At 43.7% G+C, this 115343-nt stretch carries 95 protein-coding genes and 1 pseudogene (2 of these 96 running past the window's edge); 13 read left to right on the top strand and 83 right to left on the bottom strand.

The window, feature by feature from the left end:
• From H8R94_RS12295 to H8R94_RS08660, 24 genes and pseudogenes are all read right to left on the bottom strand, one after another.
• Positions 1-183, bottom strand: partial view of an acyltransferase gene (locus H8R94_RS12295; RefSeq protein ID WP_147403375.1) — the 5' end (the start) only. Its footprint begins 393 nt before the window's first position; only the first 183 of its 576 coding nucleotides appear in the window; the start codon lies at positions 181-183; the stop codon falls past the left edge of the window.
• Between the two features lies 1 nt (position 184).
• Positions 185-1288 carry a glycosyltransferase family A protein gene (locus H8R94_RS08770; RefSeq protein WP_118281592.1) on the bottom strand — a complete coding sequence of 368 codons (1104 nt, stop codon included), beginning with the start codon at positions 1286-1288 and terminating at the stop codon, positions 185-187.
• A 7-nt stretch (positions 1289-1295) separates the two neighbouring features.
• The gene (locus H8R94_RS08765) at positions 1296-2285 is read right to left on the bottom strand and encodes a glycosyltransferase family 2 protein (RefSeq protein WP_186854436.1); all 990 of its coding nucleotides are present in this window, start codon (positions 2283-2285) and stop codon (positions 1296-1298) included.
• Entirely contained in the window at positions 2275-3060 is a 786-nt protein-coding gene (locus H8R94_RS08760; protein ID WP_186854435.1) for a glycosyltransferase family 2 protein, read from the bottom strand. Before H8R94_RS08760 ends, H8R94_RS08765 begins: the two co-directional genes overlap by 11 nt.
• On the bottom strand, positions 3060-3407 hold the full coding sequence (locus tag H8R94_RS08755) for a DUF2304 domain-containing protein (RefSeq protein WP_186854434.1): 348 nt from the start codon (positions 3405-3407) through the stop codon (positions 3060-3062). The genes H8R94_RS08760 and H8R94_RS08755 overlap by 1 nt, the downstream gene beginning before the upstream one ends.
• Complete coding sequence (locus H8R94_RS08750; protein WP_186854433.1) at positions 3407-4105, bottom strand: glycosyltransferase family 2 protein; 699 nt, start codon at positions 4103-4105, stop codon at positions 3407-3409. Before H8R94_RS08750 ends, H8R94_RS08755 begins: the two co-directional genes overlap by 1 nt.
• 38 nt (positions 4106-4143) lie before the next feature.
• Positions 4144-5895, bottom strand: coding sequence for a DUF2142 domain-containing protein (locus H8R94_RS08745; RefSeq protein WP_186854432.1), 1752 nt, complete (start codon positions 5893-5895; stop codon positions 4144-4146).
• An 89-nt stretch (positions 5896-5984) separates the two neighbouring features.
• Positions 5985-6092: pseudogene (locus H8R94_RS12450) on the bottom strand (AAA family ATPase); the annotation flags it as partial.
• Between the two features lie 22 nt (positions 6093-6114).
• On the bottom strand, positions 6115-9657 hold the full coding sequence (locus tag H8R94_RS08735) for a YobI family P-loop NTPase (protein WP_186854431.1): 3543 nt from the start codon (positions 9655-9657) through the stop codon (positions 6115-6117).
• A gap of 44 nt (positions 9658-9701) precedes the next feature.
• A complete protein-coding gene (locus tag H8R94_RS08730) occupies positions 9702-10397 on the bottom strand; it encodes a histidine phosphatase family protein (RefSeq protein WP_186854430.1) in 696 nt (231 codons plus the stop codon).
• A 22-nt stretch (positions 10398-10419) separates the two neighbouring features.
• Positions 10420-12192: a glycosyltransferase family protein gene (locus H8R94_RS08725; RefSeq protein ID WP_186854429.1), complete on the bottom strand. Its 1773-nt coding sequence runs from the start codon at positions 12190-12192 to the stop codon at positions 10420-10422.
• Between the two features lie 89 nt (positions 12193-12281).
• Entirely contained in the window at positions 12282-13850 is a 1569-nt protein-coding gene (locus H8R94_RS08720; protein WP_186854428.1) for a hypothetical protein, read from the bottom strand.
• A 54-nt stretch (positions 13851-13904) separates the two neighbouring features.
• Positions 13905-15953: a hypothetical protein gene (locus tag H8R94_RS08715; protein WP_186854427.1), complete on the bottom strand. Its 2049-nt coding sequence runs from the start codon at positions 15951-15953 to the stop codon at positions 13905-13907.
• Positions 15954-16020: 67 nt separating this feature from the next.
• Positions 16021-16542, bottom strand: coding sequence for a KdsC family phosphatase (locus H8R94_RS08710; protein ID WP_186854426.1), 522 nt, complete (start codon positions 16540-16542; stop codon positions 16021-16023).
• Positions 16535-18091: an aldolase catalytic domain-containing protein gene (locus H8R94_RS08705; RefSeq protein ID WP_243238490.1), complete on the bottom strand. Its 1557-nt coding sequence runs from the start codon at positions 18089-18091 to the stop codon at positions 16535-16537. The genes H8R94_RS08710 and H8R94_RS08705 overlap by 8 nt, the downstream gene beginning before the upstream one ends.
• A complete protein-coding gene (locus H8R94_RS08700) occupies positions 18081-18815 on the bottom strand; it encodes a 3-deoxy-manno-octulosonate cytidylyltransferase (protein ID WP_186854425.1) in 735 nt (244 codons plus the stop codon). Before H8R94_RS08700 ends, H8R94_RS08705 begins: the two co-directional genes overlap by 11 nt.
• Before the next feature lie 17 nt (positions 18816-18832).
• Positions 18833-19948 carry a polysialyltransferase family glycosyltransferase gene (locus H8R94_RS08695; protein WP_186854424.1) on the bottom strand — a complete coding sequence of 372 codons (1116 nt, stop codon included), beginning with the start codon at positions 19946-19948 and terminating at the stop codon, positions 18833-18835.
• Position 19949: 1 nt separating this feature from the next.
• Positions 19950-21356 carry a lipopolysaccharide biosynthesis protein gene (locus tag H8R94_RS08690; protein WP_186854423.1) on the bottom strand — a complete coding sequence of 469 codons (1407 nt, stop codon included), beginning with the start codon at positions 21354-21356 and terminating at the stop codon, positions 19950-19952.
• 33 nt (positions 21357-21389) lie between these two features.
• A complete protein-coding gene (locus tag H8R94_RS08685) occupies positions 21390-22430 on the bottom strand; it encodes a beta/alpha barrel domain-containing protein (RefSeq protein WP_118281577.1) in 1041 nt (346 codons plus the stop codon).
• A 5-nt stretch (positions 22431-22435) separates the two neighbouring features.
• Positions 22436-23404, bottom strand: coding sequence for an aspartate aminotransferase family protein (locus tag H8R94_RS08680; RefSeq protein WP_186854422.1), 969 nt, complete (start codon positions 23402-23404; stop codon positions 22436-22438).
• Positions 23385-24356, bottom strand: coding sequence for a glycosyltransferase family 2 protein (locus tag H8R94_RS08675; RefSeq protein WP_243069548.1), 972 nt, complete (start codon positions 24354-24356; stop codon positions 23385-23387). Before H8R94_RS08675 ends, H8R94_RS08680 begins: the two co-directional genes overlap by 20 nt.
• Positions 24353-25564: an ATP-grasp domain-containing protein gene (locus H8R94_RS08670; protein ID WP_118281575.1), complete on the bottom strand. Its 1212-nt coding sequence runs from the start codon at positions 25562-25564 to the stop codon at positions 24353-24355. Before H8R94_RS08670 ends, H8R94_RS08675 begins: the two co-directional genes overlap by 4 nt.
• 10 nt (positions 25565-25574) lie before the next feature.
• Positions 25575-26705 (bottom strand): dTDP-4-amino-4,6-dideoxygalactose transaminase, encoded by a 1131-nt coding sequence (rffA, locus tag H8R94_RS08665; RefSeq protein ID WP_118535388.1) that lies wholly within the window; start codon positions 26703-26705, stop codon positions 25575-25577.
• A gap of 277 nt (positions 26706-26982) precedes the next feature.
• A complete protein-coding gene (locus H8R94_RS08660) occupies positions 26983-27186 on the bottom strand; it encodes a tyrosine-type recombinase/integrase (protein ID WP_330416379.1) in 204 nt (67 codons plus the stop codon).
• Between the two features lie 178 nt (positions 27187-27364).
• Between H8R94_RS08660 and H8R94_RS08655 the strand changes: the two genes are divergently transcribed.
• Both H8R94_RS08655 and H8R94_RS08650 read left to right on the top strand, forming a co-directional pair.
• On the top strand, positions 27365-28291 hold the full coding sequence (locus H8R94_RS08655) for a YfhO family protein (RefSeq protein ID WP_186854421.1): 927 nt from the start codon (positions 27365-27367) through the stop codon (positions 28289-28291).
• Positions 28292-28314: 23 nt separating this feature from the next.
• The gene (locus tag H8R94_RS08650) at positions 28315-29532 is read left to right on the top strand and encodes a YfhO family protein (RefSeq protein ID WP_186854420.1); all 1218 of its coding nucleotides are present in this window, start codon (positions 28315-28317) and stop codon (positions 29530-29532) included.
• 177 nt (positions 29533-29709) lie between these two features.
• Here the strand turns inward: H8R94_RS08650 and H8R94_RS08645 are convergent, their stop codons facing one another.
• The 33 genes from H8R94_RS08645 to H8R94_RS08485 all read right to left on the bottom strand — a co-directional run bounded on the left by H8R94_RS08645 (position 29710) and on the right by H8R94_RS08485 (position 73383).
• Positions 29710-30459 (bottom strand): hypothetical protein, encoded by a 750-nt coding sequence (locus H8R94_RS08645; protein WP_186854419.1) that lies wholly within the window; start codon positions 30457-30459, stop codon positions 29710-29712.
• A 34-nt stretch (positions 30460-30493) separates the two neighbouring features.
• Positions 30494-32581: a DEAD/DEAH box helicase gene (locus H8R94_RS08640; protein ID WP_186854418.1), complete on the bottom strand. Its 2088-nt coding sequence runs from the start codon at positions 32579-32581 to the stop codon at positions 30494-30496.
• Positions 32582-32641: 60 nt separating this feature from the next.
• Positions 32642-33472 carry a hypothetical protein gene (locus H8R94_RS08635; protein WP_186854417.1) on the bottom strand — a complete coding sequence of 277 codons (831 nt, stop codon included), beginning with the start codon at positions 33470-33472 and terminating at the stop codon, positions 32642-32644.
• Between the two features lie 7 nt (positions 33473-33479).
• A complete protein-coding gene (locus tag H8R94_RS08630; protein WP_186854416.1) occupies positions 33480-35477 on the bottom strand; it encodes a transglutaminase domain-containing protein in 1998 nt (665 codons plus the stop codon).
• A gap of 18 nt (positions 35478-35495) precedes the next feature.
• Positions 35496-37352, bottom strand: coding sequence for an N-acetylmuramoyl-L-alanine amidase (locus tag H8R94_RS08625; protein ID WP_186854415.1), 1857 nt, complete (start codon positions 37350-37352; stop codon positions 35496-35498).
• A gap of 20 nt (positions 37353-37372) precedes the next feature.
• Entirely contained in the window at positions 37373-39457 is a 2085-nt protein-coding gene (locus H8R94_RS08620; protein WP_186854414.1) for a GH25 family lysozyme, read from the bottom strand.
• Positions 39454-40788, bottom strand: coding sequence for an ABC transporter ATP-binding protein (locus tag H8R94_RS08615; protein ID WP_186854413.1), 1335 nt, complete (start codon positions 40786-40788; stop codon positions 39454-39456). Before H8R94_RS08615 ends, H8R94_RS08620 begins: the two co-directional genes overlap by 4 nt.
• 20 nt (positions 40789-40808) lie before the next feature.
• The gene (locus H8R94_RS08610) at positions 40809-41651 is read right to left on the bottom strand and encodes an ABC transporter permease (protein WP_186854412.1); all 843 of its coding nucleotides are present in this window, start codon (positions 41649-41651) and stop codon (positions 40809-40811) included.
• Positions 41644-45696, bottom strand: a complete 4053-nt coding sequence (locus tag H8R94_RS08605; protein WP_186854411.1) for an HAD-IA family hydrolase — start codon at positions 45694-45696, stop codon at positions 41644-41646. The genes H8R94_RS08610 and H8R94_RS08605 overlap by 8 nt, the downstream gene beginning before the upstream one ends.
• Before the next feature lies 1 nt (position 45697).
• Positions 45698-47047, bottom strand: coding sequence for a hypothetical protein (locus H8R94_RS08600; protein WP_186854410.1), 1350 nt, complete (start codon positions 47045-47047; stop codon positions 45698-45700).
• Positions 47048-47050: 3 nt separating this feature from the next.
• On the bottom strand, positions 47051-47707 hold the full coding sequence (locus H8R94_RS08595) for a hypothetical protein (protein WP_186854409.1): 657 nt from the start codon (positions 47705-47707) through the stop codon (positions 47051-47053).
• Between the two features lie 16 nt (positions 47708-47723).
• Positions 47724-49919 carry a glycosyltransferase family 2 protein gene (locus H8R94_RS08590; protein ID WP_186854408.1) on the bottom strand — a complete coding sequence of 732 codons (2196 nt, stop codon included), beginning with the start codon at positions 49917-49919 and terminating at the stop codon, positions 47724-47726.
• Between the two features lie 9 nt (positions 49920-49928).
• Positions 49929-50807, bottom strand: a complete 879-nt coding sequence (rfbA, locus tag H8R94_RS08585; RefSeq protein ID WP_118281561.1) for a glucose-1-phosphate thymidylyltransferase RfbA — start codon at positions 50805-50807, stop codon at positions 49929-49931.
• Position 50808: 1 nt separating this feature from the next.
• A complete protein-coding gene (glf, locus tag H8R94_RS08580; RefSeq protein ID WP_178010820.1) occupies positions 50809-51927 on the bottom strand; it encodes a UDP-galactopyranose mutase in 1119 nt (372 codons plus the stop codon).
• Positions 51928-52088: 161 nt separating this feature from the next.
• A complete protein-coding gene (locus H8R94_RS08575) occupies positions 52089-55346 on the bottom strand; it encodes a metallopeptidase domain-containing protein (RefSeq protein ID WP_186854407.1) in 3258 nt (1085 codons plus the stop codon).
• Between the two features lie 191 nt (positions 55347-55537).
• Entirely contained in the window at positions 55538-57475 is a 1938-nt protein-coding gene (locus H8R94_RS08570) for a glycosyltransferase (protein WP_186854406.1), read from the bottom strand.
• Positions 57463-58413: a glycosyltransferase family 2 protein gene (locus tag H8R94_RS08565; protein ID WP_118535405.1), complete on the bottom strand. Its 951-nt coding sequence runs from the start codon at positions 58411-58413 to the stop codon at positions 57463-57465. Before H8R94_RS08565 ends, H8R94_RS08570 begins: the two co-directional genes overlap by 13 nt.
• A gap of 42 nt (positions 58414-58455) precedes the next feature.
• Complete coding sequence (locus tag H8R94_RS08560) at positions 58456-60258, bottom strand: DUF2142 domain-containing protein (RefSeq protein WP_186854405.1); 1803 nt, start codon at positions 60256-60258, stop codon at positions 58456-58458.
• A 29-nt stretch (positions 60259-60287) separates the two neighbouring features.
• Entirely contained in the window at positions 60288-61205 is a 918-nt protein-coding gene (locus H8R94_RS08555) for a glycosyltransferase (RefSeq protein WP_186854404.1), read from the bottom strand.
• The gene (gene rfbB / locus H8R94_RS08550) at positions 61198-62283 is read right to left on the bottom strand and encodes a dTDP-glucose 4,6-dehydratase (RefSeq protein WP_118535408.1); all 1086 of its coding nucleotides are present in this window, start codon (positions 62281-62283) and stop codon (positions 61198-61200) included. Before rfbB ends, H8R94_RS08555 begins: the two co-directional genes overlap by 8 nt.
• Positions 62284-62300: 17 nt before the next feature.
• Positions 62301-62672 carry a DUF2304 domain-containing protein gene (locus H8R94_RS08545; RefSeq protein WP_186854403.1) on the bottom strand — a complete coding sequence of 124 codons (372 nt, stop codon included), beginning with the start codon at positions 62670-62672 and terminating at the stop codon, positions 62301-62303.
• A gap of 11 nt (positions 62673-62683) precedes the next feature.
• Positions 62684-63376 (bottom strand): glycosyltransferase family 2 protein, encoded by a 693-nt coding sequence (locus tag H8R94_RS08540; RefSeq protein WP_118281552.1) that lies wholly within the window; start codon positions 63374-63376, stop codon positions 62684-62686.
• 2 nt (positions 63377-63378) lie between these two features.
• Positions 63379-64215: a glycosyltransferase family 2 protein gene (locus tag H8R94_RS08535; protein WP_118281551.1), complete on the bottom strand. Its 837-nt coding sequence runs from the start codon at positions 64213-64215 to the stop codon at positions 63379-63381.
• Entirely contained in the window at positions 64215-65099 is an 885-nt protein-coding gene (gene rfbD, locus H8R94_RS08530) for a dTDP-4-dehydrorhamnose reductase (protein WP_118281550.1), read from the bottom strand. Before rfbD ends, H8R94_RS08535 begins: the two co-directional genes overlap by 1 nt.
• An 18-nt stretch (positions 65100-65117) precedes the next feature.
• On the bottom strand, positions 65118-66800 hold the full coding sequence (gene leuA / locus H8R94_RS08525) for a 2-isopropylmalate synthase (RefSeq protein ID WP_186854402.1): 1683 nt from the start codon (positions 66798-66800) through the stop codon (positions 65118-65120).
• Positions 66801-66852: 52 nt separating this feature from the next.
• Positions 66853-67119 (bottom strand): HPr family phosphocarrier protein, encoded by a 267-nt coding sequence (locus tag H8R94_RS08520; RefSeq protein WP_118281548.1) that lies wholly within the window; start codon positions 67117-67119, stop codon positions 66853-66855.
• 9 nt (positions 67120-67128) lie between these two features.
• The gene (glmM, locus tag H8R94_RS08515) at positions 67129-68478 is read right to left on the bottom strand and encodes a phosphoglucosamine mutase (protein WP_118281547.1); all 1350 of its coding nucleotides are present in this window, start codon (positions 68476-68478) and stop codon (positions 67129-67131) included.
• A gap of 13 nt (positions 68479-68491) precedes the next feature.
• Positions 68492-69739 carry a CdaR family protein gene (locus tag H8R94_RS08510; protein ID WP_118281546.1) on the bottom strand — a complete coding sequence of 416 codons (1248 nt, stop codon included), beginning with the start codon at positions 69737-69739 and terminating at the stop codon, positions 68492-68494.
• A complete protein-coding gene (cdaA, locus tag H8R94_RS08505; protein ID WP_178010801.1) occupies positions 69717-70613 on the bottom strand; it encodes a diadenylate cyclase CdaA in 897 nt (298 codons plus the stop codon). The genes H8R94_RS08510 and cdaA overlap by 23 nt, the downstream gene beginning before the upstream one ends.
• 17 nt (positions 70614-70630) lie before the next feature.
• On the bottom strand, positions 70631-71605 hold the full coding sequence (locus tag H8R94_RS08500; RefSeq protein ID WP_178010799.1) for a hypothetical protein: 975 nt from the start codon (positions 71603-71605) through the stop codon (positions 70631-70633).
• A gap of 1 nt (position 71606) precedes the next feature.
• Positions 71607-72026, bottom strand: a complete 420-nt coding sequence (locus H8R94_RS08495; protein WP_118281543.1) for a hypothetical protein — start codon at positions 72024-72026, stop codon at positions 71607-71609.
• 171 nt (positions 72027-72197) lie between these two features.
• Positions 72198-72611, bottom strand: a complete 414-nt coding sequence (locus H8R94_RS08490; RefSeq protein WP_178010795.1) for a flagellar protein — start codon at positions 72609-72611, stop codon at positions 72198-72200.
• 16 nt (positions 72612-72627) lie between these two features.
• Positions 72628-73383, bottom strand: coding sequence for a ComF family protein (locus tag H8R94_RS08485; protein ID WP_186854401.1), 756 nt, complete (start codon positions 73381-73383; stop codon positions 72628-72630).
• An 88-nt stretch (positions 73384-73471) separates the two neighbouring features.
• Between H8R94_RS08485 and H8R94_RS08480 the strand changes: the two genes are divergently transcribed.
• A complete protein-coding gene (locus H8R94_RS08480; RefSeq protein ID WP_186854400.1) occupies positions 73472-74773 on the top strand; it encodes an ABC transporter substrate-binding protein in 1302 nt (433 codons plus the stop codon).
• 23 nt (positions 74774-74796) lie between these two features.
• Here H8R94_RS08480 and recD2 read toward each other — a convergent pair whose 3' ends face one another.
• From recD2 to uvrB, 7 genes are all read right to left on the bottom strand, one after another.
• Positions 74797-77019 carry an SF1B family DNA helicase RecD2 gene (gene recD2, locus H8R94_RS08475; RefSeq protein ID WP_186854399.1) on the bottom strand — a complete coding sequence of 741 codons (2223 nt, stop codon included), beginning with the start codon at positions 77017-77019 and terminating at the stop codon, positions 74797-74799.
• Between the two features lie 18 nt (positions 77020-77037).
• Positions 77038-77397 carry a hypothetical protein gene (locus tag H8R94_RS08470; protein ID WP_118281538.1) on the bottom strand — a complete coding sequence of 120 codons (360 nt, stop codon included), beginning with the start codon at positions 77395-77397 and terminating at the stop codon, positions 77038-77040.
• A gap of 13 nt (positions 77398-77410) precedes the next feature.
• Complete coding sequence (locus H8R94_RS08465) at positions 77411-78229, bottom strand: flagellar hook-basal body protein (RefSeq protein ID WP_186854398.1); 819 nt, start codon at positions 78227-78229, stop codon at positions 77411-77413.
• Between the two features lie 85 nt (positions 78230-78314).
• Complete coding sequence (locus H8R94_RS08460) at positions 78315-79115, bottom strand: flagellar hook-basal body protein (protein ID WP_118535414.1); 801 nt, start codon at positions 79113-79115, stop codon at positions 78315-78317.
• An 87-nt stretch (positions 79116-79202) separates the two neighbouring features.
• Positions 79203-80198 carry a rod shape-determining protein gene (mreB, locus tag H8R94_RS08455; RefSeq protein WP_118281535.1) on the bottom strand — a complete coding sequence of 332 codons (996 nt, stop codon included), beginning with the start codon at positions 80196-80198 and terminating at the stop codon, positions 79203-79205.
• A gap of 378 nt (positions 80199-80576) precedes the next feature.
• A complete protein-coding gene (gene uvrA / locus H8R94_RS08450) occupies positions 80577-83423 on the bottom strand; it encodes an excinuclease ABC subunit UvrA (RefSeq protein ID WP_118281534.1) in 2847 nt (948 codons plus the stop codon).
• A gap of 42 nt (positions 83424-83465) precedes the next feature.
• The gene (gene uvrB, locus H8R94_RS08445; RefSeq protein WP_118281875.1) at positions 83466-85448 is read right to left on the bottom strand and encodes an excinuclease ABC subunit UvrB; all 1983 of its coding nucleotides are present in this window, start codon (positions 85446-85448) and stop codon (positions 83466-83468) included.
• 188 nt (positions 85449-85636) lie between these two features.
• Here uvrB and H8R94_RS08440 point away from each other — a divergent pair, with 188 nt between their 5' ends.
• Positions 85637-86524 (top strand): YitT family protein, encoded by an 888-nt coding sequence (locus H8R94_RS08440; protein ID WP_118281533.1) that lies wholly within the window; start codon positions 85637-85639, stop codon positions 86522-86524.
• Positions 86525-86694: 170 nt separating this feature from the next.
• Here the strand turns inward: H8R94_RS08440 and secA are convergent, their stop codons facing one another.
• Entirely contained in the window at positions 86695-89265 is a 2571-nt protein-coding gene (gene secA / locus H8R94_RS08435; protein WP_178010606.1) for a preprotein translocase subunit SecA, read from the bottom strand.
• A 173-nt stretch (positions 89266-89438) separates the two neighbouring features.
• On the opposite strand from secA, the gene H8R94_RS08430 reads away from it, so the two are divergent.
• Positions 89439-89699 (top strand): TIGR03905 family TSCPD domain-containing protein, encoded by a 261-nt coding sequence (locus tag H8R94_RS08430; RefSeq protein ID WP_118281531.1) that lies wholly within the window; start codon positions 89439-89441, stop codon positions 89697-89699.
• Positions 89700-89760: 61 nt separating this feature from the next.
• Complete coding sequence (gene asnB / locus H8R94_RS08425; protein ID WP_186854397.1) at positions 89761-91620, top strand: asparagine synthase (glutamine-hydrolyzing); 1860 nt, start codon at positions 89761-89763, stop codon at positions 91618-91620.
• 50 nt (positions 91621-91670) lie between these two features.
• Here asnB and H8R94_RS08420 read toward each other — a convergent pair whose 3' ends face one another.
• The 10 genes from H8R94_RS08420 to H8R94_RS08375 all read right to left on the bottom strand — a co-directional run bounded on the left by H8R94_RS08420 (position 91671) and on the right by H8R94_RS08375 (position 101191).
• Positions 91671-92249 (bottom strand): dipicolinate synthase subunit B, encoded by a 579-nt coding sequence (locus tag H8R94_RS08420; protein ID WP_186854396.1) that lies wholly within the window; start codon positions 92247-92249, stop codon positions 91671-91673.
• A gap of 15 nt (positions 92250-92264) precedes the next feature.
• Positions 92265-93140 (bottom strand): dipicolinate synthase, encoded by an 876-nt coding sequence (locus H8R94_RS08415; RefSeq protein ID WP_186854395.1) that lies wholly within the window; start codon positions 93138-93140, stop codon positions 92265-92267.
• A 512-nt stretch (positions 93141-93652) separates the two neighbouring features.
• Positions 93653-94879, bottom strand: coding sequence for a hypothetical protein (locus H8R94_RS08410; RefSeq protein WP_186854394.1), 1227 nt, complete (start codon positions 94877-94879; stop codon positions 93653-93655).
• Entirely contained in the window at positions 94880-95755 is an 876-nt protein-coding gene (locus H8R94_RS08405; RefSeq protein WP_118281527.1) for a methionyl aminopeptidase, read from the bottom strand.
• Complete coding sequence (locus tag H8R94_RS08400; protein ID WP_186854393.1) at positions 95730-96437, bottom strand: hypothetical protein; 708 nt, start codon at positions 96435-96437, stop codon at positions 95730-95732. The genes H8R94_RS08405 and H8R94_RS08400 overlap by 26 nt, the downstream gene beginning before the upstream one ends.
• A 44-nt stretch (positions 96438-96481) precedes the next feature.
• Positions 96482-97606, bottom strand: a complete 1125-nt coding sequence (locus H8R94_RS08395) for a C40 family peptidase (protein ID WP_186854392.1) — start codon at positions 97604-97606, stop codon at positions 96482-96484.
• Between the two features lie 120 nt (positions 97607-97726).
• Entirely contained in the window at positions 97727-99289 is a 1563-nt protein-coding gene (locus tag H8R94_RS08390) for a DUF3794 and LysM peptidoglycan-binding domain-containing protein (protein ID WP_186854391.1), read from the bottom strand.
• Between the two features lie 121 nt (positions 99290-99410).
• Positions 99411-99650 carry a Veg family protein gene (locus H8R94_RS08385; protein WP_118281523.1) on the bottom strand — a complete coding sequence of 80 codons (240 nt, stop codon included), beginning with the start codon at positions 99648-99650 and terminating at the stop codon, positions 99411-99413.
• 56 nt (positions 99651-99706) lie between these two features.
• Positions 99707-100702, bottom strand: a complete 996-nt coding sequence (locus H8R94_RS08380; RefSeq protein ID WP_118281522.1) for an alpha/beta fold hydrolase — start codon at positions 100700-100702, stop codon at positions 99707-99709.
• Between the two features lie 81 nt (positions 100703-100783).
• Positions 100784-101191 (bottom strand): protease complex subunit PrcB family protein, encoded by a 408-nt coding sequence (locus tag H8R94_RS08375; protein WP_118281521.1) that lies wholly within the window; start codon positions 101189-101191, stop codon positions 100784-100786.
• Between the two features lie 118 nt (positions 101192-101309).
• Between H8R94_RS08375 and H8R94_RS08370 the strand changes: the two genes are divergently transcribed.
• Positions 101310-102044, top strand: coding sequence for a lysophospholipid acyltransferase family protein (locus H8R94_RS08370; protein WP_118281520.1), 735 nt, complete (start codon positions 101310-101312; stop codon positions 102042-102044).
• Here the strand turns inward: H8R94_RS08370 and H8R94_RS08365 are convergent.
• The 4 genes from H8R94_RS08365 to hpf form a co-directional block, all read right to left on the bottom strand.
• Entirely contained in the window at positions 102034-103398 is a 1365-nt protein-coding gene (locus tag H8R94_RS08365) for a UDP-N-acetylmuramoyl-tripeptide--D-alanyl-D-alanine ligase (RefSeq protein WP_186854390.1), read from the bottom strand. The genes H8R94_RS08370 and H8R94_RS08365 overlap by 11 nt on opposite strands.
• Positions 103399-103411: 13 nt before the next feature.
• Complete coding sequence (locus H8R94_RS08360; RefSeq protein ID WP_178010735.1) at positions 103412-104461, bottom strand: D-alanine--D-alanine ligase family protein; 1050 nt, start codon at positions 104459-104461, stop codon at positions 103412-103414.
• Positions 104462-104507: 46 nt separating this feature from the next.
• Positions 104508-105437 carry a helix-turn-helix domain-containing protein gene (locus tag H8R94_RS08355; RefSeq protein ID WP_186854389.1) on the bottom strand — a complete coding sequence of 310 codons (930 nt, stop codon included), beginning with the start codon at positions 105435-105437 and terminating at the stop codon, positions 104508-104510.
• A 94-nt stretch (positions 105438-105531) separates the two neighbouring features.
• A complete protein-coding gene (hpf, locus tag H8R94_RS08350; protein ID WP_118281516.1) occupies positions 105532-106062 on the bottom strand; it encodes a ribosome hibernation-promoting factor, HPF/YfiA family in 531 nt (176 codons plus the stop codon).
• A gap of 217 nt (positions 106063-106279) precedes the next feature.
• Here hpf and ymfI point away from each other — a divergent pair, with 217 nt between their 5' ends.
• Positions 106280-107011: an elongation factor P 5-aminopentanone reductase gene (ymfI, locus tag H8R94_RS08345; protein ID WP_186854388.1), complete on the top strand. Its 732-nt coding sequence runs from the start codon at positions 106280-106282 to the stop codon at positions 107009-107011.
• Between the two features lie 115 nt (positions 107012-107126).
• Positions 107127-107474 carry a helix-turn-helix domain-containing protein gene (locus H8R94_RS08340; protein WP_186854387.1) on the top strand — a complete coding sequence of 116 codons (348 nt, stop codon included), beginning with the start codon at positions 107127-107129 and terminating at the stop codon, positions 107472-107474.
• 84 nt (positions 107475-107558) lie between these two features.
• On the opposite strand, the gene H8R94_RS08335 is transcribed toward H8R94_RS08340, so the two are convergent.
• The 4 genes from H8R94_RS08335 to H8R94_RS08320 all read right to left on the bottom strand — a co-directional run bounded on the left by H8R94_RS08335 (position 107559) and on the right by H8R94_RS08320 (position 110897).
• Positions 107559-108320: an amino acid ABC transporter ATP-binding protein gene (locus H8R94_RS08335; protein WP_118281513.1), complete on the bottom strand. Its 762-nt coding sequence runs from the start codon at positions 108318-108320 to the stop codon at positions 107559-107561.
• 18 nt (positions 108321-108338) lie between these two features.
• A complete protein-coding gene (locus H8R94_RS08330; protein ID WP_186854386.1) occupies positions 108339-108989 on the bottom strand; it encodes an amino acid ABC transporter permease in 651 nt (216 codons plus the stop codon).
• Between the two features lie 12 nt (positions 108990-109001).
• The gene (locus H8R94_RS08325; protein ID WP_118281873.1) at positions 109002-109805 is read right to left on the bottom strand and encodes an amino acid ABC transporter substrate-binding protein; all 804 of its coding nucleotides are present in this window, start codon (positions 109803-109805) and stop codon (positions 109002-109004) included.
• Between the two features lie 111 nt (positions 109806-109916).
• The gene (locus H8R94_RS08320) at positions 109917-110897 is read right to left on the bottom strand and encodes a helix-turn-helix transcriptional regulator (RefSeq protein ID WP_118281511.1); all 981 of its coding nucleotides are present in this window, start codon (positions 110895-110897) and stop codon (positions 109917-109919) included.
• A gap of 195 nt (positions 110898-111092) precedes the next feature.
• Between H8R94_RS08320 and H8R94_RS08315 the strand changes: the two genes are divergently transcribed.
• From H8R94_RS08315 to H8R94_RS08300, 4 genes are all read left to right on the top strand, one after another.
• The gene (locus H8R94_RS08315) at positions 111093-112526 is read left to right on the top strand and encodes an NAD(P)/FAD-dependent oxidoreductase (protein ID WP_118281510.1); all 1434 of its coding nucleotides are present in this window, start codon (positions 111093-111095) and stop codon (positions 112524-112526) included.
• 14 nt (positions 112527-112540) lie between these two features.
• Positions 112541-113800 carry an NAD(P)/FAD-dependent oxidoreductase gene (locus H8R94_RS08310; RefSeq protein WP_118281509.1) on the top strand — a complete coding sequence of 420 codons (1260 nt, stop codon included), beginning with the start codon at positions 112541-112543 and terminating at the stop codon, positions 113798-113800.
• Positions 113801-113802: 2 nt separating this feature from the next.
• The gene (locus tag H8R94_RS08305; protein ID WP_118281508.1) at positions 113803-114168 is read left to right on the top strand and encodes a DUF1667 domain-containing protein; all 366 of its coding nucleotides are present in this window, start codon (positions 113803-113805) and stop codon (positions 114166-114168) included.
• Between the two features lie 201 nt (positions 114169-114369).
• Positions 114370-115343, top strand: partial view of an MATE family efflux transporter gene (locus tag H8R94_RS08300; RefSeq protein WP_186854385.1) — the 5' portion only. It continues 391 nt past the right edge of the window; 974 of the gene's 1365 nt are visible here — the first part of the coding sequence; its start codon is at positions 114370-114372; the stop codon falls past the right edge of the window.

The raw sequence follows: 115343 nt of genomic DNA, 5'->3' as shown, positions 1-115343 counted from the left end.
ATGCTGTTCTACTGCTTCTATACGAAAGCCATCTCCCACAAAAAAGTTTCCATAGGCAGTAATATGCCTGCCGCCAATGATCGAAACCCTGCCATTCGTCCAAAACCTGCCATGCAGTTGACCTATTTTCTTTGCCTGTATAGCGCTATACAGCGCATTACGCACACTACTCAGTAATGACATCTCATCCATTTCCTTTCAGGAGACTATCCAGTTTTATCATCATTTTGCTCTTTAGCACTTTGTCCAATGCAAAAACTAATATCCGTGCGACAAAATAACTCCGATATGTATGATGCTTTGCCAGCGAATGTAGGATATACCGCTGCATAGGAAACTTTTTCTGCGCATAACCTGCCACCTGCATTGCATCCTCAAAATCATAGCAATAGATATTCTGTGCATAATATTGAGGGATATCGGAAAATGTTTCCCTGCGGTAAGGGCTGCACAGATTGAGTATGGCATCTACAAACACCTTGCAGTTGGTAACCTGACGGGTGTAATTTTTTATCTCCGGTGACGCATCTGTCAGTGCGACAGACGCACAGATATCATCTACCCACTTTCGCTGCTTTTGTCCCATATCGTCAATATATTTTCTGGCATGAGACTCCGATGCCATATTGATATACCAAAGATATCCTCTATACTTTACCGTACATACTTTTTTTGCGACGGATAACAGGTGTACGATCATGAGGAGATCATCTTCATAACTCACATATGCATGAAAACGTAAGTGATACTGCTCATAAAAAGATCTCCGTATCAGGGCTTTCCAAATACTCGGATGACGGTTTACACTACTCATTGCAACCGGTATATCATAGCCTTCAAAAATAACCGGATATAAAAGTTGCGTTCGGATCTCATCCTCTGTAAATGTCGCATCCTCAAAACTTTCAAATGGAACTACACTGCCATTGACCATCTGACCGGTACTGCAAAAACACAGATCCGCCTTTTCTGCATCCAGACGTTCCACCATATGTTCATACATCGCCGGCTGCACAAGATCATCTTGATCGCAGACACAGATATATTCTCCGGTGGCTCTTTCTATTCCATAATTACGCGCATCCGGAATACCACCATTGTCCTTATAAAAAGTCTTTACCCTGGCGTCTTCCTGACTCAGTTTCTGGCAGACTGCCAGACTATTATCCGGGCTTCCATCAACAACCGCTATGATCTCAAGATTCTGGTATGTGCTATTTAAAATTGTACGAATCGTTTTTTCTATATACTTTGCCCCATTATAAACAGGGATCACTACACTAACCATATTCCACCTATATCAATGAAACCAGCCAACACAATGCACCATCCAGATGCAACCTGATACTTCCCATAAATACGGCAACACCTATCTTGTTCATCAGGCTCGGCCCTTCCAGTCCCCGGATCCTAAAATATGGGTTGCTCTTTATATCCGGGAATTTTTCGTACATATCCTGTAAGACAAAAGCATGCATTTCTTTCATCAATGCCGGCTTTGCCCCTCGTCCATAATGTAAAAGTGCATCCGTCATCGTAGAAACATAAGCATACTCTACCAGATAGCGCTGTTCTTCCTCCAACGACTCCATAGGGTATCTGTTCATCAAGCGGGCAAACATATCCGCTGCCACTCTCTCGAAATGTTTGTTATAACGCAATGCCCCCGTGGTAGACTTGGGATTATACAGATAATTATATCCAAAATAATGAATGAATTTTGTCCTTGCCTTGCTACAATAAAAAGATAAGGTAAAGAATATATCCTCACCTATACGTTGATCCGTAAAATCTATCCGGTGCTGTAATATAAAGTCTTTTCGGTACATCTTACAACAGGCTACCGTGTAGCACACGCGCGTAAATTCACTCTCTATAATATCGTGGTCTACCGTTTTATCCGGCATAATACGTTTAAAGCCGGCAACCACCACATCGTAGTCTTCCTCCTGCACCTCGCGCATAAAAGTTTCCAGATAATCCTGATCCAGATAATCATCACTATCAAGGAAAAAGATATACTCGCCCTTTGCCATAGCGATGGCACGCATCCGGCTCTGGCCCTGTCCAATATTTTCTTCATTGCAGATGTAATGCAGTTTTTCCGAGTATTTCTTCCCGTATTCTTCCAAAATACGCTGACTGTCATCCGGGCTTTGATCATTCACGCATATGATCTCATAATTGTCATAGGTCTGCTGTAAGGCACTGTCTAAACACTTTTCCAGATACGCCTGTGCATTATAAACAGGAATGATAATGGTTGCCATCGGCTTACGATCCATTATACTTTTCTCCTCTCGCATAAAACTTGTTGATCAAATGCGCGATCCCACTTGGCCAGAACTTCAAGAACATTTCCAGATCTTCTCCACCACGTTTATGCTCATTGATCAACTGCGAAGTCGTCGATTCTTCATGCAGTCTGTGCAACATCAGCGGCTCCGGAATGTATAAGAACTCACCGCGTTCCCGCGATATGCGCTCCCAGGTCTCCCAGTCCAGATTGCTTTTCAAGCCCACTTGAAATACCGGCATTTGCAAATTATCCATCGCATAAGTGACTGCCGGACAGCAAATAGAATTGCCCAATGACATACAACGCCGCCGGATAAACTTACTGCCGGAAAATTCTTTGATCCGCATTGGTAATAACATGGTCTTCTTTATGTTGATCAAGGGTGACGCCCATATTTTCTGACCATTTCGCAATTCGCCATATCCCGAAAAAGCGATCAAGGGACGCTCTGCCTGATCTAACCGACCTATGATCTTCTCTGCATATGCCGGTTCGTAGATATCATCCTGATGTGCGATCGTTATATATTTGGCATCGCACTGAGACATAGCGAAATTCCAATCCTGCGCGATCCCTCCCTCGCCCTCATTCACATACAGGGGAAGGTTATATTTCTCTGCTAATGTTTTGATATATACACATGGTGTTGATGTCACCATCTTAATTGGTGATTGTATCGTCTGGTTTTTCAAAGACCGGATACATTCTTCTAGATACGGACTTTCCTTATAGGCACAAATCACAAAATTATGTTTGTCCATTACTTTTCCTCATCCTCTTCCTGATGTGTTCGAATCGCAATTTCCCCAGCCAGTGTCGTACATTTATCCTCGAGCATAGAGACGCGGAGCGCCAATGAAAAAATACATAACAGTAAGATGGCAATAAAAATCAAAAATACCATATTGGCTGCTGAGTCGATACCTAAGATGCCCGCGATCCACATCGGAACACTTGGAAAAATTCCAAATATCGCGATCAAAAGTGCGATCAACATCCATACCAGAGCATCTTTCATTTGAATACGCGACTTGCGGATAGACTTCACAACAAACATGAGCATTGCAAGCGCGCCAATAAGCAATAAAATTCTAAGAGCAACTGACATTACAAGACCTCCTTTTTCCGAACCCATTGCAATACGATAATATTCATTACAACTGTTGCCATGTATTTGATGGAATTCCAAAGATTGAGATAACTTGTACCAAACATGCGCTCATCCATCTCCACCTGGACTTCTTCTACTTTTGCCCCACATCCGATCAGGTATGCCAAAGTGTCCGGTTCCGGTGTATATGCCACATCATATCCAACCAATTTGATCATGCGTTTATTATACATGCGAAGTCCGGATGTCGGATCTGTGATGGTCTGATGCGTGCGCATACGGATCAAAGATGTGATCAGACGGCTTCCCATCATACGTGCACTATGATCCTTTTTCTGCTCACAAAAACGCGAACCGATGACAATGTCTGCATCTGTTTCCTGCATTTTTGTCAGCATCTTGTCAACTGACTCCGGTCTGTGCTGACCATCGCCGTCAAACTGTACAACATAATCGTAGCCCTTTGCATTCGCATAACGGACACCACACCGAAAGGCTCCGGCAAGTCCGGTATTGACCGGAAGATCCAGGTAATTGTAGCCTCTGTTATACAGGATCTTTCGCGTATCATCACGACTGCCGTCATTGATGACCACATAGTCAAACTGCGGATAATTTTCTATTAAATTGTCCACGACACGTTCAATATTCTCTGCCTCATTGTAGGCAGGGATGATCAGTAATGTGTTGTTCATCTTTAATGATCGTCTCCTTTTCCACATTTCATACTTTTCTAATAAAGGGCAACACTTAATGTATTCAGATTCCATATCATTGGCAGGCTCATCAAGAGCACCAGAGCAATCATCCAGTTTTCTTTCTTTCCTGTCAGCCGTACCTTATTCGGAGCGATGGCATACAATAATGGCACTAATAAAGGATAGGCATATCGGGACTGCACTCCCAAAATAGTGTCACTTCCCACTTCTGTAAATGCCAGATACATTGCCGTTGCAGCCAACACATAGCCTCCAAGCGCGCCAATAATGATTGCAATGCGGGTTCCTACCGTCATACGACTATCTTCGTCTCTATCCAAAAATGCCGCCATGATCATAACTACCAGCGGTATGCCCCAGTACTGTCCCTGACCAACATAATAGAAGAATTGCAGTTTTGTTCCCAGAACAGATGCAGAAAAATACTCTAAGCCAAAGGTAAACAGTAACTTAATATACCGAAGCGGATCCGACATAATATAACTGATCTGTCCGCTGGTACTGATCACACCCTCGCCTCGCGTATCTGCATATGCCTGCGGATTCGTAACGATCGGTGCCAATAGCACTGCACATATACCCAAAACCACCATGATCGCGCAAACACGGATCACAACTTTCTGCCGCTTATTTAAACGCTCCTTTGGCAAGAATAATAGCGGAAAAAGTAATGGGAAATATACGATCTTTGGTAGTATTCCTATAATGATTGTAACAATGATATCTGCTAACTGCCTGGTTGTGATCGGCTCATCATTTTCATACAAAGCAAGGTATTTTGCAAATCCCAACAACGTCCATCCAACGATCCAATAGTCGTAGTTATAGGCACTCGCCAAAAAGACCATGGATGGAATCATGCCAACCGCCGCAAATACTGCCTTTCCCCTTCTGACACGACGCATTGCTGCCCCGACTAAAAGCGCATAGCATAGACAGGTGAACCATTTTCCCATCATAAAGGTATATGCATACGGTAAGCCCAGAGCTCGTCCCAGCATAATTCCGCACGCCGGAACAATATAGGCAATGTGATAGTAGGATAATCTGGTGACACCGTAAGGGATCACTTCACCCTTTTTATAAGAATCGTTCAGACTTTTCAGATAGGCTCCTGACGATGTCTCATCATAATACAAATGTCCCTGCACATTTCCTACATATTCACGCAAGGTCTGTTCTTCTGCCTCATAAATACTGCCGGTAAAAAAGCCAATAACCTCCGTCGTGCGGCGATAATGGGTCTCATCGTCCGGTACAGTCCCCGGAATACGCAGTGTCACGAAAATAGCGCAAGTCCCCATGATCATAATCGCCAGAAAGACTAGGAGATCAGCGCGTGCATAAGCAATACGACGCATGATAAAACAAAGGATCAGCGTGCCGTATATAGCAAGCGCGATCAAATAACGGTGGTTGTTCATTGCAGTTCCCGACATATGACATATGGCATAAGTGATCGGATATACAAGAAGGGCTCCCAGTAAGGTGCCTGCTACACCTAAAAGAACCGCCTTTTTATTCTGCTGCAGCTTGTGTCCTAATGCACAAAAGCGATCGATCACATGTGTCAGCCACCGGTTCAGACCTGAGATCTTGATCATCAAGACTGGCACCAAGACCACAAGAACTACCAACCCTACATATAATGCAATGCGGCGCTTGACGAACATATTCTCCGGAAAATAAAATGCCCGATAGCACAGTATCGCTATAACCACCATGCTTACTAATGCAACACAGTAGTTTCTTTTTGTCTCTTTCATTCCGAAACTCCATTTCTGATTTCTTACTGTGTCTCATTATAACAAAAGCCGTCTCATAATACAATGAGACGGCTTTTGCCACGTTAACTCCAATTTTGCAAGAGTTGCTCAATCAGCATCGTTTTATCCACATAATAAAAGCCACTCTCTCGAATTTCTGCGAAATTCTCAATGTGTTGTTTACCACTATTCTGTATTTGCAATTGATGTGGCAGTCTGTCACTTCTTGCCTTTCCAGATTCTCGTCAGCCATCCTTCATATCCCGGATTCACCAAAGTACCACTAACATTTTTATACACCGCATCGTCTCTACCGATTGCCTTATTATCTCTTGCGATTTCACAGAAATGATGTGCCGCATCTTTGCCTTCAAAGCCTTTTATCTTCCGGAAATATGCCACCTGTGTAGCATTATCATAACTGGTCACATAATCCATCAGTGCCACCGTTTGTTTGGCATCAGCGTACATAACAATGTCCTCTTCATCCAGAAACTCATACTCCTTTTGTTCTACCAGACGATGCAGAAACTCTTGATTTTCCCGCATATAGATCTTAGTTTGTGACCAACCGTCCCTTGTGTGAAAGATTTCAACATAAACCTTCCAGAGAAGTTCCAGTTTATCCCTCTCCATTGTAAACTGTTTCTCACGCATCGTTTTCGACACCACATACAATTTATAGTATCTGTTATTCCAAAGCCGACTGATAATGACATTGCTATAAATATAAACTGTATTCAGTTTCACAATATTATTCAAAGTATAACCCGGAATCTGATGCAGGCAGTTGACATATTCCACATATAATTTTCTTAGATTTTCATCCTGATTCAGATCCTGCCATAGATTTTTCTCAATATATTCTATCGGTGTTTCCGTGAAATGCAAAAACTGTACTTTTTCCTCTGCATTATCCTCCATCTCAAAGATCTCATATAACTTCCGGTTCATCGCTTTTCGTCGATCCCGCCTCATTTTCTTATATGCTACCTTCTCCAGATGCAATTGATAAAACATTTCATGTGCGATCTCTGCCGTTTGTCCCACAATAAACTGCATAATATCATAGGCGATTGCAGGATTTCTATATTTGGCATTAAAGTACTCTGACACATATTTTGCCTGTACTTCCGTTAAGATGCGGTTTTGTAACAGTTTCAATGCATCTGCCATATCATCAACTAATGCCAGTTCATCCTTATCCGGCATTGCATATGGGGCTTCATATAAGAAAATATATTTTTCCAACAGTTCAGACTCACACAGGACTTCTTTTCGGATGCGCATAAAAACAGTGTTGGCATGCGCCTGTATCCACTCTGCATTCCACTGTATCGTGCCATAGACATTTTGATCCTCGTAATCTATTTTTGCATCCTCTTGCAGCAAATAATTGCAGACATATTCCAAATAAAATCCATTCTCATATAAAAGTTGACATAAACGTTCGGATAGTCCGTTCACCCACAGGTAATCCCGCAAAAGCAGCAACTGCGTTTTTCCCAATTCCTTCACTTGTTCCATGCAGGATACATAATCTGCAATTTCCAATTTTCCCGATGCAATCTGCTGTTTATACACAGCAACCATCTGCTCGGGTATGCTGCCAAAACATTGACATGCTTGAGCAAGTGCTTCAAACCACTGCTCTATTCCCTGACGCGCAATCACCTGCTGATAAAATTCTATATATTCCGGTTTCCAATCTTTCTGCTTTATGATTCTCCTATGTATGCTTTCCGGGCTTTCGTCATCCTGATCCAGTGCATCTAAATTAGTGACCGCAAAAATATTTGAAATATCGTCTATCGCCTCCACTTCTTCCTTACTCCAGAATGGATTATCTCCCACGAAAAGGCAACGGTACAATCTCACTTTGTCCGGGATCGTCTGACACATTCTTTTGCGGATCGTCCACAATATATTCTTATCCTCAACGTTTTCATTTAACTGGTTAGATATTTCATAGATCAAGCCATCCCGGTCATAATCACCTTTTCTTGGTCTGATACATTTTTCAATCGTCTCACATGCTCGTGCTTCATTCTGCTCGTCAAAGTGTAGTGATGCTATCATTTCATAGATCTTATCCTTTGCATTTTCACACAAAAGAACAAACAATTTGTCATAATCCAGTATAAATGAAGGTATTCGAACACCTAGAGAACCGACTTTTTTATAGGCATCCTGTATAACTTTCTCAGAAGTCCGCTCCAGATATTCCTCATATTCTTCGCTGTTCTTGGGTGCTTCCTGATAAACAATGCTGTTATATACGCGCATCTCTGCCAGTGAAAACAATATACTGTTTGCAGGATAGTTATAGAAGTATAGCCGATAGTTTGCATCAACCAATTTGCTCTTTATGAGTTTTTCTATTTCATATTTAAAACGCTCGCTGAACTGCTCCCATTGTTCCGGCTGATTTTCTTCTTCCATTACTTCCATGCCACGCATACCGTATTGTGAAACCAACACATCTAAGGTATTATCTTCTAGCAGATAGAAATCGTTCTCATATTCTCTTCTCAAATAGGTAGCAACTGCACATTTTTCAAATGTAATCACCTCATCACCTGCACGCCCTGGAAATCTATTCAGAAGACTTTCATACAAAGTCAGGGATTCATTGAGCCGGCTCTTAATTTCCCGGATATCAATATTCCGCCCATGCATCATCCAATCCATACCAGGGGTTTCAATCTCCGCCTGCAGATCTAATGAGGCTAACCAGTCCTTCTTTTCAGACAATAAACCTTTTAGGATTGTATCGTAATTCTCTATATTAATTTTTTGGAGATTTATCACATAATCAAAGATCTTCTTGTACTCCGGAATCTGCTCCTCTCTGCCATCTACCAACATGACCTCCGGTTTGATACACACAACAAAGGTAATCTTGTGCCTGCCACCATCCGTAAGATAGTACTTTCTCAATTCGCGTAAGAACTGTAGTACACTTTGCTTGTCATCAATGCGATCCAAATCCTCGATCACAACAATATAATGTTGTCTTCCTCTATGATTCAACACTTCCTGCTTGAACAGATCAATCAAAATGTTCTCATCCAGCGTCCGCTTTCCTTCCGATTTTGTTGAACTAAAAATAATTTCAGAATCTGTAACTGCCAATACGAAGCACGCTAAAGAAACGATAAACACTACAATAGTCAGCATAAAGAAAGTCTCATTCTTTAACTGCCAAAATGCCTGTATATACTTTTGAAATTTATATAGAAGCCCAGATAAAAAGAAGCCAACAAGAGAACACATTGCCAAAAATGACCACATTGCGTTCTTCCCGTTGACTGCCCATATGCCAAAATCCTTGCTTAATCTACGGCTGATATAATGACTTTTTCTTCTATCGTGCGGATTGATCCTGCTGACCAATTGATAAATAAATGCCTTATGCAATTCTGTTGGCATAACTTCTTTTTCATGTCCCCAATCTCCCTGTTTATCTGCAGGGATCTCCTCCTGTTGCGCATAAGTCCCCCACATATTGATACTGAGTACCTTTTTCCCAAATCCGAAACAGGCACACAGCGGATGCTCCACACGTTTTTTATACAGGGATATCAAACTGGATTTCCCTGTACCAAAATCAGATGTCACGGCAACGATTCTTGCATCTGCATCCACCGCCGCATCCAACTTATCCACATATGTAGATATACCGATCCAGTCCTCGTCTTCGTTCTGGATCGGGCGATTCAGATAGATAGTGTTATTGCTATTTTTCTTCTGTTTCCCCATGCGTAGGCTCCTTCTGATCTCCATCAATTATTCGCTTCAAAACATCAGTACATCACCCGATTATACTCCACCAACTCCATCTTTCCGTGTGTAACCTTTATTACGGTCACACCCAAGTTAGTTATTTCCTGCCCTTCCAATTCCGGGAATTGCTTTTCCAGCCAAAATTGCATCGAAGAATGCGCCACAACAAGGACATTCTCCCCGGGCTTGATAGCGTCAATGATCTGCTGCATCCCATTATCAAACCGTTGATAAAAATGATACTTGGTCTCTGCATGGATAGGAGACACATAATCTGCATCGTCCACCGAACCAAAAGCATCCGGAAAGACATCTAATTGATTTTGCTCCATAAACTCCTGACTGGTATAGCCTTCCGCATCTCCCCAGGAAATGTCATCCAAGGCTTCCATCTGTTGCCGGTCTACACTCTCCTGCCCTGCTCCTTCTAAAAAATAACTTGCCGTATCAATGGTTCTTCCCAAAGTACTGGTGTAGACTTTTCCAAAGGAGACATCCGCTAAATCCTGTCCCACTGTCTTGGCCTGCTCTACTGCCTCCGGTGTCAGATCAGCGTTGCCGTCTCCACCCATAAGCAATCCCTGCTCGTTTGCATAGGTTCTCCCATGGCGTACCATATAAATATAACTTGGTCGCTGCGCCATACCAAAGAGGGACACAACAATCCCCAACACGCAGACCGCTCCTACCAGTCCGATCCAGAATTTCTTTTTCAATCTATTCTCCTCAAATATCCCTTTAGTGTACCAGTTCCAGACACAATGGTATAATGCCCCATACCACAAAAGACAACATACCTGCACCCACGATCAATGTCTGCGAAACCGTATATGTCTTTTTCTCCCAAACCTGACTATCTGACAAAAGATAAACCTCTCCCAAAATACAAGGCAACATATATCTTCCCTGTGCCTGATAGTCCTGCGTCCACATCTGGTATACGGTTCCTACACACAAGAAAGAGATTGTTACCACGATGGCGACAATGTGTTTTCTTTCTTTGCAGGCTCTCCATGTCGATACTATATTCACAATATATAAAACCAACATGATATACACATAGATATTTGCGCTATACAAAGACATCCAACCATAGCGTCCCACGAAAGAGTTAAACATGGTCGGGAACAATCCATCATCAATTGCCGTCAAAGTCTGCAAATAAGTGTAGCCCTGCTGCTTCAAGGATTGCATTTCGACGATTTCCTGTGACTGATGTTTTAGGTGTTCTGCTCGATACAAATAGCCCTTTCCCTCCGGATATCTCCACAGGTCAATTCCCGCTCGTATCGCATAAAAGCCAAAGACCATTCCCAAAATCATCATATACTTTAAGAATAACTGCTTCTTGTTCTCCGCATCCCACAATTTAAACAATAAAACCACAAAGGCAAACAGAAGGATGATCAGATAATTTTTCTTTCCCATTAAGGTTTGCGCACAGAGGAAGGCATACAAAAACATCCCGCCAAATTGTCTCCACGAAAAACCTTCTTTCCACACACCGGCGATCAGACCGTCTTCGCGAATGGCTTCTGTCACAACAAAAAATCCGATAAAAATATCCCAGGCATCCGACGTGGCATAGGAAAACAGATACCATAACTGCGGCGTTGCAAACAAGAATGCAAACATCCATTTGTCTTTGCGCCCTTTTATAAGAATCCAGGCAACCAAAAGAACCAGCAGCAACACATTAAACATCCGATAGTAGGCTGAAATATGAAAAATATTTTTACCAATCCATCCAAACTTCCCGGCTAAAATATAATAAAAACTCCGTTCCGCCAATCGGATTGTGCCATAATTGGAATAAGCATTTTGTAGAGATATATCATCAAAATCCGGTAATCCCCAATGGGTCAGATAGTAGTCAACACTACCTCTCGTCTCATCTTCATCCGGATGTCCATAGGTGATGCTAAATAAGGACATGACAAAAACAGCAATAACAATAGCAATGCTAAGCCAAGAAAAGAGTTTATAGACACGGTCACTCTTTTCTGGCTTTAACCAAATCTCCAGACCTGCCAATAAGAAAAGACTAACAATAAATAGTGCCAACAGACCTATTTTACACCAGCGGTCAGATTGTAAACGTGCCATAAAATCAGGTGCATTATTCTGATCCAACACCAGATAAGGATCACCCGAGGTCGGTGTGATCCAGACATGATCGTCCTCTACCTGTAGGCTACAATTCTGCCAGAGGGCACTTCTTGCCAAATCTGCCCCAGAGATTGTATAAGTCGCAAACATCCCACTGCGCACCTGGATCCTTGCAATGCCAATCTCTTCATCGCTGGCTGAAAAATCCACGCGCACGCTCTGCAATCCTTGTCCTTCATTTTTGTAAGGGAACACCGCTAAACGTTTGAATACAGAATAAAAGGAGGATTTTTCCTCGCTGTAACCACTCCCGGTGTCCCAAAAGGTCTGCGCCATCTCACCCTGATAACTGCTACTATTGTTGCCATAATAATAGACTTCCAATTGGTTTGAAAAATCCATGCACTTTAGAAAGCCAGCAAAAATAAGAATCAGCATAAGCAAAATACATATGTTTTTTGCCAATATTCGGTTTTGTATTTTCTTATCTGTTACATTACATGCATCCATATCATGAAATCGTCTCCTATATTGACATTGTCTATCGGCTGATCAACGTTCCAGCCCGCCGGGCAGGTACATATATTGTAAAGCGGTATCAACGTATACGCACCATCGATCACAACTAAATTCTTATCTGCGATCAAGCCTTCATCATAACGGCAGAAAGCAGAATAGGATTTCAAATACTCATTCAAGCAAACAGCATGCCACGGTTGTCCTAATCCTTCCACTGTCCGTGTCAAATCTTCGTTGATATTTTCCTTATTTGTTACTGTTATAATACTGCTTCCCATACCCTGATATAAAACGATTGTTCCCAGTACCAGATAGATCAAGGCGCTGCGTCTTTCTTCCTTGGTCGCCTGCATATCATTGCCATTCATCAATGCGCATATTCCCACCGGTAATAAAATCAGGAAATGAACCATGGATGTACTGCAAGATGCTAAAATAAACATAATGAGATAGCCTAAACCTGTGACAATAACGGTTGCTGCCAACATGACCTTCTCTCTATCCATATGTGAAAAAAAGAGCAACAACCACAATACGAACATCCCATAGAACATACTGACCTGAATCAAACTCACCGGAACGGTTCGCATAAAACGCAAAATATTCTTTCCTGACAGATCATGCCCCGCTTGGGTCAACTCTTCCAATTTTTCAAAGGCGCTCCATTCAGAAGTAATATAATGACCATCTACCAGTATATTATATTGATATTCCTGTAATTCTAATTTTTCCCCCAGATCTGCCCGATAGGTCGGTGCTCTAAACATTCCCACCTGTTCCACAGCACTTCTGTACTGGTTTACCTGCGCCCAATCATCCGTTTTCTGATATTCCCTATAGTCCAGTGCCTGCAAAATGACAAGCAGAACCAATGCACTGACAAATGGCATCCATAATTCTTTGCCCAGTTCTTTATCAATTTTCACCTTTCTAACAAGCATATACAGAATAATATATACGATCGTCAGGCTTCCGCTTAATAACAAGGCTTTCCAACTGATTAAGCCTGCCAACAATAATGCCACCCCAATATAAAAATGCTGCAGCCAGCGTTTCTGAGTAAATTCTCCTACAAGTATTCCCCAGCACACATATAAAGCACTCACACTTAATATTGCAGCCGTTTTCATGTAACTTGGGCAAATATAACATTCATACCCTATAAACAAAGCAAAGATCAGAAAGGTCAGGTTTGCAATTCGTGAAAAATTTCTTTTCAAAAATAGTTGCCCTATTTTCCAGAGTGACATGAATGTGAGCACATACTGAAATACGGTATACCAATTTACACCTGTCATAAACTCGCAAAGCAACTTCAAGAAACGCCCCACATATATATTGCTAAATACGATCATTCCCGTAGACCAAGCCCCACTAATATTAAATAGTTGTGCCTGCATCATCACATCCATATCATATTCATAATGTGGTGCCCCAATCAATAACACGACAACAAGGGCAAGCACATTTAGTAACAATGATCTTGCCTGCGGCTTGCTGTATAATTGTTTTGCTTTATTTATTATTAACTCTTTTTTCATAATATTTCTCACAATATCCCGTATCGTGTTATTCAACACGTACTATTTCCGATTTTATAGAACTACAGTCTTGATGTAATAAACCTGATCATGATATTTATAGTAATAATTTACAGTCATACCATTTATATAGTCTGCATCTAAAAGGTATTTTGAGTATCTATATTTTGAATTTTTATCATATTCATCGTTTGTGTACTGCGTCATCTGATATATCCGGCTTGTTCCATCAGCATATTGTATCTCTGCATATCCTTCGCCCAAATAGGATTTTTCTCCTTGTAAGTATGCCTCTAACATCAGTTTACAGGTCTGATCGTTTATCTCATATGACTCCTTACTTTTCAATTCTTCTGAGTTATAAACCATATTCTCGGTATTTAAATCAAATTGGTCTGTCTTAATTTTATAAACTGCCCGTCCATCTATTTTTTTTACCAAACAAGCATGTGCCCCCATATTATAATGCCTTTGTATATATGCTACTGTTGCATCTATCATATTTTCTCCAACAATATACACTTGTTCATTATCTATACATTGCTCATACGGATTTACAATAAAAAAATTGTTCATTGCTTCCGCATCCCACGGAATATAGGTTGTCGTTCCTCCCATCGCCATCGTATGCTTTTTCTTTGCTATTTTTCCTGAGCGATACCATATGTCGTTTATGATTTCATCTTTTGATCCATTAACCAAGTTGCAATATAAATGTTCATCATCTGCCATCATCCCTGCGGAATAATCACTGTCTTCATTGTCATATTGAATATATTCGTACGAATTCGCGATATAAGTTGTAATAAGCACACTGCAAATTGTTATAAGACCAATACATTTCTCTTTTGAACAATTTTCACAATTTTTTATAACCACCAAAAGATTGACACATACTATTGCAAATGCAACTGATATATCCACCCTCTGTTGCAGGTAGCGATTCAAAATAGCATAAAGATACCACTGGATGAGAATAAAATTTAATATTTGTGCTCCCAGAAAATACTTTTCTTTTCCTTTAATAAGGACCAGCATTAAAAAAGAAATTAGGAACAATGGCATCCATCCATATTTGGTATATCCTGTAGTAAGTACTCGGACAAAATCTTTTTTGTCTACCATTTGCTCTTTGGTATCCTGCTGCAAAGCAACCAACTTACTTATCGATTCCACATTGAAGATCTGCGGGTCTGCAAAATTCCAGTTACTATAGTATTGCACATCCTCCTTTTGCATGCCTAACTGCTTATATACCTCTTGATTTTCTTCATAGTCAGGAAATCCATGATCCAACAACTGTCCTCGCACAGAATTATATTCTGTATAATCTTGCCATTCCGGAGTTGAATAACTATGAGTGTCTATCTGCTTTAATCCCCAAAACAAAAAAAGTGCTGTTATAGCCAAACAACAAGCGCCAATAATTTTTTTGATATTTTTTTGTGTCAGCAGATAAATGAAACATATACAGATCAAAGGTAGCATCGCCCAAATAATCATAAAAAAACATGATCTTCTATACATAATGCCCATAGTCAATTGCATGAATGCAACTGCAATCTCTATTATGTTGATTTCATTGCTCATCAGGTTATCCACAACCAGTAAAATTCCCGCTACCAAAAGTATGCCAGCTACTTTTGTAAATTGTAGTTGTGTATAGAAAAAGTAAGAAAAACCTGCACCAACAAAAAGAACTATGATTTTTTTAATGGCGTTCTTATTTATGTTTCGTAATAATACATACTCGATAAAAACATTGGCAAAAAAAATGCTCACGACTTCTAAAAGTGGATACCACGGAATTACCGCAGATATGTTCCATAAAAACTTCAACAAATAACCTATAACAATATTGATATAAATTAAATGTTCCTCTCCCATATTAGCAATGGTTGCCATTGACAAATCATCATTTGTTTCATATCGAATCTGAAAACACAAGAGGATAATACTGAGGAAGCAGACATTATATAGTAACGACACAATGAGACTTTTTCTATTTTCTTCTGGGCAATTCTTTCTTCCTTGTTTCTCCCAAACAGAATTATTTATGGTGAAACCACTTGCTATTATCTTTCTATTTAAACATTTTCCCATATACTTAAGACCTTTTGATTGCACTGCACCGATTTGTCAATACACCTGCATATCTTTGATAAAAGTTTTATCGTCCCACATCATATATCTCTGTTATCAGTTTTTCCCATATACCAGCCTCATTTAAAAAATGTTCAATTATATCTCGTACTGCACCTTCCCCACCTTTAACAGGGCTAACATAATCCGCTATATTTTTAATCTCCTGGCAACTATTACATGGACAAGCAATAAATCCACACAATTGCATTGGCGCCAGATCATTTAAATCATCCCCTATATATCCAATATTTTCTCCGTTAAGATGATGTTTTTCTATAAATTCTGTTAGAAACTCCTTTTTGTTTCTAACATTCTGATACAGATAATCAACTTTCAACTCCTCCATTCGCCGCTGGGTTGCCGCACACTCTCTCCCCGTCAAAACCATTATTTCTATTCCCGATTTTTTTGCTGCAAAAAATCCAGCTGCATCCTTGGTGCAGAACTTTTTCAATTCATTTCCGTTTTGATCATAATAAATCCCCGCATCAGTCATCGTTCCATCAACATCTATGACTAATAATTGGATTTTTTCTCCTTTACTCATAAAGCGACCTCGTTATAAAATTAATTTTCATTCCAATTCGGTGAATGGCATTGTGCACTGCCACGTTATAATTTCCTGATCTCTCTGCTGTACTTCTCAAAGACGTCTTGTAGTAATTGCGTTCTCCTTCTACATAGCCATCTGCTCCCGCTACGGCAATTTCTGATATTCCTATATCCTTTAACAATTTGATTAACATAACCATACTATTACATCCTTGATCAAACGAACTCGAAAGGGCATTATAATTTAATTTAATCGCCTTTTTATCCGTTTCAATATTAGATGTTATGATAAGGTTTGCCGCAGTATCTGCTGCCTGTGAAAAACGTTTTGAATTACTAAAGAAAATATAATCCGCTTCAAAATCTTCCGGCACAAAGTTGACTGCTATCGTTACCACTTGTTCCTTTGTAATATAATCGCTTATATAATTCTTTTCAGAGCGAATAGAACTTCCCGGTGCCAATACCAAAATCTTTTTTTCCCTCAAAATATGCTGTAAATATTGGAAATCCTCTTTATCATCAATTACTTGATTTTTATATTCATTATATTTTAACTCAGCATAATCTTCATCAAATGCGGTAGCCTTACTTCTATCATAGCCAGCAAGAATGTGATCCATATCTCTATGTGTCAAGTCTCCCTTTTGTAAGTAGTATTCTGCATAATTACGATGAACATTAAATCTCGCTGACAAAAAATAAGCCGGTGTATAGCCCCATTCTGTCTTACCTTTTATCGGTGCAATATACTCTTGTATGGCATCTAGTAAAAAGTCAATATCATATACCTTATCCATATACTCATTACAATAATCTGCAATCAGTTCTATCGGCAGATTTCCCGGTATTCTTCCCATCCCCATCAAACTTCCATCAATGGCAACCGGTCTTGCCAAATGCTTATCAACAAATTTTTGCGCCAAACTACAACTAAGTGCCATATTTTCATGTAAATGAAGCGCTACACGAATATTTTTGTCCAGATTATTATCGACCAAACTTACTATTCTATCTAAGTCTCTTCTTTTCATGCTTCCAAACGTATCAACGATTGAAAACTGATAAGGCTGGATTTTATTAACCTGTTCAATAATCCATAATATCTTTTCATCTGTATATCCCATAATATTAATTGGATTGATTGACAGTTTATACCCCTTATCTTTGACCGTTTGTGCAAATCCCATGCCTTCTACGATATCATAATCATGAGCCGTTACACGAATCATTTCAATTCCCGTTCCAGAATACTCACTCAGTTTATTGATGTCATAATTACTTTGCATCGCCATGGCTGTATATACAGTATTACCCGGATTTTTAGGCAACAGCCTATTTAATTCTTCAATAGTATTGCACACTGTAACATCTTCATCATAATTGTCCACATTTCGTAAGATGCCAACCTCCACGAAGTCCATCTTCGCCTTTGTCAAAAAACGAATGATTGCCCTTGCCTGATGATATCCCCAGTGCCAATCATTAATATATCCTCCATCCCGGAGCGTACAATCTAATAACTTTAAATCATTATGCATCATATGCTTCTCTCTCACTAATTATTGTTCTAACTAATTCCAAATCTTTCGGGGTGTCTACTGATACAGTTTTATATGTTGATTGTATAGCCTTTACTGTGATTCCATTTTCTACAAACCGCATCAGATCATTTTCTTCTGCAATTTCCAAAACCGATTTGGCAGTTTCGTCATAAAATTGTAATGCTTTCTTTGAAAAAAGTTGTATACCAGTCACTTTTTCATAATCAAAATCTAATGTTCCCTTTGGATATGGAATTGGACTACGAGAGATCATTAAAACATCTCGCTTAGCATTTGTAACACATTTTTGGTTACTAAAATCAATGACTTCAGATGGTTTATCAATTATGTTAGTCAATACCGCCACATAATACTCCTTTAACTTCTCAGGAATAATTAATGAGAAACTTTCATAATTGATCAATGGCTCATCCCCCATCAACATCAAATATAGATCCGCATCAATCATCGTTGATACTTCATACAAACGTGATGTCGGTGTATCATGATCATTTCTCGTCATAACTACATTGATATGCCACTTTTCGCATTCTTTATATATCCTCTCGTCATCTGTAGCAACAACAACGTCGTAAAGATCCTTACTCTTGATGGCAGCCTGATATACCCACCAAATCATTGGTTTTCCGCAAATATCAGCCAATGGTTTCCCCGGCATTCTTCCTGATGCATATCGAGCCGGGATTACTCCTAATACTTTCATATTTATCCTCCTTACCTCTATAAATTAATGACCTCATAGAAATTTTGTGCAAACGTCTCTCCAAATTCCACTACTTCGTTATCAGTAAGTGGTTTATAATTTGAATTGCTACTCAAACTGTCCTCATATAACCCTGCAAACGTAATAATCTTGCATTTCAAATTATACGCTTTCATATACATGATAATCGCACTTGGCGTTACCATTAAAATATCTTTCCCCTTCAAATACGATAATAATGCCTCCGCCGGGATTGCATTATCAATTTCCTGCACATTGATCTTTTCTGAGAATTCATATTTGCCGCACTCGCGTGGATGCTTCTTTAAGATAATATTGCTATATTTCTTGTTAATATAATCCTCTAATTTTTTTTGATATTTGTCCGTCTCCGGCACATAATCTTCTAATGGTCGGGTAAATAACACAGCATCAGCCGCATCTAAATCATAATTTTCAAGCGCCGGATACATCCTTCTTAAGATTTCTTGAAACAGTTTCCAATCTGTTCCCTGTTCTGCATATAATTGCCGCATTTCTTTATATTTTCTATATTTCATTTTATCAGGCTGGCTGCAATATTTAATGCAGAACCTATCTGCATCAAAAGCAAACCATCCCGGACTACAATATCCCATCCTAGCCAAAATGAAGCCCTGCCACATATATGTCGAAAATAATTTTGTTTTAGGTATCCATCTAGGACGGATGCTATAGTCATTTATACCATCTTCCAATATAACGACTTCCTTCTCCTCGCCCAGTACAACACACGCCCCAGATATGATGCCCACATCTGCAATGACAACAATTTCATCATATTCCGACAAATCCACGTATTGGTTTAGCATTTTTTTACAAAAATCCTTTTGTTTTCCCAATATACAATTCACAAACATCTGAGCAACGATTACACATTTTTTCTTTGCTTCCATGACCGAAAAATCATTATCGCTCCGATAAACATGTTCAAAGATTCCAGTGTCTTCACAGAATGAATGCATATATTCCCCTCTTCCTCCATTGGGTAAACTTAATGCATCCCACTTTTTCTGTTTTCCATGATTACAATAATACCACACAAATTGATATAAATTATGCGGGTCATATATTACCGCCAAGCCCTTACTCATTTTATGCCTCTCTATTGCCCAAAAAACTTTTCCACTCTCTTTTGTAGCGCAACATATATATTACGAACATAACAAATAATACGATTAAAACAACATAACGTCCCAGTATATGATTTACCAACAATGAATAAATCGTTGCAATAACAATCAAGTACGCTATAAAACTAGCAAAAAATCTGTTCGCATACAATCTTTTTGCCTGCATATTTGCAATCATTTTCGTTATAGCAAAAATCACTCCATATGCAACAACGGTTGTATAACATGCCGCCACTGCACCAAATCGCGGGATTAACAGTACATTTAATATAATATTAATGATCGCCCCACCCAACACACTTGCTGACAACCATAGATTTTTTTTATAAAATAACAATATTTCTGTGTAAAATCGATACAGCACCATCATACAGGCGCTTAATACAAACGGAACAATATATTCATATTTCCAATAGTCTCTCGGGGCAATGATTCTTACTATTTCTGGTCCTGCCAAAATCAAGACACTTGCCAGAATAGCAATTATGACCAAATACCATTTTTGCAAAATGTACGTCTCAGATGTATCGTTCTTGTCTAATTTTCTAAATATCCATGCCTGACGCACTGGTGCTACCGCTTGGTCAACAGCCATCAAAGCGTACCCCAAATAGTAAATAACCGAATAAACCGCCGTTTCCTCTGCACCACAAAGATTGGTAATCATTACCTTATCACATTGTTGCATCAACATATATGATATTGACATGATAATTGTGGGCAATGCAATTCCTAAAGCATACTTCCAATAATCTAGGACTATAAGTTTGCCTTCACACTTCATGATTTCGATATATGCTATGGCTGCTATTACTCCAACGCCCAACACACTTCCAATAATCCTTGCTTCATATGACATATCAGGAAACACTAAAACAAAAATTAAGGCTACTAAAAATTGCAATGCATACGGTAATGCCAAAAGCCATTTTTTAGTCTTATAGTCGTTTTCCATATTGGCAGAATACATCCGATAATTAATCAGGAAAAAACCATAAGAATGCAACGCCCCCATGATGACCGTAAAACTTGAGAATTGGTGCGTTACTGCACAGCCAACTATCAAGGCGATCAGCAACATAATAACCATAATAATGGTAGATAAAATCAATACCGATTTTCGAAATTCCTTAATTTCATTCTTTTTATCTATATACGCATTATTTAAGGCATAGAAAAGGTTTGCTCCTATCAGCACCGTAAAAATTGAAACATATGCATAATAGGTACTGTAATTCCCGTAATCAGCCTGACTCATCAAGCGAGTAAAAACAATAATCCCCAGAAATGTCATGCCTTGACCAATAACAGTCGCTATAAAATACACCACAGATGCCTTTACGAATGGATTGATCTTTTTTTCTCTCAATATCTAAACCTTTCTATTACTTCAAACACTGTATTAGTCGATGTATCGACTCGAAAAATACTCTCTAAACGTATATGGGTTATCCTCTAAATCCTCTGGCAATTTTTCAGCAATATCGCACAGTTTCTTATAATCCATATCTCGTTGATCCACCTCACTATATGCTAAAATAAGTCGCAGTGGGTCTACATTCTTCTCATTACAACACTTGTAAATATCCTTAATATAACTGGAATGAAAGCCTGCGTATCCACAAATCAAATCCAGCGGATTTTGTACCTTGCCATCCGTAATATCTCGCAGTGAAACATAACCATATTCCAATAAGCGCGGGATATCTACGTCAAGATCATATCCTTTTTTCTTCAATGCCATTATCGTCATTTCTGTAGATGCATTTCCCAAACTCCGTCCCAGTCCCTGCATAGACGTATCGATCATATCGAATCCAAGATCTGCACAATATATACTATTTGAGACAGCAAGCCCTAAATTATTATGCCCGTGAAATCCCAATTTCACATTTGTTAATTTTCTTGTTTCCTCATAATAGCGTCTCAATTCATCCGGCAGCATACTGCCCGCCGAATCTACGATATACACACATTCAGCCCCTTGCTCGTGTGCCCACAATGCATTTTTTGCAAATTCTTCCGGCGATACAATATATGTCTTCATATAATTGACCATTATTATCAAGCCCAGGTTTTTTGCATGCTTGATAAATTCGCCTGCTTGTTCCGGCATATTTGCATTAACACCGATACGTACGAAATCGCACCCACCTTGCCTTGCCATATCCAAATCTTCCAGACGCGCTATACCCGGAATACAGAAAAATCCTATTTTTGATTTTCCTACAACTGACTTTGCTGCTTTTAAATACTCTTCATCCGAATGCAAAGCATAGCCATGTTCCTGAGAACTTGCATTCAGTCCCTGTCCATGCCCTATTTCTATATATTCAATATTTAATTTTTCTAATCTTGAACAAATATGCTCAACATCTTTACACGTAAATCGAAAATCAACTGCATAACTGCCATCGCGGATTGTTGTATCAAGTATTTTCATAATTTCTAAATTAATGACTCCACTACAGAAATAATATAGCGGATATCCTCCTCATCATATCTTTGATCTACAGGAAGAAATATTGTATTCTTCGTCAGATCATACTCCCATGTTTCTTTATATTTTTCATCGCCGCATTGATCCCATAAAGTTGGCACAAAAATTTTATTCTCAATCAATTCCTTTTTTATGTTTTTTCCTATGTTTAATGGATAAATATAGGGTATACTCTCTGGCTCAACGGAAATACGATTGATTTTTCTAAATCTCTCCTCATATACCTGTGCATTCATTCGCCGTCGTTGCTTTACACTTTCATAATCAATACTCTGCATGATTGCATCCGCCAAAAGAGACATTCCTTCATATCGTTCTGCAATATATTGATCCATCTTCTTTTTTCCCTGATAACAGGCATTGGTTCCTTCTTCCAGACAAGTCAATAAATATCCCGCTTGCTTGGCATTACACACAAGGCGTGGCTGACTAGCAATAACAGCGTTTGTTATAAGATAAGCCCCATCCGGAACACCAAAAAACTTTCTACATGAATATATATAATTGTCTCCTACATTGGGTTTGTGATAAAAGGAATGACAATTATCAACAATATAATGCTGCTCTGGATGCTCACTGATATACGTATCTACCTTGGTATCCATTACTCCAAAATAATCAACAATGTAAATCCAGTCTTCTTCCTCGGCTCGTTCTATGATCGGAAGTAGATTATCATCTATTGAGTAATACTCAACCTCCAAGTCATGCCTTTCAATTTCCCTACATACATTTGGGCATAAGTAAAAAGGAACGAATATTTTCTGTATATGTTCCTTTTCTATCAATATATCAATTCCTACTTTTGCCGAGTTATATTTCAGCAAATTATATTTATCTTCCGAATAATACGCTTGTCCTTGTTTTAATTCTAATGGTTGAAATCCACCATATGAACTATGCTTTCTTTTCACCATCTACTTCCTCTTCGAAATTAATCTTATCTCTGATAACATATTGTGGTGCCTGATTAAGCGCTATATATGTCTGCCCTATATACTCGCCAAATATTCCCAACATGACAAACAAAATACCAAATAGTATTAAAATCACAGCCATCATTGAACTATAACCAGCACTTATCGCCGGATCAATTAATTTGCGAACAATCGTCACTATGCCGCAAATCAGCCCCATAAATCCTACAAATAAGCCCAAAAACATCGTAACTCGTAATGGTTTCGCCGAAAAAGTTGTAAAGCCATTTAAGAAAAGTTCTACCATCTTTTTTAGGTTATATCCTGATTTGCCTCGAAGGCGTTCATTTTTCTTCACATCAACATTGCATACATTTCTTGTACTTCTCAGGATTAAACCGCCCAAATAAGGATGTGAGTTAGGATACTTGCACATCTCATCCACTACAAATCTCTTTACCAGCCAAAAGGTTGTTAAAACAACCCCCTTCGGTTTATCAATAAGCCAGGATTGCATACTTTCATTCATGAACGTTCCAAATTTTCTGAACCAAGAACGCTTTTCATGTTCAATAAACCTTGCTTCGACCGCATCATATCCTTCATCAATTTTTTCAAACAAACGCGGTAATTCTGAAAATGGCGTCTGCCCATCATCATCACCGCACACCACGTAGTCACCTTTAGCGTGATTTAATGCTGCCATTACAGCCGACGGTTGTCCAAAATTGCGTGCAAGATTGATGCCTTTAACATGTGTATTTCCAGTAGCAATCTCACATATTTTTGGGTAGGTTGTCCCATTTGGCGAGCAATCATTTACCAGAATAATCTCATATTCATATTGTGATAATTTCTGGCACATAACATCTTCTATTTGAGATACAACATCCTCTAAGGTATTTGTAGAATTGTAACACGGGATCACAAAACTCACTAATTCTCTTTTCACCCTTTTTGCTCCTCAAAAGTCACATATACATTATTCAAAATGTCTTGTGCTAATTTCTGTGCTTCATCATAGGAATCTGCCCCTACAATGAAATGCCCCGGTCTCAATCGTCCATACTTTGGATTCTCTAATCGATCTCCTTCATGGATCTCCAACTGATAATCAAGGACGTTCGCATGTTGTGCTAAATATTCTTTCCCATGTATTTTCTGTACAATTCCCTCTCCAAAATCAAAGAAGCGCATAACAACACATCGCTGTTCTGGCAAATGTAACTGATCCAGTGCCTTCTGATCAACACTCTGCCCCAATGCTTCTTTTATCAGATACTCATAATTATCAACGCCTGACATATATGGTACGATTTTCCCTGAAAGGTTGCTTCCGCCTCCCCTTGCGCCAGCCTCTATCAAATAAAACTTACCTTTATAAAATTTGTATTCTGAATGAGTCAATCCCATCGGCAGACCAATGCTTTCAACCAGTGCCTTATTCGTGTTCCGTAATAATTCATAATCATATACCGGATGACTATATGTATATGTCTGTACTTTAGAAACATTCGGATTTTCTTTATACATTTCCTTTATTGAAATACATAAAGGATAATGTGTTCCATTCACTACAAGTCCATCAATGGTAAACTCATCTCCGCCAATATATTCCTCAGCAAGAATTTCTTTTCGTCGATTTGAATATGACATTGTATCATCAAATTTATCTCTCAATTTTTTTTCGTCTGTAATTGTATAGACACCTCGACTAGATTGGCTGTCAATTGGCTTTATGATAATTTTCTTGTGTTTGTTCAGCATTTCTAATGCATCATCCAGCGTTTTACAAATTTTAAAATCCGGCACTGGCAGACCTGCTTCTTTGCATCTCTGACGCATCAGTGTTTTATCTGTAAAAATATCTGCCTTGTCTGTACCGATGCCTCGTAAGCCCATTTTTTCATTTACATAAGCAACGGTTGGTACTGCTATATCACTCTGATCAGAGATCACCGCATCCGGCTGATATTTCTGCGCAATTTGAAGATTTTTTTCCTTATCTAACACATTTGCCACTTCACATGCATCCGCATAAGGAAAGGCTGGTGAATCCTCGTATAAATTAGAGCAAATAACATAATGCCCCATCTGTTTTGCCTTTTTGATAAGTTCAATTTGCCAATCTCCACCGGCTATAACCATAATTTTACTCATATAATTCCTCTCAGTTCTGATAAAATGCAGATATCAACTCAATCACTTTATCTATTTCATTCTCTTTCAAGCCATAATACATTGGTAACCTCATAAGTCTTTCACTTTCCTTGGTCGTGTACTTATCTTGTCCCACAAATTGACCAAACTTTCTGCCTGCCGGTGCACTGTGCAGCGGAATATAATGGAACACTGCTCCAACGCCATGGTTTTTTAAATACTCGATCAGTTTTGTTCTCTCTTCCAAGTCCTTCGCCTTAATATAAAACATATGTGCATTATGTATACATTCCTCCGGAACATATGGTAACTCAATATATCCCGCCTCTGCCAACGGCTTCAGCATTTCATAATACTGATTCCAACTGTTCATGCGATCATCATAAATTTCCTGCGCCTTCTCCAACTGCGCCCAGAGATATGCTGCATTGAGTTCACTTGGCAGATAAGACGAGCCTGCATCTACCCATGTATATTTATCAATCTGCCCACGGAAGAACTTGCTTCGGTTCGTTCCTTTTTCACGTACAATTTCTGCTCGGTCTATATAATCTGGATTTTTGATTAATAAAAGTCCACCTTCACCCATGCTATAATTCTTTGTTTCATGGAAACTATAACATCCAAAATCACCAATCGTCCCAAGAGCTTTCCCTTTATATGTACTCATGACACCTTGCGCTGCATCTTCTATAACCAACAAATTATGTCTACGCGCGATATCCATGATCGTATCCATCTCACAGGAAACTCCCGCATAATGAACCGGCACAATTGCCCTTGTCTTTTTGGTAATCGCATCCTCGATCAATTTTTCATCTATATTCATTGTATCCGGTCGGATATCTACAAATTTCACTCTAGCGCCACGCAAAACAAAGGCGTCTGCTGTCGATACAAAAGTATACGACGGCATGATGACTTCATCCCCCGGCTGAATATCTGCCAGAATCGCTGCCATCTCCGTCGCATGTGTACAAGAAGTCGTCAGTAACGCCTTTTCTGTTCCTGTAGTATCTTCAAACCACTTTGCACATCTTTTGCAAAAAGGTCCATCACCGCATATTTTATGATTGCCAATCGCCTCGGCAATATATTTTTCTTCGTCTCCCACATGAGGCGGTACATTAAAATTAATCATAATTTTCTCTCTTTCAGGGTAAACTGACCTCATTGAAAACCAATAAGGTCATATCTACTATACTATTATTGTCGTATTTTGTCTAGTTTGAAAAAATCAGCTAACAATGGAGTTTCCATGATGTCTGATTTCCCTTTTCTAATGTAATATTCACAAAAAATAAAGAGTGCCATATCATTATGGACACACCCTATAAAAACTATCGCTTTTCAATTGTGCTTATATTATAGCATTCTCTTTCAAATTATCAACAATTTTTCGTATAAAATCATATTGTTTATGAATTACATAGCATTTCCACAATTTCTCTTTTCTGCTCCATTCTGGGATGTACGTAGCGATCCATGGTGATTTTGATAGAACTATGCCCAAGTATTTCACTGACGCATTTATAATCACCGCCATTTTCAACACACCTTGTAGCAAATGTGTGTCTGAGGCAGTGGAAATTACGGTAGGGAATTTCTAGCCTATTCAAAATCTTTTCATATATAGAAGGTACTCTTATCTACACAGACCCAATTGATGAACTGTTTCATTGTGATATTGGGGAACTACCATACCGTTCCTTACGTTTCAAATGGCTACTTTCGCTATCTTGCATCACACTTCTTTTTCTCATAATTTATCACCAATATATTTTTGGTGATAAATTATTTATGTTTACAGACATAGGATTTGATACGATTTCCATTATTCATCCCTTTGCAGCCGCAGCCGCAGATAGCCATATCGGAAGCCTGAATGACTATTCCTTTCAATCGGGACTGGGTGGTGGTTTATACACTCTGCTGATTTCCTATCTCAATCCAGCGCAAATATTGACCTATATTGTGCCATCAGCCCTGCTTCCCTATACATATATACTGAGTATGTATATTTCCACTATGCTTGCAGGTATTTACGGTTATCGCATTGGTAACGATTATACTGGGGCATACAATTACTATGAAGGTACAATCCTCTGGTGCTCCCTTCTGTCGATCATGATGCTGATTTTCTGTCTGTTCTTTCGGGGGAACCATAAAAAACGCATCATTTTTTTGCTATGCACTTTAACGCTGCTCTTTCCGATCGTCACAAAACTCTTTACGTTTGATGCAACCAAGCAGCGCTGGACTTTTGTCTATATCATAGCGCTAATCTGCCTATGTATTTACACATTAGATGATATTACAGAATATGTCGACCATATTCCTCTCAAACGCTGGCTGCTCATCAGCGATGTGATTATTTTACTTTTACTTGCACTTGTATTCGGATTTTCCGTGACCGGACAGATAGCGATTAGCAAACGCGCTTGTGTAAAGGTAATCTTTATCCTATTTTTGTACAATATGGTTTTTATCGCAATGGTCAAGAAAAGCCGGCAATTTGCAGCCCTCAGTTTATTGCTCGTGGTCTGCCTTGATATTGCACTAGAGACTTATCCGATTGCTAATACCAGAACCGCCATTATCAAGGAGAACTATGAAACATCTCTGTATAATGACGGGACAAAAGAGGCTGCTGCTGACATACAAAGTAAAGACCTCGGGCTCTACCGTATCACCATGCACTTTCCCATGACGGTTACGATAAGCTGAGTCCTGAACAGAAAGCATATGCTATGACTTCCGGCTTTTATCTGACAAAGTCTGAAAATGAGTCTGAGTTGCTCTCACAATATGCTACCATTGACACGTCTTCCCTTTGTGTAGAACAAGCCAATCTCGCATTGGAACAACTGCAAAAAGAATCCTTATATGATATATCCTATGTCGACCATGAACTAAGCGGAAAGATTAATAATACCGAGATAGCCGATGCCATGTTATGCCTCCCTATCTTTTATGATAATCGTTGGTCTACCTATATCGATGGGCAAAAAGTCACAGCATACAATATTAACGGTGGTTTGACAGGCATAAGCATCAGCCCCGGTGAGCATGATGTACGTTTGGCCTACAGTGACCCTATGATATATGTCAGCATCTGCATCAGCGGGCTTGCGCTCATGGGCATGGCTCTTTATCTTCTGCTATACCGCAAACGCAATTTTTCACGCAACGAACGCCAAAAACTGTACCGCTGCACAGCCGTTATTCTTATCCCTTGTATGATACTGGTGATTCTGCTTTATGAGCGACATACCGGGGAAGATAACAGTATTCGAAAGCGTCTTGCTTCCGGAGAAACGATCATCACACAATATGGCTATGACAGCACCACTGCAACGCAATTTAGTTTTTGGACGGTTGAAACAGCAGACTCCTTTTCCATCATTGACGGCGGTATACCAGCTATGGCTGACCTTGTTCGCACAGTTATAAAGGAACATAATAACCATGTGGATAATTGGATTATTACGCACCCACACACAGATCATATGGGAGCCTTTAATCGTATCATGCAGGATGACGCCGTCTCGATCACAATCGACCATCTGTATACAGTGGAATTTCCATTAGAAGTTTATGAACAGATTGCACGTGATGTTGACGATATTGACACCTACTATACTTTTTTAGATACCACGCAAACACTGAAGGATAAGAATATATTATCTGTCGAATATCTACACGAGGGAGACACCCTGCATCTGGGAGACAGCCAGTTGAAGGTATATAGCGAATACACGCCTGAGATTATAGAACGAAATCTTGATTTGCCGAACAGTAGTTCTCTCATTTTCAAAATATCCGGGAAAAAACAAAGTATGTTATTTTTTGCTGATTTTGAAGATGCCGAATTGGCTGACAAACTGTATGAAAAATACGGACACGAACTGGACGCCCTACACCGAAAACCTATCCCAATACTCCTGAAAATCCACTCTTTTATATAATGTATACAATCTATCCTGACTCAGTTCATCATACAATTTTTGAAAGTTTTGAGCAAGATATAGTATATAGTAATGTATATCAGCATATCTCATCTCTCTTCCACGCCTCTGCTTTTGTTTTCAATGGTATCAAAAGCATCAATTTCGAAATGACAAAATCTCTACAGAAGCAAAAGATTATCTCGCTTTCAATGGTACAATTTGAGTTTTGGTTTTAATTGTCGTTTGATTATTATTCCAACTCGCATAAATAAGGACAGGTTGTTTATATTCGTATAACTGTTTTCTCATTTCTTTAAATAAATCTTTTGTTTCAAAATAAACTAAAAGCATAAAATGATTTCCTTCATACGGAAAGCGGAACCTTATAAAATTCTTCTCTGAATCATAACTATAATAAGAACACTCAACAAGTTTGATGCCCGAAATATACTTGGTATATAGGTAAGAAGTTTTTCGTCCCGCGAGAATATATTTGACCATAATTCCATTAATTTTATCATCATCATCATTCTCAATACATATCGCATACAATTGGCGTATTGTATGTATATATAATTGTCGCTTCTCTTCATCTGCAGATCGCGCCACACTGTATATAGATCTTTTTTTCACAAATCCTCGTCTGCCTTCTGATTTTTGTATATTATTCAATAATGATTCTGGCGAGAAATCTGATGTGTCATAATTTTCTTTATCTCCTGTATCCGTCAAAACCACATTATACCAGCATCTCTCCACATGATCGCTACTAGGAAGTTTGACGAAATGTGTTCTTATCTTGTTGGAGTTGAATGCTGATACTGTAAATTTACAGTTGCATTTTGGATTTGGGCAATAGAAAATATGATCTTGTTCTTCAGGACGAACGTCCGCAGCATATCTCTTATTAATATGTTCCTCTTCATTATATGCTATAAATGACATCTTATTTCTAGCTCCTTATACCTTCTCTATTTTCTTATAGTTCTTCACAAGTATGCCCCAACAAATACGTCGCCGATGTCTCTCTCTCCGAAAAACATCCACGATCTCCAAAGACAATAAACGCATCTTTGGCTCGTGACACGGCAACATTCATCATACTTTCATCCTTATCAATAAAATAACAGTTTTCTCCACTTCCATAGACTGTAGAAAACAAGATAATCCTTCTTTCTGCCCCCTGAAAGGTATGCACAGTTCCCACAGAAATATTTGACATTTGTTTGGCCAATGGTGAGTTCATCAATTCTTTTTTTATCAAAAATGCCTGTCCCTTAAAGGGCGTAATAATTCCAATTACGTCTTTACTTTCCATTTTTCCCGCATCAATATCTTGCTGATATTCTGTAATAAGCAAAGTATAGTTATGGGTCAGCCAAGTGACTAGAGCCTCCGCTTCCGCTCTATTCTCTCTACTCCCCCCAATCTTGTGTGAATACTCAACAGATACCTGATAATGTCCCATTGGAGGAAGCAATTTCTTCTTTCCGGCCTCATAGGCACTTCCTCGTTTAGGTTGTAGCCTTCCTTTATAAACTAGTTTATTGCAATATGAAATTATCTCATCGTAACATCTCCGATGCTCATTCAAAAACATACCATGTTCGTATTTGTTATAAGCACATGATAATGCTGCAACCTTCATAATGTTTGATTGAGAACAATTTAAACCATTATTCTCTAATTGTTCAAACTGTCTCTCTTCAGCAATCACCCCATAAATCATAGCCATAGTCTTATCTATTCCCCGCGTCACACCCCAAACAGGAGATATCTGATGTTCATCGCCCACAACTAACGCTTTTTTTGCAAGCGAAAAATTCCCTGCAATCATCTCCGGTGAAATTTGACCAGCTTCATCTACAATCAGAAGATCTATGTAATTATACAGATACTGTCCACCATATACCTGGAATTGCTTGGGTAGCATAAATGTCGTCATAACCATACATGGAGCAATCATCGCCATCCTATGATAATATTCGTCTAGAACTTTTTCGAAAGTAGTAGGAATTTGCTTAACTGTTATAGTCGTATCACGTAACAACCATTCTCCCTCATAATAGTGCGCTGCCATCCAGAATTCCTTATAACGGATTTTATCAATCAGTTCATTCAGATCTGTTGGTGTAAATTGATTCCAAATAAATTTCTGTTCTTGCTTTACATCAAATGAATAGATATCTGCTAGTTTTTGATTGATTTCCTCCATCTGTTTCGTTGTGCTCTCCATTAATTCTTGAGCACTGCTTATCGCCTCTTCAAATTGATTGATCTGTTCACATGTCAGTCGATATTCCATATCATATTCCGACAATTTTGCTTGATACTGTTTTTGCACATCATGATACGTCACACTATCTTGTAGTATTTGGCACTCGTCTAAAAGAGAAAAGGTTGATACATATGCTGCTTCTCGATTCTTACTCCATGGTAAAAATGGAAAAATTCTCACCCACAACGGTAGCATTTGGTAACTTTGTTGCCATTCCAAATATCGTTTTTTACATACTTCTGCGTCTTTACTGATCAATTCCTGTTTTTGCAGGAACATTTCCTTCTGTTGTTGGTCCTCCTGTATCCGTTCTTGCAACGATTTTAGATAAGCACCCCCTTCTTGATTTCCCATAGCCTCAAACAACTGATGCGTCATATTCAATATTTGCTTCCGTTCTTGATCTATATCGTTTAAATGTTGATAGACTTTCTCCACACATCGTTCTAAGTCAACTTCTTCCTGTCCAAAATAAACTTTAAACTCCTGACAGTATTTTTCCTTAGAACTTCTTCTATTGCTTTCTGCTTCTATTTTCTGGAAAAATTCTTTCTGACCAACACTAGAACATTGATAACCTATTTCCATGGCATTTTTCATTTTACTTGATGAGGGAAAATAGATAGCAAATTTGTCCGCACCTGTGATCCATTTATGTTCTAGGTTCTTTATCCCTTGATTTTCAATACTTCGAAAAGATTCAATAATATTGGTTACCGGCTGATTGTTCATCGAAGTTGCCACAATAAGTGGTGCATCTTTTTTTCCTAATGCGGCATTTACATACATATCCGCCACTATCGATTGTAGTAGAGTAGTTTTTCCTGTCCCCGGTGGTCCACCAACCGCTCAAATATCCCCCTCTTCCATTTCATTAAAATGATTGATTGCCTCTCTCTGAGATGGTGACAAGGGATATTGTCCATTCATTTGTCCTGCATGTTGCATCATCTTATTTACATCATCATTGGAAATCAGCTGCTTTTTCGGTTCAGTCTTTCCATTTGTCAACTTAGCATATAATTTGTTTTCTTCCTGGTTCTGCAACTCATTGTATAAACTTAATATATGCTTTGTGGCATTGACCATTTTATCCTCAAAGATATAGTATTTATTATCTAATGCAATTTTTTCACCACAACTTTGTACAAAAGCATCATCAAAAGAACTGTGCGTAACAGTTTCATACATAAATATCGCGTATTGGACATATTGTTCCCATGTCTCGATTTCATAACGTGCACTTGTCATCTTTTCTACGTACTCATCATAGGTTGTCATATCGCCAACAGATAATTCAGGGTCAATCATTGGATATAAATATTCTCTAGGAAACCATGGTTCTTTTCCAACATCCGCTCTGGACAATTTTCCTTCTCCGTCTAATTTTGCCGGGACAAAGAAAATGGAATTCAAGTCCTCTATCTTCTCATCTATCCTATCTCCATTTTCATATATGCTTGCTAAAGTTTTAAAGGCAATTATGACATTGATAGTTTGCTTTTGCATCTGCTGGTCTGTTTTACATTTTCCAAATAAATGCTCCAGAACAATATCTCCGACCTCTCCTGTCATTACTTCTTGCTCTGGAATCAAACAAAACTCCCCATCTTTATACTCGCATTTCGGATTTGTTTGTACCGCCACGGCATTTCTAAAATATCTTGTAACCTCTCTCATTCTCTCCCTATGCCCCTCTTCGTCCCTCTCGCACACCATAATTGATATAGTGTAAGTAATACGCCTTCCAGTCACTTCCATAAGTTTTCTGCAAGTCCTGATATCTTGTACGATAATTCTGCACACTAAAATCCACCTTTGCCTGACGTCCTTCGTTCATTCCATACTGGACAAAGTGCTGTAATACTGCGGCATCATCATCTCCATACGCACGATATACATCCGGATTTTTTGATATATAATAACTATAGTCATACACCGCGCTATAATCCACGCCATTCCACAAGGTCAGTCCATTCTGCAGCGTATTGCAACCGGTTCCTCTTCGTCCTTCCCGAGCGCCCCAATTAATATAGTGCACATAGTAATTTTTCAGATCATTTCCATACGCACGGCGCAAATCTGCATACTGCAGACGATAGGATCGTACATCAAATGTACTCTTTGCCTGACGTCCTTCCTTCATTCCCCACTGGACAAAATGCTGTAATACCGCGGCATCATCATCTCCATACGCACGATACACATCCGGATTCTTTGATATATAATAACTATAGTCATACACCGCACTATAATCCACGCCATTCCACAAGGTCAGTCCATTTTGCATAGCATTGCAACCGGTTCCCACTCGGCCCTCCCGGGCTCCCCACTGGATGTAATGCATATAGTAATTCTTAAGATTATTTCCGTATGCGCGACGCAGATCTACATACTGCAGTCGATATGACCTGACATCAAATGTACTTTTTGCCTGGCGCCCTTCGTTCATTCCCCATTGAACAAAATGCTGTAACAGTAGATTTGTATCATAGCCATATGCCTGTTTCAGATCACTGTATCTGCTAGCATAATAAAATGGGTCGAATATACTACTATAGTCAACTCCATTATAAACTGCTGTATAGGAATGATTTTCATTGTTACCCTGCTCCCCTCCAGATTCTTCATTTCCTCCCGGATTCTGACCACCAGAAGAACTACCCGTATTACTATCTGTATTTTCCTTACCATAGTCATACTTACACTCCGGACGATTGACCGTACTCCAGAAAGTCTCCGGTACATGTGACCGGTTATTTTTCCGCAAAGTCTCATCACTTACATTGTAATATGCCAAAGTGCCGGATGTATCCGCCCACGTCGGATCTACAGCATACCAATAATTTCCTATATGGATCTGATTCCATTCGTGCGTTGCGCTTGTCACAATGATCGTTTCAATTCCTGCTCCATTGCACAATAATTCAAATGCTTCTGCATAGCCGGCGCATACACTCTGTCCTCTCATAAAAACGCTATAACAAGACTGATTATAGGATGCACCATCCTTATATATCGTATTGGTTATCACCAATTCATGTGCCTTATACTCCTTGTCCAAAACGCTTGCCTGCGCATTGACCTGACTCATCCAGTTATCGATCACACTCTGAAACTGGTCGGTATAATTCTGGCGCGTTGCACCATCTACAAATTCGTCATAGACATCAACATAGATCGTTCCTGCATTCTCCACACCGGCATAATATTCCCTGACATAATCCTCACCATCCAGGAAATAAAATTGCGGATTAGAATTAACAAAGGCAATCGTTGTATTGATTGCCTCTGTGTCTGTCAAGCCGCTATATGACACACCTTGTGTATATTCACGGCTTGCGTTCATGACAGCAGTCTTTCCATTGATATCCCCTGTTCCAGTCAGATATGCCATACACATCTGATAGAGACCATCATAAAGTTTCTTCTGACTCGCTGTCATTTGGTTGTAATAATAATCTGAGCCATACTTTGCCCAGTAACTGCTGCCTGCATTTCTGGTATAACTCGGCTCATATACATCGGTGTACTCTGAAACGACCTGTTCTGTGACTTGCGGTGCATGGTATCCCTCTGCATTTGTTATTTCATTCGCCGCATAAACCGGCAATGCATCCAGCGCTGACACGGTCACAAATACCGCACTACATAATACCAGCAACAGTTTCTTCATTCGTTTCATAGGTTTTCTCCTCACTTACTATCGCACACCGCTTCTTCCTTCAATCTGTCCATAAGATATGTAATGCATATAATATGCCGGTAAATTATCACCGTACGCAGACTGCAAGTCCGCATATCTGCTTCGATAAGACTGCACTGCAAACGTTTCCTTTGCACATCTGCCTTCTTTCATTCCATAATTAACAAAATGCTGCAAAACTGCCACATCGTTATTGCCAAAGGCTTTTTTCACATCCGCATTATTTGCCACATAATAGTAATAATCATACACCGCAGAATAATCTACACCATTATATATTGTTGTGGCTCCCTGTACCGTCGTGCAGCCCGTTGCAACACGCCCTTCCTTTTTGCCGTATCTTATATAATGCTCATAATAGGACTTCAACTGTCCGCCATAAGCATTGCGCAGGTCCGCATATTGCAGGCGATAGGATGTCGCGTTAAAGTTGCTGCTTGCCTGCCGTCCCTCATTCATGCCATAGTTGACAAAATGTTGCAGAACTGCAATATCATCATTTGATCCATAGGCATTTTTCACATCTGCATTATTTGCAAGGTAATAATCACAATTATAAACGGATGCATAATCCACGCCATTGTACTGTGTCACATATCCCTGTCGGGAAGTACAGCCGGTTCCTTTTCTATGTTCACGATATCCATATTTCAGATAATGTTCATAGTATTTCGATAGGTCATTGACATACGCCTGACGCAAATCTGCATATTGCAGTTTATAAGAGTTGACATTAAACGTTGCACAGCCCTGCCGTCCTTCATTCATACCATAAACCGCAAAATGCGTACAATACTTCTTTAAATCATCGCCATATACCGCAGCCAGATCCGGATTGTTCTTCTTATAATATGTAATATCAAAGATCGGGCTTGCGATACGCCCCTCTGCCAGACCATAATTCAGGAAATGGTCAAGCAATGCCTTTTCATCATATCCATAGACCGCTTGCAGATCGGCATAATTATTGTAGTAATATGACGCATCAAAAGCCGCAGAATAATCCTCCTTGGACAAGCCATAATAATTCGCAATACCCGCGGCATCTGCCAGACCAAGTTGCTGCAATCCACTTTCATTTCCCAGGAAACGCTGGATATCTCCGGCATTTGTCAGATAAGCATGCTCTACGATGATACCCGGAAATCCCAACAATTTACTGTTGTGGTTCACACTATAATAGTCCGTCACACTTCCATCCGGATAGGTGCTTCCATCGTTTGAATTGCGGATCTTGACTCCCGCGTTTGACAGACCGATCCACTGTAATACATTGGCTATGCTCTGTGACAGTGAATGGCTCTCCGCACTCAGATCCGGTCGGTAGCCGCTATTTTGTGCATACACTTCCACACCGGATGTCGCCGCTGACTGTGAGACATTCAGATGCAGGCTGATATAAACATCTGCCCCCATATTAGAAGCCCACACCATACGATAGTAATTATCCATGGTAGATGAAGTTCCGGGATTCGGACATGCATTTGATGATCTGGTCAAATACACATCCACGCCTTGATATTGCTCCAACTCCGCTTTACAATACTGGGCAATCTTTAATGTCAGTTCTTCCTCTTTCAAACCGGAACGGGATGCCCCATGATGTGTACTATCATGTCCCGCATCCAAGACAACTGTCAGTCGTCCCGTATTTGCATATTTTTTGATAGCTGCCTTTTGCAACGCCCAGTCAGCATCACCAAATGCTTCTTCCAACTCCTTGCGCATCTGCGCTGTCGTAGAGTCATCACCATCCTTTGCGTGCACTATGCTGCCTGACGGCACATACAAGCAAGTGCACATAACAAGAGCAAGCAGTATGGTTATTAATCTTTTTAAAAATTTATCTTTCATCGTCTTTTCTTTGAGAGTTCCTAAATTCCGCTTCTGCCTTCTTTTTTACCGAAGTTCATATAATGCAGATAGTAACTTTTCAGATCATTTCCATATGCGCTTTGTAAATCTGCATAGTTTTCACGATATACCCCTGCATTGAAATCTGCTTTCGCCTGACGTCCCTCTTTCATTCCATAATTCACAAAATGCGCAAGCACTGCCTGGTCATCATTTCCATAAGCATTCTTTATATCGCTGTTATTTGATACATAGTAGTAGTAATCATACACAGCAGAATAATCTACGCCATTATAGACGGTCGTAGCTCCCTGCACAGTGGTACAACCGGCCCCTTTTCGTCCCTCTTTTGCTCCATAATTCATATAATGCAAATAGTAGTTCTTAAGGTTGCTGCCATATGCATTTCGTAGATCCACATACTGTAAGCGATAAGAGTTTGCATTGAAAGTGGATTTTGCCTGTCTTCCTTCTTTCATACCATAATTGACAAAGTGTGCAAGCACTGCGTTTTCATCATCTCCATAGGCTTTTTTTACATCGACATTATTATTTACATAATAGTTGTAATCATAAACACTGGCGTAATTAATGCCATTATAGACCGTTGTTGCATTTTGCAGCGCCGTACAACCGGTTCCCTTTCGTCCCTCTTTCTGCCCATATTTGACGTAATGCAAATAGTAATTCTTCCAGTTCTTACCATATGCACTACGAAGATCCGCATACTGCAAACGATAGGATGTTGCACTGAAAGTAGAAATTGCCTGACGTCCTTCTGCCATACCATAATTTACAAAATGCTTCAAAACCGTGGCATCATCCGTACCTAATGCATTTTTCACGTCGACATTGTGCTCCAAGTAGTAGTAATAGTTATATACGCCAGAATAATCAATGCCATTATAGACCGTTGTCGGTCCCTGCATAGTCGTACAACCGGTTCCCTGGCGTCCCTCTGCCTTTCCATAAAGCATATAATGCTGATAGTACAAAGGCCAGTTCGTACCATAGGCATAGCGCAGATCTCCATATTGCAGATAATAAGATTTTGGATCAAAGGTTGCGCAACCCTGTCTACCCTCTGCCATGCCATAATTTTTAAAATGGCTCAGCAATGCTCCGGCATCACTCCCCACTGCACTTACGACATCTGCATTGTGTTCTCCATAATATGTAGCATCAAAGACAGCCGAATAGTCCTGCCCGCTGATGGTTCCATCATCATACCAATAGTCCAGATCCACATAACCGGTGATACCCGGTACAGATCCCTGGGAAGAGAATTGGAAGAAATCGTATGTCTTCTCATAATCTGTCGTTGCTAAATATCCTGCATTTGATAAATAACCTGTCCACTGTGGATTTGAATAATTTGCTATCCATACGCGTCCATTGGCTGCCAGAGAGTCTCCGTCAAAGAAATTTCTTAAGGTTGATTTATTGGCATACAATGCTCCGGTATAGCCATTCAATGCGCACTGATTCATAAAAGCATTTGCCACGGCTGTTCTCTGTGCAGCATTCTGCCTGGAATTGTATAAACGGCAATCGCTACGATACTGCGAAGGACACCATTCGTAATCCATACAGATCGGCAGCGTAATATTATACATATAAATGAGCCCCGTCACATAATTTGCTTCCTCTCTCGCCTCAGCCTCTGTTACAGCCTCTGACCAGAAATAAACGCCCACACGAAGTCCCGCCGCAAGTGCTCCCTCTATGTTCTGCTTATAGCACTTGTCTGTATAAAATGAACCATCATTATAGCGACCACCAACTTTGACAATGACAAAATCAACTCCGGAATTCCTTACAGCACTCCAGTCGATCGTACCACGGTCATTCTGCCAGTGCGATACATCAATTCCAATTCTAGGCCACTCGTCTACACGCGGACTGGTTTTGGTATAGCCCATGACACTGGTGGAATCGTCATCAAAAAAGCCCTCATCTACCTGTCCTGACATACGATAATCATTACCATCAAAATGGGCCACTGCTGCCTTAGCCTCAAGAATGCCTGTGTTCATGAACAATCCGACAAATAACGTCGTGATCAACGAGACACATAATCCTCTTACCTTTTTTGAATACTTCATCTCTCTTGTTTTCCTTTCTCCACTTTGGTAATCTTCACCTTTGAATTCATATCATAAAATCCTACTGTGTTTTTGTCTGAAACGACTGAAATATTTATCACATCATACAAGCGATGGTAGACAGTAAAATCCCCATCGCGATATCCAGTACAACTTATAGAAAGCAGATATTCACCGCCTTGTAGATTCATCTCCTGATTGAACTCACAAAGATATACATCTCCAGCATTAGCCACATCTATTTCCTGTTTTTCGTACATTGTATTGGTACCGGTAATCGCTGTGCCTTGGATATTTTTAAAAGTATAGGTAAATATCGGATTCTGAACCGTGTCTTCAAATTTGACCTCTGATAAGATAGAAAACCTGGTTCCTTTTTCTATACTGCTTGTTATTGTTCCCTCTTCATCACGAACTGCAAAATCAATGATATGTGCCTTACCGTTCCCATATTCGTCAAGAGCTGGGTTGATTTTATACTGGTTTTTCCACAATTCCACCTTATCACTTGTATTATCGAACACCGGCGAGTTTATTCTATTATGTTCCTGTTCGTCCTCCATAACCATTTCCTGAGTTCGTTCATCAAGTTCTAATTGGTTGACGAGAAGTTTCTTGTACATTCCAATCATTTGCTTGGGATTACCTTCTGCTATCTTCGCTCCTTTGTTCAATAGAACTACCCGATCGCAATATTTTGCAACACTACCTAGATCATGACTGACAAACAAGATTGTTTTTCCCAACTTCTTGAAATCTTCAAACTTCTTATAACATTTAGCCTGAAAGAAAACATCTCCTACAGAAAGTGCTTCATCTACTATTAGTATCTCAGGGTCAATATTTATTGCAACCGCAAATGCTAAGCGAACAAACATACCACTTGAATAGGTTTTGACCGGCTGGTAGACAAAATCACCAATATCTGCAAATTTTAATATATCATCAAGTTTCTTATCTATCTCCTCCCGGGAGAATCCTATCATAGTCCCATTCAAATATATATTCTCTATACCTGTATACTCCATATTAAATCCGGCTCCTAATTCTAGCAGAGCCGAAATACGACCATTGATATCCACTTCTCCATCTGTTGGATTCAAGACACCAGTAATAATCTTTAGGATGGTTGACTTTCCAGCACCATTGGTTCCAATAATTCCGACTGTTTCCCCTTTTTTCACGGAGAAATTTAAATCATGCAAAGCATAATGTTCATGATACCGTGGCGCTTTTGATAGTCCAAACGCATCCATAATACGATCCCTATTACGATCATATAACTTGTACATTTTACTTACATTTTTTACTTGAATCGCATATTCGCTCATAGTTATCCCTCGTTCCAATCTTATAATACATCCGCAAAGTGGACTTGAAGTTTTTTAAATATTGTGCTACCGATAAGGAAAAGGACAATAGTCACACCCCAAAAATAAATCGTCGTTTCTGGTCGGTTCCAAAACCAAATGCCATTAATCATAGAATCTCTATAACCAGATACGATATAATACATCGGATTTAATTTCAGTATGATCTCAATCGGCTTGGAAATTCTGTCAACCATAGCATCCATATTCCACATAATCGGTGTCATCCACATCAAAATCTGCAAAATAATATTAATCAACTGTGTTAAATCCCGAAAGAAAACCGTCATCGCACTAGTTGCATATATAATTCCCACGCATAAACAAATCATTGCAAAAGAGTAGTACAAAATCTGAAGTGTATATACGGTTGGATAGTAATGATATGCCGCATACAATACGACCATAAAGCCAACAAAAAAAAGATGCACAAACAGACTTGAAATGATTTTTACAATAGGCAATACACTGATCTTGAAAACAACTTTTTTTACAAGATAATTATATTCAACCAGAACATTGCTGCCTGTATTAATTACCTCCGAAAAATAAAACCATGGCACCATACCTGCCACAAGCCATATGACATATGGCACATTAATTCCCGCTTTTGTAATCTGTGTTCCGGCATTTAACGCTTTGTCGAATACAAACCAATATACCAAAATTGTAATAATTGGTTGAATGAACGCCCAAATAATACCAAAATATGAACCTGCAAACTTGGCTTTAAAATCGTTTTTTGACAAATTGAAAATCAGTTTCTTATTCTGCGCAATTTCACGCAAAATTCCACCTGATTTCTTTGTTTTGCTATTACTCATTTCTATTCTCCTCGTTATACATGATACTATCTGTCCATTTTAATTTCCATCCAAAGACAGAATTCTTTCTCACTTGCACTCCAACTTGATATTTATCCCAGCCTGTCAAAAACTCCTCTTTAGGCAGATAACATGAGAATCCTACATAGCATGTACCATCATTCAAATTATTTGCTACATCCTCTCGCATTTCTTTTAATGCTAATGCTCGCACATAATGATTTTGTTCATCACGTAACCAGACATAAACATCGCTGTCATTATCACATTTGGGTTTTCCTGTAGAGTACCATCCACGAACAAATATCTCATTTTCGTCATCATCGAAATTATCAATAATGACAACATAATTGTCCTCATATTTTGAACAATAATGCGTAACCTTTTGTACATCCGCATATACGATTGCCGGTGCACTGTTTCTCACTTCATAATTTACTTTGTCCGGCACTAAATTAACGTTATAAAATGGATCTTTACCATTATACTGAGGATGGCTTTCATACAATCTCTGTCTTTCTTTTAACAGCCTTTTTCTCTTTGCCCCATCCTCATTATCCGTTCCGCGGCTTAATGATTCGTAATGATACAAGGTCACATCATTACGCACGACATTATACCAACCGCATTCAGATAATTTGAAGCACAAATCGACATCATTATAGCCTATCTTCAATTCTTCTTCAAAGCCGCCCACTTGCTCAAACTTGCTCTTTTGAACCACCAAACACGCCGCTGTCACTGCCAGCCAGTTATATTCAATTTTGTTTCTGCCAAAATAATAAATGTCATTATCTGAAAATCCGATCTGACTATGAGACGGTCCTATTTCCAAATTTGTAATACCAATATGCTGTATCACGTTGCTGTCTGGATATAGCAATTTCGCACCGACAGCCCCAACATGTTTTTGTGATGCATGTCCAACCATTCTCTCTAACCATTCGTGACGAAATACTTCTGTGTCATCATTCAAAAACAGCAAGAACTCTCCATTCGCTGCCGCAGCACCAATATTACACATTTTCGAAAAATTAAACTCCATCGGCGTATATATATACTGCGCATTTTTTTCTTTGAGATAATTTTCTATCTTCTTTTTATTACTCTCCTTGCTCCCATTATCCACAACAATAATCTCATACCGATTTCGCGTATAATATGATACAGAATCGATACAACGCATTAGAGTTTCCGGATTATCCTTCGACGGAATAATAATACTTGTCAACGCATCTTTAGGTGCATGGTATACGACACGATACTGATACATATCAGGTACATACTCCACTTCTGCATCAATTCCGCGTCGCGCCAACATTTCTTCTTTCATTTGACGCATTACTTCCAACGCATATGGCTTTGCTTCTGGATTAGATGCGATCGATTCACCTCTCTCTCTCCAATAATACAGTACTTTGGGAATATGCCCCACGCGTTCATTACTACTATGCTCCATAAAACGGAACGTAAAATCATAATCTTGCGTTCCATTATATTGTGTGCGAAGTCCGCCAACTTGTTTTACTATGTCTGCTCGATATACTCCCAAATGGTTTGTGTACATTAATGACATAAACGTATCTGGAGACCAGTCCGGCTTGAAAAATGGCATGTGACGCTTTGTTCCGTCTTCAGACAACTTATCTTCATCAGAATATATGAAATCCAGTTCAGGATCTTTATTTATTGCAACAGCCATTTCATATAATGCATGCTCTGACAAAACATCATCGCAGTCTGAAAAGACTATGTAATCTCCCTTAGTAGCATTAATCCCTGTATTGGTACATTCTGATATATGTCCATTTTCCTTTCGATATATTACCTTTACTCTATCTCTTTTTTCATACTTTCTCAGTACATCACGAACTTCATCCCAAGTCGAACAGTCATCTACCAAAATCAACTCATAATTATGATATGTTTGTCCTAATACAGATTCGATACATTCTTCCAGTTGTTGACGCAATACATTGTATACTGGGATAACAATCGAAAACATCGTACTGGGTGAAATTTTTTCCGTAGTCCAAACGGCTGGTTCCTCTTCCCTAATCCAGTTTTGATATGCATCCGTTGTTTCTTCTTGTGTTTGACAAATAAGATAATCTGCAACTTTTTTTCCATAAGTACGACGTAATGTGCGGTAGTCCTGTTGGCAATTCACACATTCATCTTCCGTAGATTTTTCTTTCGCTACCAATATATTCTTTAGTCTTGGATCCAAATCTGGTCTTGACAATAAGCCTTTTTTCCAATAGATTTCAATATTAGGATTTTTCATGTAAGTATCATAATCCAGACGAGCTAAATATTTTTTTGTATCTTTCTGAACAACAAACCCATCTACTTCCGGTATATCTCCAATTGTCACTGCCTCTTTTTCACTTGGGTAATTGATTAAGCGCATAAACCCAGCCAATGTACTTTTCGCCTCTTCTCGAATCCCAAATGCATCATACATTGGTTCTGCTACCGTGACAAAATCTATAATTCCCTGACACACATTTTTTTTATAATTTTCATCATTTCCTATGGTTTCAAATATTAATTCATCTTCGCCATATTGAAATAATGATTCTGACGGCGCGCCAAAAAACAGTTCTAATAAGGCAACAACCGAATTCAACTCCTGCTGAATCCGCTTATTCTTGTCAATATCGAATAAATATGTATCATATTCAGTGTTTTTCAGTTGGCGTCTACTCTTAACAGTATCCAATATACCGACATAAACAAATCTATTCTCTTTACTGTACCCAATATTCGTCAGTACACGATTCAATAAATATTGGAAACTGCCATTCCAACCACAATCAAAAATAATGCTGTCATTCTGCAACAGGCCAATTTTCTCAAAGTAGTTTTTTGCATTATTTCGCTCTTTCTCACACCTTTTCAGAAATAATGCCTCGTTCATTAAATACAGTTTTTTTACTTTTTCCATATCATCAACTGTATTAATCTTCGCATCTAATCCTGCGAATCCCAAGGATTGAACTTGCTCCTCGGTCACACCCTCTAAAGCAATATAATGAACAACCTCTCCAATCGTCTGCCCCAGTGTATACGGCGGCAATATGCGAAGAGTTTCTTCATTTAATTCCGTAATTCCCGCCAGGGTCAATGCTCGGCGCGATGTATACATATATTGGCATCCGATCCACTCTTGTTTCTCGCTCAGTTGAAACAAATTATATCCATCTCTCGCTAATAAATAACAAGGTCGATTCGGATTAGCCTTTCTCATTTCTTTCAGCCATTTAACAATGCCTACATATAATGGACCACCTACATACGCTCCTAAATCATGCCAAAACTCTCCCGTTTGCACATATCGGCCAACCCCCAGATCGAAAATGCCCATATTTTCTATTTTTGTTTCATTTGGGATTTCATTACGTATGTACAAAAAAGCATTCCATCCCGCTTCTCGCGCTAAGCGAACATCAGAATTTTCATTGTCGCCAATATGTAAAATTGTATTCGGCTTTACCTTTTCTTGTTCAGCAATATAATGATATATATCCCCACGGAATTTTGTATGATTCTCCGTTGCAGAAACATAATATTGCTCAATATCATGATAGCCACAGCCTTCAACTAAGTCTTTTACTGTCGACTTATCCAAATACATATCACTTGTAACGATGATGCGCTTTCCTAAAGATTTTGCATATTGATATATTTCATAGATTTCATCATTTTTTCTTAAAACTTGTTTTTCTATCGCAATTTCTTCTTGCTTTACTTGCTCCCAATCCACTATTGATCCATGATTTTTGGCAAGATACTCATAGGTGTCATCCAAATCAGCATGTGCTTTTTGTTCTGTTTCTTCCACTTCCTGACTTGCCATCATTTGACATCTCTGTCTCCAATTAGCCAATCCACGAATACCCGTTTTCTTTTCCAGTAATGTAAACACATCTTCTGGGGTATTCGTCATTCTTACAATTAAAGTATCAAAGACATCAAAAGATATTATGTCTGCTTGCAGAATTCCACTTTTTAATTGTTCGAGTTGGGGTTCTTTCCACATACTAATCTCCCATTTTCCTATTCAAATAATTTTTTATTAGCCTTGTTAAATGATATGCTTTATACCAAACAGTAGGCATAAACTGATCTATCATTGTTGTCTTTGCATTGATTATCTCTTGCTGTTCTAGAATTGTTGATTGTGCTTCTCTTTCTATTTTTTCAATATAGCGTTGTTTTTCTTCACGTAGTGCCCTTTCATATGATACCACTTCATTCAACCATTCAAAATCATCAGCATACATAATTTCATATCTCACGCAAAACGTTCCTTTTTTTCCTTCCAGATCAACAATTATTTGTGGATCGTTATGATCAAATCCTATCACATTTTCAGACATTTCCACACCATTATATGAGTAACTAAGTGGTTCTCCATTCAAGGATACTTTATCTATCCGAATCATGCACGACTGCTCTATTGGATCCAATCTCAATTTATCGTATGCCTCTTTTATATCTATTTTTATCGCTTGATCATCTCTTCTCTCCCAATAGAAAGTGCAAGTATTTTCCTCGTCATATCCTTTTTCCGTTGGATAGTATACTTTTAGTGGTTCTTTTTTTATTTTCGTTCTTATAATCTTTTGATTGATCTGATTGATACTGAACTGCGGTTTGCATTCATAATTGGCCTTTGTTCGGAAAGTTTCTGTCTCGCCCGCCACATATCGTTGAAAGCAGGCCTCCATTTTTTCAAATATTTCTGCTTCAATAAGCGAAATCTCTCCTAGATCCAATACCTCTTCCCAAGTGTGATTTTTCAGCGCATTCGATGTACTGTTCCAATACAAAAGTGCTCGATACAAAATAAACTTCTGTGGAATTTCAAAGTCAAATGTCCATTCATAATCAATTACATGCCACTTTTCCTCATCTACCAGAACGTTCGGAAAAATCATGTCAATATTGCTGACTTTCGCCAAGTCAATATCTCTCATTTCTACGTTTCCGAAAATTTTCTGTTCATCTGCATTCGGTTGGAAATCACCTCTATACGAGCCGTGCCTCAACAGCCTTTCAACATATTCATTGAGCAATTGACGTACTTTTTTCTCATTTCCTTGCAAGATATACAAATCTAACTTTGACTGAATCGACTCTCCAGATACAAATGCGAACTGCATTCCCTTGTCTGTTCTCTTTACATCATTAATATCGATTGCTGTATCCCCATAACGTTCCACCAGCCACTGATGTTTTTCCGGCATTAACGCTAGATGTTCTGAGATCTGTCCATTTGGATCACTTTTATATATGACTTTGTTTCCATCTGCGATGGCAATCCGTGTTTTGCTGCAGAATTCAGGCGCTCGATCTTCTGAAAATTTTATATAGATTGTCTTCTCCATTACCTATCGCCTTTCTATCTTTACAGCAAATGAGTTCGCGAACTCCGAGAACAGCCCTTCCTCAATTATATTATCCCACACCTTGCTTTCATCAAAGAAACGATAACGAAAGTATTCAAAATTAAAGTCATAATTTTCCAGACTTCCCTTGCTCGGCATCCATTCATCAGAATAGATTTCCATCGGATAGCGATAATCTGGATACGGATAGTAGACTGTACTGTCTACTTCAGGCATCTCAAGGAGCAGATTCATTATTTTCTGATATGAAATAACATCCTCATTCTCTGTCGATTCCAAAGTACGGAAAAAACCGCCCTTTTCATATTGCATCCCTGACCAATATTTTAAGCCAAATTTATTATCAACACACCACAACAACTGTCCATGTTCATCCAATCTTGCCGCAAGAAATTTCATCACTTCTTCCATCGTAGACTGCGTCAATCCCCCCCGAAGCATTCCAAACAGGATAATAACATCATAGGATGCCTGCATATCAATCTTGTCATCTGTTTCTTCAACAGATAACCCTCGTTCTCTTAAGTCTTCTGCAAAAATGGGATTTTCATTATTGACCACAAGAATTTTTTGTTTCTTGTCAAGAATTAACAAATCAAGTATTCTGGCTTGATATTTTTCTTTTTGCACTTGATCCATAATTATATTCTATCACCTATCTCAAAATCCATCTCTCCGTCCACTGCACGAACCAATCCTGGCGCTTATCTCCGGAGATCATAACACCTATCTGATACTTCTGATCGGATTCCTCCAATTTATCCTTATCAACCAGTATCTCAAAACCAACATTTCCATAACGACTGTCATAGGTTCTTCTCGCTTCATCCGATACAAATCTTTCGACCTCGACACGATAACACCTGCCGGATTCACCGCGTAAAACCAAATACAATTCTCTCTTACTATCCACCCGAAGACTACCTGTATAGAACCAACCAACAACACGCACAAGTGAATTCAGATATTCCACACTATTAATGCGCGCCATAAAATTGATAGACTCTGTATCAAAATCAATGACAAAATCTTCCATGCTGCTCTCTGTCTGCAGCGGCTCATGATCGCCAGCCCCCTGCATCTGGATACTAAAGGAGATATTATATCCCCCCAGATTGCGATTATAGAAGGGATCATAACCCTCAAATGCAGGATGATTTTTATACAATTTGCTGCGTTCCATCGCAAGTCGAAGCATCTTTTCATCATCCTGATTGTCAAGCCCACGGCTCACAGACTCATAATGATACAAGATGACGTCATTACGACATACATTATAATAACCAGCCTCTGCCAGTTTAAAACACAGGTCAATATCATTGTAGGCAACCGGAAATTCTTCATCAAAGCCGCCAACCTCATAGAACTTTGCCCTATCAACCATCAAACAGGCGCCGGTCACTGCCAGCCAGTCATATTCCACACGATTTCTCGCGAAATAATAAGACTGTGCATCATCCATATGACTAAATGCATGAGACGGTCCGCAAGTCAGGTTTAACACACCATCATGCTGGATATCTGTCGAATCCGGATATAAAAGTTTGGCTCCAACGGCACCCACATGTTCCTGGGCGGCATGTCCGGTCAGACGATCCAGCCATCCCTGATGCAGGATTCCAATATCATCATTCAAGAATAAGAAATATTTTCCGGATGCATGCTCCGCACCAATATTGCACATATGTGAAAAGTTAAAGGTCTGCTTTTCATAGATGTAGTGTATATTCTTGCCGGCAATATAATCATTGATCTTGTCCTGCACATCCTGCGCACTGCCATTATCCACAATAATGACCTCATAGTTCGGATAATCCGTAAACTCTGCAATGGTAGCCAGACAATGCTTTAAAATATCAAAATTGTCTTTAGACGGAATGATGATACTTACTTTCTCGTTTGTGTCATTGTGGTAGACCAGACGGTATTGGTACTCGCCGTCCACATACTCCACATCGGCATGCAGTCCGCGTCGTGTGATCATTTCTTCTTTTAATTTCTTTGCCACTTCCAGTGCATACGGCTTGGAATTCGGATCATACGCCACCGATTCTTTTCGTTCGCGCCAATGGTAAAGAATTTTGTCTACATGTCCCACGCGCCGATTTGTCGTATGCTCCATAAAGCGCAAAACAAAATCGTAATCCTGACTGCCATTGTACTTTGTGCGCAGACCGCCTACTTCTTTGACGATCTCGGTTCGATACACAGACAGATGATTGGTATAGTTCAGACACATAAAGGCATCCGGTGACCAATCCGGTTTAAAGAAAGGTGTATGACGATCTTTTACAGGTATTGCAAACGTGCCTTCCCTGGTTGCCTGACACTCCTCGGTAATTTTATCCTCATCACTATAGATAAAGTCCAATTCCTGGTTTTCATTCAAAAGATATGCTACCTCATATAATGCCTGCGGAGCCAGAACGTCATCACAATCCATAAAGGCAATGAACTCCCCTTGCACTTGTGCAAGTCCTGTATTGGTCGCCTCTGAAATATTGCCGTTTTCTTCCCGATAGATCACACGGATCTTCGGCATGTCACTGTACTCAGACAGCACCTGTCGGACATTCTCCCATGAAGAATGATCGTCCACCAGGATGAGTTCCCAGTTTTCATATGTCTGTTTTCTGACAGAATCGATGCAGTCGCGCAGCATCTGGCTTGAAACATTATAAACCGGTACTACAACAGAAATCAGAGGGGCATATGACAAGACCCCCTGATTCCAGACCGTCGGCTCTACTTCTTCTATCCACTGTCGGAATACATCAATATTCTGATAGTTACCAATGCGCAATATTCGTTTTATAATACGTTTTGCTTTTCTCGCTGCTCGTCTAATCATGCCGTAAAACTATAACCCTTCTGCAATCTCCATCAGATACTTTCCGTAATCTGTTTTTAAAAGCGGCTGTGCCAGTTTTACCAGCTGCTCCTTATCAATAAATCCTCTCTTGTATGCAATCTCTTCAATACAAGAAATGTAAAGTCCCTGTCGCTTCTGAAAAGCAGATACAAAGTCTGCTGCTGCAAGAAGCATGTCATGGTTTCCTGTATCAAGCCATGCAAATCCACGTCCCAATGTCTCTACGTGCAAATCTCCACGCTCTAAATAAGCGTTGTTTACTGCTGTGATCTCAAGTTCTCCTCTGGCAGACGGCTTGATTGTCTTTGCAATCTCAACGACCGAATTATCATAGAAATACAGACCCGGAACCGCGTAATTTGACTTTGGATTTTCCGGCTTTTCCTCGATCGAAATAGCCTTACCATTTTCGTCAAACTCAACCACGCCATACTCTCTCGGATCTCTGACATAGTAGCCGAAGATGGTAGCCCCAGGTTCGTTCTCAGTTCTATCTGCTGCACGTCTTAATACCTGTGAAAAACTCTGACCATAGAAGATATTATCGCCAAGTACCAACGCCACTGCATCTTTTCCTATAAAGTCTGCACCGATAATAAACGCTTCTGCAAGTCCATTCGGCTGCTCCTGAATGGCATACTGGATATCCATGCCTAACTGACTACCATCTCCAAGAAGATCCTCAAAGACAACCACATCCCTTGGTGTAGAGATAATTAACACTTCACGAATACCTGCCAACATCAGTGTTGACAGCGGATAGTAAATCATCGGCTTATCATATACCGGCATGATCTGCTTGCTGATCGCCTTGGTCAATGGATATAATCTGGTTCCTGAACCACCTGCTAAAATGATACCTTTCATCTTAAAATTCCTCCTTTACACACTCCAGCGCTGCCATAAGCACCTTGTCCATATCGTAATACTTGTACTGTCCCAAACGTCCGCCAAAGATCACATTGCCTTCCTTGGCAGCAAGTTCTGCATATTTCTCATACAAAGCATTGTTCTTCTCGTTGTTGACCGGATAGTATGGCTCTACGCCCGGCTTCCACTCAGAAGAATATTCTCTTGAAATGATGGTTGTCGGTTGCTTGCCAAACTCAAAATGCTTGTGCTCAATGATACGGGTATATGGAACTTCGCGCTCTGTGTAGTTGACTACAGCGTTGCCCTGGTAGTTTTCCATATCCAGTTTCTCTGTCTCAAAGCGGACAGAACGATACTCCAGTGGTCCAAACTTAGAATCAAAGTATTCATCGATCTGACCGGTAAAGAGTATCCGATCATAAGAGACTTCAGTGCCGTCAGATAACTTTCCGGACTTTTTCAGATCAAAGAAATCCTCTCCGGTAACGACATCGATGCCATCCAGCATCTTCTCAACGATCTGTGTATAACCGCCCATTGGGATACCCTGGAAACGGTCGTTAAAGTAGTTGTTGTCGTAAGTAAAGCGCATCGGCAGTCTCTTGATGATGAATGCCGGAAGTTCTGTACAGTCTCTTCCCCACTGCTTCTCGGTATAACCCTTGACCAGTTTCTCATAGACATCTTTACCGGCAAGAGACAATGCCTGCTCCTCCAAATTCTTTGGCTCGTCTATATCATACTCTGCCTTCTGCTTCTCGATAATATCCTTAGCCTCCTGCGGTGTACGGATGCCCCACATCTTGCTAAAGGTATTCATGTTGAATGGCAGGTTATAAAGTTCGTCCTTGTAAACTGCGATCGGAGAGTTGATATAATTGTTAAATTCTGCAAACTGATTGATGTATTCCCAGATAGCCTTGTCCGAGGTATGGAAGATATGCGCACCGTAAACATGTACGTTGATACCGTCTACTTCCTTGGTATAAATGTTACCCGCGATGTGATCGCGCTTATCGATAACAAGTACTTCCTTTCCTCTCTTTTTTGCTTCGTATGCAAATGTGGCTCCGAAAAGTCCAGCACCTACTACGAGATAGTCATAATGCTTCATAATCTCTGTCTTCCTTTCTTATTTAAATCCGAACATAGTTAATTGTATTGTAGCAATTTTGTAACATTTTGACAACCTTATGCTAGCAATTAGACAGGATAAAGCCTCCTCACCCATATAGAAAAGGCAGAAGTCATCCTTTGACTTCTGCCCTCTGTAAGTTAGTTTCCTTTGCGTCCTTCCTTGTATCCCCAGTTTATATAGTGATTATAATACATGGCTGTATTGTTCCCATATGCCTGGCGTAAATCCGCGTAGCGCGCTTTATAATTATTTACAACGAAAGATGCTTTCGCGATACGACCTTCTTTCATACCATAATTTACAAAATGAGCCAGTACTGCCTGATCATCATAGCCATATGCACGGAATACATCCGGGTTTTTATCTATATAGTATTGATAATCATAAACCTTTCCGTAATCAGTACCATTAAGTGTTGTTATCGCCCCCTGCAGGCGTATGCAGCCACTGCCCTTGCGTCCTTCCTGTCTTCCCCACTGCAGATAGTGCAAATAATAAGATTTCAGATTGTTCCCGTAAGCACGACGCAGATCGCTATACTGCAGGCGATATGAGGTCACATCAAAAGACGCTTTCGCAATGCGTCCCTCATTCATTCCATAATGGATGAAATGAAGAAGTACCGCCTGATCATCGTAGCCATATGCCCGAAATACATCCGAATACCGGCTCACATAAGTATTATAATCATAAACTGCTGCATAATCGATGCCATCATACCTTGTCAGTCCGTTTTGCAGCACATTACATCCTGTTCCCTGACGCCCTTCGCTTCTTCCCCACTGAAGATAATGCATATAATAAGGCTTCAGATCATTTCCATAAGCGCGACGCAGATCACTGTACTGCAGACGATATGAGGTCGCATTAAAACTTGCCTTGGCCTGACGTCCTTCACTCATGCCATAATTGATAAAGTGCTGTAACAGTTGACTGCAATCATAACCATATGCCTGTTTCAAGTCAGCATACTGATCCGCATAATAGTATGGATCAAAAACACTACTGTAATCCACTCCATTATATACCGCATTGTAGGTTCGCTCCACCGGTGTTGGTGTCGGCTCAGGATTTGGCTTCGGTGTCGGTTCCGGCTTTGGTTCCGGCTCTGGCTCTGGCTCAGGCGTTGGTTCCGGTGTAGATGGTATCTCATCATCCAGAGCCTGATAACGCCTTACATCCATCGTCCCATCACTCTGTGGTGTCGATGCACAGTATAGAATTCCATCCATTCTTCCCAGCGCAGTTCCAAACGCCGGAGAATAAACCGTACTTCCCAGCATTGTCGTGTCGGTCGGATCTGCCACAGTAGAACTATATACATTTACTTTCCCATCTGCAGTTACAATGGCATAGTAAAGATTTTGTTTTCCTGCTGTCAGACCGATATCCAGAAGGTTACTGCCCAGTGAAGACATAACCGTTTCTGTAACGCCTCCTGACATATCCATTGTGGTTAATTTGGCACTACCTGTGCTTTCATTACTCAAAAGATATACATGATCCCCTGTTGTTTTGACCACGATCTTCTTCGCATACGCATCGGTATTCTTATGCGTAGAAGTCCATTGATCATTTTTATATACCATCACACTCGTTGTCCGCTCTGTAAAATCACCATATGCCAGAGCAGGAAATCCATTATACGAAAACAATACCGGACTTACCAGATAAGAAACATTTAGCTGCGGTCCCACAGCCTTCCAGGAATCATTCTCTAAAAGATATAACTGTGGATTTTTATTGTCCTTAGCGACGATCGTAGCCAGTTTATCTCCGATCACCCCCAGCACGGGATGATTAGTAGCATATGCATTCATAGTCGTTATTTCCTTCCAGGCATTCCCGCTATATTTTTTCAAGACGCTGCAGTTATTGCGATAATCAGAAATCAACGCATACAAACTACCATTGCAACTCTCTATGCTCACAGATGATGACACATTATCTATAGGCTTGCCTAGATTCGTCCAATTCGCTCCATCATACTGTAAAACAGTCGAAGAATTTGTATTCTGTGCCAAAACATAAATAGCGTTTCCATCTGTAGCCAACTGTGTAGCACTGGCATTCATCGTGGACAATGGTGTCGTCCCATCCTGACTCGTCACCGTCTCCCACAGATTCATATTTGCATAATCTGGAAATGTCACATCGAATGTGATTGAGTCATCCGTCTGCGCAGTCACACTGATTGTCATGCCGGAATTGCGCCCGTCACTGTAACAGATGGCATTATCAACAATCGTTTTTGACAAATCCTCCGATCCGATAGACTGTCTGCCGGATATGTAGGTCGGCATCCCTGCCGCAGCCTTTGTAATATCGCCCGCGGATGCATTCCCCCCGGTATCATCCGGTCGAAATACATAGATATAGTCATTACCACGCAGATTTCCATCCGTAGCATATGCCGGATTCACACGATATACGATAAGCCCGGCTCCTGACATGTTCTGATCCAAGTCCGCTGAATACTTTTTGCCCGGTTTACGATATTCCACCACAAAATATTCACTGGATGAAAATGGTGTATAAAACTTATAAGCCTGACTCTTTCCGCCATTCGCATATGCACTATCCATATCATACAATGTGTAGGTTGAGCTTGTCGCTGTCTTTTGGGCAATCTTTGCCCAGCCTATATTCTCTCTTGTCGTTGCCAAAAGTGATGGTCTGCCCAGTGATCCTGCCATAAGATCCCACATTCCAACCGGTGTTCCATTCATTCCCGATGTACGGTAATAATCCGGCACACCAAATGTGTGCACATACTCATGCGCTGCAGTTGCAATATCAAAAGAATCCCAAAATGTGCCCGACGAAAGTGTCGTTGTACAAGTTTCAAGTATATTATAATAACCTATGGTCTTGCCGGCAAAAGTATAGTTATTTCCGGCATTGGTTGTGTGCGGTGTAAACTGCCCTGTCTTTGGTACAGATGCCAGAATCATCAGGTTGTCGATTGCCCCATCACCGTCCCGATCCAGAAGTGTCCCATCATAAGTTGGATACTTTTCCGTCAGTTTTTGAGCGACCTCAGCAACCAGAGAAATCTCATTTGATCCCTGGTATTCCGCCAGTGTCTTGTCCAACGTGATATATTCCACTCTTTCACCTGACACAGTCTGCGGGAAAAGTGACTCCACCTGATGTGCCCCACCGGAAAGCCTCGACAGATATTCCCGAAATGATCCGATCGCAAAGGTGTCATTCTCTCCATTGAAACGCCTTTGCAACAAGCCCCAATAAGTTGTCGGGGCTCCCGAAATCTGTGAGGTATATGGTGTATTATAACCCGTATCGTCGTCTCCCACAGTATCTCCCTGATAACGTACAATGACAACCAGGTTCGCTGCCCGGCCTGTCGATGGTGCTGCCTGAATCGTCATCATCCCTGCATCCCCCAATAGCATGATCGCACACAGCAGAAAAACTGACATTACACGACCCGATCTTATTTTTTTCCTTCGTCTTACCATATACATCTCCCTTCGTTTATCAAATTCATGTTCACTTTTCTTCGCTTTAACCTATGCAACCAGGCTTTTATAACATCAATCAAAGAAATATATACACACTATAGTCACAACCCCAGATACTTCTCCCAGTATCCAAGGCTCGTGATCTCTTTTTTCGCCTCTGCCCACTGCTGCATCATGACATCGTGGTTCTTTCTGATTTTCTTTGTCATCTTCAGATAGTCACAAAAATCTTTCCAGCCTCTTGCATAACTCTTCTCTGTCATATAGCCTTTGCGCTTTTCTTCATCATAGTGGAAGATCTTCTTAGCACCAAAAGCAATGCCACTATCGCGCAGTCCGGCGACCTTGAGTGCCCTTGTGCTCGGAAGAATCCAGCGTATGATCGCCCAGACACTCCATGCCAGATAATGGCTGTGGAATCCATTTTCTTCTACCATATCCTCGGTCAGATCATAGGCAGACAATTCCTCGTATTTATAATTATACTTGGTCAGTGCTGCGTGCTTCTCAAGCGGATCCAATGTCTTAAAGAAGTCCGGTCCCTTGTAAAAATCATCGATAGCCTCATAGATGATCTCTGCATCTTCATAACGATAACGGTTCAAGGCACCGACAATACGGTTTGATAAATGATGGATCACATCGCCTGCTGTTGCACAGGTTTCGGACCCTGCCATGCCGATCAGCATATTGCGGATATCGTAATAGGTCATACGCGTTGCCGCCTTGTTGATCCCCTGTGGATGCCATACACAGATACCGTTCAGAAGAATTGTGCCATTTTTCTCATTTCGCACCCCATATTCCATATCATCATAATGGATAAACAAAGGTATCGGCAGATTATCTTCCGTAATAATAGAGGTCGGGATAACACTGTACCACCAGCCACTGTAATTGATCGGATTTTCACATTCATTGGTGGCAACACATTCCTGTCTGCGCAGATCCCACATCTTATTGTAAAAAGTCACCTGCGTGCCACGCCATCTTGCCCCAGCCTCAAACTGCTTATAGCGAAGATTTAACATGAACATTTCACCGCCAACCATCATATCATGATGCTCTTCATCAACGAATTGCAGGAAATGATAGGTTCTCTCCAACACATCTGTAGAAAGAATAATATCGTCATCCATCAATATGATATGGGTAAATGGCGAGTCCTGGCGATGGAAAAGAGACTCGATCATGGTTCTTGTAAAACCGCCTGCTCCACCGGCATTTTTATTCGGGAAAAGATGCACCTTGTCACTCTGGAAGGTATCCTGCGGCACCGTCTGTCCGTTATCTGATATATAAATTTCTACATGATCGCACAATGGCGACATGGCATTATTGATGACCTTATCCAGTACCAGATTCACATTTTTCTTTAAAAATTCTTCTCTCTGGAAAGTGCAGATGCCAAGTACCAGTTCCACCGGATTGACATCCTCTTTCTCTACGTCTGTGGTATATGCTCCCGACAAAAGAGAAACTGCATCCTCGCACGGCGCCATCGTAATATAGTAAATGCCCTCATCGGCTAATTCGGAGAAATGAATGATCGTCCTGATCGCCTGCTGTCCCTGGTCCGTTACAAATGCTTCTGCTTCCTGTGGGCAGTCCATTTCCCGTCTTTTGTTGTGCAAGAAACTGTACATGGTCTCCTCATCCGGGAACTCATGCCACATATGCTCTGTTTCTACCATGCCAACCGTCTGATAGGCTCTGACCTCTACCGGACCACTGGTCACGATCTCCAATGCCAGATTCGACAACTTGGTGTATTTCTTCCATTTTCCAATGGAAAAAGCATTGAAATACGTATCCAGGGATAATATCTCTCCCTGCTTGATCTCAAGTGGGAAAGATTCTGCTGCCACTTCCGATGCTTTCACGCCATCGATCAGTTTATGGAACATGACATTCCCATCATCATATGGATAGGTCGTAATATCATTTCCCTCTTTATCCACTTTTCTAAAATACATCCCCCACTCATTGCATACTTCCTTGCTTGGTCCGATCAATTTTTGAATAATCACTGTTTCCATCCTCCTATCTCCGGTGCAAAACGCATCCCAGCCGTCATTCCTTTCCACATCGTAGCAATGCGCATTTTCTTTCCATCCCTACTCTTAAACAGGATGCGCAGCATATTTAGGAAAAATGCCGCAAAGTAAATACAGACTTCTTTTGTCCCATGCCTTTTTGCCGTGCACAGATCATTACGAAATGCATAAAAATATCTTGGCACACGTTCTATATCATCAATCACAATATTACTTCCGGCATTGGTCTTCATTTTGTGGATAGCCACGCTTTCTTTGACATGATAGCATGGATAAGTCTCCGAAATCCGAAGCGTGTATTCCTTATCATCGCCCCAGATGAAATACTCTTTGACCGGCAGCCCTTTGTTTTCCACTGCCACTCTTGTAAAGAGAAGTGAAACAAAGGTTGCACTATCCACCGCCTGCAGGGTCAAGGCACTTTCTTCTGCACCCTTGCCGGACACAGTCACTTCCTGTCCCACATAATGCTGACGGTTCATCTGGCAAGGACTTCCATCTGTCCAAAGGACCGTTGATGAGACAAAACCAATCTCGTCCTGCGGTGCGACCTCATTTCCAGCGCACATCATGCCATCCAATAATTTTTGCAAGGCATCTGCCTGCGGTATCGTATCATCATCCATGATCCAGATCGCATCTGCCCCATGTTCATACGCCCATTTCATACCGGTATAAAATCCACCGGCTCCACCCGTATTCTCTGCCAGATGGGTCGCATAGATCCGCCTGTCTTCGGCATCGCCTGCCGATACCATGCCATCTATCCACTCTTTTGTGCCATCCGTACTGGCATTATCCACGAGAAAAATATCTAATTGTGTATCCCGGTCTACTTTCTGCTCTCGAAGAGCCTGTAGACACTCTTTCAACAAATCTATCCGATTGTATGTGACTACTACTGCTGTTACATGTTGCATCCTGCTCTCACACTCTTACCTTTCCATCCATTTTCTGTCCTTTTACAAATATGAAATATATAGCGTGTAATAATCCAGCAAAAACACAAGAGATGTGAAACCTAGGGCAGCCATGACCATATGGTTTTTATCAAACTTAATGCTTATGCCATCAATTCCCAGAGAGTAAGCCAATGGGAACAGCACCGGCAATAAATACCTTCCCTGACACCCTTGTAAGACTTGTCCTCCTACTGGTGTATAAACAAGATAAAACACGGTTACAATCACCGCCACCAGGATAAGGAACGTTGCCCACTGACTGATCCTAAGCCATGTAACTTTTCGCTTTTCCTCACCACGATCCAGATACAGAATCACCGCAATAAGGATCAGGAGAAGAATTCCATAATCTCCCTGCCCTAAGTATCCCATATTCGTTGTGTAAAGCGGTGCTACATTAAATCCCAGATAACCTGCCATAAAACCGATCAGCTTTTGCAGATAACTGCCCGGAAGTTGTAAGATCCACCATAATTGTTCGCTGGCATTGATCCCCTCCCCGCCTCTTGTGTCTCCCATTCCGAGCCCATGATGCAGAACCGGAAGTACAAACAGGAAAAATATGATTGCCATACCGCCGATCAGAAAAGCGTACCATACCCCTCTCTGCCGCTTATCTTTAAATTTTTCCTTTGGGAAGAAAAACAGTGGCAATAGCATCACACAGTAAACCCACTTGGGCATGATGCTAAGCGCAAAACAGGCGACCATCATAAAGAGATCCCGATATTGCAAGGTCTCCTCTGGCCTTTGCAGATTTCCGATATAGTAGGAGGTTCCCGCCAATGTCAACGCAATCACCCACCAATCATAACTATAGGATGATGCAAGTACCATGGAAGTCGGTAAAAGAGCGATCACAGACATCAGGATCTTCCCATAACGCAAGCGCTTGATCGCATAATAAATGATCATTGTATATGCCAGTAAGATACTTATTTTCCCTAGTAAAAAAACATGGGCAAAACTCAGATGCAGGCCTTTTCCAATAATGATCGCGATCGCCGGCACAATATATGCAATGGAATAAATTCCACCCAGACTTTTATAGCCAATCGTTGCTTCATCATAGGGACGTAAGACTTCCTGATTGTGTGCATGTGCTCTGTCATAAAGCCCATCCAATGTCTGACTGTATTCCCGCAATGACTCATAGGAATATGTTTTATCCATAATCTGCTGGTTCAACTGCGGAAAATCCTCAACCAACTTGTTCTCTGCTTCATACTTTACAGAATCAAACATACTGACAATAGAGATTGTCCGTACAAAATGTGTTTCGTCATCCCAACACACACCCACAATCCTTGGCGACGACAGGATAAAAGTCAGCCCCAGGATCAGTGCCGTTACAGCAAATGCCCCTTCCGTCTTTTCCGCCATCTGCCTGCGCATGAGCCAGAATGTCAGGATCAGACTGGCACACCCTGCAAAAAAATAGTATTTCCACCATGGGAAAACTGTCCCATGCGTTGCGATCCGGACAATAACTCCCAGCCCAAGCCACAAACCAACATAATAGGCTGCATATTTGATAATCTTTTGATGATCCTTCCTGATCTTCTGCCAGCCTTGTTCCAAATCTGCCAAGGCTTTTTCCACGGCATCGCGTGTCCATGCAAAATGCAGCAAAAGCCATGGAAAGATTATGATCCCCACAACATTAACCAGCACCACCAACACCTTATGGTATGCCAGCATACCGTCCATCCAACACAGGGACAGATCCAATAACCCCACTAAGACAATACAGCATACCTCAACGATCAGTGCTGTACGATCCCATTTTACTTCCTTCTTCAAAACGTTCTTCCCAATCTTACTTTATTTATCTAATAGTGATACTCCGGATGTTTCCCCAGTTTTCCCGCTTTGCAATCCTTTATCACATCATGCAGGATCTTTTGGTTGCTCCTGCCCTGTTCTCTCGTCTCTTTCTTCCAGGTCATAAAAAAACTGAGAAGCCAAAAGACCCGATACTGCCACAAGATCACCCAGGCAGACAGGCTTCCCAAATGCCGTTTTGCCGTATCATAACGATTGCGATAACCATAATACTGCCGCCAGCCGATCCGATGTAAGACCCCTTTGGTCACCATGCCCTCCTTGGAAAGCACTGTTTTATGATGAAGCACCGCTGCCGGCACCACCGTCACACCACCGCACTCCTGCAAGCGCAGGCAATATTCAATATCATCGTACCAAAGAAAATATCCCTTTTGGGGCAGACCAATCTCCCGCATCTTCTGTCCCTGTAGCAAAAGTCCGCAAAAAGTCGCAGCATCGCAGGAGAAACTCTCCTTTTGATATTCCTCGCTAGCAACATTGCTCTCCACATAAAGCAAGCGATTGATAATTCGCCTTCTATGGCTGACATCAATATGTCCCTCGGTCACAACCTTTCCCGCAAGACCATAAATACCTGTATGCGCATTTGCATAGTCCAGAAGTTTTTCCATGTAGTCCGGTGCGATCATTGCATCATCATCAATGATCAGCACCCAGTCATATTCCCCCTGACTTGCACACTGTAAACCGTCATAAAATCCACCTGCGCCACCAAGATTCTCCGGCTCCCGTATCACGTCCAGATCTTCCCGGGCAGCAAGGAATTCTGCTGTTCCATCCGTACTGTGATTATCCACCACAATAACACGCGAAAAAGGAATGGTTTGCCCACATACGCAGGCAAGACATTCCTTTAATAATTCTACGCGATTATAAGTTACAATAACGACTGCATTATTCATTCTTATACATTTCCTGATAATACTTCTGATAATCACCGGAAGTAACGTTCTTCATCCAATCTTCATGCTCAAAGAACCAGGCAATCGTCTTTTTAATGCCATCCTTAAACATAGTCTCCGGTTCCCAGCCTACTTCCTTCTTGATCTTGTCAGGAGCAATGGCATATCTTCTGTCATGTCCCTTACGATCTTCCACATATGTGATCAGGTCTGTGCTGACATTGGCACGTCTTGGATCATCTGCCGGAAGCATTTCCTGCAACGTCTCGATAATGATATTGATGATCTCAATGTTCTGCTTTTCATTGTGGCCACCGATATTGTAAGTCTCAAAAAGTTTACCCTTTTCCTGGACCATATCGATCCCCTTTGCATGATCATCTACATACAACCAGTCACGCACATTCTTGCCATCACCATATACCGGCAACTTCTTGCCCTGTAATGCATTGTTGATGATAAGCGGAATCAACTTCTCCGGGAACTGATAAGGGCCATAGTTGTTGGAGCAGTTTGTAATATTTGCAGGGAACTTGTAGGTATCCATATAAGCCTTAACAAGCATATCAGAAGATGCCTTACTTGCTGAGTATGGGCTATGTGGGTCGTATGGTGTTGTCTCGTAGAAATATGCGTTTGGATCATCATCCAAAGAGCCATATACTTCATCTGTAGACACATGTAAGAATTTCTTACCTTCCTTGAAAGTTCCATCCGGCAACTCCCAAGCAGCCTTAGCACAATTTAACATAACGGCTGTACCAAGGACATTCGTCTGTACAAAAACCTCTGGATTCTTGATGGAACGGTCTACGTGAGACTCGGCTGCAAAATGAACCACACGATCAATGTCATTCTCTGCAAAAATCTTGCTGATGGCTTCCTTATCACAGATATCAGCCTTGACAAAGGTGTAATTGTCTCTGTCCTCAATATCTTTTAAATTCTCCAGATTTCCTGCGTAGGTCAACTTGTCCACGTTGATAATACGGATCTCATTGTCATATTTGCGGAACATATAATGAATATAATTGCTTCCAATAAATCCTGCTCCACCTGTTACTAAGTATGTTCTCATAATCTTCTCCTTTTTGATTACTTTATTGTCTCTTCTTTTACAGTTTCTTCCAAATCCTCTACTTTCTTATACAACAAGCCAACCTCTTGTGTCAAGCGTTTACACTTTCTGGTCAGATTGGAAATAACGATCGTCTGGCTGAAAATGATCATCAGGACAAACAAAAGTCCCAAAAATGTCAGCATATTGATCGGAAGTGTGATCCCCAGTGTCTGTGACATAATCGTCAACAGTCCCGGAAACAGATCAAAGATCAGCAGCAAAAGTCCCACAAAAAACCAGATCAAAGCGTATTTCAATTCCAGCCGCCGGATACGTACCAGATTTCCAATATATAAGATAGCGATGATCGCACCGATCGCGATAACCACCTGTAATCTCAGACTCATACAGCCTCCTCTTAATCACCTATGGCAGCCATAATACACGCCAATGGCACCTTAATCATATAGTAAATCGACTTTTTAAAGGATATGGATGACTTGCCGGACTCTCTAGCCTTCATCTCGACCGGGATCTCCTTTACCACAAAGCCTCGCTTCAACACAGTCACAGCAGTCTCTGGCTCTGGGTAATCCTTTGGATAATCGTTGGCAAACATATGCATGACTTCCTTATCCACCATGCGCATACCGCTGGTCGGATCTGTTATGGTCTTCCCCGTCAAAAGGCGGATCAGCCATGTAAAAAAATGGATGCCTACGCGACGAAGTCCTGTCGACTGGAAACCTTCTCCCTCAATAAAACGGGAACCGATCAGCATATTGATCTCCTCAGCCTCCATGACATCTGCCATCTTTTCCAGGAACTTGGCATCGTGCTGCCCATCTCCATCAATCTGGATCGCATAATCATAGCCAAACCGGTGTCCGTACAAGTATCCTGTCTGTACGGCGGCACCAATACCGGAATTGATACTGAGAGTTACCATATTATAGCCCAGCCGATCGCATAGTTCCTTGGTACCATCCATGGAATGATCGTTGATGATGACATAGTCAAAACTCGGCGCATTTTTTTTGATATCTTCTACTGTCCTCTCGATCGAACCGACCTCATTAAATGCCGGTATGATCACCAGTCGTTTCTTCATTGTTACCTCACAAAAATCTTTAGATAAATGCCTCCGAGAAAACTCATCAGCCGGCGTATCATAACACTCAGATTCACCTGCCATCTAGACAGGTGTAGTTCCTTGGCATATCGCTCTACCAATCTTTTATGTTCTTCCAGATAGACATCTTTTTTGTCGCCATTCATAACCTGACTGGTATTCGAATCGTTTCGGATACGGAAGGAATTGAGCGGCTCATGTAATATATAGATCTTTCCCTTACAGCAAATGCGCATAAAGAAATCATAATCAATGATATAGACAAAAGAGGGATCAAAACCGCCCCATGCCTCATAGGCACTTCTACGGATCAGATTGGCAAGCGGCGCCCCCAGATAATCTCTGGTAAAAGCGGAGAAGCGACAGGCTTTCCTGCCCTCCACAAGACCACTTGCGTGATAGCGCTTATAATAGCCGGTGGTCTTGCCATGCATGTCCACAAAGCGCGTATCCGTCTGCACCAGATTTGCCTCCGGATACCTCTCCATGATCTCCACTTCTCTTGCCAGCAGAGTTTCATGGATCAGATCATCCGCGCATAAGAGTTTGATAAAGTCCCCCTTGCAAAGTTCCATGCAATGGTTCCAGTTGCCTGCCATACCAAGATTTTTTTCATTCTGATAAAGATGCAGGCGATCGTCCCCTGCCTGCTTTGCAAAAGTCTTCACCACCTGATAGGTATCGTCCGTTGACCGATCATCCACAACGATCAATTCGAGATTCTGATAAGTCTGTGTCAGAACGGATTGTATGGTTTCCAGGATCGTATCCGCATTGTTATATGCCGGGATACAAACACTGACGAGTGGTGATTCCATTAGCAATTCTCCATGTCAAAATCTTTTAAATAGACATCTAATGCATCTTCCCAATTTGCCATGGCAAACTGATCTGTTGTCAGACGCAGCATGTAGTTATCCAGATTTGAATATGCCGGACGTTTTGCTGCATCCGGGTTCATATTGGCATACTCCTGACTGGTAATGTGATTGACCTTAGTCTTGATTCCCAGTTTCTTATAGAATGCCTCGGTGAAATCCGCCCAGTTTGTCTCACCTTCACAGGTCGCATGGAAGATACCATAGTTGTCTGTTCCTTCCAGGAAATGGATCATCTTGGCAAGTTCTACTGCTGAAGTCGGAGATCCAAACTGGTCGCATACCACAGACACCTCGTCATGTGTCTTGGATGCACGTACCATAGTCTTAACAAAATTCTTGCCATCGCCATACAGCCATGCGGTACGAAGAATAAAGAACTTCTCTGCAAACTGACGTACAAAATGCTCGCCCTCTAACTTGGTCTTGCCATAGGCACTGATCGGATTCGGCTCATCAAACTCTGTACGTGGCGCACGCTCTGTTCCGGCAAAGACATAGTCGGTAGAAACATGTACCAGTTTTGCCCCTACTGTCGTTGCAGCGATCGCAAGATTACGCGGTCCGATCGCATTAATCTTGTAAGCAAGATCCCACATTTTTTCACAGCCGTCTACATTGGTCAGAGCTGCGCAGTTGATGATGACATCCGGCTTTTTATCCAAAGCCAAGGTCATGACTGCATCAATATCTGTAATATCCAAAGAAGTGATATTCTCTCCCTCTGCTACGTCTGTCAGGATAAATTCCACCTGACCTGCATATTCCTTTTGAATTGCTCGTCCAAGCTGTCCATTACAGCCCGTCACAAGTACCTTTTTCATATCATCTACCCTTTCTGTCTATACATAATCCTTTGCCTTTTTTGCAAGCCGGTTCATGGCAGAGAACATACCGCGAATGGATGCTCTCGTAATGTTTGAACTAACGCCCACGCCAAAGGTGATATTTCCGCTGCGGTTGTCACGCATCTCAATGTAGGCTGCTGCCTTTGCACCTGAGCCCTTGCCCAGAGAATGTTCGCTATAATCCAGCACAGAGAAATCAACCTGCGGTACACACTGCTTGACTGCAAGTTTTACCGCATCGATCGGTCCGTTACCATCTGCCTCGGAATGGATTGCCTTGCCATTGTACTTAAAATCGAGAGATACATGTGTCTCATCATTTGCCATATTGTCATCGATATCCACAAAGACGAGTTCAAACGGCATCTTGTTCTCAAAGTATTCTTTTTTGAAGGCTTCCATCATCTTCTGTGGCTCAACCTCGCCGCCTTCCTGCTCGGAAATATACTGGATGACATCTGCAAATTCTCTTTGCATCTTCTTTGGCAGTTTGTAGCCATAGACGGTATCCATCACAAAGGCAACGCCGCCCTTGCCGGACTGGCTGTTGATACGAACCACCGGCTCATATTTTCTGCCAATGTCTGCCGGATCGATCGGAAGATACGGGACTTCCCAATATTCATTTCCGCGCTCCTGCATCGCATGTACGCCCTTATTGATGGCATCCTGATGGGATCCGGAAAAAGCGGTAAATACCAGTTTGCCGGCATAAGGATGACGCATATCTACATGCATCTTGCAGCATCTCTCATAGATCTCAACGATCTCCTTGACATCCTCGATCTCCAATTCCGGATTGATACCCTGGGAGAACATATTGTAAGCAACCGTCAGAATATCCACATTACCGGTACGCTCGCCATTGCCGAGCAAAGTACCCTCAACACGGTCTGCACCGGCAAGCAGTGCTAATTCCGTGATGGCAACACCGGTACCACGGTCGTTGTGCGGATGCACACTTAAGATGATATTATCACGATCCTCAAAATGGGTACTCATCCATTCGATCTGATCGGCATATACGTTCGGTGTATTCATTTCCACTGTTGCAGGCAGGTTAAAGATGATCGGTGCATCCGTCGCATGATCCCATTCTTTCTGCACAGCCGTACAGATGCGAAGGGCAAAATCTACCTCTGTACCGGTAAAACTCTCAGGTGAGTATTCCAGTTGCACATTACCGTCAAAATCTGCCAGATGCTCTTTGACCATACGGGTTCCTGCGATGGCAATGTCAATGATCTCATCCTGACTCTTGTTGAATACCACATCTCTTTGCAGAGTAGATGTGGAGTTGTAGATATGAACCACAACATTCTTGATTCCCTGGATAGCTTCAAAGGTACGATCCACCAGTTCCTGACGACACTGGGTCAGCACCTGTACTTTGACATCATCCGGGATCTTATTCTCTGCTACTAACTTGCGTAAGAAATCATATTCGATCTGTGATGCAGCCGGGAAACCGATCTCGATCTCCTTAAAACCTAAACGAAGCAAAAGATCGAACATTTCCATCTTTTCATCTACATTCATCGGCTCGATCAGCGCCTGGTTACCGTCACGCAGATCAACGCTACACCAGATCGGTGCCTTTTCAATCTGCTTATCCGGCCAGGTACGCTCCGGGAAATTTAAAACCGGGTTTCTCTTATACCTCTTATAATTTAACATTTCTAAATTCCTTCTTTCTTATACTTGCAGCAAGAAATCAGCCTTTTTACCTTTATTCTCCAAATCCGTTTTCTACCAATGCCACCAATGCCTTCAGGGCTTCTTCTTCATCTTCGCCCTCACAGACGATCTCGATCTCATCACCGGATTTGATGCAGGCGCCAAGCACGCTCAAGACACTCTTAGCGTTGGCTGTGCCACTTGCTCCATAATGAAATGTGATACTGGATGTGTATTTCATTGCCTCCTGGCAAAAGATTCCCGCTGGTCTTAAATGAAGGCCTGTGGGATTGATAATCTGTACCTTCTGTGTAACCATGACAACCTCCTATAACATTGTATTCATGATCAGTTCTGCTAATTTCTTGGCTTCTTCTTCAATCTGCTTTTGATCCTTGCCCTCGATCATAACGCGGACAAGCGGTTCGGTTCCGGATGGACGGATCAAAACGCGTCCCTCTCCGGCAAACTTATCCTCCAGTTCTTTCACGGCACTGGCAATCTCCGGATACTCCATAAAACTTTCTTTCTTATGGTTAGGCACCTTGGCGTTCACCAGTGCCTGTGGTAGGACTTCCATCACCTTGGCAAGTTCCGATAATGGCTTGCCGGTATCCACCATGACCTGCAACAGATGAAGTGCGCTCAAGAGCCCGTCACCTGTTGTATTGTCATCCAGAAAGATCACATGACCGGATTGCTCGCCACCTAAATTATAACCGTTTGCAAGCATATTTTCCAAAACATAGCGATCGCCTACTTTTGTCTTTTCGATGTGAAGATTCTTCTCCTGCCCCATCAGGGTGAATCCCAGATTTGACATGACCGTAACAACGACCGTATCCTGTTTTAAACTTCCTTTTTCCTTCATATAGTTGGCACAGATCGCCATAATCTCATCGCCATCTACCATCTTGCCATTTTCATCTACGGCAAGCATACGATCTGCGTCCCCGTCAAAAGCCAGACCCAGAGCTGCCTTTTCATAGACAACTCTCGCCTGCAATTCTTCCATATGGGTCGATCCGCAATTGGAATTGATGTTGGTTCCATCCGGGTTTGTATGGATGGCTACCAGATTCGCTCCCAGTTCACGCAGGGTCTCCACGGAGGTCTTATAAGACGCGCCCTCTGCACAGTCGATCACGATCTTCATGCCGGAAAGATCGACCGGAACTGTCTTTTTCATAAAGTCCACATACTCGCGAATCATATCGAAGCGGTATTCGATCTTGCCAATACCGGATCCGGTCGGCAGATTGATATCCTTCATATCGTTGGCGATCAGAGCCTCGATCTCATCCTCCAGAGCGTCGGACAACTTATAGCCCTCGCCATTGAAAAATTTGATACCGTTAAATTCCATTGGATTATGAGACGCAGAGATAACAACACCTGCATCCACCTTGTGTTTTCTTGTCAGATACGCGATCGCAGGTGTCGGCATAACACCGGCGAAAATCGCATCTGCACCGACAGAACAGATGCCTGCCATCAGAGCACTTGCCAGCATACCACCGGATATTCTCGTATCACAGCCTACGATGATCGTTGGCTTGTGTGCCTGCTCCTTGGTAAGGACGTATGCTCCCGCCTGCCCCAGTTTCGTAGCCAGTCCGATCGTAAGTTCTGAACCGGCAACTCCTCTTACGCCATCGGTTCCAAATAATCTTCCCATGTTTAACTCCTTCTTACTCCGTTGTGATTGTTATATTCGTCGTTGCTGCCGTCGCTGAAATCCCGCTGTCCAGATCCAACGTGACAGACACCGTATGCTTACCGGCTCCCAGACCACTGACATCCACCGACCCTGTGATATTCTCTGCGACAAGGTCTGCCAGATCCGATGCCTTTCCGGTAATCTTTACTTCTACTGTTGTAGCATCAAATACTGCCTTGCTGCCATCTTCCAGATTTTTGATCGTCAGATTGGCAGTCGGCACACGATAAGTCTTTGTCTCATCCCCGGATACGTTGACCTTGACCGTCGCCTGCGCAGCATTACTGTCTGCGACCTTGGCTCCGCTCGGCAGATAAGTATTCAGATCCACGGTAGTCGTCAGACTCGATGTGAGTTTGGACAGATCCAGTGCACTGCCACTGATCGTGATCTCCGTGATCTCATTAAGCACATCTGCCTCTCCGGTGATCTCGATTGTGTCCGGATCCACACTGACAGACTCCAGATACAATCCCTGTGGCAGACTTCCTGTCGTCTGCACCTGTACCGCTACTGTCTTGATATGGGAGATCGTAAGACTGACCTTAACCGTCTCATGGTTTACATTCAGTCGGCTCTGATCGATCTCATTACCGTTTTTATCCAGAAAATGCAAGGATGCATCCGTATCAAAATCTTCGTTGACACCGTCAACATCAACATATGCAACCACTTTCGCAATGGTGCTGACTACATCTTCCGGTCCCGATACGGTCACACTGGATGGATCCACTTCCGTCTTGTCGATCACGCAGCCCTCCGCCGGATTGCCGTTGGTCTCGACTTCCACATCATGCTTAGTCGTCATTTTATTACCGATGATGACTTGCAGATACAGTCTCTTGGCTGAGACCGTAATACTGCTGTTGTTATTGTTGACCGTGATCGTCACAGGAACACGGGAATCATCCTCTAAATAGTTCATGTCAGCCGTTGCCGTAAAATCAGATCCCGACAACCGTTCCATCACAGAACGTTTTGCCGTCACACGGAAACTGACGGTATTGCCACCCTCCGGGATCTCATAGTAGCGTCCGGCATCGGTCAGAACATCCGCATTGACCACATTTACACTCGTCGTAAAAGTCTTGGTCTGGGTCGGATCGTCCACATTGACAACGATCAGCCACAATAGGATGGAAAAGAAAAGTGCTAACAGTTTCAGTCCCCAGTTATTTAAAAACATTCGTTTGATCTTAGGAGTTATGCTCTGCTTCATCTTTTACCCTCCTTCCCAAACGCGGTTTGTTATTCTCGTCTACATCTTTTACCGGATTCTGCAACTCGATCAATTTTTCTTTTAACTGATCGTCAGTCACTTTCTCCGTCAGATGTCCGTTCTGCGCTATGGATACCCCGCCAGTCTCCTCGGAAACCACGATCGTCAGCGCATCACAGACCTCGCTGATGCCCAGCGCCGCACGATGCCTTGTACCGAGTGCCTTGCTTAAATTCATATTCTCGGACAACGGCAGATAACAGGTCGCAGCCACGATACGATCGCCTCGTACAATGATCGCGCCGTCATGCAGGGGTGTATTTTTCTCGAAGATATTGATCAGAAGCTGCCTGGTCAGAACGGCATCCAGTGTGATACCGGTTCTTTCCACCTCATCCAGGCGCATCTGGTTTTCTACCACGATCAAGGCTCCCGTCTTGACGGCTCCCATCTCAAAGCATGCCATGACCGTGTCATTGATGGTCTTATCCTCAAAACGCTTGGAAATACTCTTGCCAACACCCAGATTGGCAAGAAAAGTAAACAGCCGTCGTCGCCCCAGGTCTTCCAGAGCCTTACGGAGTTCCGGCTGGAACACAACGATCACCATGATCAGTGCCACATTCAGGAGTTTTTCGCCCAGCCAGAGGATCGTACTCATCTGGAACAGGGCTGCCAAAATAAAGAATGCTACAACAACCAGCAGACCTCGAAAGAGCATCCAAGTCCTTGTGTTCTGCACCCAGATCAAAAGTTGATAAATGAAAAAAGCAATGATGATAATTTCCACGATATCCGTGATCTGCACATTCGGAAAATTGATTCCAAAATAATCTCCAAAGAATGCATCCAGACTATTTATGATGTTGTCCATATCATCTCACCCCTTTCTTAATTGTCCTGCGTCTCTTCTGTTTCTTCCAGATCATCCACCGGGAGCGGTAATGTCTCGGAAGTAATACGCTTGATCTCTTTTTCCTGCTCCGGTATGTGCATCTTTGGCACTGCCGTCACATAGTAATAATATTCATCATCTTCAAACTGTACATGCTCGGTACGTGTATAATCAAATCCTCTGGCAAAAAATACCATGCCAAGTCCCACGATCAGGGTCACAACATTGCCGATCACCAGAAGCGGAATGTTTTCCTTTTCTCCGGTAAAGAGGATGCCTGCCAGCATCAGCACAAATTCAACGACTACACCGGAAAGTACGCCCACCAGCCATGCATGTTCTATGCCCTTAGTCCGCACGGTGTAGACCACCAGAAACATTGCCGTCATCGCCACCAGATAGATGTAAAACATGCTGTTGTTTAGGATCTGTCCCTGTAATAACTCTGCCGCGCTCAGATCCGTATTGGGATCCAGAAAAGATGAGGCATTTTCCACGACCGTCTTCAGATAGTATGATAATACACTTCCGCATATGATCGTAGGCAGTTCATGTATGCTGCGCATCAGACCCGCTTCCATGGGTACGACAAAGGGGATATTGAGATAACGGCAAGCCGGTATGACCATCATATTATAAGTATCATCTGACCGAAAATATGCAGATACCGCATAACTGATCGCCAGCAGAACCAAGGCTATGACCGCTGCATCTGTCGACAAGGTCATCAGATGCATGAGTCCCACAAAAAACACAATAAAAGTAGACCCTGCCAGCGGAAGCAGCATACTGATACCCGCGATCACCACAGAGACCCACCAATGATTCAATATCTTTTGATAACCAAAGCACCGATTCATGACCAAGAGCACAGCCAGCACGATCGCAAAGCGGAGCAAGCGTACCACCCATTCTTCTCTTGTTATGATAAAATGCCTGATCTTCGTTCGTATCTGTATTAAAAATGTCATATTAGTCCCATCCCTCAGGTATTTTCGACAGGTCCTCTTCCTGATACATCTCGCGCAGTTCCCGATAGTCCTTGCGCAAGTGGCGCAAAAGCGTCACACCCTCGTCATATCGCTTGGCTGCGTGTCTGCGCACCATACGAAGATAATAGTACATATATAATATATAGAGAACCAATCCCAATAAAATGCCAAGTATCAATCCAACCAGATGGATATTGACTACCAAAGTGCTGGCCAGCAGGACAATAAGACCTGCATAAAGTGCCGCATAGATCAAAGTACCCAGAAAGACACCGCCCAAGGTACAAAGAGAAAGATAATCACGTTTGCGATAATGTATTGCCGGACCAAGTTTGCGGCCTTGTTTGTCTTCGATCATCGCCATCTTTGTCATATGCATGACACGCTGTTCGCTTAGCATCTGGCTTCCTCCTGCATTTTCCTTGCTCGTGCGCATACAAACACTACTCACCACTACATCACATTATAACATAATCAAATCTCGGCGCAACCTCGCAGGGGGAATACACAAGAAAAACACAAAAACACCCCTTCTCCAACCGAGTGAAAAGGGGTATGATCCTGCTCATATTTATTTTTTTAAGAAACGCATCTTGTCTACATCACGCAGACCCTTGTTCTTGGATAGATCTTCTTTTGGCTCCGGTTTCTGGATCGCGTTGCTAAAATCCCCACGCATACGGCTCTTGCATGCCTCACAAAAACGTCCGGTACGAATAGAAGCACCACAGCACTCACATTCGATTCCCACCTGTGAGTCTGCTGAAAACTCCAGGCGTTCTTCACGGATCCACTGACGGATCTGCTGTACCGTGACATCATTATCCTCGGCTACCATCTGGATGTTGGAACCCGGATTATTGCGCACATATTCCTTGACCTGCTGGAACTTCTCCTCTACAGCCTCTCTGCATGCCTGACAAATTGGCGGTCCTCCCAGATAGTTAAATAATCTGCCACATTGTCTGCAATTTCGTACGTCCATATTTTCCTCCTCCCGGTCACACATGTTTTTCCCTGCCGGCGCAGACCGTCAGGCAATAGACCTGACGCACGCCCGATGCCAAAAGAGCCTCGGTCACGCCATCCAATGTGCTCCCTGTCGTATAGATATCATCAATTAACAGAATTTTGTTTAATTTTACACCATTTTTTCTGATTTTAAAAGCATTTTCCAAATTCTTTTTTCTTCTCTGATCATTCAGGTTCTTAAGGGGTGCCGTATTCTTGGTCCGCACAGCCAGTGACCTTTCCATCCTGCAATCCATCAGAGTTGCGATCTCCCCTGCAAAAACCTCTGCCTGATTGTAGCCGCGCCGCCGCTCTTTTCCCGCATACATAGGCACCGGAACGACCGCATCCACCTCCAAATTTCTGAGCCAGTCACCGTAGATACGCCAGGCATCCTTTGCAAAAACACGCCGATATGCACGGCAATTACTATATTTAAAGCGATACATAGCCTCTTTCATAGGACCGTCATAGGCATAGACCGCCCTGTTCTGCACAAATGCATGCGCTTTTTTCCCGCAATCCCCGCACAGATCCTGCGTAAGATCTGTCAGGGCTTTCCCGCATTTGACGCAGCCCCCGTCTCCTATATAAATGATTTTCCCGGCACATGCCTGGCAAAATCCCTTTTCTTTCTCCTTGGCAAACAGGATCTCATTGCATCCCGGACAGCGTTCCGGGAAGATTTCCTGTCGGATCCCCTCCAGCAATTTGCCTGGCAGTGTGTATTTTCTATGACCCCTCATTGACTTTTTTCTCCCCTCTCTTTAAAATGTAATTTCAGAGTTATTTAAAAATGCTGTATAACAGTTTCATATGGAGGTTTTTCTAACTATGCTAAATATAAAACGTTTTGCCTGCACCGGGCTCGCCGCCATTCTGGTAGTATCACTTCCGGCTTGCGGCAAGGACAAGTCCTCCGGCTATACCCCCCTGCCGGAAGAAGATGACACAGTATATAATATCAGTCTCTGTCAGGATGAAGACAGCGACTACTACAACAATATCTCACAGGGCTTTAACGATGCCCTGACAGATCTTTTCGGATCTGCTCATGTCAATGTCACGACCATGGTCGCCAACAATACGATCGGCACGGACAGCATCTGCGCAGATTATGTCACCGGCGGCACAGATCTGATCTTTGCCAATGGCAAAAAGAGCCTGTCTTCCGCTGCCACGGCAACCGAGGACATTCCGATCGTCGGCGCTGCTGTTATGGACTACCAGAGTGTCCTTCACTTAGCCACCGCCTCTGATTCCTCCTGGAACAAAAAAACAGGCACCAATGTGACCGGTATTTCATCCAAGCCAAATCTGGAGGAGCAATTATCACTCCTGATCGAGGCAACACCGGATCTGCAGTCTGTCGGGCTTTTGTATAACCCGGAAGATACGGACGGCATTTACCAGAATGTCCTTTTAGAAAAATATCTGGATCAGGCAGGTATCCCTTGGAAAGAATACGCACTTCCTTCGGATGATATCGACAGCAGCATCAGTGATGAACTGACCGATGCGACCGCCATTGCTCCAACCAAGCAGATCGCTTCTTCTGTCACAGAAGGCAGCAATAATGACGTAGTTTCCTTCGCAGGGAATGATCTTTTGAGTGGTATCTTTTCTCCAAGCAGTGCTCACGTTGCCAGCACTTCTGCTACCTGGACGCCGGACTTATCCATAGCCAACGCAGAACCGCTTGCAGCGGATGCTTCCTTAGAAGACATAGTACAATACGCCTGCAACGAGTGCAGCGTTCTCTTCCTTCCTGCCGAAAGCCAGTTGACCAGCGAAGTCCGGACGATCGTTGATATCGCCACGGCATCCGGTACCAGAACCGTCGGTGGTGATGCCTCACTCGGACAAGAGACGCTGGTATCTATGTATAAAGACCCTTATGCTATGGGCTATGCCGCAGGCAAGATGGTCTACCGCATTTTAGTCGACGGGGCAGATCCGGGTGATATCAAGATCACCAATTCTCCTGCCGAGAACGTCAAACTCTACAACGCATCTCGTGCCGAAAGTCTTGGAATGACATTTCCAAAATCTTTCCACGAGATCAATGATTATTTTGCAAATTACGAAATTGGATCCACCACTACAAGAATCAGTAGTGATGATACAGCAGAATAAAAGATATTTTTCAGAGGCTTCGCTTATATGAGCGAGGCCTCTTTTAATCTTTCTTTCAATCCAGAATACCGACGCTGTTGCGTCGTATTATCGATCATCCGGTAAAATACATTTTCATCCCCCACAATGGTAATACACTTGCGCGCCCTGGTCACAGCCGTATATAAAAGATTCCGGTTCATAAGCATACGCGGTCCCGGCAGCAAAGGCATGACCACCGCCGGATACTCGCTTCCCTGCGATTTATGAATGGTGATCGCATAGGCTAATTCCAGTTCGTCCAATCCCTTAAAAGGATATATCACCAATTTATTTTCATCATAGAGTACACTGACCGTGCTGCTGTAGTCATTGATCTCCTGAATGATCCCAACATCCCCATTGAATACGCCCAGTCCTTTGTCGATTGCCAGTCCATAACGGCTGCGGATCTCCCATTCTAACTGGTAATTGTTGCGGATCTGCATGACCTTGTCACCCTCACGGAAGATCCGCTCACCCACCTGATGCTCTTTCTTTCCCTTTCCCGGTGGATTTAAATATTGCTGCAAAATGCCATTGAGACGTTCTACCCCCAGTAACCCCTTGCGGGTCGGTGTCAGCACCTGAACATCATACGGTGTCGCGTCTACGTATTTTGGCATTTTTTGTTTGACCAACTGTAGCATAACACTGATGATGACATCTGCATCATAACGTTTCAGCAGAAAGAAGTCCCGGCTCTTATTATCCAGTACGATATGCTGGCCGTCGTTGATCTTATGCGCATTGACAACAATATCGCTCTGGCTCGCCTGACGAAAGATCTTTTGCAGGGTCACGACCGGAAAGCACTCTGACGCTATGATGTCCCGCAGAACATTGCCCGGTCCAACACTCGGCAACTGGTTGATGTCCCCCACCAGAATCAGACGCGTTCCAGGCCCGATCGCCTTTAACAGAGCATACAGGAGAGTGATATCCACCATAGACATCTCATCAATGATTATGACATCCGCCTCCAGAGGATTGGACTCGTTGCGTTCAAACAAACCGCCGACCGCCTTGGCATCATCTTTCGCCTCGCTCATCGCCCCATTGACTTCCAGTAAACGGTGGATGGTCTTTGCCTCATATCCGGTAGTCTCACTCATCCGCTTTGCCGCGCGCCCTGTCGGTGCTGCCAGAAAAATATCATAGCCCTCGCCCACGAAATAAGAGATCATGGCTCGGATCGTCGTCGTCTTTCCCGTTCCCGGCCCACCGGTCAGGATAAAGAGGCCATGCGTCGCCGCCTGTCTGACCGCCTCTGCCTGCCACTCATCCAATTCCATATCTTCTTCTTTCTGGATTCTCGCGATCGCCTGGGTCAGTTTGGCAGGTGTCACATCATAGGTCTCATTCAAAGCGTGTAAAAGTCCTGCCGACACCTGTTCCATACGGTAAAAGTTCTTGGCATACACGCCCTCATCCTTTAATTCCACCTTGCCATCCATGGCAAGATTCATAACATGTTCCTCAATGTGCTCCGGTGCAACACCCAGTAACTGATTGGCATAACGGAGCAATTCTTCCCGCGGCAGATAGGTATGCCCCAGTGTCGATGCCCCTGTCAGGCAATAGAGGATCCCGCACCGGATACGAAAATCCGAATCGGTACGAATACCCACACGCTCAGCGATCTCATCTGCTATCTTAAAGCCGATCCCCGGCACTTCCTCTGCCATGCGGTAGGGGTTTTCACGAATAACACTGTAAATTTCCTGTCCATATGCCTGATAGATCCTGACCGCCAGATTGCTCGTGATGCCATATTTTTCTAAAAAGATCATAGCATCCCGCAGGTCTTTCTTTTCTACCATCTGACTGGAAATCTCCATCGCCATACGCTCGCTGATCCCCTTGATCTCCGCAAGCCGTTCCGGTTCTTCTTCCATGATGCGGAAGGTGTCCTTTTTGAACCGTCGCACGATACGGGATGCCAGTGCCACACCGATTCCCTTGATGGCACCGGATGCCAGGTAACGCTCCATAGAAAGGACATCTTCCGGCGCCTTTGTTTCATAGGATTTCATCTGAAACTGTTCGCCATAGGTCGGATGTGATGTATATTCCCCATGTAATAAAAGAATCTCCCCCTCCGTGACGACAGGGAAGATTCCTACACATGTAATTTCATCTTCTTCGCTTATTAAATTGAGAACGGTATAACCGTTATCCGCATTGCGGAACACGATGTGTTCCACATAGCCTTGTAAATCTTCCATCGATTATGTAGTCCTATCCTACTCTATTCCGTAATTGCGCTTCATCTGATCGACCAGTTGGTCTGTCAGACTACCGCCATATTCTGATACCATCTCGCCTGCAAGCTGCTGGATCGTCGCATCCATATACATATCGGTATACTGGCTCATGGTCGAATCCTGATCATCATCTGAAGTCACACTGTCCTTCATCTGCTTGATGACCTGTTCTAACATATAGGATTCAAAAGACTCTACGGCATTTACCAGATCCTCCTCTGAGGAATCAGAAGAAAGCCCGGAAAGTGCGCTGGTTGCCTTGTCCGACCTGCTGGACGACTGTGCATTTGAAGAAACCGTATCGTAATAAGAAGATAAACCATCTACTGAAAAACTCATACCCTACCTCCTCCTATCGCTTGAGATTGTTTGCCTGTTCCAACATGGTATCGGAGGTCGTGATCGCCTTGGAGTTCATCTCATAGGCTCTCTGTGCCACGATCAGATTGACCATCTCATCTGCCACATTGACATTGGACGCTTCCAGATAGCCCTGTGCGATCGTACTTCTGGTCACGCCGGCGGTCGCAATCTCACTCAGCGGTACACCCGAAGCCTGGGTTGCCTCAAAAAGGCTGTCCCCGGTCTTTTCCAATCCTTTTGGATTGTTGAACTGGTACAATGCCACCTGCTGCCCGGTCGGTATATAGGTGCCGTCTGCTGCCTTATATGCCACAGAACCATCCGTTCCAAAGGAAAACGCATCGCCCGAAGCGCCATCCGGCAACATGATCGGATTGCCCTGATAATCCAAGACTTCCTGTCCCTTAGATGTAGCCAGAACACGATTGCCCATATTATCCAGTGCCCATGTAAAATCACCACTTCTGGTATAATAGGTTCCATTGTCTGCACCGCGCACTGCGAAAAAACCGGAACCGGAAATGCACAATGCCGTCTTGCTGGCATTCGCCTGCATGGTTCCCTGTGTATAGTCTGTATTGGTAGATGCCACTCTTGCACCCAAGCCCACCTGTGCTGTCGTAGGTTTATTTTCTCCGTTTGCTGTTGTCGTCTCTGTACGAAGGGTTTGGTATAAAAGTGACTTGAACTGCGTAGATTGGGACTTATATCCCACGGTATTGACATTGGCGAGATTGTTGGCGATCGTGTCAACGTTCGTCTGCTGCGCCTTCATCCCTGACGCACCTGTCCATAATGCTCTCATCATAATGAATGCATCTCCTTTCCAAATTCTCTGTCAGCATGACTGAATACTGTCATGCAGTCTCATCGGCATTGTCAATTTAGGAATTTTACACCTGTCCTACGCTATTGACTGCCTTGTCCAGTGTAGAGTCCTCGGTCTGAATCACCTTTTGCCCAGCCTCATAGGCTCTGGCAACCGTGATCATGTCGACCATTTCATCTATCACATTGACATTGGAAGCTTCGAGGCATCCTTGCTCAACGGAAGCATCGCTGGCGATGACCTGTCCGCCCGGAACCAGATCATATAGATTCTCGCCATATTTTGAAACAAAATTATTATCTGCAAACTGCACCACACCGATACGGTCTACAACCTGACCATTTTGATAGATAAATCCCTGTTCATCAATCTCGTAAGACTGATCCGGGTCAATCCGTACATAATTGGCAAGTGCATCATCGGAATTCAGCGCTCCGATCCGATTCAGGACATAATCTCCGTCTGATGTGCGCAGATATCCTTGATTATCTACAGAAAAAGCACCATCCCTGGTATATTTGATAGAAGTCTCTCCGTCCTTGGATGTAAAAGCGATGGCAAAAAATCCCTCACCGGAAAGGGCCAGATCAGACATATTGTCTGTGATCTGAAAACTGCCCTGATCCCAGTTTGTAAAGGTCTCTCCCACTTTCACGCCCAGACTAATCGAACCGATACGCTGCGGCATATCATAATTCGATGTATCCTTGATCTTGATCGCCAGTTGATGATCAAAAGACTGATTTACCATACCTTCTTTTTTGTACCCGGTCGTCGCGGAATTTGCCAGATTATTGGCAATCACATCCAAGCGTTTCTGTTCGTTGACCATGCCGGTATATCCGGTGTACAGCCCTTTTACCATAATTCCTCCTACGCAAGCAAAACTAGATATTGACTTCTATCTATATATCGGATAGATCTGTCGTATTTTTTATATAAGATCTGAAATTTAATCTTCAGAACGATCGCCGGAAAGGAACTCAACGAACTTACCGGTTCCGATAGCAACACAAGTCATTGCCTCTTCTGCCGTCATCGTATTGATGCCGGTACGCTCTTCGATCAATTCCTCCAAGCCGCGAAGCAATGCTCCACCACCGGTCAGAACGATACCACGGTCAGCAACATCCGCCGCCAACTCAGGTGGCGTCTTTTCCAGTACAGAGTGGATGGCTTCTACGATCTGTAAGGTTGGCTCACGCAGTGCCTCCTCGGTCTCCTCAGAAGAAACCTCGATGGTCTTTGGCAAACCTGTGACCAGATTACGTCCTCTGACATCCATGGTCTCCGGTGTCGGGAGTGGATAACAGGTACCGATCTTGATCTTGATGTCTTCTGCGGTACGCTCACCGATCAGAAGATTGTGTTTCTTACGCATATAACGGACAATGGCTTCATCAAAGTCATCCCCTGCGATCTTGATGGAAGTGCTGACAACAGAACCACCCAAAGAGATCACAGCGATATCTGCCGTACCACCACCGATATCTACGATCATATTTCCGCATGGTCTGGAAATATCGATTCCGGCTCCGATTGCTGCTGCGATCGGCTCCTCAATGATGGAAACCTCTCTGGCACCTGCTGCATAGGTTGCATCCTCTACCGCTCTCTTTTCTACCTCGGTAGCACCACTCGGGATGCAGACACTGATACGAGGCTTGCGATAACTCTTCTTGCCCATTGCCTTCTGAATGAAGTATTTGATCATTTTTTCTGTTACTGTATAATCTGAAATAACTCCCTGACGCAGTGGTCGAACGGCTACGATATTGCCCGGTGTTCTACCTAACATCAGACGTGCTTCTTCACCGATCGCCTTGATCTTGTTGGTATCTCTATCGAAAGCCACCACGGACGGCTCCTTTAATACGACACCTTTTCCTCTAACGTAAACCAGGATGCTTGCTGTACCCAAATCAATTCCGATATCACTTGAAACCATACTGTTTCTCCTTTCAGTTTGTATATGAAACGTGAACCTAGTCCACCTAATGATAGTTTTGCATTCTAATTTCAATTATATACAAATGTTACCATTTTTCAATGAATTTTTTCTGAAGATAACCTTAAACAAATCTTTATATTTATTTTTTATTTTTTTATTCTTTTTTCACATAATGGACACATTTCTTGGATATTATAATAATCGTACTAGCAAATAGTGCTAATATATTTTTCATAACTCAGCTCCGGAGGCTTTGCTTCCGGAGCACTCCCCAAAAATAACGGAATCGCTTTTGCGGTTCCTTTTTTATTGCATCTTGCAGAAAGAACATGGGCAATCCCGGAGTATTTCTTAGGGATTGCCCTTGTTTTGCCCTTATAAGCGCTTCTTATCTGCTTCCAGATAACGTTTTACATATTGTCCTGTATATGAAGTCGGATGCTGTGCCACCTCCTCAGGTGTGCCGCAGGCTACGACCCTGCCTCCGCGGTCTCCGCCATCCGGTCCCATATCAATAATATAATCTGCCGTCTTGATCACATCCAGATTGTGCTCGATCACGACCACCGTATTGCCACCCTCGGATAATTTCCGCAGAATGGTAACGAGTTTATTTACATCATCAAAATGGAGCCCCGTGGTCGGCTCATCTAATACATAGATGGTACGTCCTGTACTCCTGCGGCTGAGTTCGGTCGCCAGTTTGATACGCTGCGCCTCTCCGCCGGAAAGTGTCGTAGACGGCTGTCCCAATTTTACATAGGATAAACCTACATCATAAAGGGTCTGGATCTTACGATGGATAGATGGCACATGTTCAAAGAAATGTAAGGCTTCTTCCACCGTCATATCCAAAACATCATAGATAGACTTGCCCTTGTACTTGACCTCCAGGGTTTCGCGATTGTAGCGCTTGCCACCGCATACCTCGCACGGCACATAGACATCCGGCAGGAAATGCATTTCAATCTTGATGATACCGTCTCCGGAACATGCCTCACAGCGTCCGCCCTTGACATTAAAACTGAAACGTCCCTTGCTGTAACCGCGTGCCTTGGCATCTGCTGTCGCCGCAAAAAGATCACGGATCATATCAAACACACCGGTATAAGTTGCCGGATTGGATCGTGGGGTACGCCCGATCGGCGACTGGTCAATATCAATGATCTTATCCAACTGGTCGATCCCCTCGATATCATCATGCTTGCCCGGCACCTTATGGGCACGGTTTAGTTCTTTTGCCAGACGCTTATATAGGATCTCATTGGTCAGCGAACTCTTTCCCGAACCGGACACACCGGTAATACAGGTCATCACGCCAAGCGGTATCTGCACATCAATATTCTTGAGGTTGTTCTCTTTTGCCCCACGGATGGTCAGATATCCTGTCGGCTGCCGCCTCTCCTTTGGCACCGGAATTGTCTTTTTGCCGCTCAGATATGCCCCGGTGATTGAATTCGGATTTGCCATGACTTCCTCCGGCGTACCGATCGCTACGACCTCGCCGCCATGCTTGCCTGCCCCCGGTCCGATATCCACCAGACAGTCTGCCGCCAGCATGGTATCCTCGTCATGTTCGACCACGATCAGGGTATTGCCCAAATCACGCAGACCTTTCAAAGATGCCAGAAGTTTGTCATTATCCTTTTGATGCAGACCGATACTCGGTTCGTCCAAAATATAGGCAACACCTACCAGACCGGAACCGATCTGGGTCGCCAGACGGATACGCTGTGCCTCTCCTCCGGAAAGTGTCCCGGTCGCTCTGGACAAGGACAGGTAATCCAGACCTACGTCCACCAAAAAACCAACGCGTCCCCGAATCTCCTTTAAGATCTGGTGCCCGATCTTTTCCTGCTGATCACTCAACTGCATGTCCTGCAAAAATACCTGCAGGTCGCGGATCGGCAGTTCCGTCATTTCAAAGATATTCTTATCTGCTACAGTGACCGCCAGAGAGGACTTTTTCAGACGTTGTCCCTTACACAGCGGGCACTTACAGATATACATGAATTCCTCATATTCCTTTTTCATGGTCTCCGAATGCGTCTCACGATAGCGGCGGTTCACATTGGCGATCAATCCCTCAAAACAGATATCATAAACGCCTTCACCGCGCTGCCCCTTATAATGCACCGGCACAGTACGGTCAAATCCATAGATGAACTGATGGCGTATCTCCTCCGGCAGGTCCTTGTAAGGCGTATCCAAAGAAAATCCGTATTCCTTTGCCAGTGCAACCAGGATCGCATGCGTGAAACTCTTTTTGTCGGATGCCGACTGCCATCCCATGACCGTGACACAGCCCTCATTAAAACTCAGGCGCTTGTCCGGGATCATCAGATCCTCATCAAACTCCATCTTAAAGCCAAGTCCGAAGCATTCCGGGCAGGCTCCAAAAGGATTGTTGAAAGAGAAACTACGCGGCTCCACCTCATCTACACTGATACCGCAATCCGGGCAGGCAAAGCCTTCGGACATCATGAAGTTCTCACCATCGATGACATCCACCTCGACTAATCCCGAGGTCAGGTGCAGGATATTTTCGATCGAATCGGTCAGACGCTTCTCAATGCCCTCTTTGACAACCAGACGGTCGACAACGATCTGGATATTGTGCTTGATATTCTTTTCCAGAACGATATCCTCAGACAGATCATATAAATCGCCATCCACGATCACACGCACATAGCCACTCTTTTTTGCCTTGGTAAAGAGTTTTTCATGGGTTCCCTTTCGCCCGCGCACAACCGGTGCCAATAACTGAATCTTGGTACGTTCCGGCAGTGCCATGATACGATCGACCATCTGATCAACGGTCTGCTTGCGGATCTCCCGTCCACACTTCGGGCAGTGAGGAATACCGATACGCGCATAGAGCAGACGGAAATAATCATAGATCTCCGTCACCGTCCCTACCGTAGAACGCGGGTTGTGGTTGGTCGATTTCTGGTCGATGGATATCGCCGGCGGCAATCCCTCGATCTTCTCCACATCCGGCTTTTCCATCTGTCCCAGAAACTGTCTGGAGTAAGAAGACAAAGACTCCATATATCGTCTCTGTCCTTCTGCAAAGATGGTATCAAAAGCCAAAGATGACTTTCCCGATCCGCTGAGCCCGGTCAATACCGTAAAGGAATCTCTGGGAATATCCAGACTGATATTTTTGAGATTATGCACATTGGCTCCTCTGATCTTGATGTATTTTCTTGTGTCCTTCATGATTCTAAACCTCTATCTTATCTCTATCTTAATATTTATCTGCTACATATCCCGCAGCATATTTTTCAGTTCGATCAGGCGGTCACGATATTCTGCCGCAGCCTCAAAGTTAAGTTCTGCCGCAGCCTTTTCCATCTTCTTCTTGATCTGACCGATATGTTTTTCCAGTTCCCCGCGATCCATCTCTTCCGCATCACGCTCAAACTGCATCTCTTCCTTGGCAACTTCTTTGGAAATACTGATCAGATCACGTACCGATTTCTGGATGGTCTGCGGTGTGATGCCATGCTCCTCATTGTATGCCTGCTGGATCTGCCTACGTCTGGCGGTCTCATCCAATGCCAGCCGCATAGAGTCTGTGATCTTGTCCGCATACATGATAACATGACCGGATGCATTTCGCGCTGCACGACCGATGGTCTGGATCAGAGAACGTTCGGAACGTAAGAAGCCTTCCTTGTCCGCATCTAGGATCGCCACAAGCGTGATCTCCGGGATATCCAGTCCCTCACGGAGCAGATTGATGCCAACCAGAACATCAAAGACATCCAGTCGCAGATCTCGTATGATCTCCGCGCGCTCCATGGTATCAATGTCGGAATGCATATATTTGACACGGATACCGAGTTCTGCCATATAATCGGTCAGATCCTCCGCCATCCGCTTGGTCAGCGTAGTAATGAGCACCTTGTTACGCTGTGCCGTTTCCTTGCGGATCTCGCCGATCAGGTCGTCGATCTGTCCCTCGATCGGACGCACCTCTACCTCCGGATCCAAAAGACCGGTCGGACGGATAACCTGCTCCGCACGCAACATCTCATGTTCTTCCTCATACTCTGCCGGTGTTGCCGACACAAATAAGATCTGGTCGATCTTGGACTCAAACTCCGAAAAATTCAGAGGGCGGTTGTCCAGCGCCGACGGTAGACGGAAGCCATAATCTACCAGGGTCGTCTTCCGCGCCCGGTCTCCGGCATACATACCGCGCACCTGTGGCAGGGTGATATGGGACTCATCCACAATGATCAGAAAATCATCCTTAAAATAGTCCAAAAGGCACTGTGGCGGCTCTCCCGGCTTCTGATTGGTCAGATGACGGGAATAATTCTCAATGCCACTACAAAAGCCTGTCTCACGCAGCATTTCCACATCAAAATTGGTACGCTCCGCGATACGCTGCGCTTCGATCAATTTGTCCTCTCCCTTGAAAAAGCGCACGCGCTCCTCCAACTCTTCCTCAATCTCGACACAGGCTTTGTTGATCTTGTCCTGTGGTACGACGTAATGGGAGGCAGGAAAAATAGCGACATGATTCATCTCACACCGTACTTCCATCGTAAGAGCATCCAGTTCCGTGATACGATCGATCTCATCCCCGAAAAATTCCACACGATAGGCATAATCCGAGGTATCCGCCGGAATGATCTCCAGCACATCACCACGCACCCGAAAAGTACCACGGGTAAAATCCATGTCGTTGCGCATATACTGCATATCTACCAGTTGTCGGATCACCTCATCCCGGTCCTTCTCATCCCCCGGCCGCAGGGAAACCATCATATTCTGGTAGTCATCCGGGCTACCAATACCATAGATGCAGGATACCGAAGATATGATAATGACATCGCGCCGCTCTGTCAGGGCTGCCGTAGCCGACAGACGCAACTTGTCGATCTCATCATTGATGGAGGAATCCTTGGCAATATAGGTATCGGTCGAAGGAACATATGCCTCCGGCTGATAGTAATCATAATAGGAGACAAAATATTCCACCGCATTATTGGGAAAAAATTCTTTAAACTCTCCATATAACTGCGTTGCCAGCGTCTTATTATGCGCAATGATCAGTGTCGGTTTATTCAATTCCTGTATGACATTCGCCATGGTGAAGGTCTTTCCTGAGCCAGTCACACCAAGCAGGGTCTGACACTGGTTGCCCTCACGAAAGCCCGCGACCAGTTCTGCGATCGCCTGCGGCTGATCTCCGGTCGGTTCAAATTGGGAATGCAGTTCAAAATGATCCATATCCTTCATACTCCTGACTATCTAGTTTGCACATATTCTTCCTATAATATAACATCAAGACTGGCAAAAGTACAGGAAAAATCGAATGTTTGTTCTACTATTGTTATTTTGTACCCATTTGTCATATAATAGCAAACGTGTGGGAAACCATAGCATTCTATCACATATAGTATAGAAAGGGACGTAACATGAATAGGAAATCTAAAGAATTGCTTCGATTACTCATGATCCTGATAGGAAATATCTTAGACGCAGCCGGCTTTGTTTTGTTTGTTTCCGGTTCCGGTCTAATCACCGGCGGCACTTCCGGTATCGGACTGTTTTTGAGCCGGCAGACCGGCATACCGACTTCCGTCTATGTCTTTATCATCAACGCTGTCATGCTGGTTGTAGGGCTCATTTTTCTGGGCAAACGCTTTGCCCTCTCAACGATCCTCAGCACCTTCTGCTATCCGCTGGCAATGGCAATTATGGAACAAGCGCTGCACGGGCATGCAGTTACCAATGATATTTTCTTATGCACCATCATGGGCGGTATCCTGATCGGCGCCGGTGTCGGTCTTGTCCTGCGTGCGGGAGCATCTTCCGGTGGTATGGATATCCCCTCTCTTTTGATGAACAAATACCTGCGCATTCCACTCTCGGTCGGCGTCTATATCGTCGATGTCATCATCCTCGCCTTACAGGCTTTGCAGACCCCGGGTGACAATGTCTTATATGGTGTCGTACTGGTTATCGTATATTCCGTTCTCATTGATAAGATCAGTCTGATCGGAAAGAACCGTGTGGAAGTCCAGATCGTTTCCGACAAGAGCGACGAGATCCGTCAGTTCATCTTACAAGATCTTGACCGCGGTGTCACCATGATGAAAGGCCGCTCCGGCTATCTGGGCAAGGATGTGGAAGTTGTCATGTCCGTTATTTCCAGCCGTCAGTTGAGCCGCGTTGAGCGTATCGTGCATCAAATGGACCCAACCGCTTTTATGGTCGTCAACCGTGTCAGTGCTGTTGTGGGCGAAGGCTTCACCTATCCGCCAAAGCCGGATCCGGTCGTCGAGGAGACCAGTGCTCCGTAAACATGCAAACATTCCTGCATCTTGCGGATGACCTGCATGCAAAATATCTTGGCTTATGTCAAAAAAGGAACTACACCCCACAGTGGAAATGTAGTTCCTCTTTTTTTGACTCCAATCGTCATTTTCTTCATTCATGGGCTTCACGACTTGCAGGAAGCCCTGCATCTATCCTATGCCTTGCGTCCGCAGCACTGCTTGTACTTCAGACCACTGCCACAAGGACACGGATCATTCGGATATACCTTGACATTTGCCCGCTTCTTTGGTGCCTTTGTTGCTGATTCATCCTTATTGGTACCGGTAACCTTGGCAACTTCCTCGCGCTCTACCTTTTTCTCAATGCGGATGCGGTACAGCATCTGTACCGTCTCGGTACGGATAGCATCATTCATGGCATCCAGCATATCATAACTTGCCATCTTATATTCATCGATCGGATTACGCTGGGCAAAAGCCTGCATACCGATACCCTGGCGCAACTGCTCCATATCGTCAATCTCTTCCATCCACTTGCGGTCGATCACACGCAAAAGAATGACACGCTCGATCTCACGGAAGGCATCCGGCTCCGGGAACTCCGCTTCTTTGGCTGCATATAAGGCATTTGCCTCATCCGTCAGTTTCTCGATCAACTGCTTGGTATTCTTAATACCCTCTAAGGTCTCAGAAGTGATCGGCTGTAATGGGATGATCTGACGGATCACACGGTTTAATTCTGTAAGATCCCAATCCTCGGTTGCAACCTCATCTGTGCAGCACATATTGACACTCTCGCTGACCTTATCTGCGATCATGGAAAGGATCTGATCCTTCATATTCTCGCCTTCCAGCACACGACGGCGCTGTGCGTAGATCAGTTCTCTCTGCTCGTTCATGACCTGATCGTATTCCAAGAGGTTCTTACGGATACCAAAGTTGTTGCTCTCGATCTTCTTTTGTGCCTTTTCGATGGCATCGCTGAGCATCTTGTGCTGGATCTGTTCGTTCTCAGGAACACCCAGAGAATTGAACATATTTATCAACTTCTCAGATCCAAACAGACGCATCAGATCATCTTCCAAAGAGATAAAGAACTGAGACTGTCCCGGATCTCCCTGTCGACCGGCACGACCGCGCAACTGGTTGTCAATACGGCGAGATTCATGACGCTCTGTTCCGACGATCTTCAGACCACCGGCTGCCTTCGCCTCATCATCCAACTTGATATCCGTACCACGACCCGCCATATTGGTTGCAATGGTAACTGCCCCGTGACGACCTGCCTCTGCGACGATCTGGGCTTCTTTTTCATGGAACTTGGCATTCAATACATTGTGCGGAATGCCCTCTTTGCTGAGGAGTCGGCTGATCTCCTCTGAAATATCAATGGTAATGGTACCAACCAGTACCGGCTGCCCCTTGGCATAAGCCTCTTTGACTTCCTCTACGACTGCATGGTACTTTTCTTTCTTGGTCTTATAAACGGCATCATCCAGATCCTTACGCGCGATCGGCTTGTTGGTCGGGATCTCCACAACGTCCATGCCGTAAATATCACGGAACTCCTGCTCCTCGGTAAGCGCCGTACCGGTCATACCGCTCTTTTTATCATATTTATTAAAGAAATTCTGGAAGGTAATGTTGGCAAGAGTCATACTCTCTCTCTTGACCTGCACATGTTCCTTTGCCTCGATCGCCTGATGCAGACCATCAGAATAACGACGCCCCGGCATGATACGTCCGGTAAAACTGTCTACGATCAAAACCTGATCGTCGGATACGACATAATCCTGATCGCGGAACATAAGGTTGTTGGCGCGCAGTGCCAAAATGACGTTGTGCTGCAATTCCAGATTTTCCGGGTCAGATAAGTTGTCAATATGGAAGAACTCCTCGACCTTCTTGGTTCCTTCCTGGGTCAGGCTGACAACCTTGTCCTTTTCATTGACAATAAAGTCTCCGGTCTCTTCCTGCTCGATTCCCATGATGGCATCCATCTTGGAAAATTCCGGCAGGTCTTCGCCACGCTGTAACTGCTTGGCAAGCATATCGCACAGTTCATATAACTTGGTGGACTTGTTGCTCTGTCCGGAAATGATAAGCGGTGTTCGCGCTTCATCAATCAATACGGAATCGACCTCATCGATGATGGCATAATGCAGACCGCGCTGTACCAGTTGGTTCTCGCGGACTACCATATTGTCACGCAGGTAATCAAATCCCAGTTCATTATTGGTAATGTAGGTAATGTCGCAGTTGTAGGCAGCCTGTCTTTCTTCTCTTGACATATCATTCAAGACAACGCCGACCGTCAATCCTAAAAACTCATGTACCTTTCCCATCCACTCCGCATCACGCTTTGCCAGATAGTCGTTGACCGTGACGATATGCACGCCCTTTCCTTCCAAGGCATTCAGATATGCAGGCAGGGTAGAAACCAAAGTCTTTCCTTCACCTGTCTTCATCTCAGCAATACGTCCCTGGTGCAGGATGACACCACCGATCAACTGCACACGGAAATGTTCCATGCCAAGCACACGGCGCGCTGCTTCACGCACGGTCGCAAAAGCCTCCGGCAAAAGATCATCCAGTGTCTCGCCATCTGCCAGACGCTTTTTGTATTCATCTGTCTTGGCACGCAATTCCTCGTCGCTCAATGCGACCATATCCTCTCGCATCCCCTCGATCTTGTCCACAATCGGATAGATGCGCTTTAACTCATGTTCGCTATGTGTTCCAAATATCTTGTCAAACAGTCCCATGTTCTTCTCCTTAAACACTCATTACTTGCTTGGGGCAGGATTGCACCCATATGGCGTTATTGTAACACTCTTTTTCTATGGAAACAATAAAAAGCCTTGATTTTTACATCTTGCCAATCTCATTCGTCGGCCGTATAATCAGATACATGTATTAAGAAAGAGAGGAAGATCATATGAGTTACTTATATAAGACCAAGGGCACCTGCTCTTCTCAGATCGAAGTCACATTAGATGGCGACATTGTAAAAGATGTCAAATTTACCGGCGGCTGCAACGGCAATCTGCAAGCCATTCCAAAATTGGTAGAGGGCATGACCGTTGACGAAGTCGTACGACGCATCAGCGGAATTTCCTGCAATGGGCGCGGCACTTCCTGCGGCGATCAGTTAGCCAAAGCCGTAACAGAAGCCTACGCTGCATCACAGCAGGCATAATCCTGCATTTTTTCCGGCAATCTCTCATATATTATTCCAGTAATTTTTTATTGGAGGAACTATGAGTAGTATTGCCGGATTTTTTTCGCCTGAATTCAGGCAGGGGCAGCGTCTGGGCGCACTGGAACAGACCGCTGAGAAGATACTAAAGAGCCTGTCCCACCGTGGACCGGATCAGGCATATCGCATGACCACCAGCGATGGCGTGCTCATGTATAATGCCCTATACACCAATCAAATGAGCCGGAAAAATGTCCCAACACAGGGCAAGGGAAGGCTTGGACATCTGCATATCGTCTGCGATGACGGCATCTACAATTATGATGAACTGGCATCCCAGTTGGAGAGTCAGAATATTTCCGCTAGAAATATGAGCCAGCCGGATATCCTGCTTACGCTCTATCATCTTTACGGCGAACGCTTTGCAACACTCTTGCGGGGCGGCTATGCCATTGCCATCGCGGATGTACGGCTCCACAAGGTCGTCCTCTTCCGAGACCCCATGGGGGTAAAACCTTTATTTTATCACCAGCAGAAAGATCTCTTTTTGTTTGCATCCGAGATCAAGGGCATCTTTGCCCATCCGAGCGTGCATGCCAGCATGGATCTGCGCGGTATGCATCAGGTATTTTCTCTGGGACCTGCACACCTTCCGGGTGCAACCGTCTATCAGGATATCCATGAAGTCCGCCCCGGAAAGACCATCATCTACAGCCAGGGGCGGATCATCGAAAATACCTTCTGGCATTTGCAGGCAAGCCGCCATGAGGAATCCTATGAGGAAACCGTAGACCATGCTTCCCATCTCTTATCCGAAGCCCTGCATCGTCAGTGGAACGAAGATGCTTCCCAATGCTGCCTGCTCTCCGGCGGTCTGGACTCCTCGGTAGTCACCGCCCTTGCCAATCGAGAAAATATGAACAGCGGCGTGCCACTGACCACCTATTCCTTTGACTTTACGGACAGCAGCAAATATTTTTCTGCCAATGACTTCCAGCCAAGTCTGGATCGTCCTTATGTCATTGCCATGGCAGAGCACTTCCATACCAACCACACCTTTTTAGAATGTAACGCCAAGGTGCAGGCATCCCTTCTGGGACAGTCAGTATTGGCGCACGATGGTCCCTGCATGGCTGATATTTCTTCTTCCCTGCTCTATTTCTGCAAGCAGATCGCCCCGCGCTCCAAAGTGGCTTTCACCGGGGAATGCGCGGATGAGATCTTCTGTGGCTACCCTTGGTACCATAAGGAGCCCATGCGGTCTGCTAACACATTTCCCTGGACCATGGATCTGCAGCCAAGACAGATGCTTTTGCGCGACCACTTCTTAGAGCATCTGGGCATGGAGGAATACGTTGCCCAGGTCTATGACGCCTCCTGTTCCCAGGTCTCTTACCTGCCGGATGATACGCCGGAGAACCGCCGCCACCGCCGTCTCTTTGCCCTGACGACACAATATTTCATGCAGACGCTCCTAGACCGCATGGATCGTGTTGCTGCGCTGGCGGGCATGGAAGCCATCTGCCCATTTGCAGACATCCGTCTGGCAGAATATCTCTACAATGTGCCGTGGGAAATGAAGGCAAAGGACGGCGAGGTCAAGCACCTCTTGCGTCAGATCGCCGCCCCACTTTTGCCGAAGGAGGTCGCCGAGCGGAAAAAGAGTCCATATCCTAAGAATTATCACCCGGAATATGAACAGATGCTGTGTAAGGAAATGAAAAAACTGATCGCACAGGGCAATCATCCGATCCTGGATTTCATTGACCCGGATAAGGTCCTGGCCTTCTGCAATGCGCCAAAAGATTACGGCAAGCCTTGGTTCGGTCAACTTATGGCAGGACCGCAACTGCTCGCCTACTATCTGCAGATTGACTTCTGGCTGCGGGAATATCAGGTTTCCTATCAATTACCTTCATAATTTTAAAACAGACAAATCCCATCAGGTCAATCTTTCCTGATGGGATTTTTTCATCGCAGTACCGGCTGGATCTGCCTTCCCCGCAGTGCCTCCTCGATCGTCTCCGGCAGCCATTTGGTCTTTGCCACCATGGAGGACGGCTTCTTGGCATAATCATCCTGTCCGAAAGGCACAAAATATATATTTTTCATGTACATGAGTTTTCCGATATTTTTAAAGTTCATCCCCAAGGCATCATTTGTCGAGATGGAAATGACAAGCGGACGGTCGTTCCGCAAATGCGCCTTTGCCGCCATGAGCACCGGCGTATCCGTGATCCCCGCCTCCAGTTTTGCCAAGGAATTTCCCGTGCATGGCGCAATGACCATGACATCCAAAAGTCCTTTGGGTCCGATGGGTTCTGCCTCCGTAATGGTACGCAGCCCCTTGTTTCCGGTCATCTCGGCGACCTCCTGCATAAAATCAGCCGCCTTTCCGAAACGGGTATCCAAGGACTGTGTCTGATAGGAAAAGACAGGAATGACCGTCGCCCCCAGATCCACCAGCCTCTGTATTTCTTTTTTGATCTTCTCATGCGTACAAAAAGAACCTGTAATACCAAATCCAATGGTGTATTTTGAAAAATCCATTTCTCTTCCTCTCATTTATGACTTCCATTTCTCCCGGTTCGGCTTATAGCCAAAAGGCATGGCTTCTAACAGTATCATGGCGCTGGTCTTAGGGCAATACAGTCCCGGCAGTCCCAATGCCAGTTTGTAAGGCACATGCTTTTCCTTGCAATAGGCACTGTCACATCCTCCCGGCGCTGATGCAATGTCTAACACGACCGCATCCTCATGTAAAAGATCGATCTCCTTTTTTGTGATAACAAGCGCCGGGATCGTATTGATGATGGCATCTGCCTCTGTGTATGGAATGGCTGCATCCATGGGATAATCCATAAAGCCAAAGTAATGCGCCATGGATAAGGCTTTTTCACTCCGTGCCACCACAGAAACATGCGCCCCCATGCAATAAAGTTTCTCCGCGATCGGTTTGCCGCAATTTCCAAAGCCCATGACAATAATGTTGGCATCTTCAATATTGACCGGCATGAGACGGCTGAGTTCAGCAATGCATCCTTCCGCCGTAGCGATCGCATTCTTCATCGCCACCCCAGAATCCGTCAGAACATCCATCCATGGGATCTCATATTGATCCAGAAGTTCTTTCAACTCCTGCGGAAATGCCCCGCCAATACACATTTTGATGTCGTATCTGTGCATGATCAGGCATTGTTCCAGACGTGACAAATCCTGCACACGACTGACCGGGACCGGCAGGATCAGGACTCCCGCGCACCAGATAGGATCTTTGCCCCGCGGCATCTGACCTTCGCGCAGATCCCATGTGATCAGACGATAGCCTCTTTCTTCCAGTAATTTTGCCATGTAGACCTGCCTTTGGTCCACGATCAGGATACCTACTCCTGTACTTTTGTCGATGACCTTTTCTTCTGCCACAATCTTCTTTTGCTCCATATGCCACCTCCGTAATCTATCATATGCAATCCCCTTCTTATGGTTCACTCGTAGTTTTCTGAATATTGCGACATCTTAATATTTATTTTAATATTTTCTAATTTATTATTGACAATATGATAATTATGAGATATTATATAGTCACAAACAAAGAACGAGCACAACGAATAAAACGTTTCTCGTATCAGCGATAAAATTTAAGCAAAGGAGGTACAGACCACCAGAATTTTCATCCTTATCTTAACCACTCTGATTGGTATAGATCAGAATCTTATTTAACAAGGTAGTAGCACTTTCAGGCGCGGACAGTCTTAGTCCTTAATAAAATTATTAGAAATTGAGAAGCATATGCAATTACAGGGCTTGTTAGATAGGAGATACATATTAACGAGTGCAATAGATAATTGAAAAGAAAGAGAGGTATCGTCCATTGGACAATACGACAACAGAACATTACTAAAGGCGGGTGCCCATCACAGATGTATGGTTGCCCGCCTTTTGTATGTTTTCCTTTATGGTCTGATCTGCATCAGGTCTAAGAGTTTCTTTGCATGTGCCTGCCAAGAATAATGGTCTACGGCATAGGTCTTTGCCCGCCCAGCCATTTCTTCCTGCTGCCCCAGTGGCATTCCGGTCAGGGCATAACCCAGCGGATCCAGATTCCAGTTACTGTAATGACAGAAATGTCTGCCGTCCCCCATGGCGGGATCCGCAGTCACGGACATGTCGCTGCAGCACAGACAGCCGTTTATCATGGCAGAGGTCACACGATCGTGCACGCCGTCGGCAAAAAGTGGATTGACATCCAGCACCTGTCTGGCATCTGCCAGCAGATCATAGGTCTCCTCGATCCGCTTCGCCCCTAGAAGCCTTACCTGTGCCTGCCCTGCCAGCGGCACTTTTTCCCAGCCCTCCCCGACAAGAGTCAGCGGCACTTTCAGGTCTGCCACATAAGAAAGTACCTTGTGTCTTCTGGCATTGCGCACATATTTATCGATCAGGTAAAGATAATTCATAAGAACCGCAAAATCCCTGGTGCCATAAGCCCCTGCCTGCAATTTTTCCTGATCCACAATGCCCGCCAGGGCTTCTTCCATTGGTATCTCTACCCGCTCTCCATTTGCCGATTCCTTGCCCGCCAGCATGACTTCCAAAAGCGCCATGCCAAGATCATAAAATTCCTGCCGGATCTTTGGGTCTGCAAAGGTCTTCCTGCACAAAGCCCTGAACTTTTCCAGCATGCCATCTTTCGATTCATAAGTTCCCAGAAATAAAAGGGGAATCTGCCGTTTGTCGTAAGGGATGACATCTGCATGTCTGCTCTGCGTCGCCCCGATCGGCAAAAAAGCCACCTGTTGCAAATGCGGATAATACTTTTCCATGTAAGACTTGTGGCAATGATCAATGGCAATGGCATGATAATCTTTCAAAGGAAAAATCAGCCCTGGATGATGATAGAGGGGATGATCCACAATATAATTATAAAAAGGTGCACCCAGAACGTCCAAAAAACGCCGGTCATCCTCCAATACAAAATAGGGTAGTTTGGAATTGATATCCACTACCCCATCATAATGCCTGCCCAGAATCCCCTCCAAAGAGGAAGGATCCTGTCCCAGGCTAAAATATTGGCTTTCTATGCCGAGTTTTGCGACCTCTTTCTGCATCTGCTGCAAAAAGTAAGACCCGGAATAATAACAGAGTTCTCTGGTATGCACAAACAAAATACGCTTGTTCATCTAGTAAGAAAGCACCTCCACGCCGTCTTCTGTCACAGCAACCTGATATTCCCATTGTGCAGACGGCTCTCCGTCTAAAGTGTAGACTTCCCAGCCGTTCTCCTGATCCGTATAAATACGCTCTGTTCCGGCATTGACCATAGGCTCAATGGTAAAGGTCATACCCGGTACGATCAGCATTTCCGTTCCCGGCTTGGTATGATAGCCAATCCATGGTTCCTCATGGAATTCCAGACCACAACCATGTCCACCGATCTCACGCACAACGGTATAACCGTTTTCTGCTGCATGCTGACAAACAACGGCTCCGACATCTCCCATGAATGACCATGGTTTGATCTCTTTTAGCCCCAGTTCCACACACTCCTTTGTAACCTCGACCAGTTTGCGTTTCTCCGGGCTGACATCGCCGATCATAAACATACGGGAAGAATCTGAAAAATAGCCGTTCAAAATAGTAGAACAATCTACATTGATGATATCCCCATCCTGTAAGATCACATCCTCCGACGGAATGCCATGGCATACCTGATCATTGATGGATGTGCAGACACTCTTTGGAAATCCTTCATAGTTCAAAGGTGCCGGGATGCCTCCCATCTCTGTCGTCACGCGATAGACAATATCATCGATTTCCTGTGTACTCATACCGGCATGGATCTGTTCTGCCACCTCATCCAAGCAGGCAATATTGATCTTGGCACTCTCCTTGATCCCCGCGATCTGCTCCGGTGTCTTGATGATCTCATGCGGTGGCACGATATGTCCCGCTCTCTCAAAGGACGCGATCTTATGATCGAACGCCTCATGACACTGTTTGTACTTTCTTCCGCTTCCACACCAGCATGGATCATTTCTTCCGATTTTCATTTTCATCACTATCCTTTTCATCCTGACCGTTTACATAATTTACTTTGTCGTGTTTTAAGGTGATATTCCCAACCGACACACGGTCCCATATCTTATCATTGATCTCTACATCCTGTTTTGCCAGCCATTTCTTATAGTAGCCGCCATTCCAGGAATAAGAGGTGTATGACCTGTCTTTTTTTGCAGCCAGGGCTGCCTGATATTTTTCTGCCAGCGCAATCCTTTGCATAGTCTCGACGATATACTCATCTGTCACCGGAAGGTTGTCCACCTGATCATCTAAAAGATCCATCCAGAAATCCGAGATCGTATTCTCCAGACTGCGTTGTTCGGAGGCATCCAGCGTCATCCCTTCTGCCTGTGCCTTCTGATAATAAATATAATCATGGATCGCCATCTGCATGATCGTGTCCTTGGCATCCTGCCGGATAAAATGACCATCCACATGGAGATTCCAGTAATCGGCTGTATTGTCGGCATGATAGATCTGCGCCTGCTTTTCTACCTCGCGCTCCTCATAGACAACATAAAATCCCAGCCATTTCATCTGCACCGCCTGACCGTCTACCGTAAATGCCGTTTCTTCCAGACAATCCCGATAGTCCAACTGCTGACGGCTCTGCCAGGAATATACCAGACCGCAGATGACAGTCACTATGATGATCGCAATGATAATATTTCTCGCCATCCGTTTCATCTTATGCGCCTTTCTCCCCATATCCTGCCTTTGTATTATAACACACGTCGAACGGTAATGATATTATGGCAATAGACAGACCGGTTATTGGTGATACCGGCAGAGGTACTCTGTGCCTCAACGATACGACCGCCGCCGGCATAGATCGCCACATGTCCTGCATAACATACAATGTCTCCCGGCTGCATATTGTTGACACTGACTTCTTGTCCGACACTACGCCATCCGTAAGAGGTCAGACGTCCGTAATTGATACCGAAATTTTTGAGAACATAATATACAAATCCACTACAGTCTGCCCCTGTATTCGGGTCTGTTCCGCCCCATACATAAGGATAACCGACATACTGATTGGCAAAGGCTACCACGGCGCTTCCGCTGACACCCGTTGTATTTGACGGATTCAGATTGCCGCCGCTGTTGGTGCTGCCCCCTGTATTGCCTCCCGTATTTCCACTGCCTCCATTATTGGAGCTGTTGGTATTGTTGGTCAGTGCCGCCAACTGACGCTGGCGTTCCAGTTCTGCCTGTCTGGCTGCCAGAGCCTTGGCATCGGCAAGTTCTGACTTGATGTCTGCCATCTCTCCCTGCTTCTCTGAGATCATGGCATTTAGCTGTGCCTGCTGGTTGGCAAGTTGTGTCTTATTTGCCTCTAAGGAAGCCTTTTCTTCCTCCAGAGAAGCCTTAAGATCTTCCACCTCATCCTTTGCCGCCTGATAGTTTCCAAGGACCGTACGGTCATAGGTATAGACCGCATTGATATTTTCCAGACGGTTCAAAAAGTCCGAAATACTGCCGGACTCCAGAAGAACCGTCATGATATTTTCGTCACTGTTCTCGTACATATACTGGATACGGACTTTCATGGAAGCATATTGCTGATCTACGGCTGCCTGCGCCTCGGCAAGGGTAGCCTCGGCATCTGCGATCTCCTGTGTTTTGCTGGTGATCTGGGATTCCAGATCGGTCATGTCTGTAACCAGGGAAACCATGTCTGCATCCAGTCCGTTCAATTCTGACTGGATACTGCTTTGCTCTTCCTCGATCTCGGAGATACTGCGGACAGCGCTCACCTGCATTGGACGTGTGAAAAGCATGGATCCTGCCAGACATACCGCCAGCACTCCCCGTCCCCCTTTATGTAAAGTAATTTTTTTCATGTGCACCTCATTTGTTCTTATGCTTGCGCCTCTTTCCCTTCTTTTACAGACGCAGTGTTCCTTATATTATAATAGAAAAAAGCGCAAGCATTTGCAACCGGAAAATACTAGAAAACCATCTTAAGACATCAGATAAATATGTTTCATCACCAGCAGTTTTTGTCCTTTCTGCAAGGTCTCCTGCGTCAGATCGTTGGTTTCCATCAATTCCTGTCTGGTCGTGTGAAAATGTTTGGCAATCGACCACAGATCATCCCCCTCCTGCACGACATAACCGATCATGCCCGGCTCTTTCTGTAATTTTTCCAAATCCAGAGGTTCTTCCACCAGATCATCCGGGATCTGCAAGCGGTTGCGCTCAAACGCCATGATGGTCACCTGGATCTCCACCCGGCATTGCAGTGCCATGGCATCAGCCATGGAAGACTGGGTGCGGTAAACCCGGGCCTCGGCATCTATATAATCTCCCTCACGGACATTTCCGGCTTCGATCTCTCCGGCAAAAGGGATCGTCATGCGCTCATTGGCAAAAGGCTGGGTCTCACCTGCTGTCGCATATAGGACTTCCACCTCACAGACTCCCTTAATTGCAATGTTGCCTCCTTGCAGATGCACTTCCTGTAAATGCACCTGGCTCTGCGTATCACACAGATAAAGAACTTCCTTTCCGGCGCTGATCGTCTGCCGCCCCTCGGCTGTGAAAAGTGCCTCATTTTTCATTGCCACCTGCCAGAGTTCTTCCTCATGCCGGTGCACATGTAACTCTCTCGCCATACAATAGGCATCCTGTAAAAGGGCGATCTCCTCCTCCTGCCAGATAAAGAGTTCCACCTCCATACTGCACTCTGCCGCCAGATTGCGCAGTTCACCGTCCAGATCCTCTCTCGGTTCCAGCATGGTCTGGGTCCGCACCTGTTTTACCAGAAAGAAGCCATCCGTCAGCGGAATGTCACACTCCATCTGCGCAGAGACCGGCAGGCTGGTCTCATACCAGGCATACTTTTCCTCCTGCCCTGTCTCATACAGGGCAAAAAGATATAACATACCGGCGATCTCCACCCCCTCATTATTCTGTCGTATGCTCATCTGCTCCAAACGGACATCCTGCCACAAAAGCATATGGATATCCGGTTTTTCCTTGGGCAGGGTCACTTCCTGTTTAAAGCGCAGACGATCGCCCCGTCCTTCCACGTATTTTAAGATACGTCTTTCTTCTTTTTGCACCTGGTACTCTGCCGGACACTCACAATAAAGCGGCAGTTCCAGTTCCACGCCCTCGCAGATGCAGACAGTCACATTTGCCAGTCCCCGCAGAGACAACTTGCGTGAATTGATCACAACCACGCCCAGATCTTCCATCTGTGTTCTCACGGTCACGTTTTCCGACCGCATAGCCCCCTCGACATGCAGGCGCTCCGTAAAAGAGATGGATCCGTTTACCTGGTCTACCAGGCTCTCCCCACCTTCTCCCTGATACAAAATGGCAAACTGCATCTTGCCTTTGACGCTGATATATTCCTCCTCCGGCACGACCTCCTCTACCACGATATTTCCATGGCTCTTGATCACATACTTGATGTCCGGCTTATACTCCGGCAGATTGTAATCCTCCTCTGCGATCAACTGCGACATGACCTCGATTGGCATTTTATTTTTATGTATTACCTTTGTCTCTAACTCCATACCATTCCCACCATTTTTCGTATTTGTATATAAGATATGAGACAAAACAGACGGATATGATTATTTTCTTATTGATAAAAAAGAACCGGACAGATCTGCCCGGTTCCCTGCTCTTATGAAATTAACATAACTTCATGCGAATCTCTTTTGTAATGATGTCCGTATAACTGAAAGATAACAACTGAGAAGGCTTCTCCTCGGTATCATCTGTCAGGATCGTAAACACGCTTGGATAGGCTTCCTGAATAATGCCTTCCTGAATGTCTACCTTGTTGCGTCCCTTATCCAGCTGAATCACGACCTTGTTGCCACACTGCTGCTTAACAGAAGCGCGTACTTTATCAAAATCTGAATGTTCCATGAACAATGTACCTCCTAACATGGTCTCGTCTTGCGAAACGCATCTGTGGTATTATATCACTTCTCAGCGTAAAAGTCAAAGACTTCCTCGTAATACGGTAACATGATGTCATAGGTCGCCGTAAAAAGTTCATGCTTGGAGTCCGGAAAACGCACGATCCGGGTATTTCCGCTATTTTTTGCAAAATACTCCTGTCCTTCCGCTCTTACCATGGTGTCCCTGCCGGCCTGACAGAGTAATACCGGGATCTGTACCTTTCCTGCATCCCGTGCGATCTGCTTGGTCGCCTTGATGGATGCCCTGGTCCAGGCATAGGTACCGCCATAACTCGTATATTGCGGCACTTGCTCACGCTGGTTGAAAATATAGGCATAGCGCGGTTCCGAAGTCGAACTGCTGGTTGCGAACACATATACATGGTCAAAGCCTTTTTGGCCCGGCACATATTTTAAGTCCCAGCGCAGGATCTTGGAAAGCACCATCAGCACCTTGACCAGCCAGGTCGGGTTTTTGCCGAAATTCACCTGTAACATTGGGCTGGACAATACTGCCCTCTCAAAGACCTCCGGGTATTTTTCCAAAAACAGGGTTCCAATGGCACCGCCCATGGAATGTGCATACAGATAATACTTATGTGTCAGGCTGTGCTTTTTTACCACCTGTTCCATAAATTCATGCATGTCCTGCACATATTCCCCATAGTCCTTGACATAGACGCGATCCCACTCATGGATGCAGTCCGCACGGTCTGAAAATCCATGTCCCCGGTGCTCGATGAAAAAGACGGAATAGCCCATTTCATACATATAATACATGACCTCGTGAAATTTCCCTGCGAATTCACAAAATCCATGTGAGATCACGATGGATGCCTTTTCCTTTGGATGGATGGCATAATGCGTATGTATGCGCGTACCATCAAAACTGGTAAAGTATTCCTCTTGCAGATGTTCTGCCACCCATGGCTTGATCGTATCTTCCAGTCTTGCTGCAAAATCCTCATCCGAGATCAGCAACGCCTTCACGGCTGCTTTTGTTTCTTCTCTTGTCATCCCTTATCCTCCCTTGTACGTCTCCCTCTATTGCCCTTATCTTATCACGAACGATTTATCTTTACAAATAACTTTGCCCTCTTATGGAAAGACCACCTGACCGTCTAAGATCTCCGTCTTTACCACGATATACGGCGTTGTTTCCCTCCGGCTGACATCCTCCCCTTCCGTCGGGCCGCTGATCTGCGTTTCAAAGACAATGGTATGTTCCGTCAGATATAAATCTTTTACGCTGATATTATAACCGCTGCTCTCGCGCGTACCATACCCCTTCGCCAGATACAGATACTGTCCGTCATCATAGGTCAGTTGAAATTCCTCCGTCTTGACCTGATCGATCTTTTCCCGCAATTCCTGTGGGATATGGTCGGTTCCCAAAACCGTATATTCCACATCCCGCAGTTTCTTTTCCTTGGTCTGTAAACTGCATCCGCTTGCCATCAGCAAGAGACAAAGGCAGCAAAAAATGAGTAAGCATCTTCGCTTCATAAATTACCCCATGGTTTTTTTCAAATTATATGCGGTGACTTTTTGAATATGAAGATTGTAATTTTGTAATATATGATTTATGATTAAGAAAAAGTTTTTGACACGGAGGGTGGTTACTATGTTACGAGCCATTATGGCATTATTATTTGCCTTTCTCTTTTTAGTCGTTGGCATTCCTGTGCTTGGCATCGAATGGCTTTATGGCAAGATCAATAAAAAAGGAGCCGAGTTGAGCAGTCTGCGCATTGTGCAGTGGGCCTTTTCCACGATCATCGGCATCTGCGGCACTGATGTCATCGTCAAGGGCGCAGAAAATATCCCTGCCGAGGAAGCCGTCGTCTATGTTGGCAACCACCGCAGCATCTTTGATGTCGTGATCGGTTATACACACTGTCCGGGGCTGACCGGATTTATCGCCAAGGATAATCTTGAGAAAATCCCACTCCTGCGCGTATGGATGCGCAGGCTTCACTGCCTTTTTCTGGATCGTACCAATCCCAGAGACGGTCTGCGTGTGATCCTCGCAGCCATCGATGATATCAAGCGTGGTATCTCCATCTTTGTATTCCCGGAGGGAACGCGTACCAAGACCGGTCAGATGGCACCTTTCAAGGAGGGTACTTTCAAGATCTCCACCAAGACCGGTTGTGCCATTATCCCGGTTGCCATCACAGGCACCGATGAGATCCTGCGCAACCATATGCCATTTGTCAAAAAGACGACCGTTGTCTTTCACTATGGCAAGCCGATCTATCCGGATCAGTTAGAAGCGGATCAAAAAAAGCACATCGGCGCTTACACACAAAGTGTTATCGCAGATATGCTTTCTGAAGATAAAGATCTTATTCTGTAATTACTTTTACGATTTCCGTAAAGTTCATAAAGTGAGACGCCTTGATCAAAATGGTGTCTCCTTTTTTTATGTGCTGATCCAGGTCTGCCAAGAGGGCTTCCTTGTCAGCATAGGCGATCGCCTGCGTTTTGTCTCCATGTTCCTGCACATAGCGTACAATCTGTCCGGCAAGTTTTCCTGCTGTCAAAAGCAGGTCAATGCCATTTTCCACAACAACCTGCCCTACCTGATAATGGAGCATCTCTTGGTTCTCACCGAGTTCTCCCATGTCGCCTAAGATAGCGACCTTGCGTCCTGCCGCATGTCCCAGCACCTCTAAGGAAGCGCGCATGGACACCGGGTTGGCATTGTAGCAGTCATCGATCACAGTCATGCCATGTGCCTCGATAAAGTGGTTGCGTCCGGCTATGGTCTCCACCTGCTCTATCCCCGCAAGGATCTCCTGCTCGGACAAGCCCAGAAGTGTGCCTGCTGCGGTCGCCGCCAGTGCATTATAGACATTGTGCTCTCCCGGGATCGGAATGCTGACAGCATGTTCCCACTGCGGTGTATGAAGCAAGGCATCCACATGATCCACGTGTCCTGCGATCGCAGATCCAAAAAACTCCTGCCCCTGCAAACCAAAGAAATGCTTCTCCATGCCCAAGGTATCTGCCTGCTGCAATTTGTCGTCATCCCCATTTAAAATGACTCGCCCGCTTGCCGGCATATGGGCAAAAACTTCTGTCTTTGCCTTGAGGATACCATCCCTGGTTTTCAGATTTTCCAGATGGCACTGTCCGATATTGGTCATAATGACCATATCCGGTCTTGCCATGACACCCAATCGATCCATCTCGCCAAAGTCGGAAATTCCCATCTCAACGACTGCAACCTGATGGGATGGGCGGATACAAAAGAGGGTCAGCGGTAGACCGATCTCGTTATTAAAATTGCCTTGGGTCTTTAAGACCGAAAAGTGCTGTCCTAAGACGGAAGCAACCATTTCCTTGGTACTGGTCTTACCCACACTGCCGATAATGCCAATGACATAGGCATCGATCTGTTCCCGGTAATATGCCGCCAGATCTTTCAGTGCCTGCTCGGTATCTTTTACTACAATATAAGGTCCTGCTGCATCTTCTAAGACATGGTCTGATAAGACGCCAAGCACCCCCTTGGCAAAGGCATCCCCAATAAAGGAATGTCCATCCACACGCGCCCCACGGATCGGTATAAAGAGATAATCTTTCTCGACCTGACGGTTATCAATGACAACGCCTTGCACCTCTCGATCGGATAGATCAGATCCTTCTGCGCCGTAAAGCCTGCCGCCCAATGCCTGTGCAATCTTTTCTAATGTCATATTTCTCATGCTATGTCTACCTCTACTTTTCAAATCTCTTGAGCGAGATATCAATGATCTGCTGACAGAGTGCCGGGAAGTCTACGCCTATAACGGCTGCCTCCTGCGGTAAAAGGCTGGTCGGTGTCATGCCTGGCAGTGTATTTGCCTCCAGACAGAAGATCTGATCCTTCTCATTGAGTAAAAAGTCCATACGGGAATAGGTCTCCAAGCCCAGTGCTTCCACGACCATTTCGGCATAGCGCTGCATCTGTGCCGTAATATCCGCCGGTAAATCTGCCGGACAGGTCTCTACCGCACTGCCTGCTGCATACTTGTTCTTATAATCATAAAATCCCTGGATCGGTGCAATCTCAATGACCGGGAGTGCCTTACCCTCGATAACACCGACAGAGAACTCGCGCCCCTGGATATAATCCTCTATGACAACCTGATCTTCCCAGACAAAAGCATCCGCTAATGCCTTTTTGTACTCCGTCTCATTGTGCACGATAGAAACACCGATGGAAGATCCGCCACAAGCCGGCTTTACCACACACGGATAAGCCAGTGGCTGTCTCGGTGCGTCTGCCTCCTCCACGCTCAGGGAAAATCCCTGTGGACAAGGAACACCGTAAGACTTAAAAAATTCTTTGGAAATTCCCTTATCCATAGCGATCGCACTGCTCAAATAGCCATTTCCCGTATAACGGATGCCAAACAGGTCAAAGGCTGCCTGCACCTTACCATTTTCACCGTTCTCGCCGTGCAATGCCATAAAGACCACATCCGCTTTACGGCAGATTGCGATCACATTCGGTCCAAAGAAGCAGTCTGACTGGTCTGCTCTGGAAGCCTTGACCGCCGCGATGTCCGGTGCCGTATCCGGAATATCTGACACCTCCACACTTGCTTCCTCTGTATGTTCAAAAATATCACTAATATCTTCCTCTGTATCATGGTAACCCAGAAATACATCCAACAGCAAAACTCTGTGTCCCAGACTCCGCAAAGCCTTGCAAACCATATCTCCTGATTTAAAGGATACATCTCTCTCAGTACTCAGTCCGCCTGCCAAAACTACGATATTCATATCTTCACTCCTTGCTTTCTTAAAATGATGTCCCTATTATAGCATTTCAAAAAATCACAAACAAGGTTCTTCTATCCCATAGTCTTTTTTCGATCTGTGCCCGGCTTCCCTTTTCCTTGACCAGATGACAGTTCAGGTGATGCAGCAAGGTCTGCGCCCGATAATAAGCATCCATATCCTGCAGCATCCGGTAGGCTTCCATCTGCAGGCGGAGCACATATAATACGGAAGAAAGTCCACCTTCCTTTTGCAGGATGGCAATCGCCTGGTCGCAAAAATACAAAGCCTCCTTGGGCTTTTCCATCTCCAGCAGACAGACCGCCATATTATGGCAGAGCGCCGCCCGCACACTCCAGGGCAAGCGCACATCCTCTGCAGACTTCTGCCCATAGCGGCAAAGACGCAGTAAGATGGATGCACTTTCCCGGTATTCCCCACGCCACATATGTCCGATGGCAAGATTGTTGAGGATCCAGAGCTGCACTTCCGACATTTCCGCAAATTCTATCTTATCCATCCCCTGTCGCCTTCTGGTCTTTCCCTGCGCATCACTCTCCCAGATGGTGCGGCAGCAGCCCAGGTAATCTTCCTGTGGGATCGCTTCATTCATATAAAGCCAGATCACATGTGCCATGCCATAGAACTGGCGCTCCCGGATGTCCTGTGCCCCTTTCATTTTTTGTAATTTCAGAAGTTTCTCATCCACATGCTCTTTCTGCCATGTCTGTAAAGCGTGCAAAAGTTCGCGGCAGGTCTGCTCTTTTTCCTCCTCTTCCTGCCAATAGGCATAAGAATAGCCAGACTCCCCCAGACGCTCCATCAATAACTGATAGATCTGTCTGGACGGAATCTGGCTTCCATTTTCTACGCGTGATAAATAACCGGCGGTACAAATACCCTCCACCAATGCTTCCTGTGTCATCCCCTGTTCTATGCGGATCCTGCGTAGAATCCGTCCCATAGACTGTTCTTTCATATGCTCATCCTCCCCCTGATGGGGATATTATAGCATCCCGGGAATCTGCAGACCTAATGGCATTTTGCAAAAGCAGACGACTATTCGCAAGATTTTAAAATTCCGGTTCGATCAAGCCGTATGTATTGCCCTTTCTTTTATAAACAACATTTACTTCCTCTGTCTCTGCGTTCAAGAATACAAAGAAGTCATGTCCCAATAATTCCATCTGCACGCAGGCATCTTCCGGATACATTGGCTTAATACCAAATCTTTTGGTTCTGATGATACGGATCTCATCATCGTCATCCGTATCTTTTTCCAGATATTCCTGTGCAAAGAACTTCTCAGCACTCTGCTGCTTTGTCACGATCTTGTTACGGTATTTCTTTAACTGGCGTTCGATCGTCTCCACAACAACCTCAATGGAAACGTACATATCATTGCTAACCTGCTCTGCACGGATAACGCTGCCCTTGACCGGTATGGTCACCTCTATCTTCTGGCGTTCCTTCTCTACGCTCAATGTCACATGTGCCTCAGTCTCCGGTGCAAAATATTTCTCCAGTTTGGAGAGTCTCTCTGTCACTGCCTCCTTCAGTCCATCGGTAAGTTCAATGTTTTTCCCTGTGATTGTAATTCTCATGATGTCCATCCCCTTTTCACATTATATTTGATACCGTGTGAATATCATGGTTCAATTATAACATATTACGTTTTTAGGACAAGTAGTTTTCAGAAAAATAAAATTTATTTTATAAATTGTTCATACAGTTAGTTACAACATAGCACCATATTTGCGCTTTATTCCGCTCTTTGTTATAGTGAAAATAAATTTAGATAGTATCAAAAGGAGAACGATCATGTATAAAGTTGCATTTGTATCCGGTGCCTCCCGCGGGATCGGACGCGCCATAGCCACAAGCCTTGCCAAAGAGGGCTATCATCTGGGACTGGTCTGCCGGAAAAATCAAAAGATGCTGGAAGATCTGGCGGAGGATCTGCGCTCCGTCTATCATATCGAAGTCCTGACCTTTACCGGGGATGTCGGTGATCCCTCTTTTGTAAAGGCTCTTGCTGAGGAAATGCTTGCTCATTTTTCGCAGATCGATGTGCTTGTCAATAATGCAGGTATCTCCCATATCGGACTTCTGACCGATATGTCGGTCGAGGAATGGGATCAGATTCTGTCCGTCAATCTGTCCTCCTGCTTCTACACTGCCAAGGCATTTGTACCCGCCATGGTGCAGAAACAGAGCGGTCGGATCATAAATATTTCTTCCATGTGGGGCAATGTCGGGGCTTCCTGTGAAATCGCTTACTCCGCTTCCAAGGGTGGTATCCATGCTTTTACAAAGGCTCTGGCAAAAGAACTGGCGCCATCCCGGATCGCCGTCAATGCCATTGCCTGCGGTGTCATCGATACCGACATGAACGGCTTCCTAAGCGTAGAAGAACGTACCGCCCTGGAGGCAGAAATTCCAGCCGGCCGCTTTGCCCAGCCGGAAGAAGTCGCCGAGGCTGTACTGCAAGTGATAAAGATGCCGACCTATCTGACCGGGCAGGTCATTTCCATGGATGGAGGATATATCTAAATCGCTCGTGGCGTTTTGCGTTCCCCTTATGCGTTATGTGAAATCCGGGCAAATTCAAATTCTCCTGTTCTATCATTTATTTAGTTACTAATGATAAATGATAGGAGAGGCACTTATGTCATCAATGCTTTTAGGGGAACGTATCACCAATCTCATGGAACTGCAAAATACCAGTAAAAAACAGGTTTGTGAATCGCTACATATCCATCCGTCAACTTTCAGCGGATATCTTTCGGGCAAACGACAGCCAAGTTACGATATTCTTATGCGTATGGCAGCCTATTTCAACACGACCTGCGACTATCTGCTCGGTTACACACCACCACAAAATTCTATGCTGGACCTGTCTGATGATGCCGTTGCCATCTTGCAGGCTTGCGGCAATCTTTCACCGGAGGGACAGGACATCCTAAAGGATGAAATCAAACTGATCCTGCATCACTACCAAAAGCAGCCCAAGTAGTTTGATCCAGAGGCGCATATATAAGGTTGGAACAAGTAATTCAGGCTGCATCCGGTTGTGATGCAGCCTGTTTGTTTTGCCCTATTATGATAGATCGTGATATTTTCCCAAAAATTCCCTCGTCCTTTGATTTTCCGATTTAAAGAGTAATTCCGGTGTCGTTTCCTCAACGATAAGTCCCTTATCCATAAAGATCATCCGGTCAGAGACATCTTTGGCGAAATTCATCTCATGTGTCACAATGACCATAGTCATCTTCTCCGCCGCCAATTCCTTGATGACTTTTAAGATCTCCAGCGTCAGTTCCGGATCCAGTGCACTGGTCGGTTCATCAAAAAAGAGGATTGCCGGTTTGAGTGCCAGCGCACGCGCAATGGAAACGCGCTGTTGCTGCCCGCCGGACAACTGGCAGGGATATGCATCTGCGCGATCCGCAAGCCCCATCTTTTTCAGCAGTTCCCTTGCCTCTGCCTCCACCTGCTCTTTTGGACGCTTTTGCACACGGATCGGTGCATCCGTGATATTTTTTAAGACCGAAAAATGCGGAAAAAGGTTGAAATTCTGGAAAACCAACCCAAAACTTCCCATTGCCTGTTTGATCTGTGCCTTGTTCCCATAGACCGCCCTGCCATTTTCTGAGTGCACGACTTCCTGCCCCTGATAAGACAGACTACCGTCGTCCAGCGTCTCCAGAAAAGTCGCACAGCGAAGCAGGGTGGATTTGCCGGAACCGGAAGGTCCTATGATAGAAACCACCTGTCCCTCGGATACCGACAGATCAATGTCTTTTAAAACTTCCACGCCGTCAAAAGACTTTTTTGCGTGTTTTAATTCTAATATATTCATCCAGATATCCTTCCTATCCTATTGGTAATATGCCATCTTCTTCTCGAAGAATTCCATGATCGCCGCCACAACAAAATTGAAAATGTAATAAAAAACGGCTGCAGCCACAAACGGCACCATGCTCTTTTGCGATGCCGCCAGTGCCTTTGCATGCGTAAACATTTCCGCATAGGCAATGGAAAATGCCAGTGACGTATCCTTTACCAAGGTGATCACTTCATTGGTCACAGATGGCAGGATGCGCTTGATCACCTGTGGCAGGATGATGGTAAAAAAGGTCTGTGTCCTGCTATAGCCCAGCACCTTGGCAGCCTCGTACTGACCTTTTGGCATAGAGGCAATGCCACTGCGGTAGATCTCCGCAAAATAGGCTGCATAATTTAGGGCAAATGCAATGATGACCGCATACGCCCGGTAGGAGGACGAGATACTGATGCCAAAGATATAGTAGGGTCCAAAATAGACCACCAGAAGTTGCAGCATCAGCGGTGTCCCTCGCATGATCGATATGTAGATCCTTGTAATATTGCGCAGGATGACATTGCGTGACATCCGTCCAAACGCGATCACAAGCCCCAAAGGAAGGGAAAAAAGCAGTGTCAGCACGAAGATCCAGATGGTCGATAACATGCCCTCTGACAACTGCAATAGTATCAACTGTAAACTCATTTCATCACCTGATTATTTCAAAATACAAACATCGGAGTCAAACCATTTCTTGGAGATCTCGGCAAAAGTGCCGTCTGCGACCATTTCTTCCAGAGTCTTTTGCACCTGGTCGCGCAACTCTGTATTGCCCTTCAAAAATCCAACCGCATATTTTTCAGATGAGATCTGCTCATCCAGGATCACAAGTTCGTCTCCTTTGTCTGCCAACTGATCCTTGGCAACAAAAATATCCATGGCGATCGCATCCACTGCCCCACTTTCCAGATCCATAATGGCTGTATTATACTCGCCCACTGTCAAAAGTTGTGCAAAGGAACCGGACAAGTCTGTATTTTCTTCCAGGGCTGACTGTGCGCTGGACTCTTTTTGCACTTCCACGATCTTGCCTGCCAGATCATCCAGACCGGAAATACCGGAGTCCTTGCGGACAACGACAACCTGTGAATTATCCATATAAGGATCTGTCCATGTGTATTTGTCCTCACGTCCATCCATGGTAAAGCCATTCCAGATGCAGTCGATCGTTCCCGACTCCAGTTCCATATCCTTGGCGTCCCAATCGATCGGCTGGTAAACGATCTCCTGTCCCATACGCTTTGCGCACTCCGCTGCCAGTTCCAGATCAAAACCTGTATATTCGCCGTCATCGCCTACATATCCAAAAGGCGGGAAATCCTGATCAAAACCGACAACAAACTTTCCATCATTGTTGGTGTCCTTTGCATCTGTTTTTTCTGCACTTGCAGACTTATTGCCACATGCCACCATAGAAAATGCCATCAAACCTGCCAAAAGTCCTGCCATAACCTTTTTCATCTTCATACCTGCGTCCTCTTTCTTCCTATACTTATTCCTAGCAGCCTATATACTTTAGCGTGCTAATATGTTAAAAGAGTATCATAAGCAAGTATTGATGTAAAGGATAACTTATTTATAAGCAGAAAGAATTTGTTCCAGATGCTCCTGATAAGACCTGCGCACTGTCTCCGGTCCCAGAATCTGAACCCCCGGTCCCAGACCTGTGATCCAGCCGAAAAACTGCGGACTGACCTCCACCTCGGTACGCACCAGGATATCCTCGTCCTCTCTGCGCATCCTTACCTCTGTGCCAAAGCGGTCGATCATAACGCCTGCCATGTATTTTGGCGCACGCAGGGTCACGATCTCCGCTGCTCCGGCAAACATACTAAAACGCTTCTTGGCATAGTCTGCTTTCTGGTCTTCGATCGCCAGGACTTCTTTGCTGCGTTTATCTTCCATCTCTTTTGCGCCCAGGATCTTGTCTGCACGGTAATGACGTACCGCAGATGCCTCCTCATCCCATGCCACAAGATAATAATATTCATTGTCCCACAGCAAAAAAGCCGGGCTGACCTCATACCATTTCCCTCCATGGCGCAGAGTCTGTTCTTTTTTATCATTCCATTCCAGATACTGAAAGGTCATTTTATGGTTGTTATCAATACACTGATAGATCTCGTCGATCGTGTAGTAGATACGCTCGTTTGCCATTTTGACACGATCCGACACAACGACCTGACGGTGAAGGTGTCTGCCCTGATAGGCGCTTCCCAGATGTTCGATCTTTTGCACCAGTTCGCGCGACTTTTTCTCTGTGATGAACTTTGACGCCGCCACCGCATCTACCAGCAGTTTTAATTCTGCCAGTTCAAAGGTCCGCTCTGCCAGATAAAAGCCATTCTGCTCCGGGGCTTTTTCAATATCCATCCCATAATCCTGTAAGGCACGGATATCGCGATAAATACTTTTCCGCTCTGCCACGATCTCCCTTGCCTCTAATTTCTCAATGATCTGCGCCGCCGTGATCGGATGTTCCTCATCCGTCTCCCGCAGAAAAATCTCCATTATATAAAGAAGTTTTTGCTTCTGATTTCCTACATTTGCCATCTGACACCTCGTTAAAAAAATAACTTTTAGATATGACCCATTTTTTTCCATTTGGGTATTGTAGCCACCATTTTTACGTGCTATAATCATATCACAAAATAAATAAATTACCAGAGATGAGAGCAAGGTAGATAGGCGAATAGAATTCGCTTTATTTATCTTGCTTTTTTTATGCAAAGAAAGGAGTCGTTACATATGTATGATGTAGCAATTGTTGGTGCTGGCGTAGTCGGCAGTGCCATCGCAAGAGAATTATCCAAGTACAAAGTAAACGCATGTGTCATTGAAAGAGACGAAGACGTTTGCAACGGAACATCAAAAGCCAATAGTGCTATCGTTCACGCAGGTTTTGATGCTACCCCGGGAACCTTAAAGGCAAAACTCAATGTCAGAGGAAACGAGATGATGGATCAGTTGTCCAAGGATCTGGATTTTCCATTTAAGAGAAACGGTTCTCTCGTTGTTTGTACCAAGGATCAGGATCCAGCTCTTCTTGACGAATTATTAGAAAAAGGAAAGAAAAACGGTGTTCCGAATCTTCGCATCTTAGACCGTGACGAACTCATCCAGATGGAGCCAAATCTTGCTGATGATGTTGTCAAAGCACTTTTCGCTCCTACCGGTGCCATTGTTTGTCCGTTCCATCTGACCATGGCATTTGCAGAAAATGCAGCCGACAACGGCGTAGAATTTTTCCTAAATACAGAAGTAACAGACATCACAAAGTCTGATGATCATTACCTGATCAAGACCGACAAAGACACGATCGAGGCTAAGGTCGTTGTCAACGCAGCCGGTGTTTACGCTGACAAATTCAACAATATGGTAAGCGAACACAAGTTACAGATCATCGCCCGCCGCGGTCAGTACATGCTGCTTGACAAGAGCGCAGGCAACCATGTCAGCCACACCATCTTCCAGTTGCCTAGCAAGATGGGCAAGGGTGTTCTGGTTACACCTACCGTACACGGCAACCTTTTAGTCGGACCTACCGCAGAAGATGTAGACAATAAAGAAGGTATCAACACGACAGCAGAAGGACTTGGTTCTTTGGGAGCAACCAGTGCACAGTCTGTCAAGAACGTCCCTCTCCGTCAGGTCATCACATCCTTTGCCGGACTTCGTGCTCATGAAATTGGCGGTGATTTCGTTATTGGCGAAGCAGAAGATGCAGAAGGCTTCTTCAACGCAGCCGGTATTGAGTCTCCTGGTCTTTCTTCCGCACCAGCCATCGGCGAAATGGTAGCCACACAGGTTGCAGAAAAGTTGGGATTAGAAAAGAATCCTTCTTTCAACGGACACCGCAAGGGCATCCTCAATCCGGCAACCCTTTCTATCGAAGAAAGAAATGAACTCATCAAAAAGCAGCCGGCGTACGGAAACATCATTTGCCGCTGCGAAATGATCACAGAAGGTGAGATCTTAGATGCGATCCACAGAACCTTAGGTGCCAGATCCTTAGACGCTGTAAAGCGTAGAACAAGAGCCGGCATGGGACGTTGTCAGGCAGGCTTCTGCTCACCGAAAACAATGGAGATTTTGGAGCGCGAAGTTCCAATGAGCATGTTTGATGTAACTAAGAATGGTAAAGATGCCAAGATCGTATTTGGTTACAACAAGAAGATATAAGGAGGAGCACGAAAATGAAATATGATTTAGTCATTGTTGGTGGTGGTCCTGCAGGTCTTGCTGCTGCTATCGCTGCAAAAGATAATGGAATTGACAGTATTTTAATTATTGAAAGAGATCGTGAATTAGGTGGTATCTTAAACCAGTGTATCCATAATGGTTTCGGTCTTCACACTTTTAAAGAAGAGTTGACCGGTCCGGAGTATGCATCACGTTTCATTGCCCAGGTAGAGGAACGTGGCATCGAGTACAAGTTGAACACCATGGTCATGGATATCTCAAATGACAAGGTTGTTACCGCCATGAATTCTACCGATGGTATGTTTACCGTAGAGGCAAAGGCTGTTGTACTTGCTATGGGATGCCGCGAGCGTTCCCGTGGTGCGCTCAATATCCCGGGCTATCGTCCGGCAGGTATTTTCTCAGCAGGTACCGCCCAGCGTCTTGTTAATATCGAAGGCTATATGCCTGGCCGCCGCGTTGTCATCTTAGGCTCCGGTGATATCGGTCTGATCATGGCACGTCGTATGACTTTAGAGGGAGCAAAGGTTCTCGCTGTTGCCGAACTGATGCCTTATTCCGGTGGTCTGAAGAGAAATATCGTACAGTGCTTAAATGACTTCGATATTCCGCTTTACTTATCTCACACCGTTGTTGACATTCAGGGTAAAGAACGTGTAGAAGGCATTACCATCGCCGAGGTCGGACCGGACCGCAAGCCGATCCCTGGCACAGAGATCCACTACGATTGCGATACCCTGCTTCTGTCTTGTGGACTTTTACCGGAAAACGAACTTTCCAAGACCGCAGGTGTAGACCTCAGTCCTATCACTTCCGGTCCTGTTGTAAATGACAGTTTAGAGACCAACATCCCGGGCGTATTCGCCTGTGGTAACGTACTTCATGTACATGATCTGGTTGACTTTGTTTCACAGGAAGCAACCAATGCCGGAAAGAATGCTGCAAAATACATCAAGGAAGGCGAAGTTACTTCTGCAAAGCAGATCGAGATCCTGCCGGTTGACGGTGTCCGCTATACCGTTCCAAAATATGTACGTCCGGAAGTAATGGATGACACTTTAACGGTTCGTTTCCGTGTAGGTCAGGTCTTCAAGGGCTGCGCGATCGCTACCTACTTTGGAGATACCTTGATCTCCAAGAGAAAACGTCCGGTTATGGCACCGGGTGAAATGGAGCAGGTTGTTCTGAAGAAATCACAGTTGGCAGAGTACCCTGACATTGAGAACATTACAATCAAGATTGAGGAGGCATAAGGATGGAAACAAGAGAATTGATTTGTATCGGCTGTCCTATGGGATGCAGCCTTAAGGTTACATTAGAAAATGGTCAAGTTACAGAAGTGACCGGAAACACTTGTCCAAACGGCGATAAATATGCCAGAAAAGAATGTACGAATCCTACCAGAATCGTAACATCTTCTGTCCGCGTCAAAGGTGGTAAGATCAACATGGTTTCCTGCAAGACCAAAGAAGATATTCCAAAAGGCATGATCTTTGATATCTGCAAGGCTCTGGAAAATGTTGTTGTTCCTGCACCGGTTGCCATTGGTGATGTTGTTCTTGCCAATGTCTGTGACACAGGTGTTGATGTCGTAGCGACAAAGAATGTAGACGTAAAGTAAGAAGTCTTTTTTGAGAAGATACGGAGTAAAATGTAAGGGGTTTTAATAAGGGAGATAAAGGAGAAGCCGTTGGGGGACGGCTTCTCCTTTTTTTATCTAAATACTGTCCAAATCCGGTAAAAAATGTAGGTGTCGTCCTGTGTATCTATGCTATAATAAGATTTATGCGTTTATGGATTTATACAGGAAAGGATAAACACTATGAATCAGGATAAAGAATTTTTAGGAACCCAGCCTATCGGTAAATTGTTACTTAAACTGGCTATCCCAACCGTCATTGCCCAGTTGGTAAATATGCTCTACAACATCGTTGACCGCATTTATATCGGTCACATTCCGGGCGAAGGCAGTCTTGCCCTGACCGGCGTAGGTGTCTGCATGCCTATCATCATGATCGTATCTGCCTTTGCATGCCTTGTCTCTGCCGGTGCTGCACCGCGTGCATCCATCGCTATGGGAAAGGGCGATCACGAATCTGCAGAAAAGATCCTCGGCGGTTGTGTTACACTACAGATCATGATCTCACTGGCACTTACCATCGTCATCCTCATCTGGAACCGTGATCTTCTCCTACTCTTTGGAGCCAGCGAGAACACGATTTCTTATGCGACTTCTTATATGAGCCTTTATGCGCTCGGCACTATCTTTGTCCAGATGACTCTGGGCTTAAATGCCTTTATCACAGCACAGGGCTTTGCCAAAGACGGCATGATGACTGTCCTGATCGGTGCCGTCATCAATATCATATTGGATCCGATCTTTATTTTTGCCCTGCATATGGGTGTTCGCGGTGCTGCCCTTGCTACCATTCTTTCCCAGGCATGCTCCTGTATCTGGTGCATTTATTTTCTGCTCGGGAAAAAGACCTTACTGCGTATCCGCAAGGCAAACTTGCGCAGCGGACTTCCCCTCATGCCGGCTTGTGTTGCCTTAGGGCTTTCTGCCTTTATCATGCAGTCTACAGAGAGTATCATATCCATGTGCTTTAACTCTTCTCTGCTCAAATACGGCGGTGACGTTGCAGTCGGTGCCATGACCATCCTGACCAGTGTCATGCAGTTTGCCATGCTGCCATTGCAGGGTGTCGCACAGGGTGCCCAGCCGATCACCAGTTACAATTTCGGTGCCAAGAACAGTGCCCGTGTCAAAAAGAGTTTCCAACTCCTACTGATCAC

It is taken from the genome of Roseburia lenta (assembly GCF_014287435.1).
Lineage (GTDB): Bacteria > Bacillota > Clostridia > Lachnospirales > Lachnospiraceae > Pararoseburia > Pararoseburia lenta.
The sequence above is the reverse complement of the archived record's forward strand: the minus strand, read 5'-3'. Positions and strand labels throughout refer to the sequence as shown.

Bases quoted from the DNA above. Each gene is read 5' to 3' on its own strand.
- H8R94_RS08770 (WP_118281592.1), bottom strand. From the start codon at position 1,288: ATGGTTAGTGTAGTGATCCCTGTTTATAATGGGGCAAAGTATATAGAA.
- H8R94_RS08765 (WP_186854436.1), bottom strand. From the start codon at position 2,285: ATGGATCGTAAGCCGATGGCAACCATTATCATTCCTGTTTATAATGCA.
- H8R94_RS08760 (WP_186854435.1), bottom strand. From the start codon at position 3,060: ATGGACAAACATAATTTTGTGATTTGTGCCTATAAGGAAAGTCCGTAT.
- H8R94_RS08755 (WP_186854434.1), bottom strand. From the start codon at position 3,407: ATGTCAGTTGCTCTTAGAATTTTATTGCTTATTGGCGCGCTTGCAATG.
- H8R94_RS08750 (WP_186854433.1), bottom strand. From the start codon at position 4,105: ATGAACAACACATTACTGATCATCCCTGCCTACAATGAGGCAGAGAAT.
- H8R94_RS08745 (WP_186854432.1), bottom strand. From the start codon at position 5,895: ATGAAAGAGACAAAAAGAAACTACTGTGTTGCATTAGTAAGCATGGTG.
- H8R94_RS08735 (WP_186854431.1), bottom strand. From the start codon at position 9,657: ATGGGGAAACAGAAGAAAAATAGCAATAACACTATCTATCTGAATCGC.
- H8R94_RS08725 (WP_186854429.1), bottom strand. From the start codon at position 12,192: ATGGATTTTTCAAACCAATTGGAAGTCTATTATTATGGCAACAATAGT.
- H8R94_RS08720 (WP_186854428.1), bottom strand. From the start codon at position 13,850: ATGAAAAAAGAGTTAATAATAAATAAAGCAAAACAATTATACAGCAAG.
- H8R94_RS08715 (WP_186854427.1), bottom strand. From the start codon at position 15,953: ATGGGAAAATGTTTAAATAGAAAGATAATAGCAAGTGGTTTCACCATA.
- H8R94_RS08710 (WP_186854426.1), bottom strand. From the start codon at position 16,542: ATGAGTAAAGGAGAAAAAATCCAATTATTAGTCATAGATGTTGATGGA.
- H8R94_RS08705 (WP_243238490.1), bottom strand. From the start codon at position 18,091: ATGATGCATAATGATTTAAAGTTATTAGATTGTACGCTCCGGGATGGA.
- H8R94_RS08700 (WP_186854425.1), bottom strand. From the start codon at position 18,815: ATGAAAGTATTAGGAGTAATCCCGGCTCGATATGCATCAGGAAGAATG.
- H8R94_RS08695 (WP_186854424.1), bottom strand. From the start codon at position 19,948: ATGAGTAAGGGCTTGGCGGTAATATATGACCCGCATAATTTATATCAA.
- H8R94_RS08685 (WP_118281577.1), bottom strand. From the start codon at position 22,430: ATGAAAATACTTGATACAACAATCCGCGATGGCAGTTATGCAGTTGAT.
- H8R94_RS08680 (WP_186854422.1), bottom strand. From the start codon at position 23,404: ATGGTGAAAAGAAAGCATAGTTCATATGGTGGATTTCAACCATTAGAA.
- H8R94_RS08670 (WP_118281575.1), bottom strand. From the start codon at position 25,564: ATGAGTAAAATTATGGTTATAGCCGGTGGAGATTGGCAAATTGAACTT.
- rffA (WP_118535388.1), bottom strand. From the start codon at position 26,705: ATGATTAATTTTAATGTACCGCCTCATGTGGGAGACGAAGAAAAATAT.
- H8R94_RS08655 (WP_186854421.1), top strand. From the start codon at position 27,365: ATGTTTACAGACATAGGATTTGATACGATTTCCATTATTCATCCCTTT.
- H8R94_RS08650 (WP_186854420.1), top strand. From the start codon at position 28,315: ATGACTTCCGGCTTTTATCTGACAAAGTCTGAAAATGAGTCTGAGTTG.
- H8R94_RS08645 (WP_186854419.1), bottom strand. From the start codon at position 30,459: ATGTCATTTATAGCATATAATGAAGAGGAACATATTAATAAGAGATAT.
- H8R94_RS08640 (WP_186854418.1), bottom strand. From the start codon at position 32,581: ATGTATGTAAATGCCGCATTAGGAAAAAAAGATGCACCACTTATTGTG.
- H8R94_RS08635 (WP_186854417.1), bottom strand. From the start codon at position 33,472: ATGAGAGAGGTTACAAGATATTTTAGAAATGCCGTGGCGGTACAAACA.
- H8R94_RS08630 (WP_186854416.1), bottom strand. From the start codon at position 35,477: ATGAAACGAATGAAGAAACTGTTGCTGGTATTATGTAGTGCGGTATTT.
- H8R94_RS08625 (WP_186854415.1), bottom strand. From the start codon at position 37,352: ATGAAAGATAAATTTTTAAAAAGATTAATAACCATACTGCTTGCTCTT.
- H8R94_RS08620 (WP_186854414.1), bottom strand. From the start codon at position 39,457: ATGAAGTATTCAAAAAAGGTAAGAGGATTATGTGTCTCGTTGATCACG.
- H8R94_RS08615 (WP_186854413.1), bottom strand. From the start codon at position 40,788: ATGAGCGAATATGCGATTCAAGTAAAAAATGTAAGTAAAATGTACAAG.
- H8R94_RS08610 (WP_186854412.1), bottom strand. From the start codon at position 41,651: ATGAGTAATAGCAAAACAAAGAAATCAGGTGGAATTTTGCGTGAAATT.
- H8R94_RS08605 (WP_186854411.1), bottom strand. From the start codon at position 45,696: ATGTGGAAAGAACCCCAACTCGAACAATTAAAAAGTGGAATTCTGCAA.
- H8R94_RS08600 (WP_186854410.1), bottom strand. From the start codon at position 47,047: ATGGAGAAGACAATCTATATAAAATTTTCAGAAGATCGAGCGCCTGAA.
- H8R94_RS08595 (WP_186854409.1), bottom strand. From the start codon at position 47,707: ATGGATCAAGTGCAAAAAGAAAAATATCAAGCCAGAATACTTGATTTG.
- H8R94_RS08590 (WP_186854408.1), bottom strand. From the start codon at position 49,919: ATGATTAGACGAGCAGCGAGAAAAGCAAAACGTATTATAAAACGAATA.
- rfbA (WP_118281561.1), bottom strand. From the start codon at position 50,807: ATGAAAGGTATCATTTTAGCAGGTGGTTCAGGAACCAGATTATATCCA.
- glf (WP_178010820.1), bottom strand. From the start codon at position 51,927: ATGAAGCATTATGACTATCTCGTAGTAGGTGCTGGACTTTTCGGAGCC.
- H8R94_RS08575 (WP_186854407.1), bottom strand. From the start codon at position 55,346: ATGATGACGATTCAGGCAGCACCATCGACAGGCCGGGCAGCGAACCTG.
- H8R94_RS08570 (WP_186854406.1), bottom strand. From the start codon at position 57,475: ATGGAAACAGTGATTATTCAAAAATTGATCGGACCAAGCAAGGAAGTA.
- H8R94_RS08565 (WP_118535405.1), bottom strand. From the start codon at position 58,413: ATGCAACATGTAACAGCAGTAGTAGTCACATACAATCGGATAGATTTG.
- H8R94_RS08555 (WP_186854404.1), bottom strand. From the start codon at position 61,205: ATGAATAATGCAGTCGTTATTGTAACTTATAATCGCGTAGAATTATTA.
- rfbB (WP_118535408.1), bottom strand. From the start codon at position 62,283: ATGAGAACATACTTAGTAACAGGTGGAGCAGGATTTATTGGAAGCAAT.
- H8R94_RS08545 (WP_186854403.1), bottom strand. From the start codon at position 62,672: ATGAGTCTGAGATTACAGGTGGTTATCGCGATCGGTGCGATCATCGCT.
- H8R94_RS08540 (WP_118281552.1), bottom strand. From the start codon at position 63,376: ATGAAGAAACGACTGGTGATCATACCGGCATTTAATGAGGTCGGTTCG.
- H8R94_RS08535 (WP_118281551.1), bottom strand. From the start codon at position 64,215: ATGGAATCACCACTCGTCAGTGTTTGTATCCCGGCATATAACAATGCG.
- rfbD (WP_118281550.1), bottom strand. From the start codon at position 65,099: ATGAAAAAGGTACTTGTGACGGGCTGTAATGGACAGCTTGGACGAGCA.
- leuA (WP_186854402.1), bottom strand. From the start codon at position 66,800: ATGTTAAATTATAAGAGGTATAAGAGAAACCCGGTTTTAAATTTCCCG.
- H8R94_RS08520 (WP_118281548.1), bottom strand. From the start codon at position 67,119: ATGGTTACACAGAAGGTACAGATTATCAATCCCACAGGCCTTCATTTA.
- glmM (WP_118281547.1), bottom strand. From the start codon at position 68,478: ATGGGAAGATTATTTGGAACCGATGGCGTAAGAGGAGTTGCCGGTTCA.
- H8R94_RS08510 (WP_118281546.1), bottom strand. From the start codon at position 69,739: ATGAAGCAGAGCATAACTCCTAAGATCAAACGAATGTTTTTAAATAAC.
- cdaA (WP_178010801.1), bottom strand. From the start codon at position 70,613: ATGGACAACATCATAAATAGTCTGGATGCATTCTTTGGAGATTATTTT.
- H8R94_RS08500 (WP_178010799.1), bottom strand. From the start codon at position 71,605: ATGACATTTTTAATACAGATACGAACGAAGATCAGGCATTTTATCATA.
- H8R94_RS08495 (WP_118281543.1), bottom strand. From the start codon at position 72,026: ATGCTAAGCGAACAGCGTGTCATGCATATGACAAAGATGGCGATGATC.
- H8R94_RS08490 (WP_178010795.1), bottom strand. From the start codon at position 72,611: ATGGACGTACGAAATTGCAGACAATGTGGCAGATTATTTAACTATCTG.
- H8R94_RS08485 (WP_186854401.1), bottom strand. From the start codon at position 73,383: ATGAGGGGTCATAGAAAATACACACTGCCAGGCAAATTGCTGGAGGGG.
- H8R94_RS08480 (WP_186854400.1), top strand. From the start codon at position 73,472: ATGCTAAATATAAAACGTTTTGCCTGCACCGGGCTCGCCGCCATTCTG.
- recD2 (WP_186854399.1), bottom strand. From the start codon at position 77,019: ATGGAAGATTTACAAGGCTATGTGGAACACATCGTGTTCCGCAATGCG.
- H8R94_RS08470 (WP_118281538.1), bottom strand. From the start codon at position 77,397: ATGAGTTTTTCAGTAGATGGTTTATCTTCTTATTACGATACGGTTTCT.
- H8R94_RS08465 (WP_186854398.1), bottom strand. From the start codon at position 78,229: ATGATGAGAGCATTATGGACAGGTGCGTCAGGGATGAAGGCGCAGCAG.
- H8R94_RS08460 (WP_118535414.1), bottom strand. From the start codon at position 79,115: ATGGTAAAAGGGCTGTACACCGGATATACCGGCATGGTCAACGAACAG.
- mreB (WP_118281535.1), bottom strand. From the start codon at position 80,198: ATGGTTTCAAGTGATATCGGAATTGATTTGGGTACAGCAAGCATCCTG.
- uvrA (WP_118281534.1), bottom strand. From the start codon at position 83,423: ATGAAGGACACAAGAAAATACATCAAGATCAGAGGAGCCAATGTGCAT.
- uvrB (WP_118281875.1), bottom strand. From the start codon at position 85,448: ATGGATCATTTTGAACTGCATTCCCAATTTGAACCGACCGGAGATCAG.
- H8R94_RS08440 (WP_118281533.1), top strand. From the start codon at position 85,637: ATGAATAGGAAATCTAAAGAATTGCTTCGATTACTCATGATCCTGATA.
- secA (WP_178010606.1), bottom strand. From the start codon at position 89,265: ATGGGACTGTTTGACAAGATATTTGGAACACATAGCGAACATGAGTTA.
- H8R94_RS08430 (WP_118281531.1), top strand. From the start codon at position 89,439: ATGAGTTACTTATATAAGACCAAGGGCACCTGCTCTTCTCAGATCGAA.
- asnB (WP_186854397.1), top strand. From the start codon at position 89,761: ATGAGTAGTATTGCCGGATTTTTTTCGCCTGAATTCAGGCAGGGGCAG.
- H8R94_RS08420 (WP_186854396.1), bottom strand. From the start codon at position 92,249: ATGGATTTTTCAAAATACACCATTGGATTTGGTATTACAGGTTCTTTT.
- H8R94_RS08415 (WP_186854395.1), bottom strand. From the start codon at position 93,140: ATGGAGCAAAAGAAGATTGTGGCAGAAGAAAAGGTCATCGACAAAAGT.
- H8R94_RS08410 (WP_186854394.1), bottom strand. From the start codon at position 94,879: ATGAACAAGCGTATTTTGTTTGTGCATACCAGAGAACTCTGTTATTAT.
- H8R94_RS08405 (WP_118281527.1), bottom strand. From the start codon at position 95,755: ATGAAAATGAAAATCGGAAGAAATGATCCATGCTGGTGTGGAAGCGGA.
- H8R94_RS08400 (WP_186854393.1), bottom strand. From the start codon at position 96,437: ATGGCGAGAAATATTATCATTGCGATCATCATAGTGACTGTCATCTGC.
- H8R94_RS08395 (WP_186854392.1), bottom strand. From the start codon at position 97,606: ATGAAAAAAATTACTTTACATAAAGGGGGACGGGGAGTGCTGGCGGTA.
- H8R94_RS08390 (WP_186854391.1), bottom strand. From the start codon at position 99,289: ATGGAGTTAGAGACAAAGGTAATACATAAAAATAAAATGCCAATCGAG.
- H8R94_RS08385 (WP_118281523.1), bottom strand. From the start codon at position 99,650: ATGGAACATTCAGATTTTGATAAAGTACGCGCTTCTGTTAAGCAGCAG.
- H8R94_RS08380 (WP_118281522.1), bottom strand. From the start codon at position 100,702: ATGACAAGAGAAGAAACAAAAGCAGCCGTGAAGGCGTTGCTGATCTCG.
- H8R94_RS08375 (WP_118281521.1), bottom strand. From the start codon at position 101,191: ATGAAGCGAAGATGCTTACTCATTTTTTGCTGCCTTTGTCTCTTGCTG.
- H8R94_RS08370 (WP_118281520.1), top strand. From the start codon at position 101,310: ATGTTACGAGCCATTATGGCATTATTATTTGCCTTTCTCTTTTTAGTC.
- H8R94_RS08365 (WP_186854390.1), bottom strand. From the start codon at position 103,398: ATGAGAAATATGACATTAGAAAAGATTGCACAGGCATTGGGCGGCAGG.
- H8R94_RS08360 (WP_178010735.1), bottom strand. From the start codon at position 104,461: ATGAATATCGTAGTTTTGGCAGGCGGACTGAGTACTGAGAGAGATGTA.
- H8R94_RS08355 (WP_186854389.1), bottom strand. From the start codon at position 105,437: ATGAAAGAACAGTCTATGGGACGGATTCTACGCAGGATCCGCATAGAA.
- hpf (WP_118281516.1), bottom strand. From the start codon at position 106,062: ATGAGAATTACAATCACAGGGAAAAACATTGAACTTACCGATGGACTG.
- ymfI (WP_186854388.1), top strand. From the start codon at position 106,280: ATGTATAAAGTTGCATTTGTATCCGGTGCCTCCCGCGGGATCGGACGC.
- H8R94_RS08340 (WP_186854387.1), top strand. From the start codon at position 107,127: ATGTCATCAATGCTTTTAGGGGAACGTATCACCAATCTCATGGAACTG.
- H8R94_RS08335 (WP_118281513.1), bottom strand. From the start codon at position 108,320: ATGAATATATTAGAATTAAAACACGCAAAAAAGTCTTTTGACGGCGTG.
- H8R94_RS08330 (WP_186854386.1), bottom strand. From the start codon at position 108,989: ATGAGTTTACAGTTGATACTATTGCAGTTGTCAGAGGGCATGTTATCG.
- H8R94_RS08325 (WP_118281873.1), bottom strand. From the start codon at position 109,805: ATGAAAAAGGTTATGGCAGGACTTTTGGCAGGTTTGATGGCATTTTCT.
- H8R94_RS08320 (WP_118281511.1), bottom strand. From the start codon at position 110,897: ATGGCAAATGTAGGAAATCAGAAGCAAAAACTTCTTTATATAATGGAG.
- H8R94_RS08315 (WP_118281510.1), top strand. From the start codon at position 111,093: ATGTATGATGTAGCAATTGTTGGTGCTGGCGTAGTCGGCAGTGCCATC.
- H8R94_RS08310 (WP_118281509.1), top strand. From the start codon at position 112,541: ATGAAATATGATTTAGTCATTGTTGGTGGTGGTCCTGCAGGTCTTGCT.
- H8R94_RS08305 (WP_118281508.1), top strand. From the start codon at position 113,803: ATGGAAACAAGAGAATTGATTTGTATCGGCTGTCCTATGGGATGCAGC.